Raw genomic sequence first — 85,419 nt, forward strand, 5'->3', positions numbered from 1 at the left:
ACGCAAGGGCGCCATCGCGGTGACCGGTTTCGCGTCCAACGTCGCCCGCATGCAGGCGGTGGCCGAGGCCGCGGCCGCCCACGACCGCAAGGTGGTGCTGGTCGGCCGGTCGATGCTGCGCATGGAGAAGGCGGCCCGCGCCAGCGGGTACCTGGAGAAGGCTCCGGAGTTCATCTCCATCATGGAGGCCTCTTGGACGCCGCGCCGGAATCTCGTGTTCCTGTGCACCGGCAGCCAGGGCGAGGAGCGGGCGGCCCTCAGCCGGCTGGCCCGCGACGGCCACCGCGAGCTGTGGCTGGAGAGCGGCGACACGGTGATCTTCTCCGCCCGCGCCATCCCCGGCAACGAGGTGGTGCTGGCCGATGTGCAGGACCATCTGAAGGCCAAGGGCGTGACGGTGGTGACTCCCGCCGACGCGCCGGTGCATGTGTCGGGCCACCCGAAGCGGGACGACCTGATCCGCATGTACGACCTGATCCGCCCGCGCTTCTCCGTGCCGGTGCACGGCACCATCGAGCATCTGGAGGCCCACGCCCGTCTCGCCCGCGCCTGCGGCGTGGAGCGGGCTCTGGTTCCGGAGGACGGTGATATCCTGCGGATCGCGCGGGAAGGCACTGCGGTGATCGGCCATATGGAGGCCAAGCGCCTCGCCAACACCGGGCGGGAACTGATCCCCTGGACGGGCCTGCCCGTTGCGGAGGATGCGGACGCCCTGGCCGAAGCCATGGAATCGATGGCCGCCTGACGCGGCCATCCTTCCCCACCGTCACGTTTCATAGGGCCACGAATCACCAGAAGGGGGACACCCGCCCTCCGTTCGCGCGCACCAGGGGCCGGCTCACGGCCCTGTTTTTTCTTGGAGAGTTGCCAATGGCTGGCTATCCCGCCGACCGGCTTTCCTTTCCCGACATCCTCGACCCGGTGCTGGAAGCGCCGGACGGGGACGACACCGCCCTCGACCGCGCCATCAACGAGGTGGCCGAGGCGCTGGCCGACAGCGGGACCCTGATCGTCGATGCCCTGGGCCAGGCGGCCTACGGCGTGACCGACGAGGAGGCCGTCCTCGGCCTGATCGACACCTACATCCGCGTCCTCCTGCATCTCGGCGAGGTGGAGGAGGCGGCGGACATGGGCGAAGTGATCGAGCGCATCCAGAATTTCCAGCGCCGCCGCAAGCGCCGCGGTTCGCGCGCCTCCTGATTCCACCCTTCTCTCAGAACCCTTCTCTCAAACTGGCGGGACGGTTCCGCCGCTCAGCCAGCGGGTCGCCAGGGCGCGCAGCCGCGCGGTCTGCTGCCGCTGGCGGTAGACCGACACGGCGTAGCCGATCCCGATGAAGCCGACGATCACCACCCAGAAGCCGAACAGGTAGCGCCAGTCCGCCCCCGCGGTCAGCAGAACCAGCAGGACCAGCGTCACCACCCCCGCCACCACCCCGCCGATGATGCGCATCCGCAGGAAGGCCGCCTCGTCGCTCTGTTCGAAATCCTCGGCCAGCGCCTGGATTTCCAGTCCGGCCTGACGGCGGGCCTCCGCCGCCGGGTTCAGCGCATCCATGCCATCTCCATTCAGTGTGTCGGGCTTTGGAGCCCAGGCGCGATGATCCGTCACATTCGCCTGCTATGAAAGGAAGAACAGGCGAAACGCGCTTCCGGCCCTCCGCGCTCACGGTGCGAGCCGGCCGCTTCGGGGGAGTCTCCAACCATGCAGACCGGCTATGTGCGCACCTACGAACGCATCGCCCCGCTCTACGACGCGCTGGATTTCGGTTATGAGGTGATGTGGAAGCGGCGCCTGCGGCGAAGCACCTTCCGTGGCCTGTCCGGGCGCATCCTCGACGCCGGTGCGGGCACTGGCTGCAACATTCCCTTCTACCCCGCCGCCGCCCGCGTGACCGCGGTGGACGCCAGCCCGGCCATGCTGGCCCGCGCCGCCAGGCGGGCGGACAAGCTGGGACGGGCGGTGGGCTTCCAAGTGCTGGATCTGGCCGCCACCGGCTTTCCCGACGGCCATTTCGACCATGTGGTGGCGACCTTCGTCTTCTGCGTCCTGCCGGAGGAGCTTCAGGTGCCGGTTCTGGCCGAGATGCGGCGCATCCTGAAGCCGGAGGGGACGCTGCGCATCCTCGACTACACCCAGTCGGAGCGCTCGGCGGCCCGGCTGTGGATGCGCGTGGTGTCACCCTGGCTGAGCTTCGCCTTTGGCGCCCGCTACACCGCCGGCTACGAGGCCCATTTGCCGCAGGCCGGCATGGGGGCGGTGGACAGCCGCTTCGTGTTGGGCGACTGTGTGAAGCTGGTGGAGGCCCGCGCGGGCTGAGCCGCCGGGCCTTTCCCTCGGCCGATCAGCCGGCGCGCCGTTGCTCGTGGGCCGGGCCGCCGCCGAAATGGTCGAGCGCCTGGGCGAGTGCGTCGTCGAACACCTCTGCCTTCTCGGTGAAATAGTCGAAGTAGCCGTAATGACGGCGCAGCGGCAGCTCGGTCAGCGAGCGGATGCGGTAGGCCGGGTCGTTCAGCGTGCCGCGCTCCATCAGCTCGATCACCCGGCGCAGCCGCGCGACCTCCGCCTTGTAGGAGTTGGCGAACCACTGGCGGATCTTCCAGTTCTCCACCTCCAACTGGTTGCGCGGCACCGGCCCGATCCAGGAGACGGGGAAGGGAGCGGCCACCGTCACCTCGTCGAAGCCATGCAGCTCCGACAGGATGATGCTGCGGTGATAGGCACCGTCGATCAGCCCGCCGGGGGCCTCCTCGAAGCCGTAGAGATACAGCCAGAGGGCGCTTTCCACCGCTTCCGCGGTGATGTCCTCAAGCCCGACCTCCCCGGCCATCAGGCGCCGGGCGGCGGGGTTGCCGTGAAGCAGCCCGTTGCCGGAGCGGAAATCGTAGGTGTTGAAGACGACGCCGACCTCGGCCTCGTTCAGGGTGCGGGCGATCTCGGCCACGGTGTCGCGGTCGCGCACCGGGGCGTATTGGCGGGCCGGCATCAGCCGCTCCAGCACCGCCGAGGGCGACAGCGGAACATCCAGCCAGCGCCGCGCGTGCTCGCCCAGCACCGGGCGGAACACGCCCTTGTGCCCGAACATGGCGGTCTGCCAGGCCTGGAGCAGCCCGCCGGACGCCCCCTTGTGTTCGAGAAGCAGGCGGCGCACGTCCTCGCCGCGCAGCCAGGCGGCCAGCACGACGATCTGCCCGGAGGTCACCGTGAACAGGTCGGGCATCCGCTCCAGGCGGTCGAGCGCCGTCAGCACGCCCGCGCCGTGCAGGTTGAACCCACCGAAGCCGCCCAGGGCGACCGCTCGTTTCTGCATGTCAAAGACTCCAACCAATGAACAACCGGCCCGCGCGGCGCCGCTGTCGCGGACCGCCGCCGGGCAAGACCAGCCGCCGCGCTTTGCAGACGGGTCTGCCGGGCGCGGCGTGGCGTTACTGCCGATGTGTCAGGGAAAAATGCGGCCCGTCCGGCGTCAGCCGGCGGCCCGGCCGCCATCCAGGCGGTGGGGATCAAGATCGGCCGTCCGCCCTTTCAGAAACGCGGCCAGCCGGCCCAGCAGGGACCGGAGATGGTCGGCACGCATCCGCGCGGCCTTGCGGCGGATGATCTGCAGGTCGCGTTCGGAGGGAAGGGCGGAAGCGAAGTGCGAAGGCGTGTTCATAAGGGACCTCCTCAAAGGAATGAGAAGGCGTCTCCCCCTCGGGAAAGGGCTTATCGTTATGTTGCAGTGCACAATATGGGGCAGCGCCACTGCCCCGTCAAGGCGGGTCCGCTTTTTGTCCGCCGCGTCCGCTGTACAGCCCCTGGCCGGGAGGGGGCTCAGTCGCCGGTCCGGCTCAACGGATCGTGGTTCAGAAGATCCTGGATGGCGCTTTGAAGCTGCCGCGGCGTGACCGGCTTGCGCACCACGGCCAGCCCGAGCGCCGCCGCGTCGCGGTCGCAGTCGGTGCCGATCTCGCCGGTCAGGATGATCGCCGGAACCGGCGATCCGACCAGCCCGCGGATTTGCGCAATGGCTTCCGTTCCGATCCGGCCGTTGCGCAGCCGGTAATCGGCGATGATCAGGTCCGGGCGGCGGTCCAATCCGCGCAGTCGCTCCAGCGCCTGTTCCGCGGAGCCGGCGACGGCCACCTCGTATCCCCATTCCTGGAAGATGGTCCGCAGACCCAACAAGACGATCACGTCGTCCTCGATCAGAACGGCCAGCCGGCCGTCGCCGGTCGGGGTGGTCTCGGCTTCCGGAGCAGGTAGGGGGACGGCTGGAGCGGTGGTGCGCGGCGCCTCGATGGAGAAGACCGAGCCATGGCCCGGTTCGGAGCGAACCGATACCGGATGGTTCAGCAGCCGGGACAGCCGCTTCACGATGGCCAGCCCCAGGCCGAGCCCCTGGCTGCGGTCGCGTTCCGGGTTGCCGACCTGATGGAACTCTTCGAAAACCTTGGTTTGTTGCTCCGCCGAGATGCCGATGCCGCTGTCCTGCACGGTGATGCGGACCGTGCCGTCCCGGGCTTGGCAGGACACGCGGACAAAGCCCGCCTCGGTGTAGCGGATGGCGTTCTCCACCAGATTGCGGAGCATCCGGCCGAGCAGCAGCCGGTCGCTGCGCACCGCCAGATCGGGAGCGGGTTGGACGACGGAGAACTCCAGCCCTTTGCTGGCGGCGATGGGGACGTAGGCGGCCTCGATCTCCTCCAGCATCGGGCACAGGGGCACGGTGCCGATCTGCGGGGTGATGACGCCGGCATCCAGGCGGGACACGTCGAGCAGACTGTCGAGAAGGTTCTTCAGCGTCTCCAGCGCGCGTTCCAGCGAGGCCAGCGGGGGGCGCCCCTTGTCGGGGTCGACATGATGGTGCAGGACCCCGGCGAACAGCAGGGCGGATTGCAGCGGCTGCCGCAAGTCGTGGCTGGCCGCGGCCAGGAACTTCGACTTGGAGATGTTGGCCTCGTCGGCCTTGGCCTTGGCGTCGCGCAGGGCCTCCTCCATCGCCTTGCGCCCGGTGATGTCGATGTTCAAGCCGCAGAGCCGGACCAGGCGCCCGTTGTCGTAGACGGGGCGCCCGATCGCCATGATCCAGCGCACCCCGTCGCGCGGATGGAGGATGCGGAACTCCCCGCGGTAGTCGGAGCGCCGGGCCTCCAGCACGTCCTTCGTGAACCGGCGCACCGAGTCCCGATCCGCCGGGTGCACCAGCGCGAAGAAGCTGTCCTCGCCGGGCTTGAAGCTGTCCGGAGTGACGCCGTACAGCCGGTACATGCCATCCGACCAGGCCAGCGTGCGGTCGCGCTGGTCGAAATCCCAGATCCCGGCCTCCGATGCCGCCAGCGCGATGGTCAGCCGCTCCTCGCTGCGGCGCAGCGCCTCCTCCAGCGCCTTGCGCTCGGTGATGTCGAGGTTCAGGCCGCTGAAATGCAGCGGTGTGCCGTCCGGACCATAATTGACGCGCCCGATCGACGAGACCCAGCGGATGGCGCCGCCCGGTTGGACGATCCGGTATTCCAGCTGGACGTAGGTCTGCTGTTTGGAGAGGATGTCCGATTGCGCCTTCAGGGTGGCGATGTCGAAGTCGTCGGGGTGGACCACCGACCGCCACACGGCGCTCGTCGATCCGTGCACGGCGGGATCGAGGCCGAAGATGCGGTAGGTTTCCTCCGACCAATGCCCCTTGTTGGTCGTCAGATCCCAATCGAAGGAGCCCGCCATGGCCGATTCCAGGGCGAGGCTCAGCCGGTCCTTGCTCTTGCGCAGATCGTCCTCGGCCTGACGGCGCCGGGTGATGTCGAGAAGATAGACCGACATGCCGTCCGCGTGGGGAAAGGCCCGCATCCAGAACCAGCGCCCGGTGCGCATGCCTCGGAACTCGGCGTCGGTGGGCACCTGCTCGACCATCGCCTGATGAGCCTTGTGCCACAGCGGCGTGTCGACCAACTCCGGAAAGGCATCCCACAGCGATCGTCCGCGCAGGTCGCGGCCCTGGGCGATCAGGGTGACCGCCTTGTCGTTCAGGGAGGTGAAGCGCCAATCGCGGTCCAGTTCGATCACGCCATCCACCGTGCTTCCGAGCACCGCCGCCATGCGCAACGCGTTGCTGCGCGCCAGCTCATGCGCGCGCAGGAAGCGCCACAGGCTCCAGCCGGCGGTCAGCCCGGCGAACAGGAAAAGCCCGGCGAAGATCATGAGCGTGCGCCGGGCCGCCGCGTTGACCGGCCGCATGGATTCGTCCTTGTCCAGGCTGACATGGACGTAGAGGTTAGGGACGCCGGCGGCCAGCGGCGACACCGCCGTGATCCGCATCCGGCCCTCCGGCCCGGGCGTTTCGATCACACGCCGCTCGCCCCGTTCCAGCAGAGCCTGATAGGGCGTGTGCAGCGGCCTGCCGACGGTGTCCGGCGTTTCGGGCTGGTGCGCCAGGACGATGCCGGAGCGGTCGGCGATCACCACCTCCGCGTTGTCCGGCAGGCTCTTCTCGCGAAGGAACAGATTCAGCCAAGTGGTGTCGAGGAGCACCGTCGCCACCCCGGCCGGAACTCCGTTCTCGTCCTTGTAGGCGAGAGCGAAGGGAATGGAGGGGCGCCCCGTGGTGCGGGAGGTCAGGGTGGCCCCGTTGGTCTGTTCTCCGGTGGTCAGTGCCTCCTGCCAATAGCTGCGGTCGGCGACCGACAGGCCACGTGCCCGAGGTTCGGTGGAGCACCAGATGGTTCCGGACCGGTTGCTGATGCTCACCGCCAGATATGGGGGAAACTTTGCCTTGATCCGAAGAAGCGTTTCCTGGCAGGCCGCTGGGGACAGCCGTCCTATGCCCATCTCGGTAAGAGCAACCAAAACGTGTTCGATGTCGTCGGCGATGCGCTTCTGTTCGGACTCGACCTGATCCAAAAGCTGCATCGACTCCAGGCGGATTTCTGTTTCACGCGACTTGCGCAATTCAAGGATGTTGTACACCTCGAAGGCGACCAGCGGTAACGCAACCAAAAGGAAAAGAATCGACAACCGACGCGCCGACCATCCAGGCCGCTGGTCCGGCTCGTTGGTCTTCACCCGTATCTCCTTACTCCACCCTTCTTCGGGCGAAGATTGCCAGAATACGATGGTAATGGAAACAGGCTGTCCGTTCTATCCCGATCGCCGCTTATCCTTTTCTTCGAAAGGCTGTTACGATACGAAGGCAGTGTAACCGCAGGTGGCTTCCACTGCGGCGGCCAGCCGCAGCACCATCGCGTCGGACAGGCGCGGGCCGGCGATCTGGAGCCCCACGGGAAGCCCGCCGCTCTCCGTCACACCGCAGGGGACCGAGCAGGCCGGCGCGTAGCAGTGATTGAACAGCGGCGTGAAGACAGCGTGGCCGCGCGGCGACACCGGACGTCCCTCGATGGCGGCGGGGCCGAGCCGGTCGAACGGCCATGCCGTGACCGGCGTCGTCGGGCAGACCAGCAGATCGTACCGTGCGAAGAGGGCGGCCAGCGCGCGGTACGCCTCCTCCCGCAGTTGCAGGGCGCGGGCGACCTCCGTGCCGCTGGTCCGCAGGCCGGCGTCGATCTGCTGCCCGATGTCGGGATCGAACAGGTCCGGCGTGGCGCGGTAGCGCTCGCCGTAGAGCGCGGCGAGGCCGGCGAACTGGAGGGGCATCAGGCCGTTTTCCCCGGCGCCCTCGGGCCAGACCGGGTCGGCCTCCTCGACGATGGCCCCGGCGTCGGCGAGGCGGTGGACGGCGCGCTCCACGCAGGCCGCGACCTCCGGGTCCACGGGGGCGTCCAGCCCCAGCCGCCGGCTGTAGGCGATGCGCAGGCCCGCCGGGTCGGGGTCGGCGGCGGCGCGGACGAAGGAATCGGACAGGACCACCGATTGCGGGTCGCGCGGGTCCGGCCCGGCCAGAGCGTCGAGCATCAGCGCCACGTCGGCGACGGAGCGGGCCATCTGGCCGATCACCGAATTGCCGAACACCGGTTCGGCGAAGCCGATGGGGTGGGGGACGACTCCGGCCGACGGCTTCATGCCGACCACCCCGACATGGGCGGCGGGCCGGCGGGTGGAGCCGCCGCCGTCGGTGCAGAGCGCCAAAGGCGCCAGCCCCGCCGCCACAGCGCTGGCCGCCCCGCCCGAGGAACCGCCGGGCGTCAGCGCCACGTCCCAGGGGTTCCGGGTCGGGCCGTGCAGGCGATTGGTCGTCACTCCCTTGCAGGCGAATTCGGAGCAGTTGGTGATTCCCGCGAAGACGGCGCCCGCGGCGCGCAGCCGGGCCACCGCCACCGCGTCCTCCGGCGCCACGAAGTCCTCGAACAGTCGCGATCCCTGGCGGACCGGCTGGCCGCGCACCCAGATGTTGTCCTTCACCGTGAAGGGCACGCCCAGCAACGGCAGCGCCTCGCCCCGCGCGGCACGCTCGTCGGCGGCCCGCGCCTCCGCCCGTCCGGCTGCCGGGTCGAGATGGACGATGGCGTTCAGCCGCAGGTTCTCCACCGCGATCCGCTCCAGCAGGTCGTCGTAGAGGGCGACGGCGCTCACCGTGCGGGCGGCGACCTGTTCGGCGATCCAACGGGCGCTCATCATGCGCATGGGGTGTCCTCGGCAGCGGTGGAGAGGTCCGGGGTGGGGGCCGGCGGCAGGGGGACGAGCAGCGCCGCGGCGCCGGCCAGCGCGACGGCGGCGGCGGCCAGATAGCCGGCGGAATAGCCGAAGCCCCCGGCGACCAGCAGGCTGAACAGCGCCGGCCCGATGACCAGCCCGGCGTAGGCGATGGCGAGCATGCCGCCCGTCGCCTCGCCCGCCCGGCCCGTCGGGGCGAGACGGGCGACCTCCGAAACGAACAGGCCGTTCCAGCCGCTCGCCGACAGGCCGAAGGCGGCGCAGACGGCCAGGAAGGCGGGAACCGGCCAGCCGGGGGAGGCGATGGCGACGAGGGCGGCGGCCACGCTCATGGCGACGCCCAGCCCGGCGAGGATGACGCGGGGCGGCGCCCAGCGCGTCGCCACGAGGCCCCAGCCGACGCGCCCGACCAGCCCGGCGCCCTGTGCCACCGCCAGCGCCGTGCCCGCCAGCGGCAGGCTCCAGCCCAGGCCGGTCACCGCGAAGCTGACCAGGAAGCCGTTCAGGCAGAGCTGCATGGCGGAGAAGGCGCAGACCGCCATGGCCAACCGGCGCAGCGCCGGTTCCCCGGCGACCAGATCGAGGGCGCGCTTCAGCGTGCCGCGGCCGGCGGGGCGGGGGGCGGCGCGGTCGTCGCGGTCGTGGCGGCGGGCCAGCGGCTCCAGGACGAGGGCCAGGACGGCGGKGGCAGCCGGGACAGCAGCTGCGTGCTGGCCGGCGTCTCCGGCCCGAAGGCGAAGCCCAGCGCCAGCGCGCCCAGCAGGAAGGCGGCGGGAAGGGCGCTGGCCGACAGCAGCGCCGCTCCGGCGGCGGCGAGCAGGCAGGCCTGGCAGGTGCGGATCGCCCCCCAGCGCGCGATCAGCCCGCCCGCCCCCAGCGATGCGGGGATGGCGGCGGTGAAGACGACCGCGGTATAAAGGCCGAGAAGCCCCGGATCGACCCCCAGGTCGGGCGCCGCCTGCGGCGCGATCACCGGGATGGCGAAGAGACACAGCCCGACGAACGCCTGAACCGCCGCCATGGCGATCAGAGGCAGCAACCAGACGTTCATGGGGACTCCACAAAGGAAAGGGACGGGCCGATGGCCGGCGGGATTTCGTTGCATGCGGTGGATGTGGCGCGCGGGGTGCCCGCCGGGGGGATGCGGGTGGAACTCTATGCTTTGCGGGACGGACAGCGGGACAGGCTAGCGGAAAGCCGTTTGTGTGCCAATGGCGCGCTTGACCATCCGGTGGTCGGCGGCGCGGGCGTGACGGCGGGCGTCTACGAGGCGGTGTTCCACATCGGCCCTTGGCTGCGCGCGCAAGGGGCGGGAGGGGCGGAACCGGCCTTCCTGGAGGAGGCGCCGTTCCGCTTCACCGTCACCGACGTGGATCAGCACTACCATCTGCCGCTGAAGTTCACCCCCTGGGGCTATTCCCTGTTCCGCGGGGCGTGATTGAAAGCGAACTTCGTTCGCTTTCAATTCACATCGCCTCACTCGCCGGCGGGCTTCGGCCGCATGTGCGGCCGGGACCGCTGTCGCGGTCCAAAGCGGATTGCAATCCGCTTTAGCGGAGCTGGCGCGACAGGCCGGCGACCCGCTCCATCACCACCATCGCCAGGACGGTGACGGCGATCAGCACGCCGGACACCGCTGCGGCGCGGACGTCCAGGCTGTTCTCCAGGATCTGCCACATGCGGATGGGGAGCACCTCGTTGCGGGCGTCGGCCATGAACAACGACACCGGGATGTTGTCGAAGCTCGACATGAAGGCGATGAAGGCCCCGGCGCCGATGCCGTTGCGGATGGTCGGCAGGGTCACCCGGCGGAAGGTGTAGAGGCGCCCGGCCCCCAGGCTCTCGGAGCTTTCGAGCAGCGCCGGATCGAGTTGGGCGAGGCTCGCCAGTGTGGTGCGCAGGACATAGGGCACGCTGACCACGATGTGGCCGATCGCCAGCGTCAGGAAGGACAGCTCCACCCCCGCCGTGCTGAAGAACACCAGCGAGGCGAGGCCGAAGGCCAGCGCCGGCAGGACCAGCGGCGACATGAACAGGGCGTCCAGCCCGCGCGCCCAGGCGCGGCGGCTGCGTCCGATGGCGAGCGCGGCGGCGGTGCCCAGCACCACCGACACGGCGGTGACCACGGCGCCCAGCTTCAGGCTGACCAGGGCGGCGTCCTGGAGCTGCCACGCGTCGATCAGCGAGGCGTACCAGCGCAGGCTGTAGGACGGCGGCGGGAACTTCAGCGAGTAGCCGTCGGTGAAGGAGGTGACGAGCACCACCAGCGTCGGCGCCGCCAGCAGCAGCAGCGCCGCACCGGCGAGCGTGCCCATGACGAGGCCGAAGGAGGCGCTTCCCAGGGTCGGGCGCTGCATGTCAGGCATGGACGTACCCCTTGCTGGCGCGGCCCAGCAGATTGAACAGCATCACGACACCCAGCACCGACACCATGAAGACGATGGAGATGGCGGCGGCGAAGGGCCAGTTGTGGAGCGTGATTGTCTGCTGATAGATGTACTGCGGCATGAACAGCATCTGCCCGCCGCCGACCAGCGACTGGGTGATGAAGGCGGTGACCGCGGCGGCGTAGGTCAGCAGGCAGCCGGCGACGATTCCCGGCAGGCTCAGCGGCAGCGTCACCTTGAGGAAGCCCCGCCACGGCCCGGCGCCCAGCGCCGCCGAGGCGTCGAGCAGGTTGGGGTCGAGCCGCGACAGGGTGGTGATCAGCGGCAGCACCATCAGCGGCATCTGCACCTGCACCAGGGCGGCGACCAGACCGCCCTCGGTGTAGAGCAGGCGCAACGGCGTTTCCGCCAGACCCAGCGACAGCAGCAGGTTGTTGACGATGCCGTCCCGCCCCAGGATGACGATCCAGGCGAAGGTACGCACCACGACGGAGGTCAGCAGCGGCAGGATGATGACCAAAATCAGCGCCGACTGCATCCGCGGCCCGCTGCGGGTGTAGAGCCAGGCCAGCGGGTAGCCGAACAGCAGCGTCAGCGCCGTGACCTTCACCCCCAGCAGCAGCGTGCTGCCGAGCACGGCCAGATTGAAGGCGTCGCCGAAGAAGCGGGTGTACTGGTCCAGCCCGAACCGCGTCATCTCCGCGTCGGCGTAGAGGCTGACGGCGACCAGCAGGAGAAGCGGCGTCACGAAGAACACCGCGAAGAAGGCGGCCAGCGGCAGCGCCAGCGTCCATTCACGCCCGATGCGGGGCCGTGCGGCGGTCGCGGGTCCGGCGAGGCCGGGGGCGGTGATGGCGGTGGCTGCGGTCATGGGCGGCGTCCTGTGGGGTGTGGGGGTGGTCGCAGTGGGCCCCCACCCAAACCCTCCCCCGCTGCGCAGGGGAGGGCTTTTCTCCTCCCACTGCGCAGCGGGGGGAGGCCGGGAGGGGGGCCTGTATCCCGCACTTACACCTTGATTTCCTTGTTGAACCGCTCGATCCAGCCGGCGCGGTTCCGGTTGATCACTGACCAGTCGTGGAACACGAAGGACGCCTTCAGCTCCTCCTGGTCCTTGGCGATCATGCGGGCGATGTCACCGTCCATCTGCACCTTGGAATTCGTCGGAATGACGTAGAAGGGCGCCTGCATCAGCTTGGTCTGGACCTCCGGCGCCATGGCGGATTCGATCAGCGCCGCCGCCAGCTTGGCGTTGGGCGAGTTCTTGGTGATGTGGGCGGTGGTCAGGAAGGCGATGGTGCCGGTCTTCGGCTTGGCGAACTCCACCGGCACGCCGCGGGCGCGCAGGATCTGGATGGCGTTGAAGTTGCCCGGGGAGATGTCGATCTGGCCCTGCTGGAACAGGGTGGCGAGCGCGCCGGGGTTTGGGGCCACGGCGCCGAGGTTCGGCTGAAGCTCCTTGAGCGCGGCGAAGGCCGGCTCGATGTCGTTCTCGCTGCCGCCGCGGGTCTTCGCCAACTCCACCATGAAGGCGGTGCCGAGCGTCGAGTTCATGTTGGTGATGCCGACGCGGCCCTTGTATTCGGGCTTCCACAGGTCGTCCCAGCTCGTCGGCGGGGTCTTGACCTTCTCCGGGTTGTAGGTGATGCCGACCGCCTGGAAGAAGATGCCCGGCCCTTCGGGCAACTGGGCCACCGGCAGCAGATCCTGGTAGTTCTTGCTGTCCGCGACGGGGAAGGGGGCGGCCAGGTCCTGGCCGATCACCGACAGGCGCGGGCCCGGGTCCATCAGCATCACGTCGATCGGCGGGTTCGCCTTGGCGGCGGACACCTTGGCGATCATGTCCACCGACAGCATCGGGTCCAGCGCGATGTCGGCGTTGCCCGTGGCCTTGCGGAAATGCGGGACGATGACGTCGCGGTGGGCTTCCTCCCAGCTTCCGGTGAAGGTGGCGAACACCAGCTTGCGCGCCTGCGCCCAGCTCATGCCGGGGAACAGGGACATGGCACCGAGCGTGAGGCCGGCGGCGAGGATCTGGCGGCGGTCGGGGGTCATCGGCAGGCACTCCAGGGGGAGGAGGAGAGAAGGGGGAGGGAATGGATCAGGCGCCCGCCGGAACGGCGAAGGCGCGGCAGGTCTGGGGGGAGACGGGTTGCAGCCGGACCGGCGTGCCGGGCGCGCGCAGCGCGGCGCCGGCCACGCGCGGCTCGGTCACCTTCACCTGTCCGCCGTCGGCGGTGCGCACCTCGTAGACGACCACGGGGCCGAGCGGCAGGGCGAGTTCGACGGTGCCGGCGATCTGCTGGGGCGCCGCCTCGGTGGCGAGCCGCAGATTCTCCGGGCGCACGCAGAGGATGGCCGGGTCGCCCGCGGCCAGCGCGGCGTCGGGCGTGACGGCGGAGAGCACGGTGCCGGCCTCCAGCGCCACCTCGGCGACGCTGCCGGAGGCGCGGACGACGCGGCCCCGCAACTGGTTGGCGCTGCCGACGAAGCCGTTGACGAACAGCGTTCCGGGACGGTCGTAGACGTCTTCCGGCGTGCCGAACTGCTCCAGCTTGCCCCGGCTCAGCACGGCGATGCGGTCGGCCATGCTCAGCGCCTCCTCCTGGTCGTGGGTGACCATGATGGTGGTGATGCCGAAACGGCGCTGGAGCTGCTTGATCTCGATCTGCATGTCCAGCCGCAGATTCTTGTCGAGCGCCGCGAAGGGCTCGTCGAGCAGCAGGATGCTCGGCTGGATCGCCAGGGCGCGGGCCAGCGCCACGCGCTGCTGCTGCCCGCCGGACAACTGCTTGGGGAAGCGGTCGCGCATGGCGTCCAGTTTCACCAGACCCAGCATCGCCTCCACCCGCGCCCGCACAGCGTCGCGGGCGGCACCCCGCGCCTCCAGCCCGTAGGCGACGTTCTGCGCCACGGTCATGTGCGGGAACAGCGCGTAGTTCTGGAACACGATGCCGACGCCACGCCCGGCGGGCGGCAGGCTGTCGACCACCCGGTCGCCGATGACGACGCGGCCCAACGTCTGCGCCTGGAAACCGGCGAGGATGCGCAGCAGCGTGGTCTTGCCGCAGCCGGACGGCCCCAGCAGGGCCACCAACTCGCCCGCCTTGATCTCCAGCGTCACGTTGTCCACGGCGGTGGAGGCGCCGAAGCGGTGGGTGATGCCGTCCAGCGTCACCGCGACGCCCGCCGGCGTGCCGGGGTCCTCCGCGGCGGGCGGCGGAGACGGGTGGCGGTGCGAACGGGCGGATTGGAGTGCGGCCATGGGGCGTGTCCTGGTAGGGCGCACCGGCGGGGACCCCGGTGGCGCGTCACAGGACAGAGGGAGAGCAACCCGCGTGCCAATCTCATGGGTTCGAGGACGATCCGGCCCCGCACCCCCGCATACTCTGGTGTTCACCCCAAGGGCATCGTTCGGGCGCGGCGTTAAGCTGGGCAGACTGCCCGCCGAATGTGCCTAAAATTTCAGCTGCGCCTTGGCCCGCTTCCTTCAGTCGGCCCAGCGCGGCGGCGGCAGGGAGCGGAACGCCTCGCGAAGTGCCTGGGACCAGCCGTCGCTGATCTCCTTGAAACAGGGATCGTCCTCGCCGATCCGCCGCCGCGTCTCCAGCTTCAGGGAATCGCGACGGTAGGCGATCAGGTCGAGCGGCAGTCCCACCGTCAGGTTGGAGCGCAGCGTGCTGTCCATGGAAATCAACACCAGCTTCATCCCTTCCTCGATCGGCGTGTTGTGATTCAGCGCCCGGTCGAGAATCGGTTTGCCATACTTGTGCTCGCCGATCTGGAAGAAGGCGTTGTCGGCGGTCGCCTCGATGAAATTGCCGGCGGCGTAGACATGGAACAGCCGCACCCGGTCCCCGCGGATCTGGCCGCCCAGGATGATGGACAGGTCGAAATCCACCCGCTGCTCCTTCAGCGCGTGGCCGTCCCGCTTCCACACCTGGCGGACGGCGGCGCCGACGAGCTGGGCGGCCTGGAACATGCCGTTCACGCTGGAGATGGTGCGGATCTCGCCGTCCAACTCCACCCCTTCCTGGATCAGCGCGATCACCGACTGGGTCAGCGACAGGTTGCCGGCGGTCATCAGGGCGATCATGCGGTCGCCCGGCTCTTCAAAGACGTGCATCTTGCTGAAGATGGAGATGTGGTCCACCCCCGCGTTGGTGCGCGTGTCCGACAGCATCACCAAGCCGTCCTCCAGATACAGGGCGACGCAGTAGGTCATGGTCCGTCCTTTCTCCTCCCAGCGGAAGCCGGACGGCCCACGCGAAAAGGGGCGGCCAGCCGGCCGCCCCAGTGTATGCCAAAAAAAACCGGCACGCCGCAAACCCGCCGCAGGGGCGGGACATCATGTCCCGCCTCCCGCGATGCGCGGTCAGCGCTGCTGCCCGCCCTTCTCGTCCCGGTCGCGGTCCATGTCCTGCTGCTGCCGGTTCGCCTGGTCCTGCCCCTGCTGCCGGTTCTTCGGATTGTCCTGGGTCTGCTGCCCCTGCTTCCGCTCGTCCTGGCTGCCCATCTGGTTCGGGTTCCGTTCGTCGGCCATGGTGCTTCCTCCGCGTTGTCGGTTCCGATGCCCGGCGGGCATGACTGAACCAAGGCGGCGATGGTACGCGCTGCAATCGGCCCGACCCTACAATGGCAGGCGGTCATGTTCCGATTCGCTTGGAACTTATGGGCTTCAGCGCAAGGTCATAGGCGAAAAAACATACTCCTCCGGCCGCTGTGCCCATTGACATCATGCGGGTACGTATGGTCTATCTTTCGTAGCGCTGCGAACAGCGTCAGGCCGGAGTCTAGGGAGGACTCGGTAGTCCGTGAAAGCAAGGGGCGCGCCGCACAAAAACAAAGGCGCGCACACAATGCGACACGCTGCATGCCTCAAGCCCTCGCGCCCCCCGCAGGGCTTTGACGGCGGCAGCGTGTTTCACTTTCAGGGCTTCACTTTCCACCGGACATTGCAGGATTTTCTTGCTGCGCCGCACAAATCCATGGGGTGCGTTGCGCAAAGAAAAAGGCCGCCAGGATTGCTCCGGCGGCCCGAGTCTAGGGAGGAAACGCCCAAAAAGGCGTCAGTGAAACTAATATATTCCGCGCTGCAGCATAATTCAAGCCTTAATCGAACGAATCATCCCGCGTCCATTGGCTCGGCTCCGGCCACCGCCTTTTCCCCCTGAACCGCCGCAGGGCGTAGAGCCTGGATGACCGCCACCGCGGTGCGGCGGCTGTGATCGGCCAGCAGGGCGCCGGCCTCTTCGGCGTCGCGGCGGCGGAACGCCTTCATGAACCCCTCATGCTCGTCCACCGACTCCTGCCAGCGGCCCGTGTCGTAGTTGGCGAGCGAGCGGGCGCGCAGGATCTTGGCGGCGAAGCCGGCGTAGGTCGCCTCCAGCGCTGGGTTGCGGGCCATGGCGACGATCTGGGTGTGGATCTGGCGGTTGGTCAGGAAGTAGGCCGCACGTTCCCCCGCGTCGTGCTGGGTGACGAGCTGGTCGTGCATCCGGTCGAGCTTCGCGAACTCCGCGTCGGAGCCATTGCGGCAGGCGAGCGTCCCTGCCAGCCGTTCCAGCGCGTCCATCACCTCGAAGATCGCCCCGATCTCGCCGGGGTCCACCGGGGCGACAATGGCGCCGCGGTGCGGGCGAAGCTCCACCAGCCCTTCCGACGACAGGACCCGCAAGGCCTCGCGCAGCGGCGTGCGGGAGATTCCCAACTGCTCGCACAGTTGCACCTCCGGCACGCGGACGCCCGGCGGCAGCTCTCCGTCCAGGATCATCGCCCGCAGTTCCTCCACCGCGGAATGGTGCAGCGTCGCGCGGCGGATCGGCCGGGCCGGCGCCTTCATGGTCTTGATCCTGTCCATCCTGACCCACCACCCCCGAAAGTGCCGCATACTTGGGCATGCATGCCGGAATAATGCGTTATGCCCAAAAATCAGGCACGCGCGCTCCCGCGCGGCCAACCTCAGTCACTATGCCCTAAACAACTGAAAACAGCCAACAAGTTGGGAATTATAATATTGTATACAATTTGGCACGAGCCTTGCGAAAGGATGAGGGACGCAACCGCATCGGGAGCACTCCGTTCATGACGTTCCGGTCCCTCACCCTGACGACCGTCACCGCCGCCTTCCTCGCCCTCTCCGCCGCCGCTACCGTTCAGGCGGCCGACGCGGAGAAGCTGAAGCTCGGCTTCGCCAAATGCGCCCATTGTCTGCCGATGGCGCTGACCCCGGAACTCGCCAAGGGCGTGGAGATCGAGGCGATCAACTTCAACTCCGGCAACGACGTGCTGACCGCACTGGTGTCGAAGAGCATCGACATGGCCCAGGTCACCTACCTGCACTACATCACGGCGCTCGATAAGGGCTTCGACGTGGTGGCGGTGTCCGGTCAGGTGAACGGTGGGTCGGAGATCGTCGTCGGCAAGGGCATCGCCCTGAAGGCCAATGATTGGGATGGGCTGAAGGCGCTGATCGCCGAGCGCAAGGCGAAGGGTGAGCCGCTGCGCGTCGCGGCGTCGCGCGGCAACGCGCAGGACATCCACATGCGCGGGGCCCTCCAGAAGCACGGCATCAACGTCAACAAGGACGTGCAGTTCATCAACATCCCGAACCCGTCCGATCACGCCGCCGCCCTCCAGCGCGGCGAGGTGGACGTGATCTGCACGGTGGAGCCCTTCGCCTCCCAGATCCGCCAGACCGGCGTCGGCACGCATTTCGCCCTGCCTTACGACCAGGCCGCCGGCAACCTGACCAACCTGATCGTCACCCGTTCCGACGTCATCAAGGACCACCCGAAGGCGGTCGAGGCCACCGTCGGCTCGGTCGTCGCCCTGGTCGACAAGCTGAAGTCCGACCAGACCGTGTGGGTGGACGTCATCAACAAATACACCGGCATGGACAAGGCCGTCGCCACCGAGGCGCTGAAGAACGCCTCCCCGGATTACGCCATCCACAAGGACAGCACGCTCGCCATCGCCACGATGATGCGCGAGCTCAAGTACATCTCCAACGACGTCACCGCCGCCGCGGAGAAGAACCTGGATTACACGTTCCTCGAAGCCGTGACCAAGAAGCCGAAGAGCGAGCTGGGCTTCTAAGAGCACTTCGCCACGTCACCGCCCAGTCCCCTCTCCCCTCTAGGGAGAGGGGACTGGGTGAGACTTACCACTGCTTTTCGACGGGATAGGGAAACCGGGCCATGACGGCATTGTCGAAATCCTGGGAGCGCGCCGTCGTTCCCCTCTTCATGCTGGCCGCCTGGGAGGTGTTCTCCCGGTCCGGCTTCCTGCCGGCGGCGCTGCTGCCGGCCCCGTCGGTGGTGCTGCACACCTGGGGCGACTGGATCTTCGGCTTCGACGAGACGTCGCAGGGCAACACCGGCCGCTGGCTGGCCGACGCCCTGTCCAGCGCCACGCGCGTCGCCGCCGGCTACGGCATCGCGGTGGTCAGCGGCGTGCTGCTGGGCATCGCCATCGGCTGGTGGCGCTGGGTCGAGCGGACGGTGGAGCCGACGCTCCAGATGCTCCGCCCGGTGCCGCCGGTGTCGTGGATTCCGCTGGCCATCATCTGGTTCGGCATCGCCAACAAGCCGGCCATCTTCCTGGTCTTCCTCGGCGCCTTCTTCCCGATCCTGATGAACACCATCCACGGGGTGAAGACCGCCGACCGCAACCTGATCCGCGCCGCCTCGATGATGGGCGCCACGGAACAGCAGCTGCTGCGCCACGTCGTGTTCCCGGCGGCGCTGCCCAGCATCTTCGCCGGCCTGCGCATCGGCATCGGTGCCGCCTGGATGCTCACCGTCACGGCGGAGATGGTCGCGGTGAAGAGCGGCCTCGGCTACGTGCTGTGGGACAGCTACTACTTCCTGCGCTACGACCTCGTGCTCGCCGCCATGGCCAGCATCGGCCTGCTCGGCTACGCGACCGACGCGCTCATCAAGGTCCTGATGTCCGCCGCGCTGCACTGGCAGCACGGCTCCACGCTCCAGAGCCGGGAGGGCTGAGCGATGGCTTCCATCGAACTTCGCAACATCACCAAGATCTTCCGCGACGCCAAGCGCAAGCGCGACCTGCTGGCCATCGACGACGTCAGCCTGTCGGTGGAGAAGAACGAGTTCCTCTGCCTGCTCGGCTCGTCGGGCTGCGGCAAGTCCACCTTGCTGAACATGATCGCCGGCTTCGAGAAGCCGACCGAGGGCCGCGTGACGGTGGGCGGCAAGGCCGTGGACGGCCCCGGCGCCGACCGCGGCATGGTCTTCCAGCAGGCCAACCTGATGCCCTGGCTGCCGGTGTGGGAGAACGTCGCCTTCCACCTGCGCCTGAAGGGCTGGCGCAAGGCCGACCGGCGCGACGCCGCCCAGGAATACATCGACATGGTCGGCCTGCGCGGCTTCGAGAACCATTTCCCGGCGGAGCTGTCGGGCGGCATGAGCCAGCGCGTCGGCATCGCACGCGCCCTGCTGCTCAACCCGCAGGTCATCCTGATGGACGAGCCCTTCGCGGCGCTCGACGCCCAGACCAAGATGGACATGCAGGAGGAACTGGTCGCCATCTGGCAGAAGCAGCGCTGCACCGTCGTCTTCGTCACCCACAGCGTCGACGAGGCGCTGGTGCTGGGCACCCGCGTCGCCGTGATGACCAGCCGTCCGGGCCGCATCCGCGAGCTGATCGCGCTCGACCTGCCGCGCCCGCGTGACACCACCGGCCCGCGCTTCAACGACCACAAGCGCCATATCCTCAACCTGATCCGCGAGGAGGGCCTGCAGCAACGGCAGGCCGCCGTCGCGTGACCGGCCGGCTCGACCTGCTGCTGACCGGCGTCACCGCCCTGACCGGGGAGGCGATCGGCAGCGTCGTCGAGGACGCCGCCATCGGCATCCGCGACGGCCGCATCGTCCATCTCGCCCCGGAAGCGGAGGGGCTCCCCGCCGCCGCCGAGGTCCGGCGCCTGCCGGGGCGGGTGGTCACGCCGGGCTTCGTCAACGCGCACCTGCACGCCGTCCTGGTGATGGTGCGCGGCGTCGCCGCCGATCTCGGCTTCGCCCCCTCCTACACGCCGGGCGTGCCCAAGGGCACCGACGCCACGCCGGAAGAGGCCCGCGCGCTGGCCCGGCTGGGCGCGGTGGAGGCCCTGCTCTCCGGCTCCACGCTGATCTGCGATCATTTCGTCCACGCCGACGCGACGCTGGACGCCATCGCCGACCTCGGCCTGCGCGTCCATGCGAGCTGGCGCGTCCACGACGTGGATTTCGCCCGTGTCGCCCAGGGCGAATGGCGCTTCGACCCGGCCATCGGCAGCGACCTGCTGCGGAGGACGCTGGACCTGCACGACCGCTGGAACGGCGCCAACAATGGGCGCATCCGCGTGCAGATGGCCGCCCACGCGCCGGACACCTGCTCCCCCGCCTTCCTGCGCACCCTCGCCGACGAGGCCGCGACCCGCTCCATGCACGTGAACACCCATCTGGCGCAGAGCCGGGTGGAGGTGGAGCGGGTGAAGGCCTCCACCGGCCTGACCCCGGCGGAGCTGCTGGGCGAGTGCGGGCTGCTGAACGACCGGCTGCTCGCGACCCACTGCCTCTATGTCGAGGACGCCGACATCGCGCGGCTCGCCCGCGCCGGGGCGCACGCGGTCCATGTGCCGAAATGCAACGCCGCCTCGGGCCGGCTGGCCCCGACGCCGAGGCTGAAGGAAGCGGGCGTCAATCTGGCGCTGTGCACCGACACGCAGCACGGCGACATGGTCGAGGCGATGCGCTGGGCGCTCGCCACCGCGCGCATCCAGCAGGACGGAGTCACCGCCGCCTGGCAGCCCGCCGACGTCTTCCGCATGGCGACGCTGGGCGGCGCGCAGGCGGTCGGCATGGCCGACGAGATCGGCACGCTGGCCCTGGGCAAGAAGGCCGACCTCGTGGTCTTCGACACCCGCCGCCCGCATCTGCGCCCGCTGATCAACCCGCTCGGCACGCTGGTCCACACCGCGCAGGGGCGCGACGTGGAGATGGTGCTGGTCGACGGCGAAACGCTGGTCGAGGACGGGCGCCCCGTCCGCGCCGACCTGAACGAGATCTGCACCGAGGCCGACAAGGCCGCCCGCGCGCKGTGGGCGCGCGCCTGACCGAAAGAATCACGACCATGAGCAACCGCATCCTTCTGGGCATGCTGACCCCCTCCTCCAACACGGTGCTGGAGCCCGTCACCTCCGCGATGCTGAGCGGCCTGCCGGAGGTGACCGCCCATTTCGGGCGCTTCACGGTGAAGGAGATTTCGCTGCGCGCCGCGGCGCTGGACCAGTTCACCGACGCGCCCTTCCTGGACGCCGCCCGGCTGCTGGCCGACGCCCGGCTGAACGTGATCGGCTGGAACGGCACCTCGGCCGGCTGGCTGGGCTTCGCGGCCGACGAGACGCTCTGCGCCTCCATCGAAGCCGAGACGGGCATTGCAGCCTGCACATCCATGCTCGCGCTCAACGAGATTTTGGAGACGACGGACCGCAAGCGCTTCGCCATCGTCAGCCCCTATCTGGACGAGATCCAGGAGACGATGGTTGCCAACTACAACGCCGCCGGCTTCGAGGTGGTGGCGGAGCGGCACCTGAACGACCGCGGCAACTTCTCCTTCTCCGAGGTCACCGAGGAGACCATCGAGCGGATGTGCATGGAGGTCGCGGAGGCGAAGCCGGAGGCCATCGCCATCATCTGCACCAACATGCGCGGCGCCCCGGTGGCGGAGCGCATGGAGAAGGCGTTGGGCATCCCCGTCTACGACACGGTGTCCACGGTGGTGTGGAAGGCGCTGCGCATGACCGGCGTGGACACCCGCCGCGTCGCGGGCTGGGGCAGCCTGTTCCGCGAGCTGCATGGCTGAGGGGAGTATTGCCCCCACCCTAGCCCTCCCCCGCTCACGCAGGGGAGGGGACTGCCGCCGCTTCACCGAAGGCACCCTCCCCTGCGAAGCGGGGGAGGGCCGGGGTGGGGGCAAATGCGTCACGATGGGAGAAACGACGATGAACTTCGATCTGGTCATCCGCAACGGCACCGTCGCCACCGCGTCGGACGTGTTCAAGGCCGACGTCGGCGTGCGCGGCGGGCGGATCGCCGCGCTGGGCGAGGGGCTGGCCGCCGGGCGGGAGGAGATCGACGCCGCCGGGCTGCTCGTCCTGCCGGGCGGGGTGGACGGGCATGTCCATTTCGACCAGCCGACCGGCGACGGGTCCGTCATGGCCGACGATTTCCTGACCGGCACCCGCTCCGCGGCCTTCGGCGGCACCACGACCGTGCTGCCCTTCGCCTGCCAGGAGAAGGGCAAGACGCTGCGCGCCGCGGTGGACGATTATCACCGCCGCGCCGCCGGGAAGCCGCTGATCGACTACGCCTTCCACCTCATCGTCACCGACCCCACCGAGCAGGTTCTCGGCCAGGAGCTGCCGGCGCTGATCCGCGAGGGCTACACGTCCTTCAAGATCTACATGACCTACGACGCGCTGAAGCTGAACGACCGCCAGATCCTGGAGGTGCTGGACATCGCCCGGTCCGAGGGCGCCATGGTCATGATGCACGCGGAGAACGCCGACTGCATCGCCTGGCTGACCGAGAAGCTGGAGCGCGCCGGCCAGACCGCCCCCTATTTCCACGGCGTCTCCCGCCCCCGCGTGGCCGAGCGCGAGGCCACCCACCGCGCGATTTCGCTGGCGGAGCTGGTGGACGTGCCGATCCTGATCGTCCACGTCTCCGGCGCCGACGCGGTGGAGCAGATCCGCTGGGCGCAGGGGCGCGGCCTGCGGATCTACGCCGAGACCTGCCCGCAATATCTGTTCCTGACCGCCGACGACCTGGGCGGGGAAGGGTTCGAGGGCGCCAAGTGCGTCTGCTCGCCGCCGCCGCGCGACGCCGCAAACCAAAAGGTGATCTGGGACGGGCTGACCGGCGGCGCCTTCCAGGTCTTCTCCTCCGACCACGCGCCCTTCCGCTTCGACGGGCCGGGCGGCAAGAAGGTGCATGGCGAACAGGCGCCCTTCCGCTGCGTCCCCAACGGCATCCCCGGCGTCGAGACCCGCCTGCCGCTGCTGTTCTCCGAAGGCGTGATGAAGGGCCGGATGGAGCTGACCAGGTTCGTCGAGCTGACCGCCGCCAACCCCGCCCGCATGTACGGCCTGCACCCGCGCAAGGGCACCATCGCCGTAGGGGCGGACGCCGACATCGCCCTGTGGGACCCGTCGCGCACGGTGACCATCACCAACGGCATCCTGCACCACAATGTGGACTACACGCCCTATGAGGGGATCGAGGTCACCGGCTGGCCGGTCGTCACGCTGTCCCGCGGCGACGTGATCTGCCGCGACGGTGCCTTGCTGGCCGAGCCGGGCCGCGGCGAGTTCCTGCCCTGCGGCCTGCCCGCCCCGGCGCGGCCCAAGGGCTCGCCGGCCCCCCTCCTACCATTTTAAACTCGGTCCGCCGCAGTTGGAGAACCGCCCATGAGCACGCCCGAAACCGCCCTGCACCGTCTCAGCGCCACCGAGATGGCGGAAGGCGTGCGCACCCGCCGCTTCCGGGCGCGCGACCTCGTGGCGGCGAGCCTGGAGCGCATCGCGGCGCTGGACGGCGGGCTGAAGTCCTTCATCACCGTGGCCCCCGACGCCGCGTTGGCCGCAGCCGAGGCGGCCGACCGGCAAGTCGAGGCCGGGGCGCCGCTCGGCCCGCTGCACGGCGTGCCGGTGGGTGTCAAGGACCTGACGCTGACGGCGGGGCTGCGCACCACCTACGGCTCCACTCTCTACGCCGACCTGATCCCCGACACCGACGACCTCAGCGTCGCCCGGCTGAAGGCGGCGGGCGCCATCATCGTGGGCAAGACCAACACGCCGGAGTTCGGCTTCGGCGCCATTACCGGCAACGAGCTGTGCGGGCCGACCGCCAACCCCTACGACCCCGACAAGACCAGCGGCGGGTCGAGCGGGGGGAGCGCTGTCGCGGTCGCCGCCGGGCTGGTGCCGCTGGCCCAGGGAACCGACTTCGGTGGCTCGGTGCGCACGCCGGCCAGCTTCTGCGGGGTGGTGGGGTTGCGCCCGACGCCCGGACGCATCCCCAGCCCCGGCCGCGCGCTGGCCTGGGACGGGCTGGCGACGCAGGGCTTCCTCGCCCGCGACGTGGCCGATGCGGCGCTGGCGCTGGCCGCGGTCAGCGGGCCGGACCCGCGCGACCCGACCTCGCTGCCTGTCCCAGAATGGACGGTGCCGGACCTCGACGCGCTCGACCCGATGTCGCTGCGGGCGGCCTGGAGCACGGACCTCGGCTCCGCCCTGGTCGACCTTGGGCTGGCCGAGCGGTTCGAGGCGGTGATGCGCGGGCTGGAGGGTCGCTTTGGACAGTTCGTGGAGGCCACACCCGACTGCCGGGAGGCCGGCGCCGCCTTCGGCACGCTGCGCGCTGCGCACATCTTCCACACCTATGGCCGGACGCTGGAGCAGGACGGCGACCGGCTGAGCCCGTCGGTCGCCTGGAACATCGCGCGGGGCAAGGGGCTGACCGCCGCCGACTATCTGCGGGCGGAGGCCCAGCGCAGCGCGCTCTACCGCCGCTTCGCCGCCTTCTTCCGCGACCACGACATCCTGATGACGCTGAGCGCCAGCGTGCCGCCCTTTCCCAACGCCCAGGGCGACGTGACGGAGATCAACGGATTCCGCCTGTCCACCATCATCGATTATCTGGCGATCACCTACACGGTGTCGCTGATCGGCTTCCCCTGCCTGTCGATCCCCTGCGGCTGGACGGCCGACGGCCTGCCCATCGGCCTGCAACTGATCGCCCGCCCCTACGAGGAGGACCGGCTGCTGCGCTGCGCCCGTTTCCTGGAGCGGGAGCTGGGGTTCCGCCATCGCTGGCCGGCGGGGCTGTAGCGCCGGCCCGCCGCTCGCCCCCGCAATCCGACCGCTCGCCACGCCCTGGCGCCGCTCCGAGGAGAGCACCACACGGAGGATGAAACCCGGCCTACCGTGACGGCAGTTCCTTCCAAGGAGAGCTGTCATGGATCACGCCCTAACATTTGTGATCGCGACACTCTGCATCCTCGCCCTCTGCTACCGCTTCTACGGCGTGTTCTTTGTGCGCAAGGTGCTCCGTGCCGATGATTCCGAGGTGACGCCGTCCCACATCCTGGCCGACGGGCGAAACTATGTTCCCACCAAGAAGTGGGTGAACGCCGGCCAGCATTTCGCGGCGATCGCCGCCGCCGGCCCGCTGGTCGGCCCCGTGCTGGCCGCGCAGTTCGGCTATCTGCCGAGCTTCCTGTGGCTGCTGATCGGCTGCGTCATCGGCGGCGCGGTGCATGACACCGTCGTGCTGTTCGCCTCGATGAAGCACAAGGGCCAGTCCCTGTCGGAGGTCGCCAAGGCCGAACTCGGCCCGGTCGCCGGCTGGTGCACCGGTCTGGCGATGCTGTTCATCATCACCATCACCATGGCCGGCCTGTCGATGGTCGTCGTCCATGCGCTGGAGCGCAACGCCTGGGGCGCCTTCGCGGTCTTCATGACGATCCCGATCGCGGTGGCGCTCGGCCTCTACGAGAAGATCACCGGCTCGTCCAAGGGCGCCACGCAGGTCGGCATCGCCGCCATCGCCGCCTCCGTCTTCGCCGGCCCCTACATCCAGGGCACGGTGCTGGGCAGCTGGCTGACGCTGCACGCCGAGACGGTCGCGCTGATCCTGCCGATCTACGCCTTCTTCGCCACGGCCCTGCCGGTGTGGATGCTGCTGACCCCGCGCGGCTACCTGTCGAGCTTCATGAAGATCGGCGTGTTCGGCGCGCTCGTCGTCGGCGTCGTCTTCATCAACCCGGAAATCCGCTTCCCCGCGCTCACCGACTTCATCCATGGCGGCGGCCCGGTGCTGGCCGGCCCGGTGTGGCCGTTCATCTCGATCACCATCGCCTGCGGCGCCATCTCCGGCTTCCACGCCTTCATCGGCTCGGGCACCACGCCGAAGCTGATCGACAAATGGAGTGACATCCGCACGGTGGCCTTCGGCGGCATGCTGGCGGAATGCGTGGTCGGCGTCATGGCGCTGATCGCCGCCACCTCCCTGCATCCGGCCGACTACTTCGCCATCAACTCCTCGCCCGCCGCCTTCCAGGCCCTGAACATGCAGGTCGTCGATCTGCCGCGGCTCAGCCAGGAAATCGGCCTCGACCTCTACGGCCGCACCGGCGGTGCGGTGACCCTGGCCGTCGGCATGACGGAAATCTTCACCCGCATCCCGTGGTTCGGCACGCTGGCCTCCTACTTCTTCCAGTTCGTCGTGATGTTCGAGGCGGTCTTCATCCTGACCGCGGTGGACAGCGGCACCCGCGTGGCCCGCTACCTGATCCAGGACCTGGGTGGCGACCTCTATGCCCCGCTGAAGCGTCTCGACTGGGTCCCCGGTTCGATCGCCGCGAGCGTGCTGGCCTGCGTGGCCTGGGGCTACCTGCTGACGTCGGGCGACATCAACTCGGTGTGGGCGCTGTTCGGGGTGTCGAACCAGCTCATGGCCTCGGTCGGCCTGATCATCGGCGCCACGATCATCCTGCGCCTCGGCCAGAAACGGGTCTACATGCTGACCTGCCTCGTCCCGCTGGCCTACCTGTTCGTGACGGTGAACTACGCCGGCTACTGGATGATCACCAACGTCTATCTGAACCCGCTGGCCAAGGGCTACAACGTCTTCAACGCCGGCATCTCGATCATCATGCTGTCGCTGGGCTTCGTGATCCTGATCGCCGCCCTCAAGAAGTGGAAGGAACTCCTGCGCATCCGCAAGGACACCCTGCCTGAGACGCTGATCGCCACCCCGGCCGAATAACCGGGATCGGGCAAGACGCCCCAAGACGATTGGACGCTCAACCGGAAGAGGTATCGCTGCTCCCCCAGCGGTACCTCTTCTGCATTGCTGTGGAATGGCTGGGACGCCCCCGATTCCGGGAATTACAAGGGTTGATTCGCCATCCGGCGGGTGCCATCCAAGGGCCGGCGCCGCGGCCCGCGGGCTGCGGCGCTGGTCTTTCGTGGATGGAACGGGTGGTCGGACACATGCCGCAGGTTGCACGCTCGGTACTTTCGCTCCTGCTCGGGGTCGCTTTCCTGATGCTGGGCAACGGCGCGCTCAGCACGCTCATCGGCCTGCGGCTGGCCGGCACGGACTCCGGCGCGGTCGCGGTGGGTCTGATCACCGCGGCCTTCTATAGCGGGCTGACCGGCGGCTCCCTGTTCGCCCACCGGGTCATCACGCGGGTCGGCCACATCCGCGCCTTCGCCGCCTTCGCCTCGGTCCTGTCGGCGGCGGCGCTGTCCCACGCCTTGTTCGACGCGGTGCCGCTGTGGACCGTGCTGCGGCTGGCCGAGGGATTTTGCATGGCCGGCCTCTACATCTGCATCGAAAGCTGGCTGAACGGTACCGCCAACAACGAGACGCGCGGGCAGATCCTGTCGCTCTACATGGTCACGCTCTACGCCGCCTCGGCGGTGGGCCAGCAACTGTTGCAGCTGGACGACGAGGCGGGCGTGCGCATCTTCATGCTGATCGCCATCCTGCTGACGCTCGCCCTGGTGCCGGTGGCGCTGACGCGGACCACGCCGCCGACCCTGCCCAACGTCGAGTCCTACGGGCTGCGGCGGCTGTACGAGGCGTCGCCGCTGGGTGTCGTCGGCGTCTTCATCAGCGGGACGGTCACCGGCTCCATCTACGGCCTCGCCCCGGTGTTCGGTGCGACCTCCGGCTTCGGGGTGTCGGGGACGGCGCTGTTCATGAGCACCCTGATCCTGGGCGGGGTGGCGCTGCAATGGCCGCTGGGACGGCTGTCGGACCGCTTCGACCGTCGCGCGGTCATCATCGGCCTGTCGGCGGCGCTGGCTCTGGTCAGCGTCGGCATGATCCTGGCGGAGGGCAGCGGGCGGCAGGAGACGTTGCTTCTGGTGGCGCCGCTGTTCGGCGGGCTGGCCTTCACGCTCTACCCGGTCTGCGCCGCCCACACCAACGACCACGCCGGGCCGGACAATGTGGTGTCGGTCAGCGGCGGCCTGATCCTCGCCAATTCGGTGGGTGCAATCATCGGGCCGCCGCTGGCCTCGGCCGCCATGGGCTTTGCGGGGCCGGAGGTGCTGTTCGGCTTCATCGCGGCGGGGGCGGGGTCGGCGACGCTCTACGGCCTATGGCGCACGCGGATGCGTCCGCCGCCGCCCGCCGAGGCGCAGGCCAGCTTCCGCCCGCTGCCCCAAACGACGCCGACCGTCACCCCGCTCGACCCGCTGGGGCCGCCCCGGCCGGAGTTGGCGGCGGGGGATTGAGGGGGGCGGTGTGAAGCCCTCTCCCCCCTGGGGAGAGGGTTTGGGTGAGGGGGATTTACGCCCAGTAGGGCGGAGGATAACTTCCACTGCTCAAAGTGGATCGCCTTCGGCGCCCCCTCATCCTGACCTTCTCCCCAGGGGGGAGAAGGAATGTGGCTACTCCTCGACCTTCGCCGGTGCGGTGGGCTGCCAGGGGAAGGCGCCCATCGGTCCCATGCCGACGCGGTCGCGCGGGATCGCCACGTCGCTCTGCATGTAGAGCGCGATCAACTCGGCCAGCGAGCGCAGCGAGTCCGCGTGGATGCGCTCATAGCCGTGGGAGCTGTCGATGCCGAAGCAGACCAGCGCCGTACGGATGTCGTTGCCCGCCTCGATGGCGGCGGCGCTGTCGCAGCGGTAATAGCGGAAGACGTCGCGCTGGTGCTCGATGTCGTGCTGCTGGCACAGCGACAGCAGCTTGTGCGTCAGGTGATAGTCGAAGGGGCCGGTGCTGTCGGCCATGGCGACGGTCACGCCGAACTCGCGGCTGTTCTGGCCCATGGCGGTGGTGCCGTTGTCGATGGTCACCATCTCCGCCACGTCCTTGTGCAGCACCGACGAGGCGCCGGAGCCGACCTCCTCCGAGATGGTCAGCAGCAGGTGGCAGTCCACCGGCAGCGGCAGCTTGGCGTCCAGGACCGCCTTGGCGGCGGCGAAGATCACCGCCACCCCCGCCTTGTCGTCGAGATGGCGGGAGTTGATGAAGCCGCTGGCGTCGAACTCCGCCTGCGGGTCGATGGCCACGAAGTCGCCGACGTTGAAGCCGTGGACCTGCAATTCCGCCAGGGTTTCGCAGCGGGCATCCACCCGGATCTCCAGGTTGGTCCAGGCCACCGGCTGGGTGTCGATCTCCTCGTTGAAGGTGTGACCGGACGCCTTCAGCGGCAGGATGGTGCCGCGGTAGCTGCCCATGTCGGTGTAGACGGTGCAGCGCGCCCCTTCGGCGAAGCGCGCCGACCAAGTGCCGATGGGCACGACCTCCAGCCGGCCGTTCGGCTTCAGCATCTTCACCTGGGCGCCCAGCGTGTCGAGATGGGCGACCACGGCGCGGTCGGGGCTGTATTGCCGCCCCGCCAGATCGGCGCGGATGGCGCCGCGCCGGGTCAGCTCGAAGGGGATGCCCAGACGGTGCAGCTCATCGCCGCAGAAATGCACGATCTGGTCGGTGTATCCGGTCGGGCTCGGGATCTCCAGCAGGCGGCGGAGAAGGCCCGTCAGATAGTCCATGTCGATGACGGGCCGGACGATTCCGGTCCGCGCCAAGGCTGCCTGCTCCATACCACCTCCTGAACGTCACGCCCGCGGATCGACCGCGGAGTAGGGGAAGAGAAGATCGAGGAAGCGCTCGGCAGTCGGCTGCGGTTCGTGGTTGGCAAGGCCGGGCCGCTCGTTCGCTTCGATGATCGCGTAGTCGGACCCCAGAAGGTCGGGGATCAGAAGATCCAGGCCGACCACCGGAATGTCGAGCGCGCGCGCCGCCTCCACCGCCGCTTCCACCACGCGGTGGTGCAGGCGGTCGGTGATGTCGTGCAGCGTGCCGCCCGTGTGCAGGTTGGCCGTCTTGCGAACGGCCAGCGTCTGCCCCTCCGGAAGGACCGAGTCCATGGAGAAACCGGCGTCCCGCACGCAGCGTTCCGTCTCCTCGTCCATCGGAATGCGGCTTTCCCCGCCGGTGGCGGCGGCGCGGCGGCGGCTCTGCGCCTCGATCAGCTGTGAGATCTTGCGGTCGCCGGTGCCGACGATCTCCGCCGGGCGGCGCACCGCGGCGGCGACGACGCGGTAGTCGATGACCAGGATGCGCACATCCTGGCCCTGCACGAACTGCTCCAGCAGGACCGTGTCGCAGATCGTCTTGGCCTTGCCGATGGCCCAGGCCAACGTTTCCGCGTCGCGCACGTCCACGGTGATGCCCTGGCCCTGCTCGCCGCGGGCCGGCTTCACCACGACGCTGCCGTGGCGCTCCAGGAAGGCGGCGTTGTCGTCCATGCCGGCCGCCGTCATCTGGTCCGGCACCGACAGGCCCGCCCGCAGCAGCGTGCGCCGGGTCACCGCCTTGTCGTCGCAGCGGAACAGCGCCACCGCCGAGGTCAGTTCGCTGAGGCTTTCGCGGCACAGGATGCTGCGCCCGCCGAAGCTGAGGCGGAACAGGTTGGACTCCGCGTCCACCACCTCAACCCCGATGCCGCGGCGCCGGGCCTCGTTGATGATGATCATGGCGTAAGGGTTGAGGCTGGCCTCCACCGCCGGGCCGGCGAACAGCTTCTCGTTGATCGGGTTCTTGGTCTTCAGCGCGAAGACCGGCACCCGCCGGAAGCCCAGCTTCTCGTACAGCGCGATGGCGTTCGCGTTGTCGTGCAGGACCGACAGGTCCATGAAGCTGCGCCCGCGCTCCTTGAAATGCTCGGCCAGTGCGCGGACCAGCGCCTCGCCGATGCCGGGATAGGCCGCCTGCGGATCGACCGCCAGACACCAGAGTGAGGAACCGTTCTGCGGGTCCTTGAAGGCGCGGGCGTGATCCACTCCGGTGACCGAGCCGATCACCGCCCCGCTGACCGGATCGGTGGCGATCAGATGGGTCAGCACGCGGCTGTCGCGCTCACCCCACCAGAATTCCGGGTCCATGGTGACCATGCCGCGGGCGCCGTAGATGCGGTTCACGGCGTCGGCGTCCTGGCGGCCGCGCGGCGGCTCGATGGTGAAGCCGCGCGTCTCCATGCCGGGCCGGAATCCGGCCAGCCGCAGGCGGTAGGTGTGGGAGGGGTCGAGGAACAGCTCGTTCGGCGCCTGGGCCAGCGCCACATGCGGGTCCTCCAGATACAGCGCGATGTCGCGCCGCCCCGGCCCCTCCTGCCGCATGGCCGCGATCAACTCGCCGACGTCGGGAAAGGTGTTGGCGAAGAGCAGGCGGCCCCAGCCGCAATTCACCACCGCGCGCGGCGTCGGCCCAAGCCCCGCCCCCGTCCGGCGGTTCGGGCGCGGCGAGTCCTCGTCCATCAGGGCGGAGACCAGGGCGCGTTCGATCCGGAAAGGCGTCTGGGTGCGATTTTGCATCGTCATCATGCGGTGTTCAGATCCCGTGGGTTTGCAGCCAGAACTCCAGCAGGGCGGCCTGCCAGAGCTTCGAACCGCGAAGCGGCGTGATGTGGGTTTCCGGATCGCTGAACAGCCGGTCGAGATAGGCCGGCTGGAACAACGCGCGCTCCCGCGCGGCGGGCTGGTTCAGCACGTCGCGCACCAGTTCCAGATAGGGGCCGCGCAGGTATTTCAGCGCCGGAACGGGGAAATAGCCCTTGGGCCGGTCGATGACCTCGGAGGGGACGACCTTGCGCGCCGCCTCCTTCAGCACGTATTTGCCGCCGTCGCGCAGCTTCAGCTCCGGCGGGACGCGGGCGGCCAGCTCGACCAGATCGTGGTCGAGGAAGGGCACGCGTCCCTCCAGCCCCCAGGCCATGGTCATGTTGTCCACCCGCTTCACCGGGTCGTCGACCAGCATGACCGTGGTGTCGAGGCGAAGCGCCTTGTCCACCGGGCGGTCGGCGCCGGGCCGGGCGAAATGGGCGGCGACGAAGGCGCTCGCCGCGTCCTCGTCGGCCAGATACTGCGGGTTCAGTGCCTCGGCCATCTCCGCGCGGTTGCGGTCGAAAAAGACCTTGGCGTAGGTGGACAGCGGGTCGGTCGCCTCCATCATCGGCGGGTACCAATGGTAACCCGCGAAGATCTCGTCGGCGCCCTGACCGCTCTGCACCACCTTCACATGCTTGGAGACCTCCTGCGACAGCAGGAAGAAGCCGATGGCGTCGTGGCTGACCATCGGCTCCGACATCGCCCGCACGCAGTCCTGAAGGGCGGGCAGGGCGCGGGTGCTGTCGATGAACAGCTTGTGATGGTCGGTCTGGAAGCGCTGGGCGATCAGGTCGGAATACTGGAACTCGTCGCCCTTCTCCTGGCCCACCGTCTCGAAGCCGATGGAGAAGGTCTGCAGGCCGGTCTGCCCAGCCTCCGCCAGCAGGGCGACGATGACCGAGCTGTCCAGCCCGCCCGAGAGCAGCACGCCGACCGGCACGTCGGCGACCAGCCGCCGCTCCACAGCCTTGCGCAGCGTGGACAGAACGGCGTCCTGCCAGTCGTTCTCCGACATGCGCTCGTCGCCGGGCTGCGGGCCGAAGACCGGCTCCCAATAGGTTTCCTCGATGCGGCGCCCGTCCGGCTCCAGCGTCAGCAGCGTGGCCGGCGGCAGCTTGCGCACGCCTTTCAGGATGGTCCCCGGCGCCGGAACGACGGCGTGGAAGCTCATGTACTGGTAGAGACCCACCGGGTCGATCGCGGTGTCGATGTCGCCGCCGGCCAGCAGGGCGGGTAGGGTGGAGGCGAAACGCAGCCGCCCCGCCGTCTCGGACAGGTAGAGCGGCTTGATGCCCAGCCGGTCGCGGCCCAGCGTGACGCGCCCGCTGTCCCGTTCCCAGATGGCGAAGGCGAACATGCCGTAAAGCCGCTCGACGAAGCGGCGGCCCCAGGCGTGATAGGCTTTCAGCAGGACTTCGGTGTCGCCGTGCGAGAAGAAGCGGTAGCCCTTGGCTTCCAGCTCCGCCCGCAGTTCCGGATAATTGTAGATGCAGCCGTTGAAGACGATGCCGAGGCCCAGCTCGGGGTCGGTCATCGGCTGCTGCGCCGCTTCGGACAGGTCGATGATGCTCAGCCGTCGGTGGCCGAAGGCCATCCGGCCATGAGCGAAGACGCCTTGCCCGTCGGGGCCGCGCAACGCCAGGGCTTCGGTCATCGAGCCGACCGCAGACGCGGAGGCCGGGCGAGAATCGAAGCGGATTTCCCCGCTGATGCCGCACATTGTAAGAAATATCTCCGTATTCGAATGGACTGGACGCCGGCAAAAAACGCCTGAAACGGCGAAGGGCCGGCGCCACCCCTCAACAGGCGTGCAGCTTGATCGTCGCAAGGTTGGGGCCTGCCTTGCACAGGGTATCGGGGGTAGGGCGCGCCGAACGACGGGAGGGGCGCGGGCCGAAAACGGGGTATGCGGGTTACCCCATCGGGCCGGGATTGCCGCGCGGCCGGGGAAAGCCGGGGGGTGTGGCGCCGGGCGGCGCATTGGTGGGAATAGGCTTTTCGGGATTAACTCGTCTGCTCCTGAAAATGAGGATTAGACGTCTAATCGTGCAGCCGCCAATGCGGCGGCCAGTTTGCGGGCGGCGTGGCGCAGGGCGCCCGGCTCGTGGCCGGTGAATCCCAGCATCAGCGCCTGCAACGGTGGGGCGGCGATGTGCATCGGGCTGACCGGGCGGACGGCGATTCCGCGCTGGGCCGCCACCGCCTCCACGTCGCGATCCGACAGGGCTGGGCGTAGCCGGGCGATCAGCTTCATGCCCTGCTCCGGCACCTCCGCCTCCATCCAGGGGGAGAGATGGGCGCCGATGGCGTCGGCGAGCGCGTCCCGCGCGGTCGTGTAGCGGCGGCGCATGCGCCGCAGGTGCGGACCGAAGTGACCTTCTTCCAGGAAGTCGGTCACCACACCCGTGTAGAGCGTCGCCGGGTGCCAGTCGGTCAGGCGGCGCATCGTGAGCACCGGGTCCAGCAGCTCGGGCGGCAGCACGGCGTAGCCGAGCCTCAGGCCGGGGAACAGGACCTTGCTGAAGGTGCCGACATAGATGACCCGTCCGCCGCCGTCGATCCCCTGGAGCGAGGCGAGCGGACGGCCGGCGTAGCGGAACTCGCTGTCGTAATCGTCCTCCAGCACCCAGGCGCCGGCCGCCCGCGCCCAGGCCAGAAGCTCCATCCGCCGCGCCATCGACAGCACCACGCCCAGCGGGTAGTGGGAGGACGGGGTGACATAGGCCAGCCGGGCGTCCGGCGCCGCGGCGACGCCCGCTGCCACCTCCAAGCCCTGCCCATCGACGGGCAGCGGCACGACGCGCGCCCGCGCGGCCTCCAGGGCGGCGCGCACCGCGGGGTAGCAGGGGTCCTCCAGCCACACCGGATCGCCGGGCCGCAGCAGAACGCGCAGCACGAGGTCGATGGCCTGTTGGGCGCCGGCGGTGATCACCACTTGCTCGGGCTCGCAGCGCACCGCCCGCGCGGTTTGCAGATAGTGGGCAATGGCCTGCCGCAGCGCCGCCGGGCCGCCGGGCTCCCCATAGCCGAGCATCTCCGGGTCCGGCCGTTGCAGGTGCCGTAGGGTCAGGCTGCGCCAGATCCGCAGACTGCGCTCGTCCAGCGCGCAGCGTCCCGTGCTGAAGGGCAGGGTGCCGAAGGGGGTGGCCGATGGCAACGGGGAGGGGACGCGGCGGGGCGGCTCCGGCGGCGGACTCTCCAGCCCGTCCGGCAGGTCGCGGGACACGAAGCTGCCCGCCCCGACGCGCCCTTCGATGAAGCCCTCGGCCAGAAGCTGCTCATAGGCGGCGACCACCGTGTTGCGGGCGACGCCGAGCCGTTCGGCGAGGGCGCGCGTCGGTGGCAGCTTCCCGCCGGGCGGCAGGGCGCCGGACAGGATGGCCCGGCGCAGCTCCCGGTAGACCTGCCGCAGCAGCGGCTCGCCGCCCGTCCGGTCGATGGGCAGGAGCATGAGGTCGGACAGATCGGCGGGCATCGGATTGGTCCAGTCGACAAGGTCGGAATTGGCTCTCACGCCGGACCAATGGCTAGGCTCTAATGGCGTCGTTGTCCACCGCCGCGAAGAGAGTTCCGCGATGTCCGAGGCCGTTCCGTCCGACAGCTATCCCGTCACCGACCGCAACCGGGTGAAACGCCTGCACGAGCGGGGGCGCTACGACCGTGAATCCGTTCACGCCATCCTCGACGGGGCGATGATCGCGCACATCGCCTACGTGATCGACGGGCAGCCCTACTGCACCCCCACGGCCTTCTGGCGGGAGGGCGATCATCTCTATTGGCACGGCTCCTCGGCCAGCCGGATGCTGCGGGCGCAGCGCGACGGCCTGCCGGTCTGCCTGACCGTGACGCATCTCGACAGCCTCGTGTTAGCCCGCTGCGGGTTCAACCATTCGGCGGATTACCGGTCGGCCATATGCTTCGGCACCGCCCGCATCGTGGAGGAGCCGGAGGCCAAGGCCCGCGCGCTCGACGCCATGGTCGACCGCTTCTATCCGGGGCGCAGCGCCGAGCTGCGGGCCAGCACGGCGCAGGAGATCAAGGCGACCATGGTCGTCGGCATGGAGATCGAGGAGGCGAGCGCCAAGATCCGGAGCAAGGGCCTGTCCGACGAGGGGGAGGACATGGACCTGCCCGTCTACACCGCCCGCTACCCGGTGGTTCAGGTGATCGGCGCCGCAGAACCCTGTCCGCGGCTCCCCGCCGATACGCCGGTCCCGCCGGGGCTGGCGGGCTTCACCGCCGGCCGCCGGCTGGATGAGTTGATGCTGGAGAACCACCGCATCCGGTTCGGCGGGGAGTGACGCGCCCCTTCACCGCGTCCGGCTTCACCGCGTCCGGCGCCACTCGCCATCGATGGTGTAGGGCGCCGAGCGGCGGCGATGATGGGGCCGGTCGCCCTGCGGGGGCTGGCGGTCCAGATGCTCGGCCAGGATCGCCATGTTCTTGCGGTTGGCTTTCCAGAACACGTCGGCGATGTTGCCGGCGACCGGGACGGCGCTGATCAGGCTGTCCATCGCCACGTTGCCGACCATGCGCAGCAGCTTGCCGCGCGGCACGCCGAGCCTCCAGGCCTCGCGGATGAGATAGCCGGACACCGCCGTGGTGGCGAGGTTGCCGAAGCCGGGAACCAGGCCCAGCACCGCGTCGGCGCCGAAGGTGATGTTGGTGCCGGGCACGCGGACGGCGCTGTCCATCATCCGCGCCAGCCATTCCAACCGCCGGCGCGCCGCAAAATGCGCCGTCTCACCGTAAGCGGAACCGTACTGGAAAGAGGAAAAAGACGTATCGGTCATACGGACCCTCCAGAAGGGGACGGCTGCACCGTCCGCTCAAGTGAAGGGCTCCGACATCGCGGTCCGTACCAAGTGGACCGCCAGAGGGGCCCGGAGCCAGTCCCGCACAGATGGCCCGGTCGTCCCGCCCGCGCAAGACCCACCCGGTACATTTTCGTATGAGTACGGTGGATTTATCCCCGGTTTTCTGGCCCGGTCACAACAACATCAGGAACGCCGGCAGGCCACCCAGAACCGCGCCTTGGGACCCACCCCACAGAACGTCGCCCTGCTCCACCGACCGGCGCAGCGCCGGGTTGGTGCCGCGCAACTGGCACAGGGCGAAGATGGCGGCGTTCACGGCCCCGGCCAGGGCGAACCACAAGATCCAGGATGGCATGCCGCCGAGCCACACGGCGGGGGCGAGCATCAGGGCGGTGCGCCCGGTCCAGGACAGACCGCGGAAGACCAGCGCGTCCCATGACCAGCAGCCGGCTTGGCCGACCGGACCGAAGGGCAGGAGATGCTGTCCGATGAGCGTCGCCACGGCGGTCGCCGCACCGACCACCAGCGCCCGGTCCGCTGGCATGGCCAGCGACCACAGGGCGGTGCTGAGCAGGGTCGCCGGAACGCCCCAGAGCAGCAGGCGCGACAGCGCTCCCGTCTGACGGCTGAGCGCGCTGAGGAAGAAGCTGCCGAGCAGGGAGCAGGTGACGGTGAGCAGGACGGCGGCGAATAGCAGGTAGTCGATGACGAACTGTTCGGTCAGCATCACCATGGCCGCGCTCCCCCACCGGTTCTTTGTTCGTATTCCCCTCAATTACGGTGGGGCGTGAGGGGGCCTGCGTCAATGGAAATCACCCCTGCTTTTGGGGATGCCCTTCCCCCTCCAGTCCCGTCCGTCTCAGCAGGTCGAGAAACCGTTCCAGCACCAGATTGGGCTGTGCGCCCTTCTTGGTGACGGCCTGGAACTCCTGAGCGTAATGGAAGCGCTCCGGCAGCAGGGCGCGCATGGCCCCGCGCTCGACCCATTGCCGCGCGTAATGGGTGGGCAGGAAGCCGACGTAGCAGCCGGTCAGGATCAGGAAGGCCACGCCCTCGCGGTCGGTCGCGGTGGCGGTGGCGGTCAGCGCCTGCTGCACCCCCGCCGCCTCCGGCACCTGCTGCGCTTCGGTCGGGGCGACGGCGTCGGCGGCCTCCACCGCGGCGTCGGGCACCGTCTCCGCATCGAACAGCGGATGGCCGCGCCCGCAATAGAGACGTGACTCCTCCTGGTACAGCGGCAGACGGTCCAGGCCGGGCAGGGCGCGGCGCGCGGGCACGACACCGACATGCAGGCGCCCGTCCAGCACGCCGCGCTCAATCTCGTTGGGCGGGATCATGCGGATGTTCACCCGCACCTCCGGCCCCTGCTGCTTCAGGCCGCGCAGGGCGTCGGTCACGCGCATCTTCGGCATGGTGACGAGGTTGTCGGTGATGCCGATGTTCAATTCGCCGCGCAGCCGCCCGTGCGCCGCGTTGATCTCGCTGCGGAAGCTCTCCAGCCCGGCGAACAGGCGCAGCGCCGCCTCGTAGGCCATGCGCCCCTCGTCGGTCAGCAGGAAACCCGCCCGCCCGCGTCGGCACAGCCGCAGCCCCAGCCGCCGTTCCAGATCGGCCATGTGCAGGCTGATGGCGGCGCGGCTGATGTTCAGCTCCACCTCCGCCGCGGAAAAACCGCCGCACTCCACAACCGTCTTGAAGACGCGCAGCAGGCGCAGGTCGGCGTCGTTGAGGCCGCTCAGGGGGCGGGCGGGCTTGGTCACGGATAGGTAAGCCAACGCTTGCGTAAGGTTTGAATGGTTTGGATTTAACCGCAACCAAGCCTCCGCGCACACTGTTTTCCGAGACGATCCCTGACGCCCACCCCAGCCAGCAGGAGTGCCGCCCGATGCCGCCGTTGGAAGAGAGCCAGAAAGCCGGAACCGCCCCAACCGCCGGGCTGACGCGCGAGGAGCTGGACGCCCACTGGATGCCCTTCACGGCGAACCGCGAATTCAAGGCGAACCCGCGCCTGATCGCCCGCGCCGAGGGCGCTTGGTACTGGGACGCCGAGGGGCGGAAGATCTACGACAGCCTGTCCGGCCTGTGGTGCTGCGGCGCCGGGCACGGCCGCCGCGAAATCAGCGAGGCGGTGGCCCGCCAGCTCGCCGAGCTGGACTACAGCCCGGCCTTCCAGTTCGGCCACCCCGCCGCCTTCAAGCTGGCGCACAAGCTGGCCTCGATGACGCCGGCCGGGCTGGACCATGTGTTCTTCGTCAATTCCGGGTCGGAGGCCACCGACACGGCGCTGAAGATGGCGCGGGCCTACTGGCGGCTGAAGGGCCAGCCGGCCAAGACCAAGCTGATCGGCCGGTCCAAGGGCTACCACGGCGTCAATTTCGGCGGCATCAGCGTGGGCGGCATCGGCGGAAACCGCAAGCTGTTCGGCTCGGGCGTCGAGGCCGATCATCTGCCGCACACGCTGCTGCCCCAGAACACCTTCACCAAGGGCCTGCCGGAGCAGGGCGCCGAACTGGCCGACGCGCTGGAGGAGCTGGTCGCCCTGCACGACGCCTCCAACATCGCCGCGGTGATCGTGGAGCCGCTGGCCGGATCGGCGGGCGTGCTGCCGCCGCCCAAGGGCTACCTGCAGCGGCTGCGCGCACTGTGCGACAAGCACAACATCCTGCTGATCTTCGACGAAGTCATCACCGGCTTCGGTCGCATGGGCGCCGCCTTCGGCGCCGACGCCTTCGGGGTGGTACCGGACATCATGAACGTCGCCAAGGGCCTGACCAACGGCGCGGTGCCGATGGGCGCGGTGGTCGCCAGCCGTGAGATCTACCAGACCTTCATGGACAACGGCGGCGCCGACTACATGGTCGAATTCCCGCACGGCTACACCTACTCCGCCCACCCCGTCGCCTGCGCCGCCGGCCTCGCGGCGCTGGAGCTGTTCGAGCAGGACAAGCTGGCCGAGAAGGCGGCGGATCTGGCTCCGCATTTCGAGACGGTGCTGCACGGGCTGAAGGGGCTGAAGCACGTCACCGACATCCGCAACTACGGGCTTGCCGGCGCGGTGCAGATCGCGGCCCTGCCGGGCGAGCCGGCCCGCCGCCCCTACGAGATCGCCATGACGTGCTGGAAGGCGGGCTTCTACGTTCGCTTCGGCGGCGACACGCTGCAGTTCGGTCCGCATTTCATCAGCGAGCGCGAGGATCTCGACCGGCTGATGAACGCCGTTTCTGACGCCATCCAGGCGACCGCCTGAGCCATCGACGGAGGACAATGGAGAAGGCCATGACCCTGGTTCCGCATCTCATCGGCGGCACGGCCGACGCCCCCGCCGACAGCCGCAGCGCCGACATCGTGAACCCGGCCACCGGTGAAACCGTGGGCCGCGTCCCGCTCGCCGGCCGCGCCACCGTGGAATCGGCCATCGCCGCCGCTGAGGGCGCCTTCCCGGCGTGGCGGGCGACGCCGCCGGGCAAGCGGGCGCGGGTCATGTTCCGCTTCCGGCAACTGCTGGAGGACAACGCCGACCGCATCTGCGCGGCGATCACGCGGGAGCACGGCAAGACGCTGGAGGACGCCCGCGGCGAGCTGACCCGCGGCATCGAGAACGTCGAATACGCCTGCGGCATCGCCGATCTGCTGAAGGGTGAGCATTCCAAGAATGTCGGGCCGGGCATCGACAGCTGGTCGGAGTTCCAGCCGCTGGGCGTCGTGGCGGGCATCACGCCCTTCAACTTCCCGGCGATGGTCCCGCTGTGGATGTTTCCGGTCGCCGTGGCCTGCGGCAACAGCTTCATCCTGAAGCCGTCGGAGCGCGACCCCAGCGCCTCCCTGCTTGTCGCGCAGCTGGCCCAGGAGGCGGGCCTGCCGCCGGGCGTGCTGAACGTTGTCCACGGTGACAAGGAGGCGGTGGACACGCTGCTGACCGACCCCCGTGTCCAGGCGGTCAGCTTCGTCGGCTCCACGCCGGTCGCCGAATATGTCTACGCCACCGGCACCGCCCATGGGAAACGGGTGCAGGCGCTGGGTGGGGCCAAGAACCACGCCATCGTCATGCCCGACGCCGACCTCGACAACGCGGTCAGCGCGATCATGGGGGCGGCCTACGGCTCCTGCGGGGAGCGCTGCATGGCGATCTCCGTGGTCGTCGCGGTGGGCGATGCGACTGCCGACCGCGTGGTGGCGATGCTGGCGGAGCAGGTGCGCGGCCTCAAGGTGGGGGCGGGGACCGGCACCGGCTGCGACATGGGTCCGCTGGTCACCCGCGCCCATTTCGAGAAGGTGAAGGGGTACGTGGACCAGGGCGTCGCCGAAGGGGCCGAACTGGTGGTCGACGGCCGCGGGCTGGTGGTGCCGGGCCACGAGGGCGGCTTCTTCCTCGGCGGCTGCCTGTTCGACCGGGTGACGCCGGAGATGAGAATCTACAGGGAGGAGATCTTCGGCCCGGTCCTCTGCGTCGTGCGCGTAGCGACGATGCAGGAGGGCATGGACCTGATCGACGCCCACGAATACGGCAACGGCACCTGCCTGTTCACCCGCGACGGCGAGGCCGCGCGCTACTTCACCGACGCGATCAAGGTCGGCATGGTCGGCGTCAACGTGCCGCTGCCGGTGCCGGTGTCCTACCACAGCTTCGGCGGCTGGAAGCGGTCGCTGTTCGGCGATCTGGCGGCCTACGGGCCGGACGGCGTGCGCTTCTATACCCGGCGCAAGACGATCACCCAGCGCTGGCCGGCGGGCGGCGTGCGCGAAGGCGCGCAGTTCTCCTTCCCATCGATGAAGTGAGCGGAGCGTATCTCGCTCTCCTCCCCCGGAGCAGGGGCGACCGTTCCCATCGCCCCTTCCCCCCGGCATATACGGCGTCTATACGACAGACCCTCTTCCGCCCCCCTCGAATTTATACGCGCATCGGGCGCAGCCTGATCGTGCCGGACACAGCCGTGCCGGCATCCGATCCACGCTGACGCGCGCCCGGCTCCTCCCGGGTGCGCCCCGGAGGCAACCATGCTGGACATCATCGCGCTGGCGATCACCGCGGCCTTCTTCGCCGCGTCCATCGCCTATGTGCACGCCTGCGACCGCTTGTGAGGGAGGGCGGGCCATGATCGTCGATTACGCGCTCGGCGGCCTCGTCGCCGCCGGGCTGCTGGGCTACCTCGTGTATGCCCTGATCCGCCCCGAACGGTTCTGAGGAGACTCCCATGACCGTCAGCGGCTGGATACACATCCTGCTCTTCGCCGCCCTCGTGGCCACCGTGGCGCGCCCGCTCGGCGGCTACATGACGCGGCTGTTCAACGGGGAGCGCACGCTGCTCTCGCCGCTGCTCGGCCCCGTCGAGCGCGGGCTCTACCGGCTGGCCGGGGTGGACGCGAAGGCGGAGCAGCATTGGGTGACCTACGCCGTCGCCATGCTGCTGTTCAACGTCGCCGGGCTGCTGCTGCTCTACGCGCTGCAACGCCTGCAGGGCGTCCTGCCCCTGAACCCCACGGGCGTGGCGGCGGTCCCCGCCGACCTCGCCTTCAACACCGCCGCCAGCTTCGTCACCAACACGAACTGGCAGAATTACGGCGGCGAAAGCACGATGAGCCATCTCGTGCAGATGGCCGGGCTGACCGTGCAGAACTTCGTGTCGGCGGCGACCGGCATCGCGCTGGCCGTGGCGCTGGTCCGCGGCTTCACCCGCAGCGGGGCGCGGACGGTCGGCAATATCTGGACCGACCTGACCCGAGCTACGCTCTACCTGCTGCTGCCGCTCAGCCTGCTCTACGCGCTGTTCCTGGTCTGGCAGGGCGTGCCGCAGACTCTGGCCGGGACGGTGGACGCCACCACGCTCGAAGGCGTCAAGCAGACCATCGCGCTCGGCCCCGTCGCCTCGCAGGAGGCGATCAAGATGCTGGGCACCAACGGCGGCGGCTTCTTCAACGCCAACTCCGCCCATCCCTTCGAGAATCCGAACGCCCTGACCAATCTGGTGCAGATGCTGTCGATCTTCGCCATCGGCGCCGGGCTGACCAACCTGTTCGGGCGCATGGCCGGAGACGAGCGGCAGGGCTGGGCCATCCTGGCCGCCATGGGCCTGCTGTTCGTCATCGGCGTCGCCGCCGTCTATTGGGCGGAAGCGCAGGGCAACCCGGCCTTCGCCGCCCTCGGGCTGGACAACGCTGCAGGCAACATGGAGGGCAAGGAGACCCGCTTCGGCATCGCCATGAGCGCCCTGTTCGCCGCGGTGACCACGGCGGCCTCCTGCGGGGCGGTCAACGCCATGCACGACAGCTTCATGCCGCTGGGCGGCATGGTGCCGATGGTCAACATGATGCTGGGCGAGATCATCGTCGGCGGCGTCGGGGCCGGTCTCTACGGCATGCTGCTGTTCGCCATCGTCACCATGTTCGTCGCCGGGCTGATGGTCGGGCGCACGCCGGAGTATCTCGGGAAAAAGCTTGAGGCGAAGGAGGTCAAGATGACCATGCTCGCCGTGCTCTGCCTGCCCTTGATGATGCTGGGCGGCACCGCCTTCGCCGTGGTGCTGGACAGCGGCCTCGCCGCGCTCGCCAACGCCGGGCCGCACGGCTTCTCGGAGGCGCTCTACGCCTACGTCTCGGCGGCGGCCAACAACGGCAGCGCCTTCGGCGGGCTGTCGGGCAACACGCTCTGGTACAACCTGACGCTGGCCGCCGGGATGCTGGTGGGCCGCTTCCTGGTCATCGTGCCGATGCTGGCGGTCGCCGGCTCGCTCGCCGCCAAGACGCGCAGCGCGGCGTCGGCCGGCACCTTCCCGACCCACGGCGGCCTGTTCGTCGGGCTGCTGGCCGGGGTCATCCTGATCGTCGGCGGCCTGACCTTCTTCCCGGCGCTCGCCCTCGGCCCGGTGGCCGAGCATCTGGCGATGCGCGCCGGCCTCCTCTTCTGACCGGGGACCATCCATGGACACCCATTCGAAAACCGCCACCCGGACTCCGGCCTCCACCCTGCTGGACCCGGCCATCCTGCTGCCCGCCGTTGCCGGCTCCGTCCGCAAACTCGACCCCCGGCTGATGGCCCGCAACCCGGTGATGTTCTGCGTGGAGGTGGTGGCGGCGCTGACCACGCTGCTGTTCCTGCGCGACCTGCTGACGGGCACCGGGCTGACGGGGACCGGAAACATCGGCTTCTCCCTGCAGATCGTGCTGTGGCTGTGGTTCACCCTGCTCTTCGCCAACTTCGCGGAGGCGGTGGCGGAGGGCCGCGGCAAGGCCCAGGCGGCCAGCCTGCGCCGCACCCGCACGGAGACCACCGCCAAGCGGCTGTCCGACAACGGGGATTGGCTGCCCGTCCCGGCCACCGCGCTCAAGCCCGGCGATCTCGTTCTGGTGGAGGCGGGCGACCTCATCCCCTCCGACGGCGAGGTGGTGGAAGGTGTGGCCAGCGTCAACGAGGCGGCGATCACCGGCGAATCCGCCCCGGTCGTCCGCGAGTCCGGCGGCGACCGCTCCGCGGTGACCGGCGGCACGCAGGTGATCTCCGACTGGATCAAGGTGCGGATCACCGCCGCCCAGGGCAACACCTTCCTCGACCGCATGATCGGGCTGGTCGAGGGCGCGCAGCGGCAGAAGACGCCCAACGAGATCGCGCTGAACATCCTGCTGGCCGGCATGACCGTCATCTTCGTCATCGCCGTGGCGACCATCCCCAGCTTCGCCGCCTACGCCGGCGGGTCGGTCGGGGTGCTGGTGCTGGCGGCGCTGTTCGTCACGCTGATCCCGACCACCATCGGCGCGCTGCTGTCGGCCATCGGCATCGCCGGTATGGACCGTCTGGTCCGCTTCAACGTGCTGGCCATGTCGGGCCGGGCGGTGGAGGCGGCGGGCGACGTGGACACGCTTCTGCTCGACAAGACCGGCACGATCACGCTGGGCAACCGTCAGGCGGCGGAGTTCCTGCCGATCTCCGGCGTGGCCGACCGCGATCTGGCCGACTCCGCCCAGCTCGCCTCGCTGGCCGACGAGACGCCGGAGGGCCGCTCCATCGTCGTCCTGGCGAAGGAGAATTACGGCATCCGCGCCCGCGACATGGCCGGGCTGCACGCCCGGTTCGTGCCCTTCACCGCCCAGACGCGGCTGAGCGGCATCGACAGCGACGGCGTGACCATCCGCAAAGGCGCCGTGGACGCCGTGCTCGCCCATGTGCGGGTGCTCGGTGCGGGCGCCGCCCACCAGGGCAACACCGTCACCGCGCTGCGCCCCGATCCCGGCCTGGAGGCGGCGGTGCGCGAGGTGCAGGCCATCGCGGAGCGCGTCGCCAAGTCCGGCGGTACGCCGCTGGCCGTCGCCCGCGACGGCAGGCTGCTGGGCGTCATCCACCTGAAGGACATCGTCAAGGGCGGCATCCGGGAGCGCTTCGCGGCGCTGCGCCAGATGGGCATCAAGACGGTGATGATCACCGGCGACAACGCCATGACCGCCGCCGCCATCGCCGCGGAGGCCGGGGTGGACGATTTCCTGGCGCAGGCGACGCCCGAGATGAAGCTGCAGCTGATCCGCGACGAGCAGGCGCGGGGCAAGCTGGTCGCCATGTGCGGCGACGGCACCAACGACGCCCCGGCGCTGGCCCAGGCCGACGTCGGCGTGGCGATGAACACCGGCACCGTCGCGGCGCGCGAGGCCGGCAACATGGTCGACCTGGACAGCGACCCGACCAAGCTGATCGAGATCGTGGAGATCGGCAAGCAGCTGCTGATGACCCGCGGCGCCCTGACCACCTTCTCCATCGCCAACGACGTGGCGAAGTATTTCGCCATCATCCCCGCCATGTTCCTGGCCTTCTACCCGCAGTTGGGCGCCTTGAACGTGATGGGGCTGGCCAGCCCGGAGAGCGCCATCCTGTCGGCGATCATCTTCAACGCGCTGATCATCGTGGCGCTGATCCCGCTGGCGCTGCGCGGCGTCGCCTACCGCGCGGTGGGGGCGGCGCGGCTGCTGCGCCGGAACCTGCTGATCTACGGGCTGGGCGGCCTGATCGTGCCCTTCGTCGGGATCAAGCTGATCGACCTGCTCGTCACCGCCATCGGACTCGTGTGAGAACCCCGCCATGCTCAAGGAACTGCGTCCCGCCCTCGTCATGGTCGCCGCGCTGACCGTGGTGACCGGGCTGATCTACCCGCTGGCCGTCACCGGCATCGCCCAGGCCGTCTTCCCGCACCAGGCCAACGGCAGCCTGATCGAGCGGGACGGGAGGGTCGTCGGCTCCGCCCTGATCGGCCAGGGCTTCACCGGGGAGGGCTATTTCCACGGGCGGCCCTCCGCCACGCTGGGGCCGGACCCGGCCGACCCGTCGAAGAGCGTGCCGGCGCCCTACAACGCCGCGGCCTCCGGCGGCTCCAACCTCGGCCCGACCGCCCAGGTGCTGGCCGACCGCGTGCGCGACGAGACGGAGCGGCTGAAGGCGGAAAATCCGGAAACCCCGGTGCCGGTCGAGCTGGTGACGACCTCGGCCAGCGGCCTCGACCCGCATCTGTCGCCCGCCGCCGCCGATTTCCAGGTCCCCCGCATCGCCCGCGCCCGCGGGCTCACGGAGGCCCAGGTCCGCTCCCTGGTCACCCGGAACACGGAGCCCTCGCCGCTGGGACCGCTGGGGGAGCCGGTGGTCAACGTGCTGCGGCTCAATCTCGCCCTCGACGCCGCCACGGCGACGCATTAGCTGAAGGTCAACAGGCGGCCTGTTCCTTTTCCTGCGCCGGCGGGGGAGGGGAGGGGCCGCCGATCCGTTCCGAAAGCCGCCCCCATATGCCGAACGACCGAACCGCCGCTGCTGCCCGGCCTTCGCCCGAAGCGCTCCTGCGCGAAGCGGCGCGGGAGGGGCGCGGACGGCTGAAGCTGTTCCTGGGGGCGGCCCCCGGCGTCGGCAAAACCTACGAGATGCTGCTGACCGCCCAGGCCAAGCGGCGCGACGGGGTGGACGTGGTGGTCGGCGTGGTGGAGACCCATAGCCGGCGCGAGACCGAGGCGCTGCTCGCCGGGCTGGAGGTCGTCCCCCGCCGCAAGATCGACTACAAGGGGCGCCGGCTCGACGAGATGGACCTCGACGCCATCCTCGCCCGCCGACCCGCCATCGTGCTGGTGGACGAACTGGCCCACACGAACGCCCCCGGCAGCCGCCACGCCAAGCGCTACCTCGACGTGGAGGAGATCCTCGCCGCCGGGATCGACGTCTACACCACCATGAACATCCAGCATGTGGAGAGCCTGAACGACGTCGTCGCCCGGATCACCCGCGTCCGTGTGCGCGAGACGGTGCCGGATTCCATCCTCGACCGCGCCGACGACATCGAGGTCATCGACATCACGCCGGACGACCTGATCCAGCGGCTGAAGGACGGCAAGGTCTATGTCCCGCGCACCGCCGAGCGGGCGATCCGCCATTACTTCTCCCCCGGCAACCTGACGGCGCTGCGCGAGCTGGCGTTGCGCCGCACCGCCCAGCGGGTGGACGAGCAATTGCTGACCCATATGCAGGCCCACGCCATCGCCGGTCCCTGGGCGGCGGGGGAGCGGCTGCTGGTCTGCGTGAACGAGGACCCGGCCTGCGCCGCCGTCGTCCGCTACGCCCGCCGTCAGGCGGAGCGGCTGCGCGCCCATTGGACCGCGCTGCATGTCGAGACGCCGCGCAGCCTGCGCCTGAGCGAGGCCGAGCGGGACCGCATCGCCGACGCGCTGCGGCTGGTCGAGAAGCTGGGCGGCGAGGCGGTGACCATCCCCGGCGGCGACGTCGCCGGCACGGTGATCGAGTATGCGCGGACCAACAACGTCGCGCACATCGTCATCGCCAAGTCCCACCGCGGCCCCTGGGCGGAGCTGCTGCGCAGCTCCATCGCCTTCCGGCTGATCCGGCAGGCCGGCGGCATCAGTGTCCACGTCATCGCCGACGACGCCGAGGAGCCGATCCCGCCCAAGACGGTGCGCACCGCGGTCCCACGGCGACCGGCGCTGTCCTGGTGGCCCTACGCCGCCGCCACCGGCTATGTCGCGCTGGCGCTGGGCGTCGGGGAGGTGCTTCAGCAGGTGCTCGCCGTCAGCAACGTCGCGCTGGTCTTCCTGACGGCGGTGCTGAGCAGCGCGGTGACCGGCGGGCTGGGGCCGTCGCTCTACGCCTGCGTCGCCAGCATCCTGGCCTTCAACTATTTCTTCCTGAATCCGCTCTACACCTTTTCCATCGCCGATCCGGAAAACATCGTCGCGCTGTTCTTCTTCGCGGTGGTCGCGGTGATCGCCAGCAACCTGACCGCCCGCGTGCGCGCCCAGGCGGTCACCGCCCGGCTGCGCGCCAAGACGACCGAGGACCTCTACGGCTTCAGCCGCAAGCTGGCCGGGGTGGTCACCATGGACGACCTGCTGTGGGCGACCGCCCACCAGATCGCGGCGATGCTGAAGGTGCATGTGGTCCTGCTGCTGCCCAGCGGCGACACGGTGTCCGTCCGCGCCGGCTACCCGCCGGAGGACGAACTGCGCGAGGCCGACCTCGCCGCCGCCGTCTGGGCGTGGGAGAACAACCGGCCCGCCGGGCGCGGCTCGGACACGCTGCCCGGAGCCAAATGGCTGTTCCTTCCCCTGCGCACCGGGCGCGGCCCGGTCGGGGTGGTCGGCATCGACACCGACACCGCCCGCACCGGCAAGCCCGGCGCCCTGCTGACCCCCGACCAGCGCCGGCTGCTCGACGCGCTGACCGATCAGGCAGCACTCGCCATCGAGCGGGTCACGCTGGCGGAGGACGTGGACCGCGCCCGTCTGGCCGCCGAGACGGAGCGGTTGCGCTCGGCCCTGCTCACCTCGATCTCCCACGACCTGCGGACCCCGCTGGCCTCCATCCTGGGGTCGGCGACCAGCCTGACCGCCTACGGCGCCGGGATGGACGAGGCGTCGCGCCGCGACCTCGCCGCCACCATCCAGGAGGAGGCGGAGCGGCTGAACCGCTTCATCGCCAACCTGCTGGACATGACGCGCCTGGAGTCGGGGGCGATCCGCCCGCGCACCGGCCCGGTCGATCTGGCCGAGACGGTGGGAAGCGCGCTGGGGCGGGCGGGCCGCATCCTGGCCGGGCACCGGGTGGACGTCGATCTGGCCGCCGACCTGCCGATGCTGGAGGCGGACGACGTGCTGTTCGAACAGGTTCTCTTCAATCTGCTGGACAACGCGGCCAAATACGCGCCAACAGGCTCGCTGATCCAGGTCGGCGCGTTGCGGGAGGATGGTCGGGTGCGCATCGAGGTGCGGGACGAGGGCGACGGCATCCCGGCGGCGGATGTCGAGCGCATCTTCGACAAATTCTACCGCGTCCAGGCCCAGGACCGGCAGCGCGCCGGGACCGGGCTGGGGCTGGCAATCTGCCGCGGCTTCGTCGAGGCGATGGGCGGCACCATCGCCGCTGGCAACCGCAAGGACCGCTCCGGCGCCGTCTTCACCCTGACCATGCCCGCCGCCGCGGCTCTGCCCGGCCTCGAGGAGCCCGGCCTTGAGGAGGAGGGGACGCCATGAGGTCGGACTCCCTGCCGCTGCGCGTCCTGGTCGTCGACGACGAACCGCCGATCCGCCGCTTCCTGCGCACCACCCTGACCGCCCAGGGCTACGACATCGCCGAGGCGGAGGACGGGGCGGGCGCTCTGGAGGCGGTGCGGCGGCGCCCGCCGGACCTGCTGGTGCTCGACCTCGGCCTGCCGGACATCGGCGGGCTTGAGGTGATCCGCCGCCTGCGCGCCGACGGGGTGGCCGCCCCGATCATCGTGCTGTCCAGCCGCGCCGACGAGGCGGGCAAGGTGGAGGCGCTGGACCTCGGCGCCGACGACTACGTGACCAAGCCCTTCGGCATGGACGAACTTCTCGCCCGCATCCGCGCCGCCCTGCGCCACCGCCTGCAGCAGCAGGGGGAGCGCCCGCTGTTCCGCAGCGGCGACCTCGCCGTCGATCTGGTCCGGCGGATCGTGACGGTCCGCGGCGCCGAGGTGAAGCTGTCGCCCCGCGAATACGACCTGCTGCGCCTGCTGGTCGCCCATGCCGGCAAGGTGCTGACCCACCGCTTCATCCTGAAGGAGGTCTGGGGCGCCGACACCGACGTGCAGTATCTGCGAATCTACATCCGCCAGCTCCGCCAGAAGATCGAAGCGGAGCCGGAGCGCCCCCTGCACATCCTGACCGAAACCGGCGTCGGCTACCGGCTGCGCGCGCCCGACTGATCCCGCCTCCACATCCGTTGCAACCCACCGCTGCACGCTAAACCTGCTGCGCCATGCTTCGATTCGTGCGACAGAAGCCCCAGGGCCGCTGTTTCAGGCGCAAGCCCCAAGAAATGAGATGACCGCACACCGCCATTGAGCCCACCCACAGCCTTCGAAAGATTTTATATGGAAAGCGTCGATCTCTGGTCGCAGCTCACCGCCCTTGGGCAGGTGGTCGCCATCGACCTCGTTCTGGCCGGCGACAACGCCATCGTGGTCGGCATGGCCGCCGCCGCCGTTCCCATGGAGCAGCGCCGCAAGGTGATCGTCTGGGGCATCGGCGCCGCTATCATCCTGCGCATCTTCTTCGCCCTGATCACCACCCAGCTTCTCGCCATCATCGGGCTGACCCTGGCCGGCGGCGTGCTGCTGCTGTGGGTCTGCTGGAAGATGTTCCGCGAACTGCACTCCGGAGGGGCGGACGAAGTGACGCCCGACGAGGCGTTGGCCGGGACCGGGGACGGCTCCGGAGACGCCGCGGTCGGTGTGGCGGTGGCGACGACCACCTTCGGGGCCGCGGTCTGGCAGATCGTGGTGGCGGACGTGTCGATGTCGCTCGACAACGTGCTGGCGGTGGCCGGCGCGGCCAAGGACCATCCGACGGTCCTGGTCATCGGCCTTCTGCTCTCCGTCGTGCTGATGGGTGCTGCGGCCAACATGATCGCGCATGTGCTGCACAAGCACCGCTGGATCGGCTGGATCGGCCTTGCCATCATCACCTACGTGGCGCTCGACATGATCTGGCGCGGCGGCAACGAGGTTCTGGCCCAGGCCCACCTGATCTGATGTCCCATCTGCTCTGACAATCGAAAAACCCCCGCCTTCCGGCGGGGGTTTTTCTTCAGGCGCCCGTGCCCTCCAGCAGCGCCCGCAAATCCTCCCGGCGCTGGACCGTCCGCACCCCCAGCGTGCCGTCGCGGCCCCGGATCGACACGTCCCGGCGCTCCAGATGGTCCAGCCGCCGGAGCCCCGCCAGTTCGGCGGCCGCGTCGGAAAAGACCACGGTGGCACCCAGCGTCTTGGTCATCTCCTCCAGCCTTGCGGCGACGTTGCCGGTGTCGCCGATGAACTGCAGCGATCCGTCCTCCGAGCAGGCCACCGCCCCGACCACGGCGAGGCCGGAATGCACCCCCGCCCCGAAGGCCAGCGGTTGGTCCAGCTCCTCCGCGAGGTCGCGGCTCAGCACCTCGATGTCGCGCCACAGGTCGGCGGTGGCGCGCAACGCGCTGGCCGCCGCCGCCGCGGGGTCCTGCTCGTTGGCGAACATGCCCATCACCCCGTCGCCGGCGATGGCGATGACGTAGCCGCCGTGCCGCCGGATCGCGTCGGTGACGACCTGGACGTAGCGGGTGACGATGAACAGCGCGTCGAAGGGCAGCCGCTCCGCGGCCAGCGAGGTCGATCCCCGCAAATCCACGAACAGCGCGGTGATCGCCAGCTCCCGCCCGCTGTCCATGGGGGCGGTGACGGCGAAGGTTCGCCCATTGTCCCGCGCCGACAGCAGCGGCGTCACCGACAGCGGCGCCACCGGGCGAAGCTGGCAAGCCAGCCGGACGGCGCGCGGCGCCTTCATCCGATCCAGCACCGCCCGTTCCGTGGCGTTGGGCGGCGGCAGGGCGTCCGCCCCCTCGGTCACCCGGATGCGGCAGGTCGAGCAGCGCCCCCGCCCGCCGCACAGCGCGGTGTGCGGGACGCCGTTGGCCCGGCTGGCCTCCAGCACGGAGGTCCCGCGCGGGACGGTCACCGTGCGCCCGCCGGGATAGGCGATGCGGACGGGACTGGTCGCCCGCGCCCGCCAATTGCGGTATTGCCGCAGCCCGAGCGTCCCGACCAGCAGCAGGACGTAGGTGTTGAACACGCCGCCGCTGATCGACGCCAGCGCGGCGCGGTTCTCCGCCTCCGGCGTGCCGGCGGGGGGCGGGCGGAACTGCTCCAGATAGGCGGGGTCGGCGGCGGCCCGACGCTCGGCGTCCCAGCCGGCGTTGACGATCCCGGCCAGCGCCAGCAAGGGCAGGAGCATGGCGAAGGCGCCGAGCAGCGAGGCGAGGCGCCGGTACCAGGGCTTGACCATCAGCCAGCCCCGCACCCCGATGCAGCCGTGTATCCACACGATCACCAGCAGCAGGAGCTGGCGCCACAGCAGGGTTTCCGGCGCGGTGATCCAGTAGAGGACGATCGCCCGCGGGTAGGTCAGCGGGTCGTTGTAGAGGTCGTCCGACAGCATCCCCGCCATGCCGTGGGAGATCAGCAGGAGCGGGATGCACAGCCCCAGCCCCAGCTGCCACGCCTCCCCGGCGGGCATGCGCAGGTGGCGCCGCCGGTACAGCGCCCACAGACCCAGCCCGGCGTGGGTGACGAAGGAGCCGGCGAGGAGCGCCTGTCCCGGCGGCGTGTCCCAGACCCACAGCAGGGTGCGCCGCGCCACCTCCATCCCCGGAAGCAGCAGCAGCCCGGCGGCGTGGGCGAGGAAATGGGTGATGACGAAGGTGAACAGCGTCAGGCCGGTGAACAGGCGCAACGGGCGTTCGATCCGGCGTTTCATGAACGGGTCCCGGTCATGAACGGTTCCGGGCGGCGGATGGGACGGTCGTCATGTCGGTCGGCGGACTCGGGCTGTGGTTCTCGGCTTCGGCGTGGCGTCCCCCGGCATCCTATGAGATCATCCCGCGCCATGCCACAGCCCGACACCCATTCCCGTCCATGAGGCGCCGGACCGAAACGCTGGCCGGTGCGGCGCTGTTCCGCTCCCTGTCCCCCGACGAGTTGCGGGCGCTGGAGGACCGCTGCGTCTGGCGCCGGGTGGAGGCCGGGCAATGGATCATCGATTTCGAGGATGAGGGCACCGACGTCTTCGTCGTCGCCGCCGGTCTGGTTCGGGTGACCATCCGCGCGATCTCCGGGCGGACGGTGATCCTGCGCGACATCCCCGCCGGGGAATTCTTCGGGGAGCTGGCGGCCATCGACGGTAAGGCCCGCTCCGCCGGCATCGTCGCCGTGACCAATGCCACGGTCGCCTGCATGCCCGCCCCGCTGTTCCGCGACTGCGTCCACCGCCACCCCGACATCTGCGACCAGGTGATGGTCCTGTTGGCCGGGGAGATCCGGAAGCTCGCCACGCGGGTGAACGAGTTCAACACGCTGGACGTGCGCCACCGCATCTACGCCGAGCTGCTGCGGCTGGCCCGGCCGGACGGGCGGGGGGAGCACAGCGCGACCATCTCCCCGCCGCCGCCCCACGCCGACCTCGCCGCCCGCGTCAGCACCCGGCGCGAGGCGGTCTCGCGGGAGCTGAGCGCCCTGGAGCGCGACGGGCTGCTGGAAAAGCGGCGGGGGGCGCTGGTCCTTCTCGACACCCGCCGCCTGCGGGAGCGGGTCCGGCAGGCGGCGGAGGAGGATTGACGGCGCGCCTTACGCCTTCACCGCCTCGGACTCGATGATGATCTGGATGTCGTCGCCGATGTTCGGCACGCCGTACTTCATGCCGAAGTCGGAGCGCTTGATCGTGCCGCGGGCGGAGAAGCCGACCGTCTCCTGCTTGCTGGCCGGGCTGACGCCGTCCTTGTTGAAGGTCACGTCGAGGACCACCGGCTTGGTGACGCCCAGCAGGGTGAGGTCGCCGTGCAGCTTGCCGGTCTTGTCGCCGGTCTTCTCGATCTTCGTGCTCTTGAAGGTCAGCTTCGGGAACTCCTTCACGTTGAAGAAGTCCGGCGACTTCAGGTGTTCGTCGCGCTTGGCGTGGTTGGTGTCGATGCTGGTGGTGTCGATGGTCACCGACAGGCTGCTCTTGTCCGCGGCGTCCTTGTCGAAGGACAGCTCACCGGCCACCGTGTTGAAGCTGCCGACTGCCTTGGAGAAGCCCAGATGGTCGACGATGAAGACAACGGCGGTGTGGGCCGGGTCGAGCTTGTAGGCGACCGGGGCGGCCTGGGCGCTCAGCGGCAGGGCGACGAGGGCGGACAGGGCGGCGGCGGCGAGAAGACGCTTCATGATTCGGAGTCCTTTGTCGGATGGAAGGGGATGACTGAGGTGGGTCAGTAGCCGGACACGTCGGAACCGGCGGAGAGAAGGAAGGCGACGCCCACGGCGGCGATGGCTGGCACCAGGGCGATGGCGGTCAGCGCCACGGTGCCCATGGCCCGTCCCGCGGCGGTGTGCGGCAGGGGCAGCCGGTCGCGCAGCCGGTCGGCGAAGAAGGCCGGCAGGACGAGCAGCAGGGCTTCGGCGTGGGCGGACGAGAAGAAGGTCAGGGTGGCGGCCAGCAGCACCAGGATGCCCAGCGCCGCCTGACCGGCGTTGCCCCAGGCGTGGCGCTCCACCGGCCAGTTCCACAGCAGCAGGCCGCCGGTGGCCGCGGCCAGCGCGAAGGCGAGCTGGGCAACGGAGGCGGAGGCGCCGACCAGCGCCACCCCGCCCACCGCCACCGCGGCGGCCAGCAGGGCGACGCCGGGCGTCGCCACCCCCTCGCCCTCGCCGGCGGTGCGGGTCAGGGCGATCCATCCGCCGGCCAGCAGCAGGACCGCGGCGGTGATGGTGTCCAGGCCGCCCGGCAGCACCGGCAGGGCGATCCACAGCAGGGACGCCGTCACCCAGGCGCCGAGCAGCAGCGTGCCGCGGCGGCGGTCGATCCCGGCGAGGTCGGCGCCGACGCCGATGACCAGACCGGCCACCGCGCTCCAGAACAGGCGGCCCATGCTGGAGGGCGGGGGCAGGGCGGGCAGGCCGACGATCAGCGCGTAGGCCGCCAGGAAGGCGGCGGCAACACCCGCTGCCGCCAACCGGGGACCCCGCGTGCGTCCGCCGGCGAGACGGACCACACCGACGGCGGCGACGCCGACCACCAGGGGAAACAGGGCGGTCTGCACCACAAGATCATCGAGCAGAGCCATCGTCGGAACACTCCAAGCCGCAGGAAACGGGACGCGGGGCGGAGCCTGCCGGGATGGAACGGTCAGGCCAGCGCTTCGCGGCGCGGCTGGAGAGTGCCGTCACGGCCCGCCAACGCCTGTGCGAAAACGCACATCGCGAACGCGGTGTAACCGGGTTTTCGAGCGTGAGCGACGCTCTTGGAGCGGAACGTCCGTTCAGCTTGCGCGTGCCGTACGTGTCGGGTTGGAGGATGGGCACTACGATGCAAAGGTCGAGGCTGCTCCCCGAGTAGCTACTTGCGTGTGTCAGTCCAGCGCCAGGAGTGGACATCAGGTGGGCTGCCCGGATGGTCATGAAAAGGGTACAACGCGATAACCCTATTCAAGATAAGCAGACATCATCTGGAAGAAATAATGAATGTTGGCCGCAGCCCGTATGATGTACTCACTTTTGAAATTAGGCATTTGATGCCGAGGGCTTGTTGTCACTGCGGGCGTCCAATAGAATAATGTCCTGATTGCCTTCTAGATTAAGACGCTTCAGGATATCCCTGACCCGTCTAAGCTGATTATAGTTGAAATAGATGATGGCCTTGATGCCGCGCTCTGCATCCGCTGCTGCCTGATATACCTCAACCTGCTTTTGAAGATTGGTCTCAAGTTTACTGTTCTTGGCAAGTTTCATCTCGACCAAAGTCTTGTGTCGGCCTCGGGATACCTTAAAGTCAACTGGTCCTCGGCCGTCATTGGCCTCTGGACCGATATCCGAGCGGGTGCCGAACCACACCAAACGGAAAAGTATTTGGATGTCCTTTTCCCGCTCAACTGGCTTGCCATCTTTGTCGTAGAAAATGCGCCAGCACCCTTGGTCCTCAATAGCATGCTTGAGGTAAGCAAGGCGAGTATGAGCCTCAGCATAGGTGCCGCCGGCAATCTCATAAAATCCAGTCTGCTCGAGCTGCGGCTGTAGAATTTCCCGCATACGCTGAGAGAAGAACATTTCAGTCAGCAGCACTTTTTCAGCGCTCACATCCGCAGCTTCGTCGCCGTTCATTTCCTTAAGTCTAATGTAGTAGTCAATAAGCTCAGGAAAATTCCGAATGGTTTCTGCAGCAGCCCCATGGCGATCCTTCGCTGTAGGTGATTTTTTTGGCTTAACGCGGCGGCTAAGCGCCAAATGGAAGTAATTGGCGACGGATGCCCGTAGCTGTGCACTAGGTATGGCTGCCGGAATTTGATCAAACCCGGTTATCATATCGCTCCGATTAATCCATGTATCGTCACGAGTGAGCATGTCTTTGGGCGTAAGGATGATAAAGTCACCTTCGTACCAGGGCAATCGATATGTGCGCCGCTGCCAACTTTCGGTTTCGTAGTTGAAAATTGCGCGCGCTATAGAAACTTCACGTACTTGACTGTCAGAAAGGTGCTCGCAAGCAAATTTCTCAGTATACTGGCACAAGAAATTTTGAATGAGGTTTGTCACAAAGTCGCTGATATTGTCTTTGCCGACGCCGTCGGCAATGAGGCAGACCTTTTCCAGATGGCTGCTTTCAGTGATGCTCTCGCCACCGAAATTACTGAAAACCTTCCCAAGGTTGCTGTGCAACTCTCGAGCAAAATCGATGCCCAGGCCACTTCCACCATTGCCCACGAGGGAAAATCCAAGCCAGTTCTGCTTGACTTCTGGAAAGCAATACCAGTTTCGCAGTTGGCCCTCGCTTACAGGCCCGTTTGCTGCGTGGTCACGAAGAAACACCAAGTAGTCGATAATTTGTCGGTGCAATACTTGGTATTCTTCTTTTTCGCTGTGAAAGAGCAAGAATGGATCAATGAACAGAGGTAAGTCATTTATGATCGAAATGTCAAAGGCACCATAAGATTCCAAGAGGTCTGGCTCAATGCCAAATGTGTCGCTGAAGAACGTTCCCATCGCGCCCTCTGCCAATGATATAAGTAACCGCAATAGGATAGCCCGCCAACGCCCAGGTAGCAAGTCATCCCATCTACTGCGACCCTAAGTCAATGTATGCGCCGAACAATGCCCGTAAGCTTGTAGACGGGTCCGCTTCGAGTCAGATTCGGACGCTCGAGAGCGCTCCGAAAGCGACAGTTGAACTGATGGGTCTCCGCGTCAGAGCGGGCGCGGACGCGCCTCCACACTCCGGCGACTTCGCCCTTGCCCCTTCCGCGCCGCAGGTTCGGCATCGGTCGGCGGCGAGCGCCGTCCGTCGAGGCGTCAATATGGACCGGCGCCGTCACGCAAGGGGGCCGCGCCCTTGGCGTCCTCCCCCTCCGGGATTGGGAGGAGGCGTCAGAAGCCGTGGAAGCGGGTGAAGTCGGCGACCGGGGCGCGCTCGGTCTCCAGGCGGTTCTCCGGTGCGTCGGGGTCGGCGTGGCCCAGCGCCATGCCGCTCAGCAGGATGTCGGTGTCCGGGATGGCAAGGTGGCGGCGGACGATGCGGTGATGGGTGATGAAGGCGGCCTGCGGGCAGGTGTCCAGCCCGAGGCCCCGCGCCGCCACCATCACATTCTCCATGAACATGCCGACGTCGAGCCAGCTTCCCTGCTCCATCCGCCGGTCCATGGTGAAGAACAGCCCGATCGGGGCGCCGAAGAAGTCGTAGTTGCGGGCGTGCTGCTCCGCCATCGCCGCGCGGTCGCCCTTGGCGATGCCGAGCAGGCCGTAGAGGTCCCAGCCGATCTTGCGGCGCCGCCCCAGATAGGGCTCGAACCACTGGGTCGGGTAGTAGGTGTATTCCGCCCCGTCCTGGGCGTCCGCCGGGTCGAAATGGGCGGCGCGCAGCTCGGTCGACAGCGCCTCGCGCGCCGCGCCGGCCACCACATGGACTTTCCAGGGTTGGATGTTGGAGCCGCTGGGCGCCCGGCTAGCGGCGTCGAGGATCTCCTCCACCACGGCGCGCGGCACCGGCTCGGCGGTGAAGGCGCGGACGCTGCGGCGGCTGCGCACGGCGTCCAGGGCGGACAGGGGGCGGGAGGAGGGGGCTTCGGACGCCATGGGCGCGCTCCACGGTGGACGGTGTCGTGCGAACCCTGTCCGGGGAACGGCGGCCCTCTCAGATAAGGAGACGGGCGGTCAGGCTGGCAGCAGGCGCTGCACCGCGTCAAGGAGCTGGTCTTCTTCGAACGGCTTTTCCAGGAAGGCGGTCACGCCGGCCTCCCGCGCGCGGGCGAAGGTGGCGGGATCGCCGCGCCCCGACACCATGATGACGGGCAGGCCGTGCAGATTCGCCCCAAAGCGCTCGATGAACTCCAGCCCGCTCATCACCGGCAGGTGCAGGTCGAGAACGAGGCAGCCCGACGGCTTGCCGTTGTACTGATCCATGAAACTCTGACACGACGCGTAGTCGCGCACTTCGAAGGCACAGGCTTCGAGCAGCGCCTTCATCGAGTCCCGCACCGGCTCGTCGTCGTCGACGATGTAGACGATGCTATCGCCCGGTTCGGCCAAGACTGCCTCCAGCATCGGAAATCACCCGGAATGACGCCCGTTCGTGGGGCGTTACAGGGAAGATAGAAGCCGACCGGCGGTGCCGGAATACGGAGTTCCCCTTATCGGGCGTGGTTTTGATGTGGATCAGTCGCCGCCGGGGCCGACCGGCGGCCCGAATCACTCCCCTTTGGGGGTGATCCCGGCGGCCAGAGCCATGCGGACGAGCGAGGGCAGGCTGTCGGCGCGCATCTTCTCCATCACGCGGGCGCGGTGGATCTCCACGGTGCGCGGGCTGATCGACAACTCGAAGGCGATAACCTTGTTCGACTTGCCTTCGACCAGCCATTGCAGCACGTCGCGCTCCCGCGGCGTCAGGCTGGACAGCCGCTCCAGCACCTCCGGTGACGCGGCGGGAGCGGCCGGAGCGGGGACCGGCGCCTGGGTGGCCGGCGCTGCCACGGGCGGAACGGCGCGGGCCAGGGCGGCCTTCACGCTGCCGATCAGGGCTTGCTCGTCGAAGGGCTTCTCGACGAAATCGACGGCGCCGGCCTTCATGGCCCGCACCGCCAGGGGCACGTCGGCGTGGCCGGTCATGACGATCACCGGCAGGCCGCGCCCCTCCTGCACCAGCCGCTCCTGCACGTCGAGCCCGCTCATCTGCGGCATCCGCACATCGACCAGCAGACAGCCGGGACGCGACGGCGCGTCCGATTCCAGGAAGGCGAGGGGCGACGCGAAGCCCTCGACCCGGAAGCCCTCGCATTCCAGCAGGATCACGACGGAATCGCGCACCGCCTCGTCGTCGTCCAGGACGAAGACCGTCATGTCCGACGGGGATAATTCGGGCGGCAATGGGGACTCAGGGCGCATCATCCTCTCCGGCAACCGGCACGGTGAAGGCAAAGGTGGCCCCTCCGCCCCCCGGTTCCAACCACAGGCGGCCGCCATGGGCCTCGATGATCGACCGGCAGATCGACAGGCCGAGCCCCATTCCCTTCTCCTTGGTCGTGACGAAAGGCTGGAAAAGCTGGGCCAGGACGGTCTCGTTCAGGCCGGGGCCGGTGTCGCGGACGGTGACGCGCATCAGCGCCGCGGACTCCGGGTCGGGGCCGGTGGCGACCGTCAATTCCCGAACCTCCGAGTCGGCCATGGCCTCGATGGCGTTGCGGACGAGGTTGAGGACGACCTGCTGGATCTGGATCTTGTCGATCAGCACGGGGCGCTCGTCGCCGCTCATCTCCAGCCGGACATGGACGCCGCGCTCCTTGGCGCCGACCAGAGCGAGGGCGCTGGCCTCCTCCACCACCTTGCCGATGCTCTCCACGGTGTGCTCGGTTTGGCCCTTCTCGATGAAGTTGCGCAGGCGGCGGATGATCTGGCCGGCGCGGGCCGCCTGGGCGGTGGCCTTGTCCATCGTCTCCCGCGCCTTGTCCGCCCCGTCCGGACGGTCGAGCAGGCGCTTCACCGCCTTGGCGTAGTTGATGACGGCGGTCAGCGGCTGGTTCAGCTCGTGCGCCAGGGTGGAGGCCATCTGGCCCATGGCGCTGACCCGGCTGACGTGGAGAAGCTCCGCCTGAAGCTCCTGAAGCCGTTTCTCGGTGGCCTGCCGCTCGGTCAGGTCGCGGATGAAGCCGGTGAAGCAGCGGTGCCCGGCCAACCGCACCTCGCCCACCGCCAGCTCCATGGGGAAGACCGAGCCGTCGCGGCGCAGGCCGGAGACCACCCGGCCGATGCCGATGATCCTGCGCTCGCCGGTGGTCAGGTAATGGTCCATGTAGCGGTCGTGCTGCTCCCGGTAGGGGGAGGGCATGAGCATGCTGACATTGCGCCCCGTCACCTCGGCGGCGCTGTAGCCGAACAGCCGCTCCGCCGCCGGGCTGAAGGACTCGATCAGCCCGCGCTCGCTGATGACGATGATCGCCTCGGGCACGGTCTCCAGGATGGAAGTGAGGCGGGCCTCGCGCTCGCGCAGGGCGGTTTCGGCCCGCTTGCGCTCGCTGATGTCGCGGATGATTCCGATGTAGACTCCGCCGCCGCCGACCTCCCGGCAGGCCTCGCCGACCGACAGCTCCATCGGAAAGGTCGTGCCGTCGCGGCGCAGGCCGGTGACCTCGCGCCCGATGCCGATGATCCGGCGCTCACCGGTCCGCTGGTAGCGTTCCAGATAGCCGTCATGCTCCTCCCGGTAGGGCGGCGGCATCAGCATCTTGACGTTGTGGCCGATGACCTCCGCCGCCGTCCAGCCGAACAGCCGCTCGCAGGCCGGGTTGAAGGTCTGGATGTGCCCTTCGGCATCGATGATGACGACCCCGTCCGGCACCGTGTCCAGCATGGCCTGAAAGCGCAGCATGAGGTCCGGGCTTCCCGTCCCGATATCGTCCGCCATCCCCGTCCCCAACTTCTCTTGTCCTTCAAACCTGTTCAGGGTCAAGAGTAGTTGAGTTGATTTCTCGGTCAATGGGTTTGGGGGGAGGATAAGGGGGCGCGGCGCCCCCTCACGCCGCCTGCTGGCCCTCCAGCGTGACGGCGCGGTCGTGCTGAAGCTGGGCCGCCACCTCCTCGGCGAGGCGGAAGGCCAGCGCCACGAGGTTGATGGTCGGGTGGTCGCAACCCATGCTGGGGAAGACCGAGCTGCCGCCGATGTACAGGTTGTGCATCCCGTGCACCTTGCAGCGCGCGTCGACCACGCCCTGCTTCGGGTCGTCGTGCATGCGGGTGGTGCCCATATGGTGCCAGCACCAGGAAATGCGCTCCGCCCAGGCGCGTTCGGCGGCCTCCTGCGGGTCCGGCTCGGTCACCGTGATCAGGCCGTTGCGGGTCAGCTCCGTCCGCACCAGCTCGTTGGTGCGCAGGAAGTTGTCGCGATCCTGCTCGGTCAGGCGCCACACCGTGTCGGCCCGGTTGAGGCCCAGCGCGTCGCGCTCCGCCGCCAGGGTCACGCGGCTGTCCGGGTTGGGCACCGGCTCCACGATGGTCTCCAGCAGGAAGCTGCGCGCCACCCAGGCCGGGTTGACCACATTGTCGAACAGCGCGTAGGCGAGGTTCGGCAGATTCAGCGCGATCTGCGGCACCGCCTCGCGCAGCAGGGCGCGCAGGTCGCCTTCAGCGTGGCCGAACTTGCGGCGGTCGGACATCAGCATGCGCAGGTCGTGCAGCGCGCGCACCCCGGCGGTCGCCTCGCCATGGTACTGCGCCACCAGATAGCTGCGGGAGTTCATCAGCCCCAGCCGCCGCTGCGTCTCCACCGTCGGCGACAGGGAGGCGGAGACCGGCAGATGCTTGGTGTTCAGCCGGCGGCGCGACAGGGTCAGCGTCATGTCGTAGAGGCGGCGGTGCCGCGCCTGATCGGTCAGGCGGACGGAGCCGGCCTTGATGCGCGGGTGGTCGGTGAAGTAGCGGCCGACCAGATCGTGGCCGTTGCCCAGCCCGGCGCTCTGCACCCGGTTGGACAGCAGCAGCAGGCGGGCGTTCTCGATGCCGCCGCAGCACAGGACGAACTGCCGCGCGGTGACCGTAAAGCGGGCGCCGCTGAGCGCGGCGCAGCGCACCCGCTCCACCACCGTGGCGGTGTCGTTGGTCTCGAACTCGGTGACGTTGGCGTTCAAGTAGCAGGCGATGTTCGCGGCCTGGACGATCTCGTCGACGGAGGTCACGCCGACGCGCGGCTGGTCGCTGATCTGGGCGACGCGGTTCTCCAGGGCGCCGCCCTCCACCGGCAGGAACTCGATCCCGTCCGGCGCCAGGGTCTTTTCCCAATGGCCGTTGTCATAGATGCGCGACGGCAGATTCAGGTGGCTGTGGGCGCGTGCGTAGTAGGGGGCCAGCATCTCCGGCCCAAAGGGCCAACCGCTGTTCGGCACCCAAGGCCGCGCCTCCATGTCGATCGGCTCGAAGGGCCGGCAGAAGCCGCCCCAGCAGTTGGTGCTGCCGCCGAAATAGCGGCTGCGCGCGGTGGACAGGCGCTCGTAGGGCAGGCCGAGATTCTCGCCGGCGTAGAGCGACTGGGTGTGGCCGTCGGGGTCGAGCCCGCCGCTCTCCAGAAGGACGATCTTCCAGCGCGAACCGGCCAACGCACGGGCTATGGCAAGCCCGGCGGCGCCGGCGCCGACGATGCAGAGGTCCGCGTCAAGGTTGGTGCCCGAGGACACCGAGCGAGCATCGAGGATCATGCTGCGCCTGCTTTTCTTTGGGGTTGAACGCACGGGACTCAGATAAATCTCAAGTTCCTGGTGCTGTTACTGAAATTGCGGGCTAGCCCGTCCAGAGGGATAGCCCCGGCACCGCTCCCATCGTCAGCATTCGCGCGGATTTCACCCGTTTTTCCAAAGGATTGACCGTCCCATCCCCGCACCCCTTCCGATGCGGAATCCGAAGGGGTAGCCCGGTCTTTTTCCGGATTAAAAATTCGGCGGAGTGCCCCCCAACGCCTGGAGCAGCGACACCGCGGCCAGCAGGCGGCTCTGCCGGACCGACAGGGCGCTTTCCTCGTCCGACAGGGCGGCGGTCTGGGCGGTCAGGACGCTGCTGTAGGGCAGGGTACCCGCCCGGTACTGGTTCAGGGTCAGCCGCTCCGCCTCGCGCGCCAGCCGCACCGCGTCGTCCTGCACGGCGGCCTGTTGCGCCAGGATGCGCTGGGCAGCGAGCTGGTCCTCCACCTCCTGGAAGGCGGTCAGCACGGTCTGGCGGTACTGCGCCACGCTCTGGTCGAAGACAGCGCGGCGCAGCTCCACCTCGGCCGTCCGCGTGCCACCGTCGAACAGGGTCTGGGCGACCTGTGCCCCGACCGCCCAGAGCGCCGTCGGCGCCTGGAGGAGCTTTGGCAGGATCGTCGCGCTGTTGGTGAGGGAACCGGACAGCACCACGTCCGGGTACCAAGCCGACTCCGCGATGCCGATCTGGGCGTTGGCCTGGGCCATCTGCCGCTCCGCCGCCGCGATGTCCGGCCGGCGCTCCAGCAGGGCTGAGGGCACGCCGGGCGGGATCGCCGGGACCGCGGCGGTCAGCGGTGCCGGGGCCAGCGCGAAGGCGGCGGGCGCCTGCCCGACCAGAACCGCCATGGCGTGCTCGAACTGGGCGCGCTGGACCCCGAGCGCCACGAGCTGCGACTCGGTCGAGCGGACCTGTGTCTCTGCCGTGAAGACGTCGGCCAGGGTCGCCGTGCCCACGGCGTGGCGGTTGCGGGCGATCTCCAGCGACTGGCGGTAGGCGGCGATGGCCCGCTCCAGCAGCGCCTTGCGTTCGTCCGCCACGCGGAACTGGACATAGGCGGTGGCCAGCTGAGCCTGCGCCGACAGGCGGGCGGCGGCGAGGTCGGCGGCGCTGGCCTGGAGGTTGGCGTCGTTGCTTTCCACCGAACGGCGGATGCGGCCCCACAGGTCCGGCGCCCAGCTCGCCCCCAGCCCGGCGTCGTAGGTGGTCACCGGGGTTCCGCTGCGGCTGATGGCGGTGCCGGAGGTGCTGCGGTTGCCCGACCCGACGGTTCCCACCCGGTCGGCCCCGCCGCTGACCGACAGGATCGGGAAGAAGGAGGAGCGGGCCTGATCCGACAGCGCCTTGGCCTGCCGGTAGGCGGCCTCCGCCACTTTCAGGCTCTGGTTGTCCACCTCCACCCGCCGCATCAGCCCGTCCAGCACCGGATCGTTGAAGATGGTCCACCAGGGTCCGACCTCCGCCTGTCCCGGCGCGGCGGTGCGCCAGCCGTCGTCGCGCGGGACAGGGGGCGGTGCGAAGGCCACGGGGGTGACGCCGCCTTCCTTGTAGGCAGATGGCACGGCGGCGGACGGCCGCTCGTAATCCGGTCCGACCGCGCAGGCCGACAGCAGGGTGAGGGTGCCGAGCGCCGTGCCCAGGAGACGGGCGCGCCGCCCGAAGATCGTCGTCATGTCAGGTTCATCCGTGCGTCGATCTAGAGCCATCGCTTAATAAAATCCCTCTCCCCTCCGGGGAGAGGGGAGGGTGAGGGGGCTGCATGGGCGCCAGCCCATGCCAGGGGATTGCCAAGGGGCAGCATGCCCCTTGGCGGTGCGCTCCAGGCGCACCGGCCCCCTCACCCTCCCCACCGCTGTCGCGGCGGGTCCCCTCCCTCTCCCCAGAGGGGAGAGGGCTACGATGGGCAAACGCGTCCATCATGCCGCGACACCCGCCTCGGGGCGCCGCCAGCGTCGGCGGCACCACAGCCGGAAGCGGTCGAGGTACAGGTAGGTGACCGGCGTCGTGTAGAGGGTCAGCATCTGGCTGACCACCAGACCGCCGACGATGGCAATGCCCAATGGCTGGCGCAGCTCGGCCCCGTCGCCGGAGCCCAGCGCCAGCGGCAGGGCGCCCAGCAGGGCGGCGACCGTGGTCATCATGATCGGACGGAAGCGCAGCAGGCAGGCGCGGTGGATCGCGGTGCGCGGGTCCAGCCCCTCGCTCCGTTCCGCCTCCAGGGCCACGTCGATCATCATGATCGCGTTCTTCTTGACGATGCCGATCAGCAAAATCACCCCGATCAGCGCGATGATGCTCAGCTCCTTGTCCAGCGCCATCAGCGCCATCAGAGCCCCCACCCCGGCGGAGGGCAGGGTGGACAGGATGGTCAGCGGGTGGATGTAGCTCTCGTAGAGCACGCCCAGCACGATGTAGACGGCCAGCAGCGCCGCCAGGATCAGCACCGGCTGGTCGCCGATGGACTGCTGGAACACCCGCGCGGTGCCCTGGAAGCTGCCCTGGATGGTCGTCGGCACGCCGATCCGGTCCATGGTGTGGCGGATCACGGCCAGCCCCTCGCCCAGCGAGATTCCGGGGGCGAGATTGAAGGAGAGGGTGGTGGCGACGAACGGCCCCTGGTGGTTCACCGACAGCGGCGTGTTCTCCAGCGCGACGCGGGCGATCGCCGAGAGCGGGATCATCGTCTCCACGCCGGTGCTGAGCGCCGATCCGGTGGAGGCGGCGGTGCGGCCGGTGGTGGCGATCTGGTTGATGCGCTGGTTGCGCGCGGCCTCGGTGTCGGCGGTGGCCGCCCCGGCGATGGCGCTCGTCGCCTGGGTGCCGCTGACCGCCCCGCCGGATTTGCTGATGAGGATGTCCTTCATCATTTCCGGGTCCTCGCGGTACCGGGGGGCGACCTCCATGATGACGCGGTACTGGTTCAGCGGGTTGTAGATGGTCGAGGCGGAGCGCTGGCCGAAGGCGTCGTAGAGCGTGTTGTTGATCTGGTTGAAGGACAGGCCCAGCCGCGCCGCGGCGTCGCGGTCCACCGTCACCTCCAGCGCCAGCCCGCGCTGCTGCTGGTCGGAGTTCACCTCCGTCAACTCCGGCACCTGCTGGAGGGCCTGGGTCAGGCGGGGCGCCCAGGTTTGCAACTCGTCCAGCGTGTCGCCCTGCAGCGTGAACTGGTAGTTGGCGTTGGACTGCCGCGCGCCCGCCCGCAAATCCTGCATGACCGACAGGTACAGGTTCGCGCCGGGCACCTGGGTGAGCTGGGTGCGCAGCCGGGCGATCACCGCGTCGGCGGTGACGTCGCGCTGCGCCAGCGGCTTCAGCGAGACGGCCATGAAGCCGCTGTTGGTCCGGCTGCCGCCGGTGTAGCCCACCACCGTGTCCACCGCCGGGTCGGCCTGCACCAGCGCCACGAAGCGCTCCATCTTCTCCTTCATCAGCGTGAAGGAGGTGCTCTGGTCCGCCACGACGAAGCCGATCAGCCGGCCGGTGTCCTGCTGCGGGAAGAAGCCCTTGGGGATGATCGTGAAGAGATGGACGGAGAGCGCGACGGTGGCCGCGAAGACCACCATGGTCAGCAGGCTGTTGTCGAGCGCCGCCGTCAGCGTGCGGTCGTAGAGGCGCAGCGTGCCCCCGCCGATTTGGGCGCCGATCCGCCCCCCGATCCGGCGCAAGCCACCCACGATGCGGCCCGGTTCCTTCGCCTTGCGCGGCTCACGCAGCAGGATGGCGCACATCATCGGCGTGGTGGTCAGGCTGATGACCATCGAGACCAGGATGGCGATGGACAGGGTCAGGGCGAACTCGCGGAACAGCCGCCCGACGATGCCGCCCATCAGCAGGATCGGGATGAAGACGGCGACCAGCGACAGGCTCATCGACAGGACGGTGAAGCCGACCTCCCGCGCGCCGCGCAGCGCGGCCTGGGTACGGGACATGCCGTTCTCGATGTGGCGGGCGATGTTCTCCAGAACGACGATGGCGTCGTCCACCACGAAGCCGGTGGCGATGGTCAGCGCCATCAGCGACAGGTTGTTCAGGCTGTAGCCCAGCAGATACATGGCGCCGAAGGTGGCGATCAGCGACACCGGCACCACGACGCTGGGGATCAGCGCCGCCCGCGCGTTGCGCAGGAACAGGAACACCACCATCACCACCAGCCCGACGGCGATGATCAGCGTGTGCTCCACCTCGGCCAGCGAGGCGCGGATGGTCGTGGTGCGGTCGCTGGAGACCGACAGGTCGATGTCGGCGGGGATGGAGGCGCGAAGCTCCGGCAGCATGGCCTTCACCCGGTCCACCGTCTCGATGATGTTGGCCGCCGGCTGGCGGTTCAGCATCAGCAGGACCGACGGCTTGCCGTTGGTGATTCCGGCGTTGCGCAGGTCCTCCACGCTGTCCGACACCTCGGCCACGTCGGACAGGCGGACGGCGGCCCCGTTGCGGTAGGCGATGACCAGCGACCGGTACTCCTCGGCCTTGCTGGCTTGGTCGTTGGTGTAGATCTGGAACCGCAGTTCCCCGTCCTCGACGGCGCCCTTGGGGGCGTTGGCGTTGGCCGAGGCGATGGCGGCCCGCACGTCCTCCAGCCCGATGCCGTACTGGAACAGGGCGCGCGGGTTCAGCTCCACCCGCACGGCGGGAAGCGAGCTGCCGCCGATGCTGACCTGCCCGATCCCCTCGACCTGCGACAGCTTCTGCTGGAGCACGGTCGCCGCGGAATCGTAGAGCTGCCCCTGGCTGAGCGTCGCCGAGGTCATGGTCAGGATCATGATCGGGGCGTCGGCGGGGTTGACCTTGCGGTAGGTCGGGTTGCTGCGCAGGCTGGACGGCAGGTCGGCGCGGGCGGCGTTGATGGCCGCCTGCACCTCGCGGCCCGCGGCGTCGATGTCGCGGTTCAGCCCGAACTGGAGCGTGATCCGCGTCGATCCGGCGGAGCTGGAGGAGGTCATCTCCGTCACGTCGGCGATCTGGGCGAGATGCCGTTCCAGCGGTGTGGCGACGCTGGCCGCCATCGTCTCCGGGCTGGCGCCGGGCATGGACGCGCTGACCGAGATGGTCGGGAAGTCCACCTGCGGCAGCGGCGACACCGGCAACCCCAGGAAGCCCAGCGCCCCGGCCAGCGCCAGCCCGAGCGTCAGCAGGGTCGTCGCCACCGGCCGCCGGATGAAGGGCGCCGACAGGTTGGCGGCCCAGCTCATCGCGCGGCCCCTTCCGTCTGCCCGTCGGGACGCCCGCGCAGCTTTGCGGCCAGCCGGTCGAAGGCCAGATAGATCACCGGCGTGGTGTAGAGGGTGAGAAGCTGGCTGAGGATCAGCCCGCCGACGATCGACACGCCCATCGGCTGGCGCAGCTCCGACCCCGTGCCGGTGCCGAGCATCAGCGGCAGGGCGCCGAGCAGCGCCGCCATGGTCGTCATCAGGATCGGCCGGAAGCGCAGCAGGCAGGCCTGATAGATGGCCTCGCGCGGGGGCTTGCCCTCCTCCCGCTCGGCGTCGAGGGCGAAGTCGATCATCATGATCGCGTTCTTCTTCACGATGCCGATCAGCAGGATGATGCCGATGATCGCGATGATGTCCAGGTCGTGCCCGGCCAGCATCAGCGCGATCAGCGCCCCGACCCCCGCCGAGGGCAGGGTGGAGAGGATCGTGATCGGGTGGATGTAGCTCTCGTAGAGGACGCCCAGCACGATGTACATCGTGACGATGGCGGCCAGGATCAGCAGGAGCTGGTTGCCCAGCGACGCCTGGAAGGCCAGGGCCGCGCCCTGGAAGCGGGTCAGCACGCTGGCCGGCAGGCCGAGTTCCTGCTCCGCCGCCTCGATGGCCTTGACCGCGGCGCCCAGCGAGACTCCCGGCGCCAGGTTGAAGGAGACGGTGACCGCCGGGAACTGCCCGAAATGGTTGATCTGGAGCGGCGCGTTGCGCACCTCCATCCGCGCGAAGGCGGCCAGCGGCACCTGCCCGCCGCCCGCCGAGGGCAAATGGATGGCGGTCAGCAGCTGGTCCACCGTCATGCGGTCGGGGTCGGCCTCCAGGATCACGCGGAACTGGTTGGCCTGGGTGAAGATGGTGGAGACGATGCGCTGGCCGAAGGAGTCGTACAGCGCGTTGTCGATGGCCGCCGTGGTGACGCCGTAGCGCGCGGCGGTGTCGCGGTCGATGGTGATGGCGGCCGACAGCCCCTTCTCCTGAAGGTTGCTGGTGACGTCGGTGATCTCCGGCACCGCGGCCAGCCGGTCCAGCAGCCTCGGCGCCCAGACGCGCAGCTCCTCGGGGTTCGCGTCCTCGAGGACGAACTGGTACTGGGTGCGGCTGACGGTGGCGTCGATGGTCAGGTCCTGCACCGGCTGCATGAACAGCTCGATTCCGGGGACGGCGGCGGTGTTGTGGCGGATGCGGCGGATGATGTCGGCCACAGGATCCGTCCGCTGCTCCTTCGGCCTCAGGTTGATGAGGAGGCGGCCGCTGTTCATGGTGGTGTTGGTGCCGTCCACCCCGATGAAGGAGGACAGGCTGACCACGTCGGGGTCCTTCAGCACCTCCACCGCCAGCGCCCGCTGCCGCTCCGCCATGGCGGCGTAGGAGACGGACTGGGTGGCCTCCGTCACGCCCTGGATCAGGCCGGTGTCCTGCGCCGGGAAGAACCCCTTGGGGATGGCGGTGTAGAGCACCACCGTCAGCGCCAGCGTGCCCACGGCGACCAGCAGCGTCGCCCCCTGGCGGTCCAGCACCCAGCGCAGCGTGCGGGCGTAGCCGGCGATCACCGCGTCGAACCACGCCTCGCTGCGGCGGGCGATGGCGGACATCTCGCGCGGCTCGCGGTGGCGCAGCAGCTTGGCGCAGAGCATCGGCACCAGAGTCAGCGAGACGACGGCGGAGATCAGGATGGTGACGGCCAGCGTGATGGCGAACTCGCGGAACAGCCGGCCGACCACGTCGCCCATGAACAGAAGCGGGATCAGCACCGCGATCAGCGAGACGGTCAGCGACACGATGGTGAAGCCGATCTGCTTCGACCCCTTCAGCGCGGCCTGAAGCGGCGGCTCGCCGCGCTCCACATGGCGGGCGATGTTCTCGATCATCACGATGGCGTCGTCCACGACGAAGCCGGTCGCGACGGTCAGCGCCATCAGCGACAGGTTGTTCAGGCTGAAACCCGCCAGATACATCACGGCGAAGGTGCCGACCAGTGACAGCGGCACCGACAGGCTGGGGATGATCGTGGCCGGGATGTTGCGCAGGAACAGGAAGATGACCAGGACGACCAGCCCCATGGCCACCATCATCTCCATCTGCACGTCCTCGACGGAGGCGCGGATGGTCACGGTGCGGTCGGTCAGCACGGCGACGTCGACCGAGCCGGGCAGGGCGGCGGTCAGGTTGGGCAGCATCTCCTTCACCCGGTCCACCACCTCGATCACGTTGGCGCCGGGCTGGCGCTGGATGTTCAGGAGGATGGCCGGCGTGTCGTTCATCCAGGCGCCCAGCCGGGTGTTCTCGGCGCTGTCCAGCACCTCGGCGACGTCGGACAGGCGGACCGGGGCGCCGCTGCGGTAGGCGACGACGAGGTCCTTGTACTCGTCGGCCCGGCGGAGCTGGTCGTTGGCGTTGATGGTGTAGTTGCGGGTCGGCCCGTCGATGGTGCCCTTGGGCGAGTTGACGTTGGCCGTGTTGATGGTGCTGCGCAGGTCGTCGATGTTCAGCCCGTAGGCGGCCAGCGCCTGGACGTTGGCGCGGATGCGCACCGCCGGCCGGTGCCCGCCGCTGAGGCTGACCAGACCGACACCGGGAAGCTGCGACAGCTTCTGCGCGAAGCGGCTGTCCGCCAAGTCCTGCACCTGGGTCAGCGGCAGCGTCTTCGACGTCAGGGCCAGCGTCAGGATCGGCGCGTCCGCCGGGTTGACCTTGGCGTAGATCGGCGGGGCGGGAAGGTCCGACGGCAGCAGGTTCCCGGCGGCGTTGATGGCCGCCTGCACCTCCTGCTCCGCGATGTCGATGCTCAGCTCCAGCCCGAACTGGAGCGTGATGACCGACGCCCCGGCGGCGCTGACCGAGGACATCTGCACCAGCCCCGGCATCTGGCCGAGCTGGCGCTCCAGCGGGGCGGTGACCGACGAGGTCATCACCTCCGGGCTGGCGCCGGGGAAGAAGGTCTGGACCTGGATCGTCGGGTATTCCACCGCCGGCAGCGCCGACAGCGGCAGGAAGCGGTAGGACACCGCCCCCACCAGCAGGATCGCCAGCATCAGCAGCGAGGTGGCGACCGGGCGGACGACGAAGGGGTGGGAGATGTTCATGGCGGCAGGCGCGCGTTACGACGCGTTGCGCTGGGGGCGGCGCTGCGGACGCGGTCCCTCGCTGGACGGTGTGGGGGCCGGCTGGGCCGAGCCGTCGGTCGCCGCCACCTTGGCGCCTTCGCGCAGCCGGTCGGCGCCCTGGATCACCACCGTCTCGCCGGGCTGCACGCCCTGGGTGATGACGGTCTTCGCCCCGTCGCTGGCGCCCAGCGTCACCGGACGGACCGAGGCCGTGCTGTCCGCGCCGTTCACCACATAGACATAGGTGCCGGGCGCCCCGCGCTGGACCGCCGCCACCGGGACCATCGGCACGCCGGCCAGCGTGTCCACCAGAAGTTGGACGTTGACGAACTGGTTGGGGAACAGCGACTGGTCGGCGTTGTCGAACTGGGCGCGCAGCTTGACCGTGCCGGTGGTCACGTCGATCTGGTTGTCCACCGTGGTCAGCGTGCCGGTCGCCAGCACACGGTCGCGCGTCCGGTCGTAGGCGGTGACCGGAAGCTTCGCCCCGTCGCGCAGCCGCGCCATGATCGCCGGGATGTTGTCCTCGGGCAGGGTGAACAGGACGGAGATCGGCTGCACCTGGGTGATGACGACGATGCCGCCGGCCTCGCCCGCCGTGACGTAGTTGCCGGAATCGACCAGCCGCAGCCCGGCGCGGCCAGAGACGGGGGCGGTGATGCGGGTGTAGGACAGGTTCAGCTTGGCGTTCTCCACCGCCACCTGATCGGCCTTCACCGTGCCTTCATACTGCTGGACCAGCGATTCCTGGGTGTCGCGCTGCTGCTTGGCGATGGAGTCCTGTTTGACCAGCAGGCGGTAGCGCTCCAGGTCCAGCCGGGCGTTCTTCAGCAACGCCTGATCGCGCAGAAGCTGGGCCTCCGCCTGTTCGACGGCGAGTTGGAAGGGCCGCGGGTCGACCTCCGCCAGGAAGTCGCCCTTCTGGACGGCCTGCCCTTCGGTGAAGGCGACCTGGGTGAGCTGGCCGCCGACCTGCGGGCGCACCGTGACGGTGGCGAGCGACGACACGGTGCCCAGCCCGTTCAGCCGGATCGGCATGTCGCCCTTCTCGACCGTTGCGGTGACCACCGGCGCGGCGGTCGGCATGCCGGGCCGGAAGCCGCCGGGACCACCGCGCGCCGCCATCTCCGGCGCCGGGCGGAAGGCGAACCACCACACCCCGCCGCCGATCAGCGACAGCACCACCAGCCACGCCAGCACCCGGCCCAGGATCGAGCGCCGCCGTGGCGCGTCGGTCCGCTGGGCGTCGGAAACCGACTGGTCCCGGCGGGCCTCCGGCACTGCCGTGGCGTGGCTGTCCGGCCCCTGCGCGGGCGGCGGTTTGAGAGGCGTGTCCAAATCCATCGGGTCCTTCATCGCCTGCGGGCGTCGTCCGGAAAGTCGCGTCGGGAGGGCGGCCGGCGGCCCGGCCCCGATCCCGGCGGGACGCTATCACGGCGTCGCGCGCAGAATATGTCCAGAAGGGATTAGATTTGTAACGCTCGGTAACAGCGTCGAGGGGATGTTTGAAGTCCCCTCTCCCCTCCGGGGAGAGGGTTAGGGTGAGGGGGTTGCGCGTGGCGCCACGTTCGGCACAAGCGCAACTCCCTCACCGGCTCTCAGCGGATGCCAGAGGCATCCGCCTGCCGCCGTCAGCGCTGGCCTTCGGCCAGCGCGAGAGGCCCTGCGGGCCACCCTCTCCCCAGAGGGGAGAGGGCTATGTTACTCAGCCGCCGGACGCCAACCCCGTCACGAAGGCGGCGATGCGGCGGCAGGCCTCCGCAAGCTCCGCCTCGCCGACCGCGAAGGACAGGCGGACGCAGCCAGCCGCCGCCGGGCCGAAGGCGCCGGCGTCGAGGACCGACACGCCGGTCTCGCGGAACAGCCGCCACGCGAACTCCATGGTCGGCAGGCCGGTGCCGCGCACGTCCACCAGCATGAACATGCCGGCCTCCGGCTTCAGGCAGCGCAGGCCGGAAACGGAGCCGAGCGCCTCCAGAGCGATGTCGCGGCGGCGGCGGTAGCCCTCGCGCATCGCCGCCACCGCCCCGTCTCCCTGCTCGACGGCGACCAGCGCCGCCTGCTGCACGAAGCCCGGCAGGCCGTAGAGCATGCACAGCGCCAGCGTGCCCATATGGCCGACCAACGGCGCCGGGGCGACCACCCAGCCGGCGCGCCAGCCGGTCATGGCGTGCGACTTGGACAGGCTGTTGATGGTCACCGTGCGCTCCGCCATGCCGGGCAAGGTGGCGATGCCGATGTGCGGGCGGTCGAAGGTCAGGCTGGCGTAGACCTCGTCGGCGACCACCCACAGATCGTGGCGGCGGGCGAGGTCGGCCACGGCCTCCAGCTCCTCCGCCGACATGACGATGCCGGTGGGATTGGCGGGGGTCGCCAGGAAGATGGCGCGGGTGCGCGGGGTGACCGCGGCGGCCAGCGCCACCGGGTCCAGCCGCAGCGTGGCGGCGTCCGGGGCCACCGGGACCAGCGTGGCGCCCGACGCGCGGACGCAGGCCTCGTAGGTGAGGTACATCGGCTCCGGAACCAGCACCTCGTCCCCCGCCTCGACGAGGCAGAGGGTGGCGTTGAACAGGCCGTTCTGCGCCCCGGCGCAGACGATGACATTCTCCGGCTCGACGGCCATGCCGGTGCGGCGGGCCACGTCGCGGGCCAGCGCGGCGCGCAGCTCCGGACGGCCGGGAATGGGGGTGTAGTGGGTGTCGCCGGCGTGAAGGGCGGCGATTGCGGCGTCGCGCACCGGGGCGGGCGTGTCGAAATCCGGGTCGCCGACGCTCAGCACGATCACGTCCTCGCCGCGCCCCTTGGCGGTCCAGGCGGCGAAATGGATGTCCCAGGCCGCGACGCGGTCGCCGCGGATGCGGTCGGTGAGGGAAGAGAAACGCATCGGCGGAGGCTCCCTGGCAGGCTTTCCCGTTGGCCGGACAAGGGTCACGGCGGAAGCCAATCCATATGCCCTAGGGCGGTGCCGGGGCACAACCGGGCGTTTGAGGGGCCACGGTGCAATGCGGCCATTCATGCCCATTAGGACACCCTGATATGACTGACCGGCAATTGCAGCGCTGCGAAAGCGGGGCCTATGACGGACCTCAACGATAAAAGCGAATCAATCGCCTGCCGAACAAACGCCCCAGGCAACAAACGCCCGAGAACGTGCAAAGGATGACCATGTACCGCGACCGTATTCGCCTGAAGTCCCTGTGGGGGAAGGTGGTGACGCCGGAAGAGGCCGCCCTGCTGATCCGCGACGGCATGACCATCGGCATGAGCGGCTTCACCCGCGCCGGGGACGCCAAGGCGGTGCCGCTGGCGCTGGCCGAACGCGCCGCGACGGAGCGGTTGAAGGTCACGCTGATGACCGGCGCCTCGCTCGGCAACGACGTGGACCGCATCCTGACGGAGGCCGGGGTGCTGGCCCGCCGCCTGCCGTTCCAGGCCGACCCGGTGCTGCGCAAGGCGATCAACCGCGGCGAGGTGATGTTCGTCGACCAGCACCTGTCGGAGACGGTGGAGCTTCTGCGCTCCCGCCAGATGGGCCCGGTGGACGTGGCGGTGATCGAGGCCTGCGCGATCACCGAGACGGGCGGGATCGTTCCCACCACCTCCATCGGCAATTCCGCGACCTTCGCCATCCTGGCCGAGAAGATCATTGTCGAGCTGAACCTGACCCAGCCGCTCGACCTGGAGGGGATGCACGACGTCTACATTCCGACGCGCCGCCCCTTCCGCGAGCCGATCCCGGTGGTGACGGCGGAGAGCCGCGCCGGCCTGCCCTGCATCCCCATCGACCCGTCCAAGATCGCGGCCATCGTGGTGACCCACAAGCAGGACAGCAGCGCCACCATCCTGCCGCCGGACGGCGAGACGAAGGACATCGCCGGCCACCTGATCGAATTCCTGGACCGCGAGGTGCGGCAGGGCCGGCTGGGCCGCTCGCTGAACCCGCTCCAGGCCGGGATCGGGACCATCGCCAACGCCGTGCTGCACGGCATGATCGACAGCCCGTTCCACGACCTGACCATGTACAGCGAGGTCCTGCAGGACAGCACCTTCGAGCTGTTCGACGCCGGCAAGCTGACCTTCGCCTCGGGGTCCTCGATCACGCTGAGCGCCGGGAAATACGCGGAGGTCCTGCCACGGATCGGCAGCTATAAGGGCCGGCTGCTGCTGCGCCCGCAGGAGATCTCCAACCACCCGGAGGTCATCCGCCGGCTGGGCGTGATCGGCATCAACACGGCGCTGGAGTGCGACATTTACGGCAACGTGAACTCCACCCACGTCAACGGCACGCAGATGATGAACGGCATCGGCGGCTCTGGGGATTTCGCGCGCAACGCCCACCTCGCCATCTTCGTCACCAAGTCGCTGGCGAAGGACGGCCGGATCTCAAGCGTCGTGCCGATGGTCACCCACACCGACCACAACGAGCATGACGTGGACGTCCTGGTGACGGAAACCGGTCTGGCCGACCTGCGCGGCCTCGCCCCGCGCGAGCGGGCGGAGACGATCATCCACAACTGCGTCCATCCCAGCTACCGCGAGCTGGCGCTGGATTATCACCGCCGGGCGCTGCAGCGCGGCGGCCACACGCCGCACCTGCTGGAGGAGGCCTTCTCCTGGCACCTGCGCTACCAGCAGACGGGCAGCATGCAGCCGGCCTGAGGTCCCGAAGCCCTCACCTGCGCAGCGGGGGAGGGTTTGGGTGGGGGCCGTCGCAAGAGCCTGTTCGCCGGATCAGGGGCAGACGGCCTCGACGATCCGGCACACGTCCCCGGCGGTGCGCGGGGTGAAGCGGGCGAGCAGCCCGCCGCGCAGCTCGGGCACGATCAGCGACACCGGCTGCTCGGCGGGGACCGTCAGATCGTGGTCGAGGTCGCAGACGCTGACGTAATCCAGCCCGGTCATGGCGACCAGGAGCGATTGCCGCCCCCGCTCGTCGACGGCGTGGGCGATGGCCCGCCCGTTAGCGGCGGCGTAGGCGGCGGCCTGGTCCCGGGTGTAGCGGGACACCGGCAGCACCCGCAGGGAGGGGTGGCTGCGCAGGACCGTGGCGATGAGGGCGTTGAGGCCGCTGGACAGGCTCGGCATGGGGTTCCAAAGGCTTCCGACTGTGGAGCGCCATGCTACCACGAATTCGGCCGTTGGGGGCGCTACCCCCGCGTGATGCGAAAATGGTCACGCGGGGGTCACGCTCGTACAAAAGGTGTCAACCGGCGCGGACCCGCGCGATGAAGCCGTGGATCTCGTCGCGCAGCAGGTCGGAGTCGCGGGACAGGCTGTTCGCGGCGTCCAGCACTTCGGCAGCAGCCTCGCGCACGTCGGTGGCCGACTGGCTGACCCCGCCGATGTTGCCGGAGACCAGCCGGGTGCCCTGGGCGGCTTGCTGGATGTTGCGGCCGATCTCGTGCGTGGCGGCGGTCTGCTCCTCCACGGCGGCGGCGATGGCCCCGGCGATGGCGTCCACGTCGGCGATGGTCCGGGCGATGTTGCGGATGGCCGTCACGGTGCCTTCGGTGATCGCCTGGATCTCGGTGATCTGGCTGGCGATCTCCTCGGTCGCCTGGGAGGTCTGGGTGGCCAGCGCCTTCACCTCGTGGGCGACCACGGTGAAGCCCTTGCCGGCCTCGCCGGCGCGCGCCGCCTCGATGGTGGCGTTCAGCGCCAGCAGGTTGGTCTGGGAGGCGATGTTCTGGATCAGGTTGACGACGTCGCCGATCTTCTGGGCGGCGCTGGCCAGCCGCTCCACCAGCGCGTTGGTCCGTTCCCCTTCGGCCACGGCGTCGCGGGCGACCGTCGCGGCGCCGTTGACCTGACGGCCGATCTCCCCGATGGAGCTTCCCAGCTGCTCCGACGCAGCGGCGACCGTCGCGACGTTGGCCGATGCCTGCTCCGTCGCGGCGGCGACCGAGGAGGCCTGTTCCGTCGTCGTCTCGGCGGCGCCGGTCATCGTCTGCGCGTTGCTCTGAAGCTGGCGGGCGGCCTGCGAGACGGCCTGGACCACGCCCTGCACGTTGGCGTCGAACTGGTCGGCGAGGGCCAACATGGCGGACCGGCGGTCGGCCTCCATCTGGCGCTTCTGCGCGTCGCTCTCCTCTTGGAGGCGCCGCATCTCCAGCCCGTTGTTCTTGAAGACCTGGAGCGCGCGGGCGAGCAGGCCGACCTCGTCCGTGCGTTCGGTGCCCTGGATGGCGACAGTCAGATCGCCGGAGGCGATGGAGGTCATTTCCGACGTCAGGCGGTGCAGCGGACGCACCACGAAGAACAGCAGGATGGACCCCAGCAGGCCGAAGGCGAACAGCACGCCGGCGCCCGCGACGGTGTAGAGCCGTGTCATGACCTGCTGGGACAGGGCGGTGGCGCGCCGCTCGGCCTCCCGCGTCTCGGCCATGCTCTGCTCCACCCGCTCGCCCAGCGCCGCGGTCAGCTTCTGCCGGACGGGTCGGCCGACGTCGATGGACACGCGGATGGCGCCGTCGGTGTCGAAGCCGCGGGCCAGCTGCACGGTGGTCTGGGCGACGCGCTCATACTCCCCGACGATCGACTTGATGGCCTGGATGCTCTCGCGCTCCGCCGGGTCGTCATAGGCCTCGGCCAGCGTGTCGATGGCGGACAGGGCCTTGGCGATGTTGGCCGTGAGCTGCGCGTTGGCGGCGTCGATGGCTTCGCGCGACGAGGCGACGATGGCGTTCGCCTCGGTGTCCATGGCGTCGCCGAGCGCCGACTGGACGGCAATGGTCGCGCCGAGCCGGTCGGCGACCACCTCGGTGATGCGGGCGGTGGAGCTTGTCAGATCGGAGATCGCGCTCCGGGCGGTCCAGACGAGGCTGGCGATCACGATCAGCAGGACGAGAACCGGAACGAGGATCTTGTGCAATAACTTGCGGTTCGAGAACCAGCGGTGCAGCGGCATGTCCAGGGCTTTCCATTAAGGCGGGCTTGATCGGCGGGGCGACAGGGGGGCACCCAGAGCCGGGTCCAAAAAATTCCCCCGCAGGCCGGTCGGCATGCGGGGGGAGGTGAAACGCGCCGTCAGCCGGCCAGCCGGTCCCAGCAGCCGTCTAAGGCCGGGGACAGCTTGTGCTTCATGATGCGCTGGCTGGGGGTGCGCTCGAACTCCTCGACCACCGCGATGTAGCGCGGATTCTGATAGGGGGCGAGTTGTTTTCCGAGCCAGCCGGACAGTGACGGGATGTCCAGCGTCGCCCCGGCCTTCGGCTTCACGAACAGCTTGATGTCCTGCTCGCCCACCTCGGCGGCGACTCCGATGATGGCGCAGTCCTCGACGGAGGGGTGGGTGGCCGCCACATGCTCGACCTCCCAGGCCGAGACGTTCTCGCCCTTGCAGCGCACGCTGTCGGTCATCCGGCCGTGGAACAGCAAAGTGCCGGCCTCATCGAGCGAGCCGAGGTCGCCGGTGTGCAGGGCACCGTCCTTGAGCGCGCGGGCCGTCGCCTCCGGGTTGCGGAAGTAACCGGCGAAGATGGCGCCGGGCCGGTCGGTGCGGACGACGATCTCGCCCCGCTCGCCCTGCGGCACGGGCCTGCCCGCGCCGTCCAGCAGCTCCACCGTGAACCAGGGCATCGGGCGGCCGACCGCGCCGACCACGCCCTCGTCGTTGCAGGTGGTGATGCTCGACGCCTCGGTCATGCCGTAGCATTCGCGGATCTGCACGCCGAACCGCTCCTCGAAGGGCGTCCAGGTCTCCTTGGGGCAGCCGCCGCCCCAGGCGATGCGCACCGGGTGGTCGTGGTCGCGCGGGGAGACGGGCTGCTTGAGCAGGATCTGCAGGATGCCGCCCAGGTAATGGATGTGGGTCGCCCCGTACTCCCGCACCTGATCCCAGAAGCGGCTGGCGCTGAAGCGGTCGACCATGGCGAGCGACACGCCGCGGATCAGCGGCATGACGATCATCTGGGCGCCGCCGATGTGGTACAGCGGCTCCCACACGAACAGCACGTCGCCGTCGCGGGCGGCGGAGACGCGGGCCACCGCCTCGCCGGCCAGCCGCATCATGCGGTGCGACACCAGCACGCCCTTGGGCCGCCCGGTGGTGCCGGAGGTGTACATGATGGCGAAGGTGTCGTCGGGGGCGGGCGGCGCCTCCTCGAAGGCGGCGTCGGACTCCAGCAGGGTCTCCAGCCGCAGCGCCGCCGCCGGGTCGCCCTGGACGATCAGGGGCGTGCCGGCGGGCACGCCACCCGTCTCGGCGATCACCGGCAGGAACTCGGCCTCGGCGACGATGGCGCCGGGGGCCGAATGCTCCAGGATGTAGCGCAGGCCTTCGCCGCGCTGCTGGGCGTTGATCGGCACCCACACCAGTCCCGCCTTGGCGAGGCCGAACAGGGTGGAGAGCACCAGCGGGCTGTTGCGCAGCATCAGCGCCACGCGGTCGCCGGGCTTCAGGCCCAGCCGCCGCAGCTCCGCCGCGACGCCGTCGGACTGGCGGTCGAGCGTGGCGAAGCTCAGCGCCTCGCCGTTGAAGCGGGCGAACAGGCGGGCGCGTCCGGTCCGGGCCGCCTGCGTGAACAGGCGGACGAACCCTTCTTCGAAATCGGACATGGTGCGTAATCTCGAATGCGTTTGGTCGGTTGGTGACAGCCGAATAAGGTTGCGGATCAGCGCGCCGGACGGCGCAGCCATTCCGCCATCAGCAGCAGGGCCATCACGATCGCGAAGACCACGACGGACACGGCGGCCAGCGTCGGGTTCAACTGGAGGATCATGTCGTCCCACATCTGCTTCGGAAGCGTGGTCTTGACGCCGCCGCTGACGAAGATCGCCACGGTCAGCTCGTCGAAGGAGGTGATGAAGGCGAACAGGAAGGCCGCCACCAGACCGCCGCGGATCAGCGGAACGGTGACCAGCATCAGCGTCTTGAAGCGGTTTGCCCCCAGCGTCGCCGCCGCCTGGTCCAGCCGCCAGTCGTGCCCCTTGACCACCGCGGAGATGGCGACGAAGGCGAAGGGCAGGGCGAGCACCGTGTGGCCGATGATCAGACCGAGGTCGGTGGCGACCAGCCCGATCTGGGCGAACAGGTAGAACAGCCCGACCGCGATGACGATGCGCGGCACGATCATCGGCGCCAGGAAGAAGGCGAAGATCGCCCCGCGCCAGCGCGAGGAGGAGCGGGCGAGCGCCAGCGCGGCCAGACCGGCCACCAGCGTCGCCAGGACCGCCGTGGCAAGGGCCACCGCGAAGGAACGGATCGTCGCCGACACCCAGAGGTCGGAGTTGAAGTAGACCCGGAACCACTCCAGCCCGTAGCCCGGCGGCGGGAAGTCGAGGAAGGGGGAGGTGGTGAAGGCGATGGGAACGACCACCAGCGCTGGGGCGACCAGGAAGACGATCACCGCCCTGGAATAGAGCGGCAGCAGCCGGTCCATCATCTTCGGTCCCAGCACGCGCCCGACCGGACCGCCCAGCGCGGTCGACGCCTTGGCGAGCGCCGACAGGACGGTCATCCCGGCGCCGCGCAGGCGGCCCTGGCCGCCGCCCGCCCGCCCGGAGGTCTCTCCCGACAGGGACGACAGGCCGAACAGCCGGTCGTAGACCCAGCAGGTGACCAGGGCGGCGACCAGCATGAAGGTGGCCAGCGCGCCGGCGAACGCCCAGTTCAGCATCTCCTGGATCTGGGTGATGATGAGCTGCGCCAGCATGGTCTGCTGCGGCCCGCCGAGCAGCGCCGGAACGATGAAGAAGCCCAGCGAGGAGATGAAGGTCAGCAGCCCGGCCGCCGCCACGCCGGGCAGCGAGAGCTGGAAATAGACGAGCCAGAAGGCGTTGGCCGGAGGCGCCCCCAGCGTTTCCGCCGCCTGGACCAGCCGGCGATCGATGGTGGTCAGCACCGGCAGCATGGTCAGCACGGCCAGCGGCAGCATGGCGTGGACCATGCCGGCCATCACGCCGAACTCGTTGTGCAGCAGCGGCAGCGGTGACATCCCGGTGCCGGAGAGGATCTGGTTGATGACGCCGGTGCGCCCCAGTATGACCATCCAGGCGAAGGTCTTCACCAGATAGCTGGTCCAGAAGGGCACCATCACCGCCAGGATCGCCAGCCCGCGCTGGCGCTCCGGCAGCTGCGCCAGCCAGTAGGCCAGCGGGTAGCCGAACAGGAGCGACAGCAGGGCGGTCAGCCCGGCGATGCGGAAGGTGCTCATCAGGACGCGGAAATAGACGTCCGTGGCGACGATGCGGGCGTAATGGTCGCCGGTCCAGGCCGCGGTCTCCAGGTCCTGGACGCTGAGGCCGAGCAGCCGCAGCACCGGGAACAGGAAGAAGATCGCCAGGAAGGCGAGGCCGGGGGCGGCCAGCCACAGCGGGCCGAAGCGCAGCCGCCGCCGCGCCGCGGCGAAGGCGCCGTCATGGTTCAGGGCTGCGGCGCTCATGACACCAGCACCCCGGCGTCGGCGCGCCAGCGCACCGCGACGACCTCGCCCAGCCGCGGCGGGGCGGTGCCGCGGCGCAGCCGGACGGTGATCGTCTCCTCGCCGCCGAGCGACACCAGGACGCGGGTCTCGGAGCCGGCGTAGACGGTGTCCACCACCTCGCCCCGCACCTCGTTGTCGCCGTCGCCGTCGATGTCGAGCTGTTCGGGACGCACGACCAACGTGCCGTCCGGACGGTCCGGCGTGTCGGCGGACAGGCGGAAGCTGCCGTTGCCGGTGACCAGCATGGGCGCCCCGCTGCCGTCGCGTTTGACCTGCCCGCGGAAGATGTTCGACACGCCGATGAAGTCGGCGGCGAAGGCGGTCTTCGGGCGGGCGTAGATGTCGTGCGGGGTGCCGAGCTGCTCGATCCGGGCGTGGTTCATCAGGCAGATGCGGTCCGACATGGCCAGGGCTTCCTCCTGGTCATGGGTGACGTAGATGATCGTGGCGCCCGTCTCGCGGTGCAGGCGCTTGATCTCGTACTGCATGTGCTCGCGCAGCTTCTTGTCGAGCGCCCCCAGCGGCTCGTCCATCAGGATGACCGAGGGCTGGTAGACGAAGCAGCGCGCCAGGGCGACGCGCTGCTGCTGCCCACCGGACAGCTCCTTGGGGAAGCGCCCGGCGAGATGACCCAGGTGGACCATCTCCAGCGCGTCCTTCACGCGCCGCGTCAGGTCCGCCGCGGCGACGCCGCGCATGCGCAGGGGAAAGCCGATGTTTTCCGCCACCGTCAGGTGCGGGAACAGGGCGTAATGCTGGAAGACGAGACCGATGTCCCGCTTGTGCACGGGGGTCCGGGTCTCGTCCTGCCCGTCGATCAGGATGCGCCCGCCGCTGGGCTCCACCAGCCCGCAGATCATCTGCAACAGCGTGGTCTTGCCGGACCCCGACGGGCCGAGCAGCGTCAGGAACTCGCCCGCCGGGACGTCCAGGCGGGTGGGTTCCAGCGCCGTGATGGCGCCGTACCGTTTGGTCAGGCCGTCGACCAGCAGCTTCGGCGTGGCGGCGGCTCCGGCTTGGACCGGCGCTGTCCGCGCCTGTGCGAGCGGTGAGAGCATGGCGGCGGGTCTCCTTTCCGGCAGGCGGGCTTAGCCGAGAATCCAGGCGTTGAAACGCTCGTTCATCTTCGACCGGTTGGCGCCCCACCAATCCTCCTTGGCGATGGTCATCACCTTCAGATTGTCTTCGAAGGTGGGCAACGCCGGGGCGCGCTCCTTCGGGATGCTCTTGTAGGCGTCGAGGTTGGTCGGGCCGTAGGCCAGCACCTCGGTGAAGACGGCCTGACGGGACGGGTCGGCGCAGAACTTGATGAACTGGCGGGCGGCGTCGGCGCGCGGGKTGCCGCGCGGGATGCCCCAGCCCTCGATCGAGTAGAGGCCCTGGTTCCAGTTGATCTTCACCGGGGCGCCGCCGTCGATCACCGCCTGGGCGCGGGCGTTCCACAGGGCGATCATGTCGACCTCGCCGCTCTGGATGAGCTGGCTGGACTGGGCGCCGCCGGTCCACCACACGGCGATGTGCGGCTTGATGCGGTCGAGCGCCTTGAAGGCGCGGTCGACGTCGAGCGGGTAGAGCTGGTCGAGCGGCACGCCGTCGGCGAGCAGCGCCTGTTCCAGCGTGTCGATGGGGTTCTTGCGCAGCGAGCGGCGGCCCGGGAACTTCTCGACGTTCCAGAAGTCGGCCCAGCTCTGCGGGGCGTTGGAGGCGAACTTGTCGGCGCGGTAGCCGAGGATGGTCGAATAGACGTCGGTGCCCATCCAATGGCTGGTCAGCGAGTCCGGCATCAGGCCGGGGACGTCCGCCGCGGCGAAGTTCAGCGGCTCCAGCAGGTTCTGCTTCATCAGGATGTCGCGGGCCGACAGGGTCAGCGTGCAGACGTCCCAGGTGTAGGACTTGGTCTCGACGATGGCTTTGAACTGGGCGGTCGGCTCCGCCTCGCGGGCGACGTTGACCACCTTGATGCCGGTCGCCTTCTCGAACGGATCGTAGAAGGCCTTGCGGAAGGCCGGGCTGTAAGGGCCGCCCGGATCGGCGACAGTGATCTGCGTGGCGGCGAAAGCCGGACGCAGCAGCCCGGCGGGCAGGGTGGCGCCCAGCGCGACGCCGGCGGCTCCCTTCATCAGGCTGCGGCGGCCCATGGAGAAGCCGGAGGTCTTGCTCATGTGAAACTCCCTGTTCTGTGCGGCCGGGGCGTCTCTGTTGCCCCGGTGGATAAGCGTCGCCGTAGCGGCGCGGGTGGGCGGATCGTTGCGCCCAGGAAGAGCCGTGTTTGGGGCGGGAGCCCGAGTTACGCGCGCTTCGCGGCGCGCTTGGCGAGGAACTCCTCCATCATCCGGGCCGGTTCGCCGGACGCGTAGGCCTCGCGCTGGATGCGCACGCCGGCGGCCAGGGCGTCGCGGAAGCCGGCCTCGGTCATCTCGCGGAAGCGCTGCTTGTCCAGGCGCATGGCGACCGGCGGCTTGGCGGCCAGTTCCTCGGCCAGGGCCAGGGACTCGGCCATCACGCGGTCCTGCGGGACGATGCGGTTGATCAGGCCGATGCGGTGGCTTTCTTCGGCGTCCATCAGCCGGCCCGACAGCGTCAGGTCCATGGTGCGGGCCAGACCGATCATCTCCTTCATGATCCACGGGCCGGTGGTGCTGGCGATGCCCGAGTTGATCTCCGGCTGGCCCATGCGGACGCCGGCGTGGCCGATGCGGAAGTCGCCGAGCAGGGCGACCTGGAAGGCGGAGCCGGCGGCGACGCCGTTCAGCGCGACGATCAGCGGCTTCGACAGGGTGCGCATGCGGTGGTAGAGGCGCTCCCACTCCGCGACCCACTCTTCGGCGCGGTCGGCGTCGAAGGTCTTGGTCTCGTTCAGGTCCTGCCCGGCGCCGAAGGCGCGGTCGCCGGCCCCGGTGAGGATGATCGCGCGCACACCGTCCTGGTTCTCGAACTGGTCGAAGGCGACGACCAGCTCGTCGCGCATCGCGGCGTTCCAGGCGTTCAGGATCTCCGGGCGGTTCAGCGTGATGATGCCGACCGGGCCGCGGACCTCGGTGAGGATGAATTTGAACACGGGACCACTCCTGTAAGCGGGGCGTTTCGCGCGCCTTGCGGACGTTCCGGCGCCCGTCGGGGCGGCGCGTCGTATTGCAATACGATACTTGGTATTGAATAGCTTGGCTTGCTTTGCTAGACCTGTCAACGGTATCTCTCGCACACGAACCACAGGACCGATCGCCATGGCTCCGCGCCGTCCGTCTTCCCGACTGTCAGACACGGAATCCGCAACCGTCGATGCGGACGCCTCGGTGAAGGAAGGCGGCCCGGCCCGCGCCGGCGATCCCCTGATGGTCATGTCCGTGGAAAAGGCGTTCCGCGTGCTGAACGCGTTCGACGCGGCGCGCCCGACGATGAGCCTGACCCAGATCGCCTCGATCGTCGGGCTGGACAAAAGCGCGGCGCAGCGCTTCACCCACACGCTGGAAAAGCTGGGCTACCTGCACAAGGACCCGGAGACGAAGCGGTTCGAGCTGACGGTCAAGACGCTCGACCTCGGCCATCATTACCTGCGCGGCAACGGCCTGCTCGAACGCTCGATGCCCTACCTGATGCATCTCAGCAAGACCACCGAGGAGACGATCAATCTCACCATGCTGGACGACACGGAGATCGTCTTCGTGTCGCGCTTCATGAGCCGCCATGTGCTGAACACCGACGTCGTCCTCGGGATGCGGATGCCGGCCTATTGCACGGCGCCGGGGGTGGCGATGCTGTCGCGGATGCCGATGGAGGAAGCCGTCGATCTGATCGACCGCATGGACCTGCACCCCTACACGCCGAACACCACCTGGAAGCGGGAGGATCTGCTGGCGAAGATCGAGCGGTCCGCCGATCTCGGCTACGCCACCGCCTTCGAGGAATATTACCACGGCGACCTGTCGATCGCGGCGGCCATCGTCGGTCCGGCGGGCGCGCCCATCGGCGCCATCAACATCGCCGTCTCGCGCTCGCGCTTCACCCCGCAGGAGGCGGAGGAGCGCTTCGCGCCGCTGGTCGTTGCCGCGTCGTCGTCGATCTCCACCATCGGCCGTCCGACCCCGCCACGGAAAAATGGGCGGCGATGAAAAAAGCTCTTGCCGGGCTTGGCCGACCCGCCTATAACCCGGCTCCCACGACGCCGGGGCCGCTGAGAAGCGCGACGGCGGCAAGGGAACAGAAGATAAGGCGAAGTAACGTCGAGCCAATGTGAAAACAAAGGCTTGACAGAGCAAGTCGAAGCTTCTAGACAAGTCGCCCCGACGCGCCGCACCGGACTCCGGTGACGCAGCGCGGGACGGGCAGCGGTCCTCGACGAGGATCGCGGGATCTTGGATATCGTTGATACCGTGTTGTGAGAAGGGATGCGCAGGCGGCGGTTTTRRCCGTTGGCCGCGGACCGGTTCCGGAAGGGACTGGCATCGCGGGTCGCTTGAGCATCTCGGTCAAGCAGTAAGAGACGAACAGTTTCGAAGGCTTGGGTTGAGGTCGCKYTGAGCGGCCCTGTCAAGAGAGCGTCTGGTCCTTATGGATCGGTGCTCGGCTTGAACCTGAGAGTTTGATCCTGGCTCAGAACGAACGCTGGCGGCATGCCTAACACATGCAAGTCGAACGAAGGCTTCGGCCTTAGTGGCGCACGGGTG

68 protein-coding genes and 1 rRNA gene (1 of these 69 cut by a window edge) are annotated in these 85,419 nt (G+C 69.1%); 27 read left to right on the forward strand and 42 right to left on the reverse strand.

The window, feature by feature from the left end; all coding sequences use genetic code 11:
- A protein-coding gene (locus tag AC1DVI_RS18185; RefSeq protein ID WP_476959158.1) for a ribonuclease J crosses the window boundary here: on the forward strand, nucleotides 1-745 show its 3' end. Its footprint begins 866 nt before the window's first position; 745 of the gene's 1,611 nt are visible here — the last part of the coding sequence; its start codon lies beyond the left edge, outside the window; its stop codon occupies nucleotides 743-745.
- 125 nt (nucleotides 746-870) lie between these two features.
- Nucleotides 871-1,200 (forward strand): hypothetical protein, encoded by a 330-nt coding sequence (locus AC1DVI_RS18190; RefSeq protein ID WP_149167249.1) that lies wholly within the window; start codon nucleotides 871-873, stop codon nucleotides 1,198-1,200.
- A gap of 27 nt (nucleotides 1,201-1,227) precedes the next feature.
- On the opposite strand, the gene AC1DVI_RS18195 is transcribed toward AC1DVI_RS18190, so the two are convergent.
- Nucleotides 1,228-1,557: a hypothetical protein gene (locus AC1DVI_RS18195; RefSeq protein ID WP_149167250.1), complete on the reverse strand. Its 330-nt coding sequence runs from the start codon at nucleotides 1,555-1,557 to the stop codon at nucleotides 1,228-1,230.
- Between the two features lie 147 nt (nucleotides 1,558-1,704).
- On the opposite strand from AC1DVI_RS18195, the gene AC1DVI_RS18200 reads away from it, so the two are divergent.
- On the forward strand, nucleotides 1,705-2,319 hold the full coding sequence (locus AC1DVI_RS18200) for a class I SAM-dependent methyltransferase (protein WP_476959159.1): 615 nt from the start codon (nucleotides 1,705-1,707) through the stop codon (nucleotides 2,317-2,319).
- Nucleotides 2,320-2,344: 25 nt separating this feature from the next.
- Here AC1DVI_RS18200 and AC1DVI_RS18205 read toward each other — a convergent pair whose 3' ends face one another.
- The 6 genes from AC1DVI_RS18205 to AC1DVI_RS18230 form a co-directional block, all read right to left on the reverse strand.
- Nucleotides 2,345-3,310 (reverse strand): hypothetical protein, encoded by a 966-nt coding sequence (locus tag AC1DVI_RS18205; protein ID WP_476959160.1) that lies wholly within the window; start codon nucleotides 3,308-3,310, stop codon nucleotides 2,345-2,347.
- A gap of 156 nt (nucleotides 3,311-3,466) precedes the next feature.
- Nucleotides 3,467-3,655, reverse strand: a complete 189-nt coding sequence (locus AC1DVI_RS18210; protein WP_476959161.1) for a hypothetical protein — start codon at nucleotides 3,653-3,655, stop codon at nucleotides 3,467-3,469.
- Nucleotides 3,656-3,813: 158 nt separating this feature from the next.
- On the reverse strand, nucleotides 3,814-7,032 hold the full coding sequence (locus AC1DVI_RS18215; protein ID WP_476959162.1) for a PAS domain-containing protein: 3,219 nt from the start codon (nucleotides 7,030-7,032) through the stop codon (nucleotides 3,814-3,816).
- Between the two features lie 114 nt (nucleotides 7,033-7,146).
- Entirely contained in the window at nucleotides 7,147-8,547 is a 1,401-nt protein-coding gene (locus AC1DVI_RS18220; RefSeq protein ID WP_476959163.1) for an amidase, read from the reverse strand.
- A complete protein-coding gene (locus AC1DVI_RS18225; protein ID WP_476959216.1) occupies nucleotides 8,538-9,254 on the reverse strand; it encodes an MFS transporter in 717 nt (238 codons plus the stop codon). The genes AC1DVI_RS18220 and AC1DVI_RS18225 overlap by 10 nt, the downstream gene beginning before the upstream one ends.
- Nucleotides 9,170-9,628 (reverse strand): hypothetical protein, encoded by a 459-nt coding sequence (locus AC1DVI_RS18230; protein ID WP_476959218.1) that lies wholly within the window; start codon nucleotides 9,626-9,628, stop codon nucleotides 9,170-9,172. Before AC1DVI_RS18230 ends, AC1DVI_RS18225 begins: the two co-directional genes overlap by 85 nt.
- A gap of 30 nt (nucleotides 9,629-9,658) precedes the next feature.
- Between AC1DVI_RS18230 and AC1DVI_RS18235 the strand changes: the two genes are divergently transcribed.
- The gene (locus tag AC1DVI_RS18235) at nucleotides 9,659-10,015 is read left to right on the forward strand and encodes a hydroxyisourate hydrolase (protein WP_476959164.1); all 357 of its coding nucleotides are present in this window, start codon (nucleotides 9,659-9,661) and stop codon (nucleotides 10,013-10,015) included.
- A 112-nt stretch (nucleotides 10,016-10,127) separates the two neighbouring features.
- Here the strand turns inward: AC1DVI_RS18235 and AC1DVI_RS18240 are convergent, their stop codons facing one another.
- The 7 genes from AC1DVI_RS18240 to AC1DVI_RS18270 form a co-directional block, all read right to left on the reverse strand.
- Nucleotides 10,128-10,943, reverse strand: coding sequence for an ABC transporter permease (locus tag AC1DVI_RS18240; protein ID WP_040136197.1), 816 nt, complete (start codon nucleotides 10,941-10,943; stop codon nucleotides 10,128-10,130).
- Nucleotides 10,936-11,835: an ABC transporter permease gene (locus AC1DVI_RS18245; RefSeq protein ID WP_476959165.1), complete on the reverse strand. Its 900-nt coding sequence runs from the start codon at nucleotides 11,833-11,835 to the stop codon at nucleotides 10,936-10,938. The genes AC1DVI_RS18240 and AC1DVI_RS18245 overlap by 8 nt, the downstream gene beginning before the upstream one ends.
- A gap of 134 nt (nucleotides 11,836-11,969) precedes the next feature.
- Nucleotides 11,970-13,016, reverse strand: a complete 1,047-nt coding sequence (locus tag AC1DVI_RS18250; RefSeq protein WP_476959166.1) for an ABC transporter substrate-binding protein — start codon at nucleotides 13,014-13,016, stop codon at nucleotides 11,970-11,972.
- Nucleotides 13,017-13,062: 46 nt separating this feature from the next.
- A complete protein-coding gene (locus tag AC1DVI_RS18255; protein ID WP_476959167.1) occupies nucleotides 13,063-14,226 on the reverse strand; it encodes an ABC transporter ATP-binding protein in 1,164 nt (387 codons plus the stop codon).
- A 225-nt stretch (nucleotides 14,227-14,451) separates the two neighbouring features.
- Nucleotides 14,452-15,186, reverse strand: coding sequence for a proteasome-type protease (locus AC1DVI_RS18260; RefSeq protein ID WP_476959168.1), 735 nt, complete (start codon nucleotides 15,184-15,186; stop codon nucleotides 14,452-14,454).
- A 150-nt stretch (nucleotides 15,187-15,336) separates the two neighbouring features.
- Nucleotides 15,337-15,504, reverse strand: coding sequence for a hypothetical protein (locus tag AC1DVI_RS18265; protein WP_170295972.1), 168 nt, complete (start codon nucleotides 15,502-15,504; stop codon nucleotides 15,337-15,339).
- Between the two features lie 582 nt (nucleotides 15,505-16,086).
- A complete protein-coding gene (locus tag AC1DVI_RS18270; RefSeq protein WP_476959169.1) occupies nucleotides 16,087-16,821 on the reverse strand; it encodes a GntR family transcriptional regulator in 735 nt (244 codons plus the stop codon).
- 224 nt (nucleotides 16,822-17,045) lie between these two features.
- Between AC1DVI_RS18270 and AC1DVI_RS18275 the strand changes: the two genes are divergently transcribed.
- The 9 genes from AC1DVI_RS18275 (at nucleotide 17,046) to AC1DVI_RS18315 (ending at nucleotide 28,278) form a co-directional block, all read left to right on the forward strand.
- Nucleotides 17,046-18,059, forward strand: a complete 1,014-nt coding sequence (locus AC1DVI_RS18275) for an ABC transporter substrate-binding protein (protein ID WP_476959170.1) — start codon at nucleotides 17,046-17,048, stop codon at nucleotides 18,057-18,059.
- Between the two features lie 101 nt (nucleotides 18,060-18,160).
- Entirely contained in the window at nucleotides 18,161-18,967 is an 807-nt protein-coding gene (locus tag AC1DVI_RS18280; protein ID WP_476959171.1) for an ABC transporter permease, read from the forward strand.
- Between the two features lie 3 nt (nucleotides 18,968-18,970).
- Nucleotides 18,971-19,753 carry an ABC transporter ATP-binding protein gene (locus AC1DVI_RS18285; protein WP_476959172.1) on the forward strand — a complete coding sequence of 261 codons (783 nt, stop codon included), beginning with the start codon at nucleotides 18,971-18,973 and terminating at the stop codon, nucleotides 19,751-19,753.
- Nucleotides 19,750-21,081 carry an amidohydrolase family protein gene (locus tag AC1DVI_RS18290; protein WP_476959173.1) on the forward strand — a complete coding sequence of 444 codons (1,332 nt, stop codon included), beginning with the start codon at nucleotides 19,750-19,752 and terminating at the stop codon, nucleotides 21,079-21,081. Before AC1DVI_RS18285 ends, AC1DVI_RS18290 begins: the two co-directional genes overlap by 4 nt.
- A gap of 17 nt (nucleotides 21,082-21,098) precedes the next feature.
- The gene (locus AC1DVI_RS18295; protein ID WP_476959174.1) at nucleotides 21,099-21,830 is read left to right on the forward strand and encodes a maleate cis-trans isomerase family protein; all 732 of its coding nucleotides are present in this window, start codon (nucleotides 21,099-21,101) and stop codon (nucleotides 21,828-21,830) included.
- Between the two features lie 139 nt (nucleotides 21,831-21,969).
- Nucleotides 21,970-23,406 carry a dihydropyrimidinase gene (hydA, locus tag AC1DVI_RS18300; RefSeq protein WP_476959175.1) on the forward strand — a complete coding sequence of 479 codons (1,437 nt, stop codon included), beginning with the start codon at nucleotides 21,970-21,972 and terminating at the stop codon, nucleotides 23,404-23,406.
- Nucleotides 23,407-23,436: 30 nt separating this feature from the next.
- Nucleotides 23,437-24,858, forward strand: coding sequence for an amidase (locus tag AC1DVI_RS18305; RefSeq protein WP_476959176.1), 1,422 nt, complete (start codon nucleotides 23,437-23,439; stop codon nucleotides 24,856-24,858).
- A gap of 127 nt (nucleotides 24,859-24,985) precedes the next feature.
- On the forward strand, nucleotides 24,986-26,797 hold the full coding sequence (locus tag AC1DVI_RS18310) for a carbon starvation CstA family protein (protein WP_035679491.1): 1,812 nt from the start codon (nucleotides 24,986-24,988) through the stop codon (nucleotides 26,795-26,797).
- 227 nt (nucleotides 26,798-27,024) lie between these two features.
- Nucleotides 27,025-28,278: an MFS transporter gene (locus AC1DVI_RS18315; RefSeq protein ID WP_476959177.1), complete on the forward strand. Its 1,254-nt coding sequence runs from the start codon at nucleotides 27,025-27,027 to the stop codon at nucleotides 28,276-28,278.
- Between the two features lie 156 nt (nucleotides 28,279-28,434).
- Here AC1DVI_RS18315 and AC1DVI_RS18320 read toward each other — a convergent pair whose 3' ends face one another.
- From AC1DVI_RS18320 to pdxR, 4 genes are all read right to left on the reverse strand, one after another.
- Nucleotides 28,435-29,595: an osmoprotectant NAGGN system M42 family peptidase gene (locus tag AC1DVI_RS18320; RefSeq protein ID WP_476959178.1), complete on the reverse strand. Its 1,161-nt coding sequence runs from the start codon at nucleotides 29,593-29,595 to the stop codon at nucleotides 28,435-28,437.
- A gap of 15 nt (nucleotides 29,596-29,610) precedes the next feature.
- Nucleotides 29,611-31,377: an N-acetylglutaminylglutamine synthetase gene (gene ngg, locus AC1DVI_RS18325; RefSeq protein ID WP_476959179.1), complete on the reverse strand. Its 1,767-nt coding sequence runs from the start codon at nucleotides 31,375-31,377 to the stop codon at nucleotides 29,611-29,613.
- Between the two features lie 7 nt (nucleotides 31,378-31,384).
- Nucleotides 31,385-33,160, reverse strand: a complete 1,776-nt coding sequence (locus AC1DVI_RS18330; RefSeq protein WP_476959180.1) for an N-acetylglutaminylglutamine amidotransferase — start codon at nucleotides 33,158-33,160, stop codon at nucleotides 31,385-31,387.
- A gap of 312 nt (nucleotides 33,161-33,472) precedes the next feature.
- Entirely contained in the window at nucleotides 33,473-34,915 is a 1,443-nt protein-coding gene (gene pdxR, locus AC1DVI_RS18335) for a MocR-like pyridoxine biosynthesis transcription factor PdxR (protein WP_476959181.1), read from the reverse strand.
- 100 nt (nucleotides 34,916-35,015) lie between these two features.
- On the opposite strand from pdxR, the gene AC1DVI_RS18340 reads away from it, so the two are divergent.
- Complete coding sequence (locus tag AC1DVI_RS18340) at nucleotides 35,016-35,741, forward strand: pyridoxamine 5'-phosphate oxidase family protein (RefSeq protein WP_476959182.1); 726 nt, start codon at nucleotides 35,016-35,018, stop codon at nucleotides 35,739-35,741.
- A gap of 24 nt (nucleotides 35,742-35,765) precedes the next feature.
- On the opposite strand, the gene AC1DVI_RS18345 is transcribed toward AC1DVI_RS18340, so the two are convergent.
- The 3 genes from AC1DVI_RS18345 to AC1DVI_RS18355 all read right to left on the reverse strand — a co-directional run bounded on the left by AC1DVI_RS18345 (nucleotide 35,766) and on the right by AC1DVI_RS18355 (nucleotide 38,017).
- Entirely contained in the window at nucleotides 35,766-36,233 is a 468-nt protein-coding gene (locus AC1DVI_RS18345) for a DUF4112 domain-containing protein (RefSeq protein ID WP_476959183.1), read from the reverse strand.
- Between the two features lie 196 nt (nucleotides 36,234-36,429).
- The gene (locus tag AC1DVI_RS18350; RefSeq protein WP_149167274.1) at nucleotides 36,430-36,990 is read right to left on the reverse strand and encodes a hypothetical protein; all 561 of its coding nucleotides are present in this window, start codon (nucleotides 36,988-36,990) and stop codon (nucleotides 36,430-36,432) included.
- Nucleotides 36,991-37,069: 79 nt separating this feature from the next.
- A complete protein-coding gene (locus AC1DVI_RS18355) occupies nucleotides 37,070-38,017 on the reverse strand; it encodes a LysR family transcriptional regulator (RefSeq protein ID WP_476959184.1) in 948 nt (315 codons plus the stop codon).
- A 125-nt stretch (nucleotides 38,018-38,142) separates the two neighbouring features.
- Between AC1DVI_RS18355 and aptA the strand changes: the two genes are divergently transcribed.
- From aptA to AC1DVI_RS18400, 9 genes are all read left to right on the forward strand, one after another.
- Complete coding sequence (gene aptA / locus AC1DVI_RS18360; protein WP_476959185.1) at nucleotides 38,143-39,504, forward strand: omega-aminotransferase AptA; 1,362 nt, start codon at nucleotides 38,143-38,145, stop codon at nucleotides 39,502-39,504.
- Between the two features lie 29 nt (nucleotides 39,505-39,533).
- Entirely contained in the window at nucleotides 39,534-41,033 is a 1,500-nt protein-coding gene (locus AC1DVI_RS18365; protein WP_476959186.1) for a CoA-acylating methylmalonate-semialdehyde dehydrogenase, read from the forward strand.
- Nucleotides 41,034-41,349: 316 nt separating this feature from the next.
- The gene (locus AC1DVI_RS18370; protein ID WP_035680142.1) at nucleotides 41,350-41,439 is read left to right on the forward strand and encodes a K(+)-transporting ATPase subunit F; all 90 of its coding nucleotides are present in this window, start codon (nucleotides 41,350-41,352) and stop codon (nucleotides 41,437-41,439) included.
- A 10-nt stretch (nucleotides 41,440-41,449) separates the two neighbouring features.
- The gene (kdpA, locus tag AC1DVI_RS18375; RefSeq protein ID WP_476959187.1) at nucleotides 41,450-43,159 is read left to right on the forward strand and encodes a potassium-transporting ATPase subunit KdpA; all 1,710 of its coding nucleotides are present in this window, start codon (nucleotides 41,450-41,452) and stop codon (nucleotides 43,157-43,159) included.
- Between the two features lie 13 nt (nucleotides 43,160-43,172).
- On the forward strand, nucleotides 43,173-45,305 hold the full coding sequence (gene kdpB, locus AC1DVI_RS18380; RefSeq protein WP_476959188.1) for a potassium-transporting ATPase subunit KdpB: 2,133 nt from the start codon (nucleotides 43,173-43,175) through the stop codon (nucleotides 45,303-45,305).
- A gap of 10 nt (nucleotides 45,306-45,315) precedes the next feature.
- Nucleotides 45,316-45,924, forward strand: coding sequence for a K(+)-transporting ATPase subunit C (locus tag AC1DVI_RS18385; protein ID WP_476959189.1), 609 nt, complete (start codon nucleotides 45,316-45,318; stop codon nucleotides 45,922-45,924).
- An 86-nt stretch (nucleotides 45,925-46,010) separates the two neighbouring features.
- Entirely contained in the window at nucleotides 46,011-48,755 is a 2,745-nt protein-coding gene (locus AC1DVI_RS18390) for a DUF4118 domain-containing protein (RefSeq protein WP_476959190.1), read from the forward strand.
- Nucleotides 48,752-49,450 carry a response regulator gene (locus AC1DVI_RS18395; RefSeq protein WP_476959191.1) on the forward strand — a complete coding sequence of 233 codons (699 nt, stop codon included), beginning with the start codon at nucleotides 48,752-48,754 and terminating at the stop codon, nucleotides 49,448-49,450. The genes AC1DVI_RS18390 and AC1DVI_RS18395 overlap by 4 nt, the downstream gene beginning before the upstream one ends.
- Nucleotides 49,451-49,618: 168 nt before the next feature.
- Nucleotides 49,619-50,278: a TerC family protein gene (locus AC1DVI_RS18400; protein WP_476959192.1), complete on the forward strand. Its 660-nt coding sequence runs from the start codon at nucleotides 49,619-49,621 to the stop codon at nucleotides 50,276-50,278.
- 55 nt (nucleotides 50,279-50,333) lie between these two features.
- Here the strand turns inward: AC1DVI_RS18400 and AC1DVI_RS18405 are convergent, their stop codons facing one another.
- On the reverse strand, nucleotides 50,334-52,034 hold the full coding sequence (locus AC1DVI_RS18405) for an adenylate/guanylate cyclase domain-containing protein (protein WP_476959193.1): 1,701 nt from the start codon (nucleotides 52,032-52,034) through the stop codon (nucleotides 50,334-50,336).
- Between the two features lie 158 nt (nucleotides 52,035-52,192).
- On the opposite strand from AC1DVI_RS18405, the gene AC1DVI_RS18410 reads away from it, so the two are divergent.
- Entirely contained in the window at nucleotides 52,193-52,891 is a 699-nt protein-coding gene (locus AC1DVI_RS18410) for a Crp/Fnr family transcriptional regulator (RefSeq protein ID WP_476959194.1), read from the forward strand.
- A gap of 9 nt (nucleotides 52,892-52,900) precedes the next feature.
- Here AC1DVI_RS18410 and AC1DVI_RS18415 read toward each other — a convergent pair whose 3' ends face one another.
- From AC1DVI_RS18415 to AC1DVI_RS18475, 13 genes are all read right to left on the reverse strand, one after another.
- Nucleotides 52,901-53,479, reverse strand: coding sequence for a YceI family protein (locus tag AC1DVI_RS18415; RefSeq protein WP_476959195.1), 579 nt, complete (start codon nucleotides 53,477-53,479; stop codon nucleotides 52,901-52,903).
- Nucleotides 53,480-53,523: 44 nt separating this feature from the next.
- Complete coding sequence (locus AC1DVI_RS18420; protein WP_476959196.1) at nucleotides 53,524-54,378, reverse strand: hypothetical protein; 855 nt, start codon at nucleotides 54,376-54,378, stop codon at nucleotides 53,524-53,526.
- A 436-nt stretch (nucleotides 54,379-54,814) separates the two neighbouring features.
- The gene (locus tag AC1DVI_RS18425; RefSeq protein ID WP_476959197.1) at nucleotides 54,815-56,290 is read right to left on the reverse strand and encodes a hypothetical protein; all 1,476 of its coding nucleotides are present in this window, start codon (nucleotides 56,288-56,290) and stop codon (nucleotides 54,815-54,817) included.
- A gap of 381 nt (nucleotides 56,291-56,671) precedes the next feature.
- Complete coding sequence (locus AC1DVI_RS18430) at nucleotides 56,672-57,376, reverse strand: nitroreductase (RefSeq protein WP_476959198.1); 705 nt, start codon at nucleotides 57,374-57,376, stop codon at nucleotides 56,672-56,674.
- Nucleotides 57,377-57,454: 78 nt separating this feature from the next.
- Nucleotides 57,455-57,829 (reverse strand): response regulator transcription factor, encoded by a 375-nt coding sequence (locus AC1DVI_RS18435; protein ID WP_051141058.1) that lies wholly within the window; start codon nucleotides 57,827-57,829, stop codon nucleotides 57,455-57,457.
- A gap of 159 nt (nucleotides 57,830-57,988) precedes the next feature.
- Entirely contained in the window at nucleotides 57,989-58,636 is a 648-nt protein-coding gene (locus tag AC1DVI_RS18440; protein WP_476959199.1) for a response regulator transcription factor, read from the reverse strand.
- 34 nt (nucleotides 58,637-58,670) lie between these two features.
- The gene (locus tag AC1DVI_RS18445) at nucleotides 58,671-60,161 is read right to left on the reverse strand and encodes a PAS domain-containing sensor histidine kinase (protein ID WP_476959200.1); all 1,491 of its coding nucleotides are present in this window, start codon (nucleotides 60,159-60,161) and stop codon (nucleotides 58,671-58,673) included.
- Between the two features lie 145 nt (nucleotides 60,162-60,306).
- The gene (locus AC1DVI_RS18450; protein WP_476959201.1) at nucleotides 60,307-61,980 is read right to left on the reverse strand and encodes an FAD-dependent oxidoreductase; all 1,674 of its coding nucleotides are present in this window, start codon (nucleotides 61,978-61,980) and stop codon (nucleotides 60,307-60,309) included.
- 228 nt (nucleotides 61,981-62,208) lie between these two features.
- Nucleotides 62,209-63,693, reverse strand: coding sequence for an efflux transporter outer membrane subunit (locus AC1DVI_RS18455; protein ID WP_476959202.1), 1,485 nt, complete (start codon nucleotides 63,691-63,693; stop codon nucleotides 62,209-62,211).
- A gap of 243 nt (nucleotides 63,694-63,936) precedes the next feature.
- Entirely contained in the window at nucleotides 63,937-67,212 is a 3,276-nt protein-coding gene (locus AC1DVI_RS18460) for an efflux RND transporter permease subunit (RefSeq protein WP_476959203.1), read from the reverse strand.
- A complete protein-coding gene (locus AC1DVI_RS18465) occupies nucleotides 67,209-70,310 on the reverse strand; it encodes an MdtB/MuxB family multidrug efflux RND transporter permease subunit (protein ID WP_476959204.1) in 3,102 nt (1,033 codons plus the stop codon). Before AC1DVI_RS18465 ends, AC1DVI_RS18460 begins: the two co-directional genes overlap by 4 nt.
- A 15-nt stretch (nucleotides 70,311-70,325) precedes the next feature.
- Nucleotides 70,326-71,675: an MdtA/MuxA family multidrug efflux RND transporter periplasmic adaptor subunit gene (locus tag AC1DVI_RS18470; protein WP_476959205.1), complete on the reverse strand. Its 1,350-nt coding sequence runs from the start codon at nucleotides 71,673-71,675 to the stop codon at nucleotides 70,326-70,328.
- Nucleotides 71,676-72,036: 361 nt separating this feature from the next.
- Complete coding sequence (locus AC1DVI_RS18475) at nucleotides 72,037-73,215, reverse strand: pyridoxal phosphate-dependent aminotransferase (protein ID WP_476959206.1); 1,179 nt, start codon at nucleotides 73,213-73,215, stop codon at nucleotides 72,037-72,039.
- A 281-nt stretch (nucleotides 73,216-73,496) separates the two neighbouring features.
- Here AC1DVI_RS18475 and AC1DVI_RS18480 point away from each other — a divergent pair, with 281 nt between their 5' ends.
- Nucleotides 73,497-74,990 (forward strand): acetyl-CoA hydrolase/transferase family protein, encoded by a 1,494-nt coding sequence (locus AC1DVI_RS18480; RefSeq protein WP_476959217.1) that lies wholly within the window; start codon nucleotides 73,497-73,499, stop codon nucleotides 74,988-74,990.
- A gap of 72 nt (nucleotides 74,991-75,062) precedes the next feature.
- Here AC1DVI_RS18480 and AC1DVI_RS18485 read toward each other — a convergent pair whose 3' ends face one another.
- The 7 genes from AC1DVI_RS18485 to AC1DVI_RS18515 form a co-directional block, all read right to left on the reverse strand.
- Complete coding sequence (locus AC1DVI_RS18485) at nucleotides 75,063-75,416, reverse strand: hypothetical protein (RefSeq protein WP_014242106.1); 354 nt, start codon at nucleotides 75,414-75,416, stop codon at nucleotides 75,063-75,065.
- A gap of 118 nt (nucleotides 75,417-75,534) precedes the next feature.
- Nucleotides 75,535-77,238, reverse strand: a complete 1,704-nt coding sequence (locus AC1DVI_RS18490) for a methyl-accepting chemotaxis protein (RefSeq protein WP_476959207.1) — start codon at nucleotides 77,236-77,238, stop codon at nucleotides 75,535-75,537.
- A 119-nt stretch (nucleotides 77,239-77,357) separates the two neighbouring features.
- Complete coding sequence (locus AC1DVI_RS18495; protein ID WP_476959208.1) at nucleotides 77,358-78,887, reverse strand: AMP-binding protein; 1,530 nt, start codon at nucleotides 78,885-78,887, stop codon at nucleotides 77,358-77,360.
- A gap of 56 nt (nucleotides 78,888-78,943) precedes the next feature.
- On the reverse strand, nucleotides 78,944-80,713 hold the full coding sequence (locus AC1DVI_RS18500; protein WP_476959209.1) for an ABC transporter permease subunit: 1,770 nt from the start codon (nucleotides 80,711-80,713) through the stop codon (nucleotides 78,944-78,946).
- Nucleotides 80,710-81,813 (reverse strand): ABC transporter ATP-binding protein, encoded by a 1,104-nt coding sequence (locus tag AC1DVI_RS18505; RefSeq protein ID WP_476959210.1) that lies wholly within the window; start codon nucleotides 81,811-81,813, stop codon nucleotides 80,710-80,712. The genes AC1DVI_RS18500 and AC1DVI_RS18505 overlap by 4 nt, the downstream gene beginning before the upstream one ends.
- Nucleotides 81,814-81,843: 30 nt before the next feature.
- Nucleotides 81,844-82,917: an ABC transporter substrate-binding protein gene (locus tag AC1DVI_RS18510; RefSeq protein WP_476959211.1), complete on the reverse strand. Its 1,074-nt coding sequence runs from the start codon at nucleotides 82,915-82,917 to the stop codon at nucleotides 81,844-81,846.
- A 125-nt stretch (nucleotides 82,918-83,042) separates the two neighbouring features.
- Nucleotides 83,043-83,813, reverse strand: coding sequence for an enoyl-CoA hydratase/isomerase family protein (locus AC1DVI_RS18515; RefSeq protein ID WP_476959212.1), 771 nt, complete (start codon nucleotides 83,811-83,813; stop codon nucleotides 83,043-83,045).
- Nucleotides 83,814-83,979: 166 nt separating this feature from the next.
- Here AC1DVI_RS18515 and AC1DVI_RS18520 point away from each other — a divergent pair, with 166 nt between their 5' ends.
- Both AC1DVI_RS18520 and AC1DVI_RS18525 read left to right on the forward strand, forming a co-directional pair.
- On the forward strand, nucleotides 83,980-84,864 hold the full coding sequence (locus tag AC1DVI_RS18520; protein ID WP_476959213.1) for an IclR family transcriptional regulator: 885 nt from the start codon (nucleotides 83,980-83,982) through the stop codon (nucleotides 84,862-84,864).
- A gap of 458 nt (nucleotides 84,865-85,322) precedes the next feature.
- Nucleotides 85,323-85,419, forward strand: a 16S ribosomal RNA gene (locus AC1DVI_RS18525); the annotation flags it as partial.

This window comes from Azospirillum sp. P4_B5, from assembly GCF_056402275.1.

What these genes read in the sequence shown, in the direction of transcription:
- AC1DVI_RS18190 (WP_149167249.1), top strand. Translation starts at nt 871, where the DNA reads ATGGCTGGCTATCCCGCCGACCGGCTTTCCTTTCCCGACATCCTCGAC.
- AC1DVI_RS18195 (WP_149167250.1), bottom strand. Translation starts at nt 1,557, where the DNA reads ATGGATGCGCTGAACCCGGCGGCGGAGGCCCGCCGTCAGGCCGGACTG.
- AC1DVI_RS18200 (WP_476959159.1), top strand. Translation starts at nt 1,705, where the DNA reads ATGCAGACCGGCTATGTGCGCACCTACGAACGCATCGCCCCGCTCTAC.
- AC1DVI_RS18205 (WP_476959160.1), bottom strand. Translation starts at nt 3,310, where the DNA reads ATGCAGAAACGAGCGGTCGCCCTGGGCGGCTTCGGTGGGTTCAACCTG.
- AC1DVI_RS18210 (WP_476959161.1), bottom strand. Translation starts at nt 3,655, where the DNA reads ATGAACACGCCTTCGCACTTCGCTTCCGCCCTTCCCTCCGAACGCGAC.
- AC1DVI_RS18220 (WP_476959163.1), bottom strand. Translation starts at nt 8,547, where the DNA reads ATGCGCATGATGAGCGCCCGTTGGATCGCCGAACAGGTCGCCGCCCGC.
- AC1DVI_RS18235 (WP_476959164.1), top strand. Translation starts at nt 9,659, where the DNA reads ATGGCCGGCGGGATTTCGTTGCATGCGGTGGATGTGGCGCGCGGGGTG.
- AC1DVI_RS18240 (WP_040136197.1), bottom strand. Translation starts at nt 10,943, where the DNA reads ATGCCTGACATGCAGCGCCCGACCCTGGGAAGCGCCTCCTTCGGCCTC.
- AC1DVI_RS18245 (WP_476959165.1), bottom strand. Translation starts at nt 11,835, where the DNA reads ATGACCGCAGCCACCGCCATCACCGCCCCCGGCCTCGCCGGACCCGCG.
- AC1DVI_RS18250 (WP_476959166.1), bottom strand. Translation starts at nt 13,016, where the DNA reads ATGACCCCCGACCGCCGCCAGATCCTCGCCGCCGGCCTCACGCTCGGT.
- AC1DVI_RS18255 (WP_476959167.1), bottom strand. Translation starts at nt 14,226, where the DNA reads ATGGCCGCACTCCAATCCGCCCGTTCGCACCGCCACCCGTCTCCGCCG.
- AC1DVI_RS18260 (WP_476959168.1), bottom strand. Translation starts at nt 15,186, where the DNA reads ATGACCTACTGCGTCGCCCTGTATCTGGAGGACGGCTTGGTGATGCTG.
- AC1DVI_RS18265 (WP_170295972.1), bottom strand. Translation starts at nt 15,504, where the DNA reads ATGGCCGACGAACGGAACCCGAACCAGATGGGCAGCCAGGACGAGCGG.
- AC1DVI_RS18270 (WP_476959169.1), bottom strand. Translation starts at nt 16,821, where the DNA reads ATGGACAGGATCAAGACCATGAAGGCGCCGGCCCGGCCGATCCGCCGC.
- AC1DVI_RS18275 (WP_476959170.1), top strand. Translation starts at nt 17,046, where the DNA reads ATGACGTTCCGGTCCCTCACCCTGACGACCGTCACCGCCGCCTTCCTC.
- AC1DVI_RS18280 (WP_476959171.1), top strand. Translation starts at nt 18,161, where the DNA reads ATGACGGCATTGTCGAAATCCTGGGAGCGCGCCGTCGTTCCCCTCTTC.
- AC1DVI_RS18285 (WP_476959172.1), top strand. Translation starts at nt 18,971, where the DNA reads ATGGCTTCCATCGAACTTCGCAACATCACCAAGATCTTCCGCGACGCC.
- AC1DVI_RS18295 (WP_476959174.1), top strand. Translation starts at nt 21,099, where the DNA reads ATGAGCAACCGCATCCTTCTGGGCATGCTGACCCCCTCCTCCAACACG.
- hydA (WP_476959175.1), top strand. Translation starts at nt 21,970, where the DNA reads ATGAACTTCGATCTGGTCATCCGCAACGGCACCGTCGCCACCGCGTCG.
- AC1DVI_RS18305 (WP_476959176.1), top strand. Translation starts at nt 23,437, where the DNA reads ATGAGCACGCCCGAAACCGCCCTGCACCGTCTCAGCGCCACCGAGATG.
- AC1DVI_RS18310 (WP_035679491.1), top strand. Translation starts at nt 24,986, where the DNA reads ATGGATCACGCCCTAACATTTGTGATCGCGACACTCTGCATCCTCGCC.
- AC1DVI_RS18315 (WP_476959177.1), top strand. Translation starts at nt 27,025, where the DNA reads ATGCCGCAGGTTGCACGCTCGGTACTTTCGCTCCTGCTCGGGGTCGCT.
- AC1DVI_RS18320 (WP_476959178.1), bottom strand. Translation starts at nt 29,595, where the DNA reads ATGGAGCAGGCAGCCTTGGCGCGGACCGGAATCGTCCGGCCCGTCATC.
- ngg (WP_476959179.1), bottom strand. Translation starts at nt 31,377, where the DNA reads ATGATGACGATGCAAAATCGCACCCAGACGCCTTTCCGGATCGAACGC.
- AC1DVI_RS18330 (WP_476959180.1), bottom strand. Translation starts at nt 33,160, where the DNA reads ATGTGCGGCATCAGCGGGGAAATCCGCTTCGATTCTCGCCCGGCCTCC.
- pdxR (WP_476959181.1), bottom strand. Translation starts at nt 34,915, where the DNA reads ATGCCCGCCGATCTGTCCGACCTCATGCTCCTGCCCATCGACCGGACG.
- AC1DVI_RS18340 (WP_476959182.1), top strand. Translation starts at nt 35,016, where the DNA reads ATGTCCGAGGCCGTTCCGTCCGACAGCTATCCCGTCACCGACCGCAAC.
- AC1DVI_RS18345 (WP_476959183.1), bottom strand. Translation starts at nt 36,233, where the DNA reads ATGACCGATACGTCTTTTTCCTCTTTCCAGTACGGTTCCGCTTACGGT.
- AC1DVI_RS18350 (WP_149167274.1), bottom strand. Translation starts at nt 36,990, where the DNA reads ATGGTGATGCTGACCGAACAGTTCGTCATCGACTACCTGCTATTCGCC.
- aptA (WP_476959185.1), top strand. Translation starts at nt 38,143, where the DNA reads ATGCCGCCGTTGGAAGAGAGCCAGAAAGCCGGAACCGCCCCAACCGCC.
- AC1DVI_RS18365 (WP_476959186.1), top strand. Translation starts at nt 39,534, where the DNA reads ATGACCCTGGTTCCGCATCTCATCGGCGGCACGGCCGACGCCCCCGCC.
- AC1DVI_RS18370 (WP_035680142.1), top strand. Translation starts at nt 41,350, where the DNA reads ATGATCGTCGATTACGCGCTCGGCGGCCTCGTCGCCGCCGGGCTGCTG.
- kdpA (WP_476959187.1), top strand. Translation starts at nt 41,450, where the DNA reads ATGACCGTCAGCGGCTGGATACACATCCTGCTCTTCGCCGCCCTCGTG.
- kdpB (WP_476959188.1), top strand. Translation starts at nt 43,173, where the DNA reads ATGGACACCCATTCGAAAACCGCCACCCGGACTCCGGCCTCCACCCTG.
- AC1DVI_RS18385 (WP_476959189.1), top strand. Translation starts at nt 45,316, where the DNA reads ATGCTCAAGGAACTGCGTCCCGCCCTCGTCATGGTCGCCGCGCTGACC.
- AC1DVI_RS18390 (WP_476959190.1), top strand. Translation starts at nt 46,011, where the DNA reads ATGCCGAACGACCGAACCGCCGCTGCTGCCCGGCCTTCGCCCGAAGCG.
- AC1DVI_RS18395 (WP_476959191.1), top strand. Translation starts at nt 48,752, where the DNA reads ATGAGGTCGGACTCCCTGCCGCTGCGCGTCCTGGTCGTCGACGACGAA.
- AC1DVI_RS18400 (WP_476959192.1), top strand. Translation starts at nt 49,619, where the DNA reads ATGGAAAGCGTCGATCTCTGGTCGCAGCTCACCGCCCTTGGGCAGGTG.
- AC1DVI_RS18405 (WP_476959193.1), bottom strand. Translation starts at nt 52,034, where the DNA reads ATGAAACGCCGGATCGAACGCCCGTTGCGCCTGTTCACCGGCCTGACG.
- AC1DVI_RS18410 (WP_476959194.1), top strand. Translation starts at nt 52,193, where the DNA reads ATGAGGCGCCGGACCGAAACGCTGGCCGGTGCGGCGCTGTTCCGCTCC.
- AC1DVI_RS18415 (WP_476959195.1), bottom strand. Translation starts at nt 53,479, where the DNA reads ATGAAGCGTCTTCTCGCCGCCGCCGCCCTGTCCGCCCTCGTCGCCCTG.
- AC1DVI_RS18420 (WP_476959196.1), bottom strand. Translation starts at nt 54,378, where the DNA reads ATGGCTCTGCTCGATGATCTTGTGGTGCAGACCGCCCTGTTTCCCCTG.
- AC1DVI_RS18425 (WP_476959197.1), bottom strand. Translation starts at nt 56,290, where the DNA reads ATGGGAACGTTCTTCAGCGACACATTTGGCATTGAGCCAGACCTCTTG.
- AC1DVI_RS18430 (WP_476959198.1), bottom strand. Translation starts at nt 57,376, where the DNA reads ATGGCGTCCGAAGCCCCCTCCTCCCGCCCCCTGTCCGCCCTGGACGCC.
- AC1DVI_RS18440 (WP_476959199.1), bottom strand. Translation starts at nt 58,636, where the DNA reads ATGACGGTCTTCGTCCTGGACGACGACGAGGCGGTGCGCGATTCCGTC.
- AC1DVI_RS18445 (WP_476959200.1), bottom strand. Translation starts at nt 60,161, where the DNA reads ATGCTGCGCTTTCAGGCCATGCTGGACACGGTGCCGGACGGGGTCGTC.
- AC1DVI_RS18450 (WP_476959201.1), bottom strand. Translation starts at nt 61,980, where the DNA reads ATGATCCTCGATGCTCGCTCGGTGTCCTCGGGCACCAACCTTGACGCG.
- AC1DVI_RS18455 (WP_476959202.1), bottom strand. Translation starts at nt 63,693, where the DNA reads ATGACGACGATCTTCGGGCGGCGCGCCCGTCTCCTGGGCACGGCGCTC.
- AC1DVI_RS18460 (WP_476959203.1), bottom strand. Translation starts at nt 67,212, where the DNA reads ATGAGCTGGGCCGCCAACCTGTCGGCGCCCTTCATCCGGCGGCCGGTG.
- AC1DVI_RS18465 (WP_476959204.1), bottom strand. Translation starts at nt 70,310, where the DNA reads ATGAACATCTCCCACCCCTTCGTCGTCCGCCCGGTCGCCACCTCGCTG.
- AC1DVI_RS18470 (WP_476959205.1), bottom strand. Translation starts at nt 71,675, where the DNA reads ATGGATTTGGACACGCCTCTCAAACCGCCGCCCGCGCAGGGGCCGGAC.
- AC1DVI_RS18475 (WP_476959206.1), bottom strand. Translation starts at nt 73,215, where the DNA reads ATGCGTTTCTCTTCCCTCACCGACCGCATCCGCGGCGACCGCGTCGCG.
- AC1DVI_RS18480 (WP_476959217.1), top strand. Translation starts at nt 73,497, where the DNA reads ATGTACCGCGACCGTATTCGCCTGAAGTCCCTGTGGGGGAAGGTGGTG.
- AC1DVI_RS18485 (WP_014242106.1), bottom strand. Translation starts at nt 75,416, where the DNA reads ATGCCGAGCCTGTCCAGCGGCCTCAACGCCCTCATCGCCACGGTCCTG.
- AC1DVI_RS18490 (WP_476959207.1), bottom strand. Translation starts at nt 77,238, where the DNA reads ATGCCGCTGCACCGCTGGTTCTCGAACCGCAAGTTATTGCACAAGATC.
- AC1DVI_RS18495 (WP_476959208.1), bottom strand. Translation starts at nt 78,887, where the DNA reads ATGTCCGATTTCGAAGAAGGGTTCGTCCGCCTGTTCACGCAGGCGGCC.
- AC1DVI_RS18500 (WP_476959209.1), bottom strand. Translation starts at nt 80,713, where the DNA reads ATGAGCGCCGCAGCCCTGAACCATGACGGCGCCTTCGCCGCGGCGCGG.
- AC1DVI_RS18505 (WP_476959210.1), bottom strand. Translation starts at nt 81,813, where the DNA reads ATGCTCTCACCGCTCGCACAGGCGCGGACAGCGCCGGTCCAAGCCGGA.
- AC1DVI_RS18520 (WP_476959213.1), top strand. Translation starts at nt 83,980, where the DNA reads ATGGCTCCGCGCCGTCCGTCTTCCCGACTGTCAGACACGGAATCCGCA.